The sequence below is a fragment of the Olsenella sp. SW781 genome, from assembly GCF_012027725.1.
In the GTDB taxonomy this organism is placed as follows: domain Bacteria; phylum Actinomycetota; class Coriobacteriia; order Coriobacteriales; family Atopobiaceae; genus Thermophilibacter.
The window spans coordinates 1-99011 of the sequence record NZ_SJOU01000010.1; the positions used below are offsets into that span (position 1 = coordinate 1).

General features: G+C 63.1%; 69 protein-coding genes and 1 pseudogene. 19 read left to right on the plus strand and 51 right to left on the minus strand.

Annotated elements, in window-relative coordinates:
• Together E0L17_RS10930 and E0L17_RS06965 are read left to right on the plus strand one after the other, a co-directional pair.
• The coding region (locus tag E0L17_RS10930; protein WP_206109050.1) for a hypothetical protein at positions 1–255 on the plus strand (255 nt) is incomplete at its 5' end.
• A 42-nt stretch (positions 256–297) separates the two neighbouring features.
• Positions 298–528, plus strand: a complete 231-nt coding sequence (locus E0L17_RS06965; RefSeq protein ID WP_167930539.1) for an FmdB family zinc ribbon protein — start codon at positions 298–300, stop codon at positions 526–528.
• Between the two features lie 381 nt (positions 529–909).
• On the opposite strand, the gene E0L17_RS06970 is transcribed toward E0L17_RS06965, so the two are convergent.
• The 4 genes from E0L17_RS06970 to E0L17_RS06985 all read right to left on the minus strand — a co-directional run bounded on the left by E0L17_RS06970 (position 910) and on the right by E0L17_RS06985 (position 6212).
• Positions 910–2793 carry an ABC transporter ATP-binding protein gene (locus tag E0L17_RS06970; RefSeq protein WP_167930540.1) on the minus strand — a complete coding sequence of 628 codons (1884 nt, stop codon included), beginning with the start codon at positions 2791–2793 and terminating at the stop codon, positions 910–912.
• On the minus strand, positions 2786–4579 hold the full coding sequence (locus E0L17_RS06975) for an ABC transporter ATP-binding protein (protein ID WP_353652960.1): 1794 nt from the start codon (positions 4577–4579) through the stop codon (positions 2786–2788). Before E0L17_RS06975 ends, E0L17_RS06970 begins: the two co-directional genes overlap by 8 nt.
• Complete coding sequence (locus E0L17_RS06980; RefSeq protein ID WP_167930541.1) at positions 4576–5046, minus strand: MarR family winged helix-turn-helix transcriptional regulator; 471 nt, start codon at positions 5044–5046, stop codon at positions 4576–4578. Before E0L17_RS06980 ends, E0L17_RS06975 begins: the two co-directional genes overlap by 4 nt.
• A 212-nt stretch (positions 5047–5258) precedes the next feature.
• On the minus strand, positions 5259–6212 hold the full coding sequence (locus tag E0L17_RS06985; protein WP_167930542.1) for a hypothetical protein: 954 nt from the start codon (positions 6210–6212) through the stop codon (positions 5259–5261).
• A 141-nt stretch (positions 6213–6353) separates the two neighbouring features.
• Here E0L17_RS06985 and E0L17_RS06990 point away from each other — a divergent pair, with 141 nt between their 5' ends.
• On the plus strand, positions 6354–7301 hold the full coding sequence (locus E0L17_RS06990; RefSeq protein WP_167930543.1) for a hypothetical protein: 948 nt from the start codon (positions 6354–6356) through the stop codon (positions 7299–7301).
• 26 nt (positions 7302–7327) lie between these two features.
• Positions 7328–7612 (plus strand): glycosyltransferase family 2 protein, encoded by a 285-nt coding sequence (locus tag E0L17_RS06995; RefSeq protein ID WP_167930544.1) that lies wholly within the window; start codon positions 7328–7330, stop codon positions 7610–7612.
• 190 nt (positions 7613–7802) lie between these two features.
• Here E0L17_RS06995 and E0L17_RS11265 read toward each other — a convergent pair whose 3' ends face one another.
• The 8 genes from E0L17_RS11265 to E0L17_RS07030 form a co-directional block, all read right to left on the minus strand.
• Positions 7803–8060 carry a hypothetical protein gene (locus E0L17_RS11265; RefSeq protein WP_353652963.1) on the minus strand — a complete coding sequence of 86 codons (258 nt, stop codon included), beginning with the start codon at positions 8058–8060 and terminating at the stop codon, positions 7803–7805.
• 403 nt (positions 8061–8463) lie between these two features.
• The gene (locus E0L17_RS07000) at positions 8464–10164 is read right to left on the minus strand and encodes an InlB B-repeat-containing protein (protein WP_286163363.1); all 1701 of its coding nucleotides are present in this window, start codon (positions 10162–10164) and stop codon (positions 8464–8466) included.
• 623 nt (positions 10165–10787) lie between these two features.
• Entirely contained in the window at positions 10788–12482 is a 1695-nt protein-coding gene (locus E0L17_RS07005; RefSeq protein WP_206109051.1) for a class I adenylate-forming enzyme family protein, read from the minus strand.
• Positions 12483–12891: 409 nt separating this feature from the next.
• Entirely contained in the window at positions 12892–14025 is a 1134-nt protein-coding gene (locus tag E0L17_RS07010) for an InlB B-repeat-containing protein (RefSeq protein ID WP_167930547.1), read from the minus strand.
• Between the two features lie 660 nt (positions 14026–14685).
• Complete coding sequence (locus E0L17_RS07015) at positions 14686–15126, minus strand: type II toxin-antitoxin system Phd/YefM family antitoxin (protein WP_167930548.1); 441 nt, start codon at positions 15124–15126, stop codon at positions 14686–14688.
• A gap of 505 nt (positions 15127–15631) precedes the next feature.
• Positions 15632–16387, minus strand: coding sequence for a hypothetical protein (locus E0L17_RS10935; protein WP_206109052.1), 756 nt, complete (start codon positions 16385–16387; stop codon positions 15632–15634).
• Positions 16388–16495: 108 nt separating this feature from the next.
• A complete protein-coding gene (gene istB / locus E0L17_RS07025) occupies positions 16496–17239 on the minus strand; it encodes an IS21-like element helper ATPase IstB (protein ID WP_286163356.1) in 744 nt (247 codons plus the stop codon).
• Between the two features lie 5 nt (positions 17240–17244).
• The gene (locus tag E0L17_RS07030) at positions 17245–17937 is read right to left on the minus strand and encodes a hypothetical protein (RefSeq protein ID WP_167930549.1); all 693 of its coding nucleotides are present in this window, start codon (positions 17935–17937) and stop codon (positions 17245–17247) included.
• A 705-nt stretch (positions 17938–18642) separates the two neighbouring features.
• On the opposite strand from E0L17_RS07030, the gene istA reads away from it, so the two are divergent.
• From istA to E0L17_RS07045, 3 genes are all read left to right on the plus strand, one after another.
• A complete protein-coding gene (gene istA, locus E0L17_RS07035) occupies positions 18643–19797 on the plus strand; it encodes an IS21 family transposase (protein ID WP_167930550.1) in 1155 nt (384 codons plus the stop codon).
• Positions 19798–19968: 171 nt separating this feature from the next.
• Positions 19969–20154, plus strand: a complete 186-nt coding sequence (locus E0L17_RS07040; RefSeq protein ID WP_167930551.1) for a hypothetical protein — start codon at positions 19969–19971, stop codon at positions 20152–20154.
• 182 nt (positions 20155–20336) lie between these two features.
• Positions 20337–20888 (plus strand): ATP-binding protein, encoded by a 552-nt coding sequence (locus E0L17_RS07045; protein WP_167930552.1) that lies wholly within the window; start codon positions 20337–20339, stop codon positions 20886–20888.
• 66 nt (positions 20889–20954) lie between these two features.
• Here E0L17_RS07045 and E0L17_RS07050 read toward each other — a convergent pair whose 3' ends face one another.
• Positions 20955–21173 carry a helix-turn-helix domain-containing protein gene (locus E0L17_RS07050; protein ID WP_167930553.1) on the minus strand — a complete coding sequence of 73 codons (219 nt, stop codon included), beginning with the start codon at positions 21171–21173 and terminating at the stop codon, positions 20955–20957.
• A gap of 172 nt (positions 21174–21345) precedes the next feature.
• Entirely contained in the window at positions 21346–21690 is a 345-nt protein-coding gene (locus E0L17_RS07055; protein ID WP_167930554.1) for an IS1/IS1595 family N-terminal zinc-binding domain-containing protein, read from the minus strand.
• 322 nt (positions 21691–22012) lie between these two features.
• Here E0L17_RS07055 and E0L17_RS07060 point away from each other — a divergent pair, with 322 nt between their 5' ends.
• Complete coding sequence (locus E0L17_RS07060) at positions 22013–24106, plus strand: DUF6541 family protein (protein ID WP_167930555.1); 2094 nt, start codon at positions 22013–22015, stop codon at positions 24104–24106.
• A gap of 97 nt (positions 24107–24203) precedes the next feature.
• Here E0L17_RS07060 and E0L17_RS07065 read toward each other — a convergent pair whose 3' ends face one another.
• The 19 genes and pseudogenes from E0L17_RS07065 to E0L17_RS07150 form a co-directional block, all read right to left on the minus strand.
• A complete protein-coding gene (locus E0L17_RS07065; protein ID WP_167930556.1) occupies positions 24204–24779 on the minus strand; it encodes a DJ-1/PfpI family protein in 576 nt (191 codons plus the stop codon).
• 406 nt (positions 24780–25185) lie between these two features.
• The gene (locus E0L17_RS07070; RefSeq protein ID WP_167930557.1) at positions 25186–25365 is read right to left on the minus strand and encodes a hypothetical protein; all 180 of its coding nucleotides are present in this window, start codon (positions 25363–25365) and stop codon (positions 25186–25188) included.
• Complete coding sequence (locus E0L17_RS10940) at positions 25359–27518, minus strand: hypothetical protein (RefSeq protein WP_206109053.1); 2160 nt, start codon at positions 27516–27518, stop codon at positions 25359–25361. The genes E0L17_RS07070 and E0L17_RS10940 overlap by 7 nt, the downstream gene beginning before the upstream one ends.
• A 217-nt stretch (positions 27519–27735) precedes the next feature.
• Positions 27736–28755 (minus strand): CAP domain-containing protein, encoded by a 1020-nt coding sequence (locus tag E0L17_RS07080; RefSeq protein WP_167930558.1) that lies wholly within the window; start codon positions 28753–28755, stop codon positions 27736–27738.
• 69 nt (positions 28756–28824) lie between these two features.
• Complete coding sequence (locus E0L17_RS10945) at positions 28825–29535, minus strand: hypothetical protein (RefSeq protein ID WP_206109054.1); 711 nt, start codon at positions 29533–29535, stop codon at positions 28825–28827.
• Between the two features lie 105 nt (positions 29536–29640).
• Entirely contained in the window at positions 29641–31287 is a 1647-nt protein-coding gene (locus E0L17_RS07090) for an RCC1 domain-containing protein (RefSeq protein WP_167930559.1), read from the minus strand.
• 22 nt (positions 31288–31309) lie between these two features.
• Complete coding sequence (locus E0L17_RS10950) at positions 31310–32032, minus strand: hypothetical protein (RefSeq protein ID WP_206109055.1); 723 nt, start codon at positions 32030–32032, stop codon at positions 31310–31312.
• A gap of 237 nt (positions 32033–32269) precedes the next feature.
• On the minus strand, positions 32270–33715 hold the full coding sequence (locus E0L17_RS07100; RefSeq protein ID WP_167930560.1) for an RCC1 domain-containing protein: 1446 nt from the start codon (positions 33713–33715) through the stop codon (positions 32270–32272).
• 425 nt (positions 33716–34140) lie between these two features.
• Positions 34141–38835: an RCC1 domain-containing protein gene (locus tag E0L17_RS07105; RefSeq protein ID WP_167930561.1), complete on the minus strand. Its 4695-nt coding sequence runs from the start codon at positions 38833–38835 to the stop codon at positions 34141–34143.
• 77 nt (positions 38836–38912) lie between these two features.
• Positions 38913–39140, minus strand: a pseudogene (locus E0L17_RS11270) (hypothetical protein); the annotation flags it as partial.
• Positions 39141–39184: 44 nt separating this feature from the next.
• Positions 39185–39466: a type II toxin-antitoxin system RelE/ParE family toxin gene (locus E0L17_RS07110; RefSeq protein ID WP_167930562.1), complete on the minus strand. Its 282-nt coding sequence runs from the start codon at positions 39464–39466 to the stop codon at positions 39185–39187.
• A 31-nt stretch (positions 39467–39497) separates the two neighbouring features.
• Positions 39498–39791: a type II toxin-antitoxin system prevent-host-death family antitoxin gene (locus tag E0L17_RS07115; RefSeq protein WP_167930563.1), complete on the minus strand. Its 294-nt coding sequence runs from the start codon at positions 39789–39791 to the stop codon at positions 39498–39500.
• A gap of 78 nt (positions 39792–39869) precedes the next feature.
• A complete protein-coding gene (locus E0L17_RS07120) occupies positions 39870–43427 on the minus strand; it encodes an RCC1 domain-containing protein (RefSeq protein WP_167930564.1) in 3558 nt (1185 codons plus the stop codon).
• Between the two features lie 56 nt (positions 43428–43483).
• Positions 43484–45688, minus strand: a complete 2205-nt coding sequence (locus tag E0L17_RS10955) for a hypothetical protein (protein WP_206109056.1) — start codon at positions 45686–45688, stop codon at positions 43484–43486.
• Between the two features lie 210 nt (positions 45689–45898).
• A complete protein-coding gene (locus E0L17_RS07130; protein ID WP_167930565.1) occupies positions 45899–48067 on the minus strand; it encodes a WG repeat-containing protein in 2169 nt (722 codons plus the stop codon).
• 165 nt (positions 48068–48232) lie between these two features.
• On the minus strand, positions 48233–49717 hold the full coding sequence (locus E0L17_RS07135; protein ID WP_167930566.1) for an O-antigen ligase family protein: 1485 nt from the start codon (positions 49715–49717) through the stop codon (positions 48233–48235).
• A 447-nt stretch (positions 49718–50164) separates the two neighbouring features.
• Positions 50165–50485, minus strand: coding sequence for a type II toxin-antitoxin system RelE/ParE family toxin (locus E0L17_RS07140; RefSeq protein WP_167930567.1), 321 nt, complete (start codon positions 50483–50485; stop codon positions 50165–50167).
• Positions 50478–50771 (minus strand): type II toxin-antitoxin system Phd/YefM family antitoxin, encoded by a 294-nt coding sequence (locus E0L17_RS07145; protein ID WP_167930568.1) that lies wholly within the window; start codon positions 50769–50771, stop codon positions 50478–50480. The genes E0L17_RS07140 and E0L17_RS07145 overlap by 8 nt, the downstream gene beginning before the upstream one ends.
• A gap of 81 nt (positions 50772–50852) precedes the next feature.
• A complete protein-coding gene (locus E0L17_RS07150) occupies positions 50853–55589 on the minus strand; it encodes an RCC1 domain-containing protein (protein WP_167930569.1) in 4737 nt (1578 codons plus the stop codon).
• Between the two features lie 764 nt (positions 55590–56353).
• On the opposite strand from E0L17_RS07150, the gene E0L17_RS07155 reads away from it, so the two are divergent.
• Complete coding sequence (locus E0L17_RS07155) at positions 56354–57304, plus strand: ornithine cyclodeaminase (RefSeq protein ID WP_167930570.1); 951 nt, start codon at positions 56354–56356, stop codon at positions 57302–57304.
• Here E0L17_RS07155 and E0L17_RS07160 read toward each other — a convergent pair whose 3' ends face one another.
• From E0L17_RS07160 to E0L17_RS07175, 4 genes are all read right to left on the minus strand, one after another.
• Complete coding sequence (locus E0L17_RS07160; protein WP_167930571.1) at positions 57305–58879, minus strand: amidohydrolase; 1575 nt, start codon at positions 58877–58879, stop codon at positions 57305–57307.
• A gap of 30 nt (positions 58880–58909) precedes the next feature.
• Complete coding sequence (eat, locus tag E0L17_RS07165) at positions 58910–60316, minus strand: ethanolamine permease (RefSeq protein WP_167930572.1); 1407 nt, start codon at positions 60314–60316, stop codon at positions 58910–58912.
• Positions 60317–60325: 9 nt separating this feature from the next.
• Positions 60326–62872, minus strand: a complete 2547-nt coding sequence (locus E0L17_RS07170) for an NTP transferase domain-containing protein (RefSeq protein ID WP_167930573.1) — start codon at positions 62870–62872, stop codon at positions 60326–60328.
• Positions 62873–63091: 219 nt separating this feature from the next.
• The gene (locus tag E0L17_RS07175; protein ID WP_167930574.1) at positions 63092–64618 is read right to left on the minus strand and encodes a DUF2304 family protein; all 1527 of its coding nucleotides are present in this window, start codon (positions 64616–64618) and stop codon (positions 63092–63094) included.
• A gap of 183 nt (positions 64619–64801) precedes the next feature.
• Here E0L17_RS07175 and E0L17_RS07180 point away from each other — a divergent pair, with 183 nt between their 5' ends.
• Positions 64802–66052: a lipopolysaccharide biosynthesis protein gene (locus E0L17_RS07180; RefSeq protein ID WP_167930575.1), complete on the plus strand. Its 1251-nt coding sequence runs from the start codon at positions 64802–64804 to the stop codon at positions 66050–66052.
• A gap of 22 nt (positions 66053–66074) precedes the next feature.
• On the opposite strand, the gene E0L17_RS07185 is transcribed toward E0L17_RS07180, so the two are convergent.
• Positions 66075–67127 carry a glycosyltransferase gene (locus tag E0L17_RS07185; protein ID WP_167930576.1) on the minus strand — a complete coding sequence of 351 codons (1053 nt, stop codon included), beginning with the start codon at positions 67125–67127 and terminating at the stop codon, positions 66075–66077.
• 175 nt (positions 67128–67302) lie between these two features.
• Between E0L17_RS07185 and E0L17_RS07190 the strand changes: the two genes are divergently transcribed.
• Positions 67303–68118, plus strand: a complete 816-nt coding sequence (locus tag E0L17_RS07190) for a LicD family protein (protein WP_167930577.1) — start codon at positions 67303–67305, stop codon at positions 68116–68118.
• A 22-nt stretch (positions 68119–68140) separates the two neighbouring features.
• On the opposite strand, the gene E0L17_RS07195 is transcribed toward E0L17_RS07190, so the two are convergent.
• From E0L17_RS07195 to E0L17_RS07205, 3 genes are all read right to left on the minus strand, one after another.
• Complete coding sequence (locus E0L17_RS07195) at positions 68141–68932, minus strand: LicD family protein (protein WP_167930578.1); 792 nt, start codon at positions 68930–68932, stop codon at positions 68141–68143.
• 91 nt (positions 68933–69023) lie between these two features.
• Positions 69024–72110 (minus strand): DUF4422 domain-containing protein, encoded by a 3087-nt coding sequence (locus E0L17_RS07200; protein WP_167930579.1) that lies wholly within the window; start codon positions 72108–72110, stop codon positions 69024–69026.
• A gap of 51 nt (positions 72111–72161) precedes the next feature.
• Entirely contained in the window at positions 72162–73385 is a 1224-nt protein-coding gene (locus E0L17_RS07205; protein ID WP_167930580.1) for a glycosyltransferase family 2 protein, read from the minus strand.
• Positions 73386–73538: 153 nt separating this feature from the next.
• Here E0L17_RS07205 and E0L17_RS07210 point away from each other — a divergent pair, with 153 nt between their 5' ends.
• Entirely contained in the window at positions 73539–75974 is a 2436-nt protein-coding gene (locus E0L17_RS07210; RefSeq protein WP_167930581.1) for a glycosyltransferase family 2 protein, read from the plus strand.
• Positions 75975–76061: 87 nt separating this feature from the next.
• On the opposite strand, the gene E0L17_RS07215 is transcribed toward E0L17_RS07210, so the two are convergent.
• Positions 76062–78914, minus strand: coding sequence for an N-acetylmuramoyl-L-alanine amidase (locus E0L17_RS07215; protein ID WP_167930582.1), 2853 nt, complete (start codon positions 78912–78914; stop codon positions 76062–76064).
• 208 nt (positions 78915–79122) lie between these two features.
• Between E0L17_RS07215 and E0L17_RS07220 the strand changes: the two genes are divergently transcribed.
• The 4 genes from E0L17_RS07220 to E0L17_RS07235 all read left to right on the plus strand — a co-directional run bounded on the left by E0L17_RS07220 (position 79123) and on the right by E0L17_RS07235 (position 83948).
• Positions 79123–81582, plus strand: a complete 2460-nt coding sequence (locus E0L17_RS07220) for a glycosyltransferase family 2 protein (RefSeq protein ID WP_167930583.1) — start codon at positions 79123–79125, stop codon at positions 81580–81582.
• 69 nt (positions 81583–81651) lie between these two features.
• Positions 81652–82335, plus strand: a complete 684-nt coding sequence (locus E0L17_RS07225; RefSeq protein WP_167930584.1) for a glycosyltransferase family 2 protein — start codon at positions 81652–81654, stop codon at positions 82333–82335.
• A gap of 7 nt (positions 82336–82342) precedes the next feature.
• Positions 82343–82702, plus strand: coding sequence for a DUF2304 domain-containing protein (locus tag E0L17_RS07230; protein WP_167930585.1), 360 nt, complete (start codon positions 82343–82345; stop codon positions 82700–82702).
• A complete protein-coding gene (locus tag E0L17_RS07235) occupies positions 82692–83948 on the plus strand; it encodes an ATP-grasp domain-containing protein (protein ID WP_167930586.1) in 1257 nt (418 codons plus the stop codon). Before E0L17_RS07230 ends, E0L17_RS07235 begins: the two co-directional genes overlap by 11 nt.
• Before the next feature lie 3 nt (positions 83949–83951).
• Here E0L17_RS07235 and E0L17_RS07240 read toward each other — a convergent pair whose 3' ends face one another.
• The gene (locus E0L17_RS07240) at positions 83952–84866 is read right to left on the minus strand and encodes a glycosyltransferase (protein WP_167930587.1); all 915 of its coding nucleotides are present in this window, start codon (positions 84864–84866) and stop codon (positions 83952–83954) included.
• Between the two features lie 18 nt (positions 84867–84884).
• On the minus strand, positions 84885–85814 hold the full coding sequence (locus E0L17_RS07245; protein ID WP_353652962.1) for a glycosyltransferase: 930 nt from the start codon (positions 85812–85814) through the stop codon (positions 84885–84887).
• A 96-nt stretch (positions 85815–85910) separates the two neighbouring features.
• Here E0L17_RS07245 and E0L17_RS07250 point away from each other — a divergent pair, with 96 nt between their 5' ends.
• Positions 85911–86558, plus strand: a complete 648-nt coding sequence (locus E0L17_RS07250; protein WP_167930589.1) for a hypothetical protein — start codon at positions 85911–85913, stop codon at positions 86556–86558.
• A gap of 15 nt (positions 86559–86573) precedes the next feature.
• On the opposite strand, the gene E0L17_RS07255 is transcribed toward E0L17_RS07250, so the two are convergent.
• Positions 86574–87110: a GNAT family N-acetyltransferase gene (locus E0L17_RS07255; protein ID WP_167930590.1), complete on the minus strand. Its 537-nt coding sequence runs from the start codon at positions 87108–87110 to the stop codon at positions 86574–86576.
• 124 nt (positions 87111–87234) lie between these two features.
• Here E0L17_RS07255 and E0L17_RS07260 point away from each other — a divergent pair, with 124 nt between their 5' ends.
• On the plus strand, positions 87235–88197 hold the full coding sequence (locus E0L17_RS07260) for an aspartate aminotransferase family protein (RefSeq protein ID WP_206109057.1): 963 nt from the start codon (positions 87235–87237) through the stop codon (positions 88195–88197).
• Positions 88198–88210: 13 nt separating this feature from the next.
• On the opposite strand, the gene E0L17_RS07265 is transcribed toward E0L17_RS07260, so the two are convergent.
• The 4 genes from E0L17_RS07265 to E0L17_RS07280 all read right to left on the minus strand — a co-directional run bounded on the left by E0L17_RS07265 (position 88211) and on the right by E0L17_RS07280 (position 93840).
• Complete coding sequence (locus E0L17_RS07265) at positions 88211–89440, minus strand: ATP-grasp domain-containing protein (protein WP_167930591.1); 1230 nt, start codon at positions 89438–89440, stop codon at positions 88211–88213.
• A 16-nt stretch (positions 89441–89456) separates the two neighbouring features.
• On the minus strand, positions 89457–90665 hold the full coding sequence (locus E0L17_RS07270; RefSeq protein ID WP_167930592.1) for a sugar-transfer associated ATP-grasp domain-containing protein: 1209 nt from the start codon (positions 90663–90665) through the stop codon (positions 89457–89459).
• A gap of 36 nt (positions 90666–90701) precedes the next feature.
• Positions 90702–91832 carry a dTDP-4-amino-4,6-dideoxygalactose transaminase gene (gene rffA, locus E0L17_RS07275; RefSeq protein ID WP_167930593.1) on the minus strand — a complete coding sequence of 377 codons (1131 nt, stop codon included), beginning with the start codon at positions 91830–91832 and terminating at the stop codon, positions 90702–90704.
• Positions 91833–91932: 100 nt separating this feature from the next.
• Positions 91933–93840 (minus strand): DUF2142 domain-containing protein, encoded by a 1908-nt coding sequence (locus E0L17_RS07280; RefSeq protein WP_167930594.1) that lies wholly within the window; start codon positions 93838–93840, stop codon positions 91933–91935.
• A gap of 153 nt (positions 93841–93993) precedes the next feature.
• Between E0L17_RS07280 and E0L17_RS07285 the strand changes: the two genes are divergently transcribed.
• On the plus strand, positions 93994–96447 hold the full coding sequence (locus E0L17_RS07285; protein ID WP_167930595.1) for a YfhO family protein: 2454 nt from the start codon (positions 93994–93996) through the stop codon (positions 96445–96447).
• On the opposite strand, the gene E0L17_RS07290 is transcribed toward E0L17_RS07285, so the two are convergent.
• Together E0L17_RS07290 and E0L17_RS07295 are read right to left on the minus strand one after the other, a co-directional pair.
• Positions 96444–97571 (minus strand): acyltransferase family protein, encoded by a 1128-nt coding sequence (locus E0L17_RS07290; protein WP_167930596.1) that lies wholly within the window; start codon positions 97569–97571, stop codon positions 96444–96446. The two genes, E0L17_RS07285 and E0L17_RS07290, sit on opposite strands and share 4 nt — an antisense overlap.
• 101 nt (positions 97572–97672) lie before the next feature.
• Positions 97673–99011: L,D-transpeptidase family protein (locus E0L17_RS07295; protein WP_167930597.1), on the minus strand; the 1339-nt coding region annotated here is incomplete at its 5' end.

The window sequence follows — 99011 nt, forward strand, 5'->3', positions numbered from 1 at the left end:
GCGTTTTTCGGACTGAAAGGCGGATTTGAACGCCGCCATCCCCTTCTCGCGCGGCAAATTGCCTGTTGGCATCTTCTGCGCCACCTCATCAGGCGGGAAAATAGCTTCCCACTATCCGCCCGATTGCAGGGAGGAACGACGATTCTTCGCACTATCCGCCTGATTGCAGGCCACGCTGCCCCGGGGGCGGATCCCGATTGCGCGGAGCGCGTGTACGGCCAAAACGTCGGGCATGCGAGCTGCGAGTTTGGGTAAAGTATCATGCGTTTGGACATCTGGAGCTTCACGGAGGAAACCATGGCACGCTATGACTATCACTGCCCTGAGTGCGGCGCGACGTTCGAGGTAGAGCACCCGATGAGCGCTCACCCCAAGGTCAGCTGCCCCAGCTGCGGCCACGAGGCCGAGCGCGTCTTCGACCCCTCCGGGATCGTCTTCAAGGGCTCGGGCTTCTACAACACCGACCAGCGCAACAAGGGCGGCGCCCCCAAGAACGAGAAGTGCGAGAGCTGCGGGGCATGCGACTAGCCTCATCCGATAACGCGAGAAGCGACGAGCGCGACCGTCCCGGCGGTCGCGCTCGTCGTTTGTCGGGCGCTCAGCCTCGGGCACGCGTCGCCCGCCGAGCGACCTGCGCAATCTGGCGTCACGCTGAAGATGCAGGATGAGGAGGGGGCGTCACTAGCCTCGCGCTGGCGTTTTGGGGGTCGTGGCAGCCAGGCGGCGCCCGGCGTTGGCGTTTTGGGGGTCGTGGCAATCTCCGTCGGACGCCAACAGGTCGTTCTTCCCGATACGTTGCGACTCCGGGGGTTATGGCAGGCCGATTTCTGCCATAACCCCCAGTTCCGTGACGCCAGGAGCCGTCTGGCTGCCATAACCCCGAATCCGACGACGCGCAGACTCCGCCCGCTACGCGAACTGCGACCGGTACAGCTCCGCGTACGCCCCGCCCGCGGCGAGCAGCTCCGCATGCGTGCCCTGCTCGATGATGGTGCCCTTCTCCATCACGAGGATGAGGTCGGCGTCCACGATCGTGGAGAGCCGGTGCGCGATCACGAAGCTCGTGCGGTTCTCCATGATGGCCTCCATCGCGCGAACGATGGCCTGCTCGGTGCGGGTGTCCACGCTCGAGGTCGCCTCGTCGAGGATGAGGATCGCAGGGTCGGTGAGCATGGCGCGCGCAATGGTGAGCAGCTGCCGCTGGCCCTGGGAGATGTTCTCCGCGTCGTTGGAGAGCATCGTGTCGTAGCCGTGCGGGAGCGTGCGCACGAAGAAGTCCACGTGCGCGGCGCGAGCGGCCGCCTCGACCTCCTCGCGCGAGGCCCCGGGCTTGCCGTAGGCGATGTTCTCTGCGATCGTGCCCTCGAAGAGCCACGCGTCCTGCAGCACCATGCCAAACTGGCGGCGCAGCTCCGCGCGCGTGAGGTCGCGGGTGTCCACGCCGTCGAGCGTGATGCGGCCGCCGTCCACCTCGTAGAAGCGCATGAGCAGGTTGATGAGGGTCGTCTTGCCCGCGCCCGTGGCGCCGACGATGGCGACCTTCTGCCCGGGCTCGGCCACGAGCGAGACGTCGCGCATGAGCGGGCGGTCCGGCGCGTAGCCAAAGCGCACGTGCTCGAAGGCAACGCGGCCCTCCACGGCCTCGGGAAGCTCGGCGGGCGCGGCCGGGTCGGGCACGACCTCGTCCTCGTCCAGGAACGCGAACACGCGCTCGGCGGCTGCAAGGGCGCCCTGGAGCATGTTCACCGTGAGGGCGAGCTGCGTGAAGGGCTCGGACGCCTGCATGACGTACTGGAAGAACGCCTGGAAGACGCCAACGGAGATCTGCCCCATCACGAGCATGCCGCCGGCGAGAAGGCCGATGGTCACCTGGCAGAGGCGCATGAGGAGGCGGATGGCGGGCGCGATGGCGTTGGTCACGAAGTCGGCGTCGCCCGAGGTCTCGGCGAGGCGCTCGGCGGCCTCTGCCACCTCCGCTAGGCTCGCGTCCTCGCGCCCGAAGGCCTTGATGACGGCGCGGCCCGAGTACGCCTCCTCCACGCGCCCGGTGAGGTCGCCGAGGGCGGCCTGGCGGGCGGCGGCGAGCTTCAGGGTGCGCGCGGTCACGAGCTTGGTCGCCACGCTCGCCATGATGCCGAAGACCACGAACACGCCCGTGAGCATGAGGTCGTAGGTCGCCATGAGGATGACGGCGCCGCCGACCATGCACACGGCGATGAGCAGCTGGAGCAGCCCGCGCTGCAGCACCTCGGAGACCTTGTCGAGGTCGTTGGTGGCGCGGCTGATGGTGTCGCCCGGCTGGTGCGCGTCGTAGTATGCGAGCGGCAGGCGCGAGAGCTTCTCGCCGATTCGGCGGCGCAGGCCGAGGTTCAGCCGCTCCGCGAAGCTCGCCATGACGAGCACCTGCGCCGTGTAGGCCGCCCACGAGGCCGTCCAGATGCCGAGGAACGTGAGGATCTGAAGCGCGCCGTTCTCGAGCGTCACCACGAAGGGCGCCCCGGTCTCGAAGGTGGACTGGATGTTGTTCCAGAGCAGGTCGATGAGCCCCGCGCTGTAGGCGGTGGCGCCGAGGGACCCCGCCACGTAGAGCACGGAGCACGCCGCGGCCACGACGAGGCGCCAGCGCTGCCCGCGCGCGGCGTCCCAGAGGCGCCGCGCGGTCCCGAGCGCGTCCTCGGGCACCTCGAGCTCCTCCTCGGGGACGTCCGGCGCCGCGGCTCGCCCGGAGGGGGCCTCCCCCCTCTCGAGCTCGGCAAGCTCGTCGAGCTCGACGTTCTTCTCGCTGCTAGGCATGGGCGTCCTCCCCCCTGGACTGGGACTCTGCGATGGCACGGTACGTGGGGCAGCCGGCCATGAGCTCGTCGTGGGTCCCCAGGCCCACGACCTCGCCGTCCTTGAGGACGACGATCTGGTCGGCGTCGTGGATGGTGCTCACGCGCTGGGCGATGATGAGCGTCGCCGCGCCGGCGAGCTCGCCCGCGAGCGCGCGGCGCAGGGCGGCGTCGGTCTTGTAGTCGAGCGCGGAGAACGAGTCGTCGAAGACGTAGAGGTCGGCCTTGCGCACGAGCGCACGGGCGATGGCGAGGCGCTGGCGCTGGCCGCCGGAGAAGTTGGTGCCGCCCTGCGCCACGCGCGTCCCCAGCCCCTCAGGGAGCTCGCGCACGAAGCCCGCCTGCGCCACGTCGAGCGCGTGCCAGAGCCGCTCATTGGTCGCGCCGGCGTCGCCGTGGCGCAGGTTCTCCGCCACGGTGCCCGAGAAGAGCCACGCCTTCTGCGGCACGTAGGCGATGCGGCGGCGCAGCTCGTCCTGCGAGAGCCGGCGCACGTCGGCGCCCTCGAAGGCGAGGCTGCCCCCCGTGACGTCGTTGAAGCGCAGCAGGAGCTTGGCCACCGTGGACTTGCCCGAGCCCGTGTTGCCGATGATGGCCGTGGTCTGGCCGCGGCGCAGCGTGAACGAGATGTCGTGCAGGGTGTCCTCGTCGGCGTCGGAGAAGCGCAGGCTCGCGTGGTCGAAGCGCGCGACCTCGTCCCCGCCGGCGCCCTCCCCCGCCGCGGCCGCAAGCCGCGCCGGGGCGTCGTCGTCCTCGATCTCGGGCTCGCGGGAGAGCACCTCGGCGGCGCGCGTGAGGCACGCCAGGGCGCGCGGCACCTGGAGGATGGCGAACTGCGCCATCATGAGGAACATCATGATGAGCATCGCATACTCCACGAGCGCGCTGATCGAGCCGATCTGCATGGCGTGGGCGCCCACGCGGTCCGCGCCGACCCACATAATCGCGGCCTCGACGGCGTTCATGAGGAAGAACGTGATGGAGTCCGTGAGCGCGAAGACGAAGTTCACGCGGATGGCGTTGGTGGCGAAGTCCTCGAACGTCTCGCCGAGGCGGCCGCGCTCGCGGGCCTCCTTGCCGAAGGCGCGGATCACGCGCACGCCGGTGATGGACTCGCGCAGGCGGGTGTTCATGTTGTCGATGAAGCCCTGGAGGCGCGTGAAGATGGGCGCGGACTTCGCCACGGCGAGCGCGCAGATGCCGATCACCACGAGCGTCACGGCCAGGAGCACCCAGCCCATGACCGCGTCCGTGGAGAACGCGAGCGCCACCGCGATCACGCACGCGAGCGGCACCGGGAAGATCATGAGGATGGACATGAGCAGCGTCTGCTGCACCACGTTGGCGTCCGAGAGCGTGCGCGTGATCATGGAGCCGGTGCCGAAGGCGTTGAAGTCCGACCCCGAGAACGCGAGCGACGCGTCATAGACCCGCGTCCGCAGGTCGCGCCCCACCTTGGCGCACAGACGCGAGGCGAGAAAGACGGTGGTGAGGTAGCCGCCCGACCCCACGAGGGCGGCGATGAGCATGGCCACGCCGTGCCCCATGAGGGCCGACATGTCGCGCGTGTTGACGGCGACGTTCACCATGGCGGAGAGCTGCGTCGGGATGAAGAGCATCCCCGTCATGTCGCAGATCGCCGCCGCGAAGATGGCGGCGAGAAGCCCCTTGTACGGCGAGACGAGGCTCAGCAGAAGCCGCGCGGAGGTGCGCTTGCTGTAGTCCCGCCCCTTCTGTCTCTTGCTCACTCGGTTGCTCCCCTCTCCCTCAGTCTGGTGAGCTCGTCGTCTATGGCGCGCGCGTAGGCGTCGGCCAGGCGCAGGAACTCGGCGCGCTCCTCGGGAAGGAGCGTGCCGAACGCGCGGTCCTCGGCCTCGATGGCGGGCACGATGCGCTCGTCCGCGAAGGCGCGGCCCTCCGGCGTGAGCGACACCACCTTGGAGCGTCGGTCTCCCTCGGACGAGGCCAGCTCCACGAGCCCTCGCGCCTCGAGCGTCTTGAGCGCGGAGTTGACCGTCTGCCGCGAGTACGAGAACTCCTCGGCGATGCGCGCCTGCGTGGCGCTGCCGCCCGAGACCTCGACCGCATAGAGAATCCAGTACGCGGTCTCTGAGAGCCCGCAGCCACGCGCGAGCTCGTAGTAGACCTTGTCGGTCTTCTGGTAGAGGACGTCGAGCTGACGCGCGCTCGTGACCTCGGGTTCGTTTGTCTCCATTGCCCCGCCCCGTCGTGCTCCCCCACGTGCGGAAGGCAAGGTTAGTCCGATTTCGGACGGTTGTCAAGCGGGGCGTCGGCGCCCGCATTAACGCGCACTCGTGCACGCCTCCGGGTCGCCCAACAGGGCAAATGCCGAGAAGGACGTGCGCGAGTGCGCGTTAATCACGCGGTTTGGAACGCAGGGCAAAGCGACCCCTCCGCGATATCTCGCTACAGACGCTCCAGAGGTTCAACCACCTTGATGACCTTCGTCTTCGTCATCCGGCAACGATGCTCGAAGCTCAGACAGAACGCCTCCGGGTCCATAATGTCATCAAGGGCTGCCGTAAACCCTTCCCTATCAAACAAGATGGACAGGACACATTCCCTGACAGCGTCTTCATTGGTCCGATATCCGGAGACGGCGACACAGACAATCGCGGGGCTCAGGTCAAACATCCCGTGTGCGAGATATGCAAGAAGGGCAAAGAGATACCGAGCGTACTCCTCGCGGAGCGCCCGCTGCGTCTTGGGCCGTACCCGGCGCTTTCCGCTCTTCGTTAGCTCTACGGTAGTCTGTGGAAGCTCGTCCGGAGCCGGTAACTCGACTTCCGCCACCATCCGACCCTCATCCTCGTAATAGACACACCTCAAGATAAACGGAAGTGGTGTGGGACACTCCGAGGAGAGCCTCTCGACGCCCTCCCTGACAGCGTGCGCATCTCCTGCAAGCACTTCGCGAATCCGCTCGCGCCTGCGCTCGCACTTCTCCTCGGCCGCGGCATCCCGCTCCTCGGCGATGCGGCCCTCACGCGCGTCAAAGGCATCCCTCTCCCGCTCCCAAGCCGCAACTAATTCCGCATAGCGCTCCTTGACGCGATTCCTTACATACTCATCCCTCATCTGCCAGGTCTTCCAGAACGCACGGGGCCTCACCTTTTCGTCCGCCTCGCGGGAAAGCACCTCCTGTACCTCGCTCAGGGTGGGACGAGGCGCCTCAAACACCCTGCGTTCATAGAACTGCGGCCTAAGCGAGTCCATCTCCGCCTCAAGTGACTCCGCAGCGCGGAATGGCCGAACGCCCCTCCAGAGACGAAGCATTACTCCCACTGGATCGTCCGTATGTGTGCCGGGAAACGACTGCTCCTCCAAATCCCACGCTGCAAGCTGGCCAATGTCCACCATCTTCGTCCCCTCTCGAGACCGCCAGCCGAACGAACGCTCAACGGCAAGGACCCTCATCCTGTCCTGAGTATACTGACAGGAAGCTAGCACGTTGCTGCCCCGACGAACGGTCCCGGCAGGCGTCAGGAATGGAGCGCCCCCATGACCGAGAAGCACGGCAAGACCCCTTCTGACGAGCCCTCAGAGGAGGAGTTTGCCCAGGTGGGATACGTCCCGCCCAAGGGGAAGCGCTTCGAGCTGCCGTTCTGGCTCGCCGTCGCGTCGTGCGTTCTCGCACTTGCCGCACGCACGCTCCCCTGGGCGGGAGTGGCGCTCGGCATCCTCGCGCTTTTCGCGCTCGCATTCTTCAAGGTGCCGCGACCGTATGTGAGGGCCCCGCACGCCACCGTCGCTCTCAGCGCGCTCGGTATTCTCGTCTGTGCCGCGCTTTCGACGTACATCCCTCCTCAACCGGGCGTCATCAGGGTCTCCGTTGACGCGCCGGCCTGGCGGCAGGAATACGAGGCCGTCACCATCAGCGTCGATGACACCACGGAGTCAGGCGACGAGGTGAGCGACTCGCTGGAGGTTGTCCCCGGAACGACGAGCACCCTGGATGACTACCAAGCCGGCACCTACTCGTTCACCGTGGAGGAAGCCTCGCTTGAGCGGGGCGAGGAGCTCTTCGAGCCAACAGAGCCCCGCACCACCTGCACCCTCGAGCTCGAGAAGGACGTCGACGTTGCCATCGAACTTGCCCTTGTCCCCCAGAACGGGACGCTTGGGCTCATCGTCAGCGCCGACAACTGGGATGCGACATACGGGTCGATTCCCGTCACGGTGTCGGGAACTACGGAAGACGGCAAGGCCGTCAACGAGACGATTCCGGCCACACCCGGCACCTCGTACTCCCTCAGCGGCTACGAGGCGGGCACCTACTCCTTCTCTGTCGACAAGAACGTCCTCACCCAGGGCGAGACCATCTTCTCCGCAAGCAGCGAGACCCGGACGTTCACCAAGCGCGAGGACATGCTCGTGACGGTGTACGTCTCCGTTGACGAGGAGGCGACGCAGGCCCTCGCGGAGCAGCGCGCAGAGCGGCCTGCATGATGACGTCACGTTCCTCATTTGACCTCGTGGGAGGCTTCGACGAGGAGCTTGCGGTGGCATACAATGACATCGACTACTGCTTCAGGCTTCGGGAGAAGGACCTGCTGATTGTCTATAGCCCTCTCGTTACGCTCTATCACTACGAATCTCTCAGCAGGGGCTTTGACGAGGACCCTGCAGGCAGGGCACGCTATCTCAAAGAGAAGGCAACACTTACCGCTCGGTGGGCAGAAAGGTTCTCACGCGCCGATCCCTACTATACCCCTAACCTGAGACCCGGACTACCTGAGAGCTGCTACTACGCGTTCTAACTAAAAATAAATAAAACGCCAAAGCAAAAGAAGCCGAGCAATCATTTCCGGTCGCTCGGCTTTGACGGGGTGCTCCGAAGCAGCTCGGCTACAAAGGGCCCTCAACCGACTAATAGCAGTTTTTCATGGCCGACTCTTGCCCGCAGACTGGACATCAGTAATGGAGGCGGAATATATCGTAGTAGAACGTTTAGGCTAGGGGCAGTTCCTCGTTGAGTGCCAGACCTCTCCGCCGGGAGTCCAATGGACAACGGGGGGTCTGCGAATCGTCAGGTTGCTGGGAGCCGCCCGATCGCCAGCCCACGCCTTCGTAGCTCCAGCCTGCAGCGACAAGTGAGTCACACTCAAGCTTACTCGTGATGTAGTGATGGTCCCCACCCGGCACAAAGGGATTATAGAGACGATAGACGGGCTCACCTGAGGTCGGGGCAACCCAACCGACCCCCAGACCTAGGCGTAGAAATCAGGCTGCCGTGCTCTACGACGCTTGACGTATAGAAGTGCTCACACGTGCAGGGGTACGGAGTCGATACGTGTCTTGAAAGACAGCCCGTTCGGCCGCAAGAAGCATAATGGTTGCGCCCGGCACAATCGCTGGCAGCCAGATTACACCCCAATAGCCCAAAATATGCGGCGCATACACGAACGATATGGCTACAAGAAGTGATAGGCGACCAAACTTGAGTAACGGTTTCTAGGGAGGGACCGCTGCCCCCTATTTATTCTTCCCCTCTGCCAGGTCAATCAACCCTCGGTCTGTAAAGGACGCGTGGGATCGGCGGGCAAATCCGTCAACCCCACGCGCCCTCAATTCAAGATCGAATCAACAGCAACCCGAGTGATAATCACCCCTACCCAATGCCGTACCAGGCCACGCCCTCGTCCTTCCAGCCCACCGACACAAGGTGATCACGCTCGTCGGCCGAGAGAGTATAGTGGTGCGTACCAGTCGAAGCGTTAGGGTTGTAAAGGCGGTACAGCTCCACCGCGCCCTCAACCGTGTTCTCCCCCCTCTCGTCGGAGGCCGAATACCAGCCTACGCCCTCGTACTTCCAGCCCACCGACACGAGGTGGTCACGCTCGTCGGCCGAGAGAGTATAGTGGTGATCCCCACCCTCGACGTAGGGGTTGTAGAGGCGGTAGACCTCAGCACCCGACGAGGGTGCGACCCAGCCCTTGCCCTCGTCCTTCCAGCCCACCGAAACGAGCGAGTCGCGCTCGTCCGTCGAGGAGGTGTAGAAGTGCTCGCCAGTGTAGGGGTTGTAGAGGCGGTACATAGCGACAGTCCGATTCCACTTGGCGTAGAGCGTCATGTCGCCCTCGACGGGGGCCGCGAAGTCGTAGGCCACGGTGCAGGCCTCATCGGTGTACCAGCCGGCGAAGTCGTAGCCCTCGCGGACGGGGTCGGCGGGCTTGGCAACGGGCTCGCCGTAGTCGACCGTCGAGACGACGTCCTCGTTGCCATCAATGCCGTCGTCGAAAGTGACGGAGAACTGCTTGGCATCCCACTTGGCGTAGAGCGTCATGTCGCCCATGACGGGCTCGGTGAAGTCGTACTCTTCGGTGCACTTAGGGTCGGTGTACCAGCCCGCAATCACGTTCCCCTCATTATCGTCGTAGGTCATCGGGTCGGCATAGTCGCCGAAATAGACCTCGGCGGTCTGGTCTTCCACACCCTCGAGCTGGAAGTCATAGGTCACAACGGGAGTCTGCTTGAACTTGACGTAGAGCGTGGTGTCCTCTCTTACGCTGCCCCAGCTCGTGAACTTACTTCCCGAGTAGTCGGGGGTGGTATAGAAGCCGTCGAACTCATAGTCCTCAGGAATCTCGACGTCAAGGTGCTTGAACGCTGCAGTCTTGTTAAGCAGTTTTGTCTGCTCATCAGGGCTGAGGTCGAGATCAACCGTGACAGTGTAGAAGGGCTCCTTAGACTCAGGGCTCAGGTAATACGTGACCGTCGGATCCTTCGTCCAGCCAGCGTAAACGTCAGTATCAGCCTCTACGGCATTGAAGTTGTAACGCTGTGTGCACTCTTTGTCAGAGTACCAGGCCTCGAACTTGTAACCGTCGCGCGCAGGAGGATCGTCCGGCCGCGGATGCGTTTTGCCGTGCCCTACGGTTTCGACAAGATACGGCTTCGCGTCAGTCATATCGTCGTAGGACGTCTCGTTCCAATACGTTACCGTGTGCTCGCTCTCGCCCCATTTGGCGTAGAGCACTAGGTCCTGATCGATGCCCGTGTTGAAGTAGTACTCGTCGGTGAATTCGGGGTCCGTGTACCAGCCATAGATGGTCTCGCCTTGGGTGACGCGGTAGCCAGTCGGCCTGCTCACTCGCTTGCCAGCCTCATAGGTCTCGACCTTATCATCGTTAAGGCCGTTACCGAATATAAAAGTGACCGTATACGTTTCTGCATCTTCAGCCTCGACGCCTACCCCAGCGTTTCCGTCCGCGGCAAGTGCGGTTGCTACCGGAGCAGCGACCGGGCTCAGCGCAAGCATAGCGGCAAGGCTCACGCTCGCCGCCAGCTTTCCTTTGCTCCTAAAAACCATCTCCAAAGTCCCTTCTCCTAGTCAGCCAAATTCGGCATAGGCCATTACGAAATCAGTCTATGCACGAATTATAGGATGCATATATCATAACTCTGACGATGTTAGTTGAGCAACTTTGAAGTAGGTTAGCATAGCGTTACTGTTGGTCTGCCTCGGATCGTGCCTAGGCGTCAGCGTTTGCGAAGGGGGCGTGAGCGGGACACTCCCGTCCCTTCCTTCGGATTTTACCCTAGCATCACCTGCAGGAAGACGGGCCTCGCGCGCTTCTCGTTCCGGAGGGTACCACGGCGCGGCGCGCGGGACCTCCCGGGCATGTTCGAAGCCCGAGTGGACCCGACTCCCGGCCATCGCGTCCTCGCCCGCCGTCAATCAGGCACTAAGCAACGACGCCATGCGCGCCGTGCACATGTGCTGCCTCTCAGCCTCGGCCTCCATGGCGTCCATGGAGGCCGGGCCGCGACCCCGTAGACTTTGGCGGACCGCATCGCTGATATCAAAGCGTTGTCCGAAGCCTAGTGGAAGGCAGAGAGGCGTGGGCGTATCAGAACGGGCCGCACGCCCGCCCAAGAGGAGCAGAGCGTGCGGCCCGACAGACCAGTCAGGAAACGGATAAGTAAGATGGCCTAGCATCTTTCGTTAAGAGCGTCCATCTCATCGGTCTTCTGGGTCTTCTCGGCCAGAATCTTCTGTGAAAGACCGATACGATTAGTCTTGTAGTGGAAGAAGGGGCGGGCGTTCAGCTGGCGAATCTCGACGGGCTGCATGTACTCCTCGGGCAGACAGTCGCGCACAGGCTTCTCTATGTCAGCGAGGGTGTAGCCGTCCTTGAGCACCACGAAAAGATAGGGCAGGAAGTGGCGCGTGTGCTCCACGTCAGGGACCAGCACGAAGAATTCGTCGTCGATGCCTGGGATGTTGGCGTCCGCCACGATGTTTTCAAGCGGGAGAGTTGCGAGGTCGCCACCGCCAAAGCGCGTTGCCTTGCCGCGCGTCTGCACGTAGATGACGCCGTCTTCATTCATCCAGCCAATGTCGCCGGTATGTAGCCAGGTCCGACCATCGGCATGCTTCTGCAGCGCCTTTGTGGTGGCCTTGGGATTGTCGTATCCCAGCATGAGGCCGGGTCCGGCGATGCAAATCTCTCCCATCTGGTTGTAGGTCAGCTCGTTTTGGGTCCCCGGCTCAAACACGCTGACGGTGTTAAATAGCATGGGGATGCCAACGTTGCCGTTGCCCATGGGGTGGGGCGCCATCGGCAGGGAGACGTTGGAGCCCGCCTCGCTGCTGCCGTAGCCGGTGGTAAAGCGGATGTGGCAGTTGTGGTCCTCGAGGAACTTCTGCGCGCGGTGCATCTGATTGTTGTTGTAGGACTCGGAACCGGCGCCCGCTGCCGTGAGGTGAGAGAGGTCGTAGTCGTCAGGCACGCGACCATTGCGCATAACGGTCTCGATGAACATCGGGATGATGGGCCAGCTGTTGGGCTTGTTGCGCATCAGCTCAAGATCGACGTCCTCCACGGCACAGTACGGGTCGAGAATGAGGAGCTTGTTGGATGCGAGCGGCATCAGCACCATGGCAACCACCACGGCGACAAGCGTAGGCGGCAGGCACGTGACCATCCAGGTGGGGCGCTGATCGGTGGAGCCAGCGTAGAAGTTCATCTGCGCAATGACCGAGAGCATGGTGCGCGCGGAATGAATAACCTGCTTGGAGGGGCCGGTAGATCCGCTGGTGTAGGCGCGGAAAAGCGGGCGATCGATGTCGGTGGGAGCGTAGACCTCACCGATATAGCTGTTGCCGAGGGCAAGGAACTCGTCCCAGGTCAAGGTCTTTGAGCCGTGGGCCTTCTCGGCGGGATAGTGACGGTCAAGATTGGCCCGGACGTAATCGGGCATGTCATCGCGGCTGCAGGAGTTGCACGCGTCGAGGAGCACAACGCGCTCCACGTCCGTATCGGCAAGGAAGCGACCGAGCTCGTCCTGTGAGAGCCAGTCCTGGGCAAACATTGCCTTGGCGCCGGAGTTGCGCACTGCCTCAACGTTCTCGCGCAGGGTATTGTCGCGGCTCAGCAGCGAGGCGCCAATCTTCTCGGCGGCGAGCAGGAGGTAGATGAACTCGGGGACGTTGGCGAGGAACACAGGAATCTGGTCCCCCTCACCAAATCCAAGGCTGCGCAGCGCGCGTGCAGCCTGATCCGCTTGGCCAAAGACCGCGCTCCAGCGAATGCGGGTACCATAGAAGTCGATGGCGTCCACGTCGTCCCCCGGGCAGCTGGCGTGGAGATACTCCTCCACCGTGCATTCGGGTAGACGTATCATCTTCTGAAGTGCTTCCGGGTAATATTTCAGCCAAGGACGATCAACGCTCGGCCTTCCCGTCATCGAGTCTACCGTGTTCATCACGCATGCTCCTTTGTCCTTCTTGGTTTACAGATATGCCAAAAAAGGGCTCTTCAGCGTTTTTGGTGGGTGTCACATCCCGAGGCGAGTCACTCGAGAAGCAGTTCTGCGTGCCCCCGGGTTCCGTCCGAGAGAGTCCAATCGAGCTCTGAGGCAGCCTCCTTTTTCTCATCGCATGAGCAGGCTGTGCAGAAGGCCTCCGCCATCGCGCGGGCTCGCGCCGCGAGCAAAGTGCGATGGCGGAGGCCTGTCGCTTCCACGAAGCTCTCAGGGTGCTTAATTCACGCGCATTCTGTCGCCCTGAGCAAGTGGGCCCTTCTCGTACGACTTAGCTCCGGCGCCTAAGAAGCGCACCAACGCCAGCCGCGGTGACGCCGAGCGCAGCAATGCCCGAAACGGCAACCGTAGCGTCACCGGTCTCCGGGAGTGCGTCGTCCCCAGAGTCGGCCTTGTCATCGGATGTCGCACCGGAAGTCTGGGCGCCGCCGTTCGGGTCTTCGGAGTCATCGCCGGGATTCTCCGGGTTAGCGCCGGAATCATCCGGATTCGTGTCCGGATCCTCGGGAACGATGACAGGATCATCGGGATCGATCGAAGGATCCTCGACCTCAACCCACTTGGCGTAGAGCGTGATGTCGCTCGTCACGGCAGAGGAGAAGTCATAGGGCGTGAGGCACGCCGGCTCGGTGTACCAGCCCTCGAAGGAGTAGCCCTCGCGCGTCGGATCAACCTCCGGCTCGGCAACGGCGTCCCCGTCCTCAACCTCGACCACGAGGTTCTCCGTCTCGTCGATTTGGTCATCAAAGGTAACCATATGTGTCTCGATCACGGGATCGGATGCCGAAGGCTCGTACACCGCCTCGATAACGATGTACGGACTGACCTCAAGCCCCATGAGCTGGTCCGCGGAGACGGGAGCGCCACCGCAAACGGACCAGCCGACAAAGTCATACCCCTCGAACACGACGGGATCGGGCACCTCGGATATGGTCATCTTGCCATCGACGATGGGACCCTCGACGTCCTGCATCGTTGAGGCGCCGCTCTCGGGGTCAGTGCACTGGAAGGTGATGAAACCCTGCTGCTGTTCCGGCTCCTGGTCATCGCCACAGCCTGGCCCAAACCCATCCCAGTAGGGCGCGCCACAGAGGTCGCAGATACCCCATGGGAAGACCAGATCAACGTACAGATGCGAATTCTCCCAGTTGCCGTAATGCCAGCCGAGGGCCGACTTGTCCTCCGGGCTACCTGCATCCTGCACTGACACAGGACTCGAGGCAGTGTTGCCCTCTTCAGCATATGCCGAGGTAATCGGCAGAGCAACGGGGCTCAGCGCAACCGCTATCGCGAGCCCAGCGGTTACCGCGAGAGTCCCTCCAGTTCTTCTCTTCATGTATGTATCGCTCTCCTCTTTGTCCCATCTTGCCCAAAGCAAGCCGCTGTTGCGGATGGCGTTTATCATAACTCTGTCGCAATTAGTTGCGCAACATTTTTGTTTTTAGTCACAATTAAGGAGCCGGATGGTACAGGAGCATATCCCGTCGTTTCCTCAAAAATGCCCCCACTACACCATCATATATTTAGTCGGACTGCTAAGCCGCAGACAACCGCAATGAATCGGTTGCTGCGTACTGGGCAGAACTTAATTACTCAATGGGCATATTTCGCTCACGGGATCCTACGCCAGGAAGCGGGGCGTCCCTCGTCATGTTAAGGGTATCAGCTTCTTCAAAGCACCGCCTACCTCAGGAAAGCTCGCTTAAGTGCTGCAGGCGATGACCGAGCACGTCACTGTTGACGAGCTCGAGCTCGCAGGCGGCAATCCAATGATGAATGCAGGGATATGCAACTCCCCATCAGCTTGCGCGCAGCTGTATCCCCCATCTCGAGCTTCAAGTGCGAAACGCCACGAGACAAGGCGGAGGCTCGATAGAACAGAAGGATGATGGCAAGCGGCACGACAAAGGGCGATGCTGTCGCACCCGTCCATCGCAAGCCCACCAGCGAAAACAGCCTGAGAGGACACAGCGCGAGTACGACAAACGATGAGACGACGGGCGCATACCCACCCCACAGCACGAGAAGCGCACCGGGCCTTCCTTCACCTCTCACACGAGGGCCTTCAAGAAAGGGCGACATCGAGCAGAGCGACAAACCCCTCTTCAAACTGGTCGAGAAAGCTCTCGGCGGCTTGGGGGTTACCGAGCGCCTGTGCCATGCACCTCGCGGCATCAACCACATCGCCGCGAGTGGAGGGAAGAACCTCGACCCTATACACGGCCAGATTCCACAGTCGCAGCCCTCGCGACAGCCGAACGGGCTTCCGAGAGAACCTCGTCGAGAGAGAGAAGCGTTGGGTGATTGCCGCCTCACGCTCCGTCTCGCGCAGCGCCACGAGGACCTCCGAGTGGAAGCTCAACTCCTCAAAGGACTCCGTGCTCGTGACAACCATATCATCGCAGCCGTTGCGTGTGAGGATAGCGGGGCGACCGCTCTCGTGCACGTCCTCAGAAATCTCCACAAACTTGTTTCTCAGGTCACTCACCGGACGAACGGACTGCACGCCGGCTCCTCTCTGGCGGTTTCTATCATAAATTATGATAGAAACCGCCAGCCTAATCGCAGCAGCGCGCCCGCGTCCCATCCGATGCCGTAGCAGAGCACGCCCTCGTCGCGTCAGCCGGCTGCCACAAGACCATCCCGCTCGACCTTGCTCGCGGTGTAGCTGTGGGGGCTCCAGCCTCGGCGACGAGGTGGCACTGGCGCCAGAGGGGCACGGCGCTCGACGCCGAAAAGACCGCCAAGCCTTCTTGCCCGGCAGCCTAGACTCTCAAAATCTCATTCTTCTCGGCTATATGCGCTGCACCAGTACAGGAGTCCTCAGTAACAGACGAATAATCGAATACATGACCGTTCTAGCATTGGCTTTGCCTGCATAGACCACCCCTGCAAATGACATGGGGAAGCTCGTCATGGCAGGAGTTCCTAAGGACAATGTCCGGCCCACACTTGCCGCCATCGTAATCATGCAAGTCAAGAAAGAACCTGTTCCGAGCGTGGGCACGCCCCTACGGCGCGGTATACCCCCAGATGTTCCTGCCAAGACTCCCGCTCAGCGTGCAGTCGGCAAATGCAACGAGCTTGCCGTCCTGGTAGAACGCAATTGGCCTCAGCATTATGTCAGCACCTTCCCAGTAATACGGGGTGCCAATCCGATATGTGATGGACGGAAGGTCGGGAACCCCCAGCTGTACGCGAGCCCTTTCCGCAAATTCCTCGTCCGTTATCCCGTGGCCCTCACGCGCACCGCGCCAGCCGATTCCCTCATCGCGCCAGCCCGCAGAAAGCAAGTGGGCTCTCTCGGCACTGGACGTCGTGTAATTGTGAGTGCCCGTGACCGCATAGGGGTTGTACTGGCGGTAAAGGGGAACACCCTCCTCACCCAAAACTGAGTACCAGCCAACACCTTCATCACGCCAGCCGTGAGCGACGAGACTGGTGCGCTCCACAGAGGAGAGCGTGTAGTGGTGGTCTCCGCCGGAGACCCATGGGTTATACAAATGGTAGACGGGAGCCCCCGACCTCGGCGCGTACCAACCGACCCCCTCGTACTCCCATCCACGCATCTCGAGGCTGTCCGCCTCTTCCACGCTCGCCGTGTAGAAATGCTCGCCCGTATAGCGGTTGTAGAGACGCCGCATCGTAACGCCATCCTCCGCTGCCAACACACGTGCCGGAACAAGGAGAGCACCGAAGAGAGCCGCTATCGCAACGAACGCACGGATAGCCGCTCCGGACTTCTTCTCCCTGAATCCAGTCCTCATCACGATGGCCCCACCCTACGCAACGTTACCTTTACCCCATTTTCATGTGTTCCGTCAAGCCATTTTGAGCCAACCGCGTCACGAAGACCTGAGCCGCATCGTCATCCGCTATGAGCCATCGCCGTCCCCACGCATGAGTGCGTGCCTCACGCGATAGGACTGCCCCCTGAACCGGAGCAGCCTGCCGTGGCGCGCCACGCGGTCGATCACGGCCGCCGCCATCTGCTCGTCGCCGAACGTCTGGCCCCAGCGGGAGAACTCGAGGTTGGTCGTAATCACCGCCGACTGCCTCTCGTAACCCTCCGAGATCACCTGGAACAGGAGCCGCGCGCCGTCGGCGTCGAGCGGCAGGAACCCGAGCTCGTCGATTACCAGCATCCGCGCGCGTCCCAGCTGTGAGAGCTCCCTGTCCAGCCTCCCCTCGTCCCTCGCGCGCCTCAGCCTGAGCACGAGCGACGAGGCGGTGAAGAAGCGCGCCTCCCAGCCCCTCGCGCAGCACATTGCCGCCAGCGCGCACGCTAGGTGCGTCTTCCCCGTGCCGACGTCGCCCATCAGCACGAGGTCCTCGCAGGGGCCGACGAAGGAGAGCTCCCCCGGGTCGGCGCGCCCGAAGCCCTCCGGCCACGACACCGACGACCAGTCGTAGCCGTCGAGCGACTTCGCCTGCGGCAGGGCGCAGCGCCCGGGCAGCTGCGCGCGCTTCGACGCGTCGCGCGAGGCCCCCTCAGCCTCGAGGTAGCCGAGCAGGCACTCCCTCTGCCTCGGGGTCCCGGAGGCGGCCCACTCGGCAAGGACCGACTTGGCGGGCGAGCAGCGGGCGCCCGCCGCCACCATCCCCTCGACCCCGGCCAACGCCGTCACCTCCTCGCCGCCAGGCCGTCGCAGGCCGCCAGGCCACCGCCGGCGACGGGCTCCGCCCCGGGGGCGCGGCGGGCGAGGAGGTCCACTCCGGCGGCATCGGGGACCCTGCCGGCCTCGAAGATGCCGGCCGCCGCCCGCGCAGCGGCCTCGAAGCCGCTCGACTCCGCGGCGCGCCGGAGCGCGCGGAGCACCTGACGGCGATCCTCCGGCCCGCACCTGTCGAGGCCCTCGCGGAGCGCCGGGGGCACCGCCGACCTGAGCTGCGACTGCTCCCACGACCTCGGGCGGGCGGCCACGGCGGGCATGGGCGTCGCGGGGCCGAGGACGGTCGCCCCTCCGCCCGACCACGACCTCGGCAGGGTCGCGGCGGATCTGCCCCGCTCGTCCATGATCTCGACGGTCTCGGCCCTGAGGCCGACGAGCATCCACCTCCCGTGCCAATGGGGGCCGGCGCAGCAGGGGGTGCCGTCGACCTCGACCCTGCCCTCCCGGTCCGCGCGCCTCCTCTCCCAGCGCACGCAGTCGAACCTCGCGCCCGGCAGGGGCAGGAGCGCGGCGGCGTCCCCGGCGAGCAGCCGCCGGACCGGGACCCCCTCGCGGTAGTGCTCGCGGCCGGGCGGCGCGTCGCAGCCGGCGAGCAGGCGCGCGTCGGGCGCCCGGAGGTCCGGGGCCTCGGGGACCGGCACCATCAGGTTGCGCCTCAGGAACCCGACCGCGTTCCCCGCCGACCCCTTCTCGTGCCCGGAGCGGGGGGTTGCAGAAGCGGACCGCGAGGCCGTGGTGCTGCCGGAAGGCGGCGAACAGGGAGCTCTCCCGGACCACCCCAGCCAGCCGCCGCCCCGCCTCCGTGGCGTTGTCGAGGACGAGCACCGGGGGCACGCCCCCGATGTGCTCGAACACGGCGAGCATCGACTCGCAGAGGCACTCCGACCGCTCGGACATCGAGCAGCTCGCCCAGCGGGCGTTTGAGTGCGGGAGAGAGAGATGACGAGCTCGTGAGCGCGCTCCTCGACGCCGCCGATGAGCGCGGGCGCGACGCCGTAGTCCCCCTGGGCGGAGCCGGGGGGCCACGAGAGCCCCGGGAACCCCTCCGACGCGGCCGGCGCGCGGGACTCCTTCCACTCCCTGACGGAGCGCTCCACGGTAGAGAGCGAGCCGCGGAAGCCCTCCTCGCCAACCAAGCGGTCGAACACCCTGCGGGCGGTGTGACGCTGCTTCGGCGGCGCGGTGTGTTTGATAGCCTCGAAGTTGCGGGTTTGAGCGTCGGAAAGTTTCGGGTCTGAGCACGAAATTCTTTCGGCTTTGAGCATGGGCACGCCGACCATCCGCAATCGGCCCAACAATGTCGCTGCTTCCGTTTACGACGTGAGGAGGGCCAGAGAGGAATGATCGGCGTGGACAAGATAGAGGACATGCGCAAGAGGGCCAGGGGCGGCGAGCCAATCGCCTCGATCGCGAGGGCGGTCGGAGCGTCGGAGCCGACGGTCAGGAAGTACGCCAGGATGGAGGACCTGTCGCCCGAGCCCCCGAGGCGGCGCGAGCCCGAGAGCGAGGTCCTCGCGCCATACGAGGAGACGATCGACTCCTGGCTCGACGACGACTGCAGGAACTGGCGCAAGCAGCGCCACACGGCGACGAGGGTCTACGTGAGGCTCCGCGACGAGGAGGGCTACACGGGCAGCTACTCCACCGTGCAGCGCTACGTCAAGCGCCGCCGCGAGGAGATGGCCCGCGAGCGCGACCGCAGGGACGCCGAGGGGTTCCTGACGCTGAGGTGGCTGCCCGGCGAGGTCCAGGTTGACTTCGGCGAGGCGGACTTCAGGGTCCGCGGCGTGGTCACCAGGGGCGAGTACCTGACGGTCACCTTCCCGCACTCCAACGTCGGGCTCACCCAGGTCTTCTGGGGCGAGACGGCCGAGTGCGTCTGCCAGGGGCTCCGCAACGTCTTCGAGTTCGTCGGCGGCGTGCCCAGGAGGGCAGTCTTCGACAACGCCACCGAGGTCGGCAGGCGCGTCGGCGGGGAGGTGAGGACGTCCGAGCTCTTCCGCCGCTTCGCGGCTCACCACGGGCTCGACTACACCCTCGCCAACCCCTACTCGGGCAACGAGAAGGGCAGCGTCGAGAACAAGGTCGGCTGCCACAGGAGGAACCTCTTCGTCCCCGTCCCGTCGTTCCACGACGTCCGCGCGTTCAACCGCAGGCTGCTCGAAGACTGCCTCGACCTGAGCGAGGGCAAGCGCCGCCACGGGCTCGGCACGCCCGAGTCCGAGCTGTTCGGAGAGGACAGGGAGGCGCTCTCGCCGCTGCCGCCGGCGGCGTTCTCGTGCGTGAGGTGGGAGACCAGGAGGTGCAACAAGCAGGGCACGATCACGGTCGGCGGGGCGCACCGCTACTCGGCCGGCCCCGCCTACGCGCGCCGCGAGGTCGCCGTCGCGCTCGGCGCCTTCGACGTCGCGGTCTGCGACTGCGAGACCGGGGAGGTCGTCGCCGCCTACGAGCGCGAGTGGGACAGGCCCCGACCGACAGCTCGGACCCGACGCTGCGGCTGAGGCTCCTGTGCATGAGGCCCGCCGGGTGGAGGGACTCGAGCGTGAGGGCGTCGCTGCCCGCCGAGCTCGTCGCCTTCCTCGACTCCGAGGCGCCCGCCGAGCTCGCCGCCGACCCCGGGGCGCCGCGCGCGAGGGCGCGGAGCGCGGGTGGGGCGCCGCCGCGGGGGGGGCGTGTCGAGCTCGCTCGCGGCGACCGGAGGCGTCGACCGCGCCTCGGTCGCCCTCTCGGCCGCCAGGGCCGCCTCGGGGGACGGGCGAGTCGAGTACGACGAGGAGGTCGACCTGGGCGTCTACGACAGGGCGCTGAGGCTGCTCGAGGGAGGCGGGCGGCATGCCGCGGACGAGCTCGGAGCGTGAGGCCGCCCAGGCTGCCTTCCGCGGGGCCGCGAGGGCCCTCTTCATATCCGGTGACACGATCGGCGCCTTCCTCGCCTCCGCGACGCCGGGCCAGGCGGCCGCGCGCGGCGACGCCCGCGTCGGGGGCCTCCCGCCACGACGGGGCGAGGCGGGCGCGCCTGCTCAGGCAGGCGAGGTTCCCCGTGCCCAAGTCGGCCGGGGGCCTCGGCCGGCCCGACGTCGCGTTCCCCGACGGCTGGGGCCGCGACGAGATGCTCTCGCTGGCGTTCGTGCGCGACGCGGAGGACCTGGTCTCCTGCGGCCAGACGGGGCGCGGCAAGACCCACATGGCCACCGCCCTCGGAATCGCCGCGACCTCGGCGGGCTACCCCGCGGGGTTCTGGCTGGCCGCGCGGCCGGTGCCGCGGCTCGGCAAGGCCAAGCGGGAGGGGACGCCCGGCCGGCTGCTCGCCGACGTGGCCAGGGCGAGGCTCCTGGTCCCGGGCGAGTTCGGCCACGTGCCCTTTGACGCGGGCGGGGCGGGGCCCCGTGCCGGGCCGTGTCGGACGGCCGCGAGAGGGGGCGTGACATCCGCCGCCGGCGTCGGGTCCGGCAGGTGGGGCACGGTCTTCGCGGACGACAGGCTCGCGGCGGCCATCGTCGACCGCGTGGTGCACCACGGCAGGCTCGTGGAGTTCGGCGGACCCAGCCACAGGCTCGAGGAGTCCCTCATGCTGGGAAAGTCGGGAAGGTAGAGACGGCGGCGCGCCCGTGACGAAACTCGAAAAAGTTGCGCGCCAGAACCCGAAAGAAATCTGTGCTCAAAACCGAAAGTCAGGCTTAACTAAACACAGCGCGGCGAGATCGGAGGCGAGCCACCCGCGGACGAGGTCCGCGTACGGCTCCATGGTGGGGCTCTCCCGGGCGCGCTTGACCGGCGGCTCCGGCGAGAGCGACGCGGACGCGTACTTCGCGACCGTGTTCCTGCTGACGCCGAGGGCGGAGGCGATCTTCCTCTGCGAGCAGCCGCGAATCGCCATCTCTCTGATACATTCTTGTGTTGACTTGGGCATCGTCATCCTCTCGTCGTCCTCCTCGTCCGTGGTTTGGGGAAACCTACGGCGAGGAATCTACTAGAGCTTGGCGGTGCCCGGCCCCTTGTCGGGCACCGCCTCGGCAGGCGGCTCAGTTTTGGTGACGTTGGTGGCTCAGCTATTCGTGACGGAGCGGCTCAAATCCAATTGAAGCAAAACACCCCTCGAAGATCGTCCCGGTCATCGGGGTGAACGAGCGCCGGCAGGAGCGGCAGAGCCACCGCCGGACCCCGCGCGCGTCGTGGCCGTCGCGCACGACGTCGGGGGAGCCGCAGCGCGGGCACGCGTCGCGCCCGTAGGCGTTGAAGAACGCGGCCTCGCCCTCGAGCGGGGCGTGACGCGCGTCGTAGGCCTCGCGGTGGGCCCGGGCCACGAGCGCCTGGGCGGGCGTCAGGTCCGAGTCCGGGAGGCCGTCCCACGGCGTCGCCGACGCCGAGGGCATCCTCATCCTCTTCGCACACATGGTGGTGGTCCTCGGCGCCCCGCGGGATGCCGCGCCCTGGACCACCACGTCGCGAGACCGCGGCACCCCGCGGGACGTTCTCGCGGGTGTGCTATGTCAGCATGGGATTATAGGCGCGACGGCGCGGGGAGACGCCGGCATCACCACTGTGCAAAAGAGCATTGTCCGCCGAATTTGTAAATCTAGATGACGGACATATGAGTTTCAGAGGCTTTGGGCACCCAGTCGCAGCATGTCATTGAGCTATAGTTATACACGCTTTTTCGATTGATCTTCTGCCCGTTTCTCTAATGAGCCGGGTATTTCCGTGAGGTGATAGTAGATGTGGGGTGAGTTTGCTCTGATTTCTCTGGTTATGTCATCCATCCTTCTGGTTCCCGGATACCTCGTGATGCGCACACTCGGGGCACGTGGCATCTGGCCACTACTCCTCGCGCCCATCCTCAGCCTCTCGCTCATCGCCATTGTGGGACAGGCTCTCGCACTCGTCCACGTTCCCTCCACCCCGGTGCTGCTGCTTGGCATTCTTATCATGCTTCCCGCCCTCGCGCTTCTTGTCACCCGCAGGAAAGGACTCCATCTCGCATTTCCGCACATAGAACCCTGGATAGCTCCCATATACCTCATTCTTGGCATCGCCCTTGGGTACAACCTATTCCTGTCGCGCCTTGGCACTCCCGATGCCCTCTTCCAAGCATACGATGTCACTCAGCACCTCAACCTCATCCAGGCCATGTCTGGCTCGGGCACCTTCACCTCGCTCAACGTGGGGCCATACCTGTCGCTGGCCGATCAGGCAATAGATCCTCTTGGGAACAGCGGCTTTTATCCAGCCGCATGGCATGCCGCCTGCGCGCTCGTCGTCCAGATGACGGGTTGTTCCGTGCCCCTCGTCATCAACGTCTCCATGTTTGTCCTCTCCTGCCTCGCGTTCCCCCTCTCGGTGCTTGCCCTACTCGGCGTTCTCTTCCCCCAATCAAGAGCGGCACACCTCTGCGGGGCCCTTGTCTCCCTCGCCTTTGTTGCCTTTCCGTGGAACCTTCTGGCCTTTGGGCCCGTATACGCCAACATCGCCGGCTTCGCCCTCATGCCCTGCGCCATGGCGCTTTTCATCCATCTCCTCGCAGACGACCTCTCCCCGTTCATGCGAGCGAGGATCTTCGGCGCACTCGTAATTACCGCCATTGGGCTTGCGCTCTGCCATCCGAATACCATTTTCACCTGCGTGGCGTTCCTTGCTCCATACTGCGTCTCAAGAATATGCGCCGCCTGTGCGAGGAGGGGGTGGGGTGTTCTGCAGAAGGCCTCACTCTGCATCCTCTTCCTTGCTTTCTGCGCCGGATTCTGGATTTTCTGCTATCGTCTTCCCGCCTTCAGGGAGACCGTGGCGCATGTCTGGCCCCCCTTCGCATGGGCATTTCAAGAGATTATTAACATCCTTACGCTTTGCTACAACATGGGCTTCAACTACGAGACGGCAGCCCAGCTTCTGCTGGGGGCCCTTGTCGTCGTAGGCGCAATCAGGGCGCTCCACGTGCCGGGCAGACGATGGCTCGTGGCCTCATATGCTGCAATCTGCTATATCCTGCTCATCAGCGCAACCCACAGGGACGAGCTCAAGCAGCTGCTCGCAGGGTTCTGGTACACCGACCCCATGCGCCTTGCTGCCATCGCAGCCATAGCGGCCATCCCTCTTGCAACGCTCGGAGCGTTATGGGCGTATGGGACCATCATGCGGCTTGCTGCCGCCAATAGCAAGGGAACGAGGACCAAGCCACACGGGGCAATCGTTGCCGGAGCCGCCGCCGCTCTTTTTCTTGGCATCAACTTCATGCCCGAGTTCAACCTCCCCGGACTCCACCACGAGTACTCCGCAAAGGAGCAGGCCGAATATAAGAATGTGGAGACGCGCGACTGGCCGAAGAGCGTTCACACCACGTTTGGCGACTTCCGCGAAGCCATCGAAGCCACCTACTCCTATACACAGCCTCTTGATGAGAGCGAGAGGCTCTTCCTCAACAAATTGGACATGAAGTCAGCCGTACCCGAAGGCGCCCTCGTTATCAACAACCCCATGGATGGCAGCTTTCTCACCTATGGCACGGATGGACTCAGGGTCTACTATCGCAATTTTGTCGGGTACGGAGGAGAGAACGAGACTAAGGAAAGCAGGATTATTCGCGAGCGTCTCTGCGACTATGCAAGTGATTCTGAAGTCCAGGCGGCAGTTGAGGCTGTTGATGCTGAATACGTCCTTGTCCTGCGTGGGGGCGAGCGCCAGTGCGGCTTCATCAATCTGCGAGGAGATTATAACGAAGCCCTCTTCTCCGGCATCTCCTCGATAACCCCCGAAACCCCAGGATTCACGTGCGTATGTGAAACGGGAATTCTCAGGCTCTATCGGATTGACAGATAGACCTCTCCGCAAAGCAACGATACGCATCTAGGGGCCGCCCCCAGCGAGGGGCGGCCCCTAGACTATCTTTCCCTAGGAGTCACGTTATATGTAAGAGCTAAATTTCAATCTTGGCACCGAGCAGCCTGGCAAACTCGCGGCAGATGGCAGTGTCGCCGGGCCACGCCGGGGCGGTCACGAGGTTGCGGTCCACGACCGCCTCGTCCATCCCCGCCTCCTTGTAGGTGCCACCGGCAAGGGTGATGTCCGGGCCGACCGCGGGATAGGCGGTGGCGGTGTAGCCCTCGAGCACACCGGCCGCGGCAAGCACCTGCGGGCCGTGGCAGATGGCGGCGACGGGCTTCTCCGACGAGAAGAACTCACGCACGATCTCCAGCACGCGAGCGTTCAGGCGGATGTACTCGGGAGCACGCCCGCCGGTGATGAAGAGGCCCGCGTAGTCGGCGGTGTCAACGGCGTCGAAGTCCGCCGTGAGCGCGAAGTTGTGACCGCGCAGCTCGGTGTAGGTCTGCTCGCCGAGGAAGTCGTGGACGGCGGTGGCAACCGTATCGCCGGCCTTCTTGTCCGGGCAGACGGCATCCACCTGATAGCCGAGCATGGAGAGCGCCTGGAACGGCACCATCGTCTCGTAGTCCTCGGTGAAGTCACCGCACAGCATGAGAATCTTGGGCATGGGAGTCTCCCCTCGTTTGCCATGGCATGAAGCCGTTTCTGGTCAACTCTTGATATTATCGTACAGTCGGCTTGTGAAACTGGCGACCTCTTTGCTCAGTGGCCTGAGCTATGCGGCGGCTGGCTCTGCATGCTCTCGTTAAACTTGAACAATACCAAGCCCGTCGCTGATTGAGTCCCCTTTCCCCGTTTGGCAATTCCAGTCTGCAAGCAATAGAGCATCATTCACCATTGACGACAACTGCAGGAACGCTCCGGCATCCCCACACGAAGGACGCGAGACACAATAATATGAATCTATATCAAACTGCTGGAGGGCATGATGACCCCTCCAGCAACCAGGTCAATCGAGAAATACCGATTGGACAGATTATACAATTAACAAATAGCAGCAAATGACAAAAGGATTAGCCGAGCACCCGGTCAACCTTTACCGTAAAGGTCATTGCGTTCCTGTACACGTCCGTAACGGAGAGCTCAGCCACGCCGACACCCACGGGATTGATGCATACCTCAAGTCCGTCGGCAGACACCTCGAACACTGCGGAATTTGATGAGATGGCAGATGTGACCTCATTGCTCAGCACAAGGTCCTCGTCGTAGCCCCGGCTGACACGCCGCAGGGCGTAGTCGGCGCTGGCCGCCCACAGCTCCGACTCCGTGAGCTGTTCGCCAGATCCTGTGGGAACGACCCTGACGGAAACCGCAAATTCCTTGTCGTCGTCCTGGTTATAGAACTTGATATCACCGCTGCCGGTCCTGAGAGCGGTGACAAGGTAGAGATTGTCGCCCTCGCCGCCGTCGACGTAGCGGACGGACCCGAGATCAACGAGGCTGCTGGCATGGGAAGTCTGTTCACCTCGCCGTGAACCGCGAGCGGGTAGGTCGAGTCGACCTCCATGACAACCTCGTACGATCCATGGGAAAGATTGAAGTCTAGATCGGGGGTCGGGTCGGGCACAGAGTCCGGAGCCGGGTCAACAGCCGACTCACCAACCCCATACCACGCAATCCCCTCGTCCCTCCAGCCCACGGAGACGAGGTGGTCACGCTCCTCCTTGCTCGTGGTGTAGTTGTGCGTGCCGGTCTTCGCAAAGGGGTTGTACTGACGGTAGAGCGGGACGCCGGTCGCGGCCGGCGCCGAGCGCCAGCCCACACCCTCGTACTCCCAGCCAGCCTCCCGCAGGGTCTCGACCTCGTCCCAGGAGAGCGTGTAGTGGTGGTCCCCGCCGGCCACGTAGGGGTTGTAGAGGCGGTAGACGGGGTCGCCCGACGTCGGGGCAATCCAGCCCAGGCCCTCGTCGGTCCAGCCGACCGCCACGAGGCCGTCGCACTCCTCCGCCGAGGCCGTGTAGAAGTGCTCACCGGTGTAGCTGTTGTAGAGGCGGTGCATCCGCGCACCGACAGAGGTCACGTTAATCTCAACCAGCTTAGAGGTGGCAGTATTCCCTTCCCGATCCGTTGCCGTGACAATTACGCCGTAAACACCCTCTTCTTCCACCTCGATGTCTGAGGCATCTGAGTCCACATCCATTAGCACCCCGTTTTTGTACCATGCGTATGCGTATGTGATACCGGCAGCCTCTGAATACGGGAAAACATAAATGTGTGCTGTATCACCTGATATCAGCGAGGTTTGTATCGCTTCCACTTCGACTTCAATTGGCAGAAGGATCTTGCTCGCAGTCAAAGTCATATCTCCAGTGACGGGAGCCAAGAAATCGTATTTCGATCCATCAGACAACATCCAGAACACCTGATAGCCGTAAATCGCATGTAGCTTGCGTTCCTTTATTAGAGAACCGTTCTCCACCTTTACCTCTACTAAGCTCTTCCCGGTCTCCTCATCAAAATCCTCGCCATAGTCAAAGACCACCTTTCTTGCCTTATCTATGGACACAACCTTATATAAGTCATCAGGGGTTAAGACAACATCGAGGCCGTCGGCCAAATATGTTGTCGCTACAGGTAGAGTAAACATGCCGCTATAGATAGATATAGATGGCTTGACCAGCGAATAGCTCATCTCGGTCACACAGTAGAAGTGCCCATTTCCCTGAATACGCAAAGTTGCCTTGTCTGCAGAACTAGAATAATAAGCAATAGTGCCCGAAACGGCCCCTTCGTACGATTCATCAAAGAGTACGTGCACCCCCTTTTCAGGGGCGCTAGCTCCCCAATGCTTTACATAAAACGCAGGCGCGTCAGGCGACTGGGTAGTGATATTTGTAGCACCTGAGAAAACAGCGCTTCCAGCAGCGAGGTCTATGAGCGGAGAGGCCATATAATCGCCTCCCACGACGTTCACATCGTCGAAGGAAACAGACCCCCGACTGGTGATGGCGCCGCGCGCTCTCTCCGCATCGTCCGAAACCTTGATAGTCCCATTTCTAAAGGAGACAATCGAGGTGCCTGGGACTGCAAAGCCAAAATACGACGATGCAGAATTTGAATCTACGCTATCGCATACTTCATACGTGTATCCAGAAAAATCAATCGTCAGATTTTTGTTATCAGATATACTAATTTGCTTGTCGCCGTTTGCGTCATTTAGCAGGACAACCGTATCGCCGCTTTCCGAGGCGTTAATCGCAGCTTCCAGCGACGAAAATTCAGCTTCTCCGACTCTCGCAACCATAGCAGTCTCTGCATGAGCGACCCTAGTGAAAGCGAGCAACATCAAAAGGAGCGCGGATAGCGTTACCACAAGCCCTCTCCCCCTGCACAAACCCATCTCCATGTTTTCTCACCTCTATTCGAACCTTTGCCTAATTCTGCGTATCAGTCAGCGCGAGAAGAAGGGAACGAAAAATGTGCCGGTGAAAAGTGCCGCGCAACTGAAATGTCTTCGCAGCGAGCGGCACAGGAAGGTACGACCGCGTAGGCCTCCCCGGCGAATAAGTTGCCTTGCCATGCCGCAGGATTGCTCGTCGCAAGTCAACGTCATGCCCCCTTGGCTACACCCCGTACCAGCCCACACCCTCCTCGCGCCAGCCCACGGAGACGAGGTGGTCGTTCTCGTCCCTGCTCGTCGTGTAGTTGTGCGTGCCGGTCGTCGCGAACGGGTTGTACTGTCGGTAGAGCGGCACGCCGGTCGAGGCCGGGGCGGAGTACCAGCCCACGCCCTCGTAGCGCCAGCCGGCCTCCACGAGCCCGTCGCGCTCCTCGGCGGAGAGCGTGTAGTGGTGGTCGCCGCCGGTCACGTAGGGGTTGTAGAGGCGGTAGACGGGGTCGCCGGAGGCCGGGGCAGTCCAGCCCACGCCCTCGTAGCGCCAGCCGACCGCGATGAGACTGTACGTCTCCGTGACGTTGGCGGTGTAGAAGTGCTCGCCCGTATAGGAGTTGTACAGGCGCTGCATCACGTTCGTGTCGCCATATCCACCCGTGACGATGCCGAGCACGGGCATGGTGACCGAGTACGACCCGGTGGGAATGGCCCCCTCAGCGGAGTCAAACCCAAACAGCTGGACCCAGTAATAGCTCCCGCCAACGTTGACGCAGCCGATCCCGACGGAGCGATAATCGGAGCCCAGGATGTTCGCCCTATGCCCCGGGCTGCTCATCCAGCCCTGCATAACCGCCGCCGGCGTCCTGTATCCCATGGCAATGTTCTCTCCGTACGCCTTGTCCGAGACGTCAAAGCATGGCGTCCCGTTGGGACGTGAGTGACTAAAGAGAACCGAGGTCTCGCCCGCGCGCAGCATGGCAGCGTTGGTGAGCTCCGCATCGAGGACGAGAGGAGCCAGGCCGGCGGCCGCCCTCTCGGAGTTCACGCGAGCAAGGACGTCTCGGGCATAGTCGAAGTTAGAAACCCCGGAGACGTATGTCTGCGAGACGGCGCGCGAGGCGTCGGCCGCGCCGGCCCCTGCGGTGACGGTAGGCTCGGCAAGAGCGTTCCCCGGACAAAGGAGCACGAACCCCAGAACTGCCGCGAGGAGGAGACCAAACCATCTCTCGGAGCGCGCAGCACGCCTCATATCATCACCTTGCCCCTATCCTATATTCGTCAAACACGCTGAAGACGCCAGCCCGGTCGAGAATAGCGGCTAGCAGCAGTTCCTGCAGGCGCGATTCTTCCCTGCAGCACGAGCCTGCTCAATCGAGCCGGAGCGGATGTTCGTGGACCTCTTGAGCGAAGGGCAATCCTTTGTGGAATGCCACACCTCGCCCCCCGACGTCCAATAGACCACGGACGGCTGCGGATCGCCCGGCTGCTGGGAGCTGCCGGGTTGCTGGGAGCTGCCGGGGTCTTGCGGGTTGCTCGGCTGCTCCGGCGGGAGGAGCCTCCCCTCCCCAACCGCGAGCCAGCCCACGCCCTCGGCCCTCCAACCGGCCAAGACGAGGCTGTCGTTCTCGGCTCGGCTGGTAGTGTAGTTATGGGTGCCGGTCGAGGCGTAGGGGTTGTACTGGCGCAGAACCTCGATACCGCCGCCAGAGGCCCAGCCCACGCCCTCGTAGCGCCAGCCCTGGGCGACGAGCGAGTCCCGCTCGGCGACCGAGGGGGTGTAGTGGTGGTCGCCACCGGTCACATAGGGGTTGTAGAGGCGATAGACCGGGTCGCCGGAGGCGGGTGCCACCCAGCCCACGCCCTCGTAGCGCCAGCCGACGGCCTCAAGACCGTCGCGCTCGGAGGCCGAAGCTGTGTAGAAGTGCTCGCCGGTCCAACGGTTGTACAGGCGGTACATGTCGATGCCGGACGCGAGGGCGCTCGCCGGCGCGGCCAGTGCGATGACCGTAAGAACGAGCGCGGATACCACTAACGCGACTTTTGGAGCAACGATACGACGCATGGTGTTTCACCTCTCGTTTTACTCAAAACATACGATAGGGGTTAATTTGACCCCCCTGGAGACGATCGTCGCCTACGGACCCGCCACCCTCACGGGAGCAGGGCGACTCGTCGTCGAGCCGTCACCAACCTGACCATAGCGGTTCTCGCCCCACATCCAGAGCGAGCCGTCGGCGGTTATGGCACCGGTGCTCGAGAAGGACGTGACGCCGTCGAGTACCTTCGCGGGCGAGGACGCCGCTGGAGTCCCGCCCCAAGCCCAAAGCGATCTGTCGCGCTTCAGGGCAAGGCTCTCGTATCCGCTCGTCTCAAGGAAGACGGCGCTGACACCGCTCATAAGCTGCGTGGGCCAGACAAAATACTCCTGCGTGCCGCCAATCTGTCCATCGCTGTTGCTGCCCCAGACGAAGAGGCCACCGTCCTTCGTCACCGCAGCGCTGGAGAAGGATCCAAGAGAGACGGACGCCACGTTGTTGAGCACATTCACTGGGGTGGTCTGGTCGTCCGCTGTCCCGTTGCCAACCTGTCCGTGGTCGTTGCCGCCCCACATCCACAAGGACCCATCCGTCTTGGTTGCGGCGAAATGATCGTAGCCGCCCAGAGAGACGGAGGCCACGTCCGTCAGAATCCTCGTGAACTCCTCCCGACGGCTCTCCGCGCCATTGGCGCGTGGTCCAACCTGGCCGCACATCCAGAGGGATCCGTCAGACGTGATGACCGCAGTTGAATTGCTTCCCGTAAATGCTGAGACGGCATCCGTTATGCCGGAGGCTCGACGGGGCACGGTCTGGTCCGCGTCCACCTTGTAGCCGAGCGCACCGCTATCCGCGCTCCCCCACGTCCAGAGGGAGCCATCCTCGGTTATCGCAGCGGCGTGAGAGTCTCCATAGGAAACGGAAACGACGTTGTCGAGCACCTTGACGGGAGTGGCCCGGTAATCATGGTGGGTGCCGTCGCCGAGCTCGCCAAACTGGCTCAACCCCCACGTCCAGAGGGAGCCGTCCTCCTTGAGCGCCGCAACGCTGTCAAACCCAACAGAGACCGAGGCGACGTCGCCCATGACCCTCACGGGCTCGTGCCGATCCGTCAGAGTGCCGTCGCCAACGGAACCGTGGCCGTTGAACCCCCACACCCAGAGCTCTCCACCCTCGGTGATGGCTGCGGTTTGGTAGATGCCCTGGTCGACGTCGACCACGCGCTTGCCGGCAATCTTATCCGAGATGCCGTACCAGCCCACGCCTTCCTCGCGCCAGCCGACCGAGACGAGGTGGTCGTTCTCCTGAGAGCTCGTCGTGTAGTTGTGGGTACCCGTGGTCGCGTAGGGGTTGTACTGCCGGTAGAGCGGCACGCCGATCTTTGCCGGAGCAGAGTACCAGCCCACGCCCTCCTCGCGCCAGCCCTGCGCCACCAGCGAGTCGCACTCGACAGCCGAGAGCGTGTAGTGGTGGTCGCCGCCGGTCACGTAGGGGTTGTAGAGGCGGTAGACGGGGTCGCCCGACGTCGGGGCCGTCCAGCCCTTGCCCTCGTCGGTCCATCCCACGGCGATCAGGCCGTCGCGCTCGGTCGCGCTCGCGGTGTAGAAGTGCTCGCCGGTCCACCGGTTGTAGAGGCGCCACATGGTGACGCTCTCGGTCGCGAGCGCCGTCGAAGGGCTCAGAACCGTCAGAAGAGAGACGCCGAAGATGGCTGCTGCAGCCAGAATGCCTGTGCGCCGCCTCATGTTCATCGCCTCCTCAGGAGTCCTATGGCTTGGTATACATCCAAATGTTTCTCGCCAGGGAGCCATCGGACAGGCAACTGGCGAAGGCGCACACCTCGCCATCCTGGTAGAAGTAGATGTCTCTGACCATGATCCCGGCGCCCTCCCAATACCAGGGGTCGTAGATCTTGTAGGTGATCGACGGCAGGTCCGGCACGCGCAACTGCACGCGGGCCCGCTCCGCGAACTCCTCGTTGCTTACCCCGCGACCCTCGCTCACACCACGCCAGGCGACGCCCTCCTCGCGCCAACCAACTGCAACGAGGCTGTCATTCTCGGCCATGTTGGTTGTGTAGTTGTGGGTCCCCGTCTGGGCAAAGGGGTTGTACTGGCGATAGACCTCCACCGCGCCGCCAGACGCCCATGCCACGCCCTCGTAGCGCCAGCCTGCCGCGACGAGCGTGTCGCGCTCTTGGGGAGAGAGGGTGTAGTGATGGTCCCCGCCGGTCACGTAGGGGTTGTAGAGGCGGTAGACGGGATCGCCGGAGGCCGGGGCCACCCAGCCCACACCCTCGTACATCCAGCCGACATTGCGAAGGTTCTCGCGCTCGGTTACCGAGGCGGTGTAGAAGTGCTCGCCGGTGTAGCGGTTGTACAGGCGGTACATGTCCACGCCGCGCGCCGCCGCAAACGCCGTCGTGGGCGCGAGGACCGCCACCAGCGTCGCTGCCAGTGCAAGGGCAACGGACATCGTCCCTTTCCTCATGACCCTTCCCCTCTCTATGCATTAAGGCATCGTTCAGCTCAGGCTCTACTCATGATATTGCTTCGCGCTCCTCGCGCGTGAGTCACTCCCGCAAACGGAGTCATTTGTCATCTCGAACTTGTTAAGAAAACGCTCGGCAGTGCAGAGACTGCCGAGCGTATGTGTCGTGCAATGCGCAACGTCGTGTTTTAGATGGCAACCGCCAGCCTCAAACGTAACAGCGTGCGATCCGAACCCCTACCCAATGCCGTACCAGGCCACGCCCTCGTAGCGCCAGCCGGCCTCGACGAGGGTGTCGTTCTCGGCCTTGCTCGTCGTGTAGTTGTGTGTGCCGGTCGTCGCGTAGGGGTTGTACTGCCTATAGAGCGGCACGCCGGTCGAGGCCGGCGCGGACATCCAGCCCACGCCCTCGTAGCGCCAGCCGGCCGCCACGAGCGAGTCGCGCTCCTCGATGGAGGGGGTGTAGTGGTGGTCGCCGCCGGTGACGTAGGGGTTGTAGAGGCGGTAGACGGGGTCGCCCGACGTCGGGGCCACCCAGCCCAGGCCCTCGTCGGTCCAGCCGACGGCGATAAGCCCGTCGCGCTCGGCCGCGCTCGCGGTGTAGAAGTGCTCGCCGGTGTAGCTGTTGTACAGACGGTACATCGAAGTGCGCCCAGTTGCATCACCAGAGGAACTCGCCGCGAGAATCCTCACGGGGACAGAGCGGTCTGCCGTAGTGCCATCGCCGAGCTCGCCGCACGAGTTCCATCCCCATGCCCAAAGGGACCCATCCTCGGTAAAGGCGGCAGCGTCATAGTTGCCGACGAAGATCTCCGTCACGTTGTCCATGATGCGCGCGGGCTCATCCCGATAATCCGCTGAGGTTCCGTCTCCGAGCTCCCCATGGAGATTGTAGCCCCACGTCCAGAGCGACCCATCAGACTTAAGCACCACAGAGGTGCAATCCCCCAGAGAGACGGACTTCACGTTGTCCATAACCTTTATTGGAGTTGCACTATCCTCCCCGGTCCCGTTACCGAGCTGACCGTATCCGTTGCCTCCACAAACCCAGAGCGCCCCGTCATTGGTGATAAAGGCGGTGTAATCACCACCAGTGGAGACCGACTTCACGCCGTCCCTCACCTTGACGGGCTGAGAGTGACTCACGGTAGTGTTGTCGCCGAGCTGCCCACGGAGATTGTCCCCCCAAGTCCATAGGCTGCCATCATCCTTAATCGCGGCACAGTGATTCGAGCCGATGGACACAAAGCTCGCGTCTTCCATGATCTGGACGGGATTGGAGTGGTAATTCATCTGTGCACTATCAATGTTTTCGCTACAGTCGACGCCCCATACCCAGAGGGTGCCATCGTCCTTGATGGCAGCGGAGGAGTATCCGTTCAGGGAGACGAAGGTGACGCCCTCCATGACCTTCTTGGGCTCACCGGACCCATACTTGCTCTCAATGCCGAGCTCGCCGTAATCGTTTTGTCCCCACGCCCAGAGGGTCCCGTCCTCTGTGATTGCCGCAGAGTGGTAGGCACCAAGAGAGACGGAAACAACATCGTCCATGACCTTCACGGGCTTGAGGCTGTCATCCCATGTGCCATCGCCGAGCTGGCCCTCGTAGTTTCTGCCCCACATCCAGAGGGAACCGTCCTCGGTGATGGCAGCCGAATGCTGGTGGCCTAATTCTACTTCCACTACCCGCAGCCCGTTAATCTCCGTTGAACTCGTGACGGAACCTTCGCTCGCACGAGCTGTTGAGACAAAGGCGAGGCTGGAAAGACAAACAAGAGCCGTAATCAGAATCGCGAGCAATGGCTTTGCCGTCGAAATTCTTTTCAAATTAAGTGAGCTAGCGTACATATGACCCCCCAATAGTGCCTGAAGAACATGACCTAGCATCAACTTCAAACAACGTCCCGAGAAGCGCAACCCCCCCACTCCCATTCGGCTCCTTTTGTCGGTAAACGGGTCCGTAAGGTTAACCGCCTATGTAGATTCTCGCCGTCGTTAATGACAGAAGCCGCCAGCTTGGACGATACGATACGCGCTCGCCGCGGCAGGGGGGCGAACCGATTGATCGGGTCGCCCCCCTGATTCCTTGTTTTGGGACCTCGGCTAGGCTACACCCCGTACCAGCCCACGCCCTCCTCGCGCCAGCCCACCGAGACGAGGTGGTCGTTCTCGTCCCTGGAGGTGGTGTAGTTGTGCGTGCCGGTCTTCGCGTAGGGGTTGTACTGGCGGTAGAGCGGCACGCCGGTCGAGGCCGGCGCGGACATCCAGCCCACGCCCTCGTACTCCCAGCCGGCCTCCCGCAGGGTCTCGACCTCGTCCCAGGAGAGCGTGTAGTGGTGGTCGCCGCCGGTGACGTAGGGGTTGTAGAGGCGGTAGACGGGGTCGCCCGACGTGGGGGCCACCCAGCCCAGGCCCTCGTCCGTCCAGCCCACGGCGATAAGCCCGTCGCGCTCCTCGGCCGAGGCGGTGTAGAAGTGCTCGCCGGTCCACCGGTTGTAGAGGCGGTACATGTCCCGCGTCGATGGGACGGGATCGGGCTCCGGATCGGGCTCGCCAACGATCTCGATGGGCACGGCAACGGTCGCCGTGCGCTCGGCATAGCGGCAGGTGACGACGAGCTCCGCCTCCCCCGGCGTGGAGGTGTCGATCTCGCTTGCGTTCGTCTCGTAGGAGGACGACGCGACCTCGGTGCCGTCCTCGAGGACGGCCGTCACCTCCATCCCGGAGAGGTCGAGGGGCTCCCCCGCCTCGAAGCTCGCGTCGGGCAGCGAGACCCTAACGCGCTCAAGCGGCGCGCCGAGAGCACCCTCGTCGCTCGCGTAGACGAACACGGAGTTGTCGCTCTCGCAGGCGTCTTCAACGTCGGCGGGTGCCGCGACGAGGCAGACGCTCCCGGCGCCCCAGGACACCACCTCGTCGGCGCCAAGGGAGCCAGACACGGCGGCACCCGGGACGACCGTGCCCAGGTCAATTGTGGAAAGAAGGGTCCCCGACACATCGCCCTCGCGGACCTCGAGGATCGCGCGCGAGGGGGCCGTGCCGTCGTTGCCAACCTCGTAGCTAACCCCGTCGGGTCCCCCCTCGGCCTCGAGAACGAGGTCGACGAGGCCGGCCTCGACAGTCGCCGAGGAGGTCGCGGAGCCCGCCACGCCGAGGGACACGCGCGCCTCGTCGCCGGCAGCCACCCCTCCGACAATCGAGGGGGCGGGGACATCGAGCGTGCGCGACTCGCCCGCGCCCATCGCGGGGACGTCGAGCGAGGCGACCTGGCCCCCGCCCAGCGAGACCGACACCGTGCCGGCGCTCGTGGCGGAGAGGCCGTCGTTTTTGACCTCGACCCTCACCGTCGGGACGTCGCCGCCCTCGCCGCCGTACAGGCTGAGCTCGGCGGAGGTCACCTCGGGGGAGGCCGCCTCGTCCACGTCGAGGACGCAGAGGTTGGCGACCTGGGATACCTGGCCCTCGCCGTCGGGGGCGGCGCCCTCCCCGCCGATCGTGACGTCGGAGCGAAGCAGGACGACGTCCCAGCCGTCGCCGTCGGACAGGCCGGTAGCGTCGGACACGTAGCCGGGCTCCTCGGTGAGAGTCACGGGCCCGCTCGCCGTAACGCCACCGGAGCCGCCCGGGTCGAGGCGCCTCGCGACGAGGTCGGAGCCGCCCTCCTCGTCCCTCGCCTCGCAGGTGAGGAGGAGCTGGCCCTCCCCGCCCCCCACAATCGAGAAGTCCGCGGAGATCGAGTCGCCGGACGCGAGAACCTCGCCGGACCCCGCGTCGGCGCTTGCGCCGTAGAGGACGGAGCCCGCGGCGGCGTCGTACCACGCGAGGCAGTCGTCGGCGCCAATCCGCGCGAACCGCAGGCCGGACGCGCCGGAGCCCGTGAGGCCGAGGGCGTCGCCGCTCCCGGCGTCGAGCGCCCGCAGCGTCCTGTCGGACGTCGTGGAGAGGTCGCCATCCGCGTCCTCGACGAAGGCAACGGCGACGGAGCCGCCGAGGGAGCCGGCCGCGACCTCCGTCACCGGAACGTCGCGGCCCGTCGAGCTCGAGGCGCGCTCAGCAAGGGAGCCGCCGTCGGCCGCATAGGCCACCGAGCGGACGGTATTCTCACCAGACATCCCGAGCGGGTCGCAGGCAGGGTTCTCCACCCACGCCACGACGAGCCCCTCGGAGCCGTCAGCGAGCTCGCACGCCTCGACCGAGGGCATGAGGCCGCCGGCGCCAGGGCCGGAGAGGACCACGGGCTCTCCCACGGGCACGACGGAGCCGTCCGCGGAGACCTCAGCAGCCCTGAGGACCACGCTCGACCCCGAGGCAACGATCCCGAGCTGCTCCTCTACGGGCAGGGCGAGCTGGGCGTCCGTGAGCGGCGCGCCCGGCTCGACCTGGGCAACCCACACAGTGTCGCCGACCACGCAGCACGAGGCGTCGTAGCCGACGGCGCCCTCCCCGAGCAGGGGCACGGGCTCCCGCCACGTCCCCGCGGCCTCGTCGTAGACGGAGACGTACGGCGTCGTGCTGTGGGCGTCGGGCATGCCCTCCTGGTCGAGGGTGTAGACGATCGCCCGCACCCCCGACTCGGTCTCGAGCATCCGCGGCTCGGCGCCGTCGTAGACGTTGGGCTGCAGCTGCAGGAGGGAGCCGCCGGGAGAGGACGCCCCGCCGGACGGCGCCAGCGAGCGAGACGTCGCCCGGCCGCTGGTCCAGGCTCCCGCGATGTCTCGCTCGACCCCGAACCAGCCGCCGGAGGAGCCGGCCGCCCCGGCGCCACCCACGGCCGAGCGACCCCTTCTTGCGCTGTCGTAGTACTTCCAGTCGCCGTCCAGGAGGGCCTTCTCGTACTCAAAGCAGAGAAAACGTGCCCGTGCGCCCAGCTCGCCGGAGAGGGTAGCAGAACGATTACCTCTGAGACCTCGCTCCAATGTGACTATGTTGGAGGCCGAACCGTAGACGCTAACGTCAGCAACATAGGCAACTCCAATACCACCGGTGAGCATAAAGTCGGGCAGCGTCATCTCAATTGTACTGTCGACGTAAACACTCGCCTCGTCTAGGTCGACGCCAACTTTACTCGTCGAGTCAACACCGACATCCGCGGAAAAAGTAATCACAACCGGCACCACCACGACAGTTTGCCACTCCCATTTGCCGGTCGCATGCATGCCGACAGAAATCTTCCCTCGGCTGATCTGGATACCATCCTCTACAATCGTACCCTCGGCAAAACCCCAGATACTCATTTTGGGCTCGACAGCCCCACTGAGAACCGTCGCGTTATATGCCACGGCGAGGTCAAGGCCTCGAAGCCCTTTCGCAATGTTTCTGTTCTGGGTCTCCACGAACTTCTTGAAAGTTGTCCATCCACCGCCGTCAATCAGCTCGTCCATGTCATCAACGCCGATGCCGATGCGCCACTGGTTACCTTCGCGCCTGAACTCCACCGGCACCATACCGTAGTCGAGAGACACGTCCGTGCCGCCGAGGAGCGGGACGTCCCTCGGCACCGTGAGCTCGAGGCCGCCCTCGAGCTTGAAGTCGGTTTCCTCGGTGTCCTCCGGCTTGCTCTCAACGGTGACTTCCCCACTTGGCGCGGGCTCGGGATCAGGGTCGGAACTCCCGGACGAGCCGTCGCCCACGACGACCCTCACGGGCTCGTGGCGGTCCTCGGTGGTGCCGTCGCCGAGCTGGCCGAGGTAGTTGCTCCCCCATGACCAGAGGGAGCCGTCCTCCTTGACGGCGGCGGAGTGAGTGCTCCCCAGCGAGACGGAAACGACGGCGCCCATCACCCTCACGGGCTCGTGGCGCTCCTCGGTGGTGCCGTCGCCGAGCTGGCCACGGAGGTTCCACCCCCACGCCCAGAGGGAGCCGTCCACTGTGATTGCAGCGGAGTGAGAGTATCCCAGGGAAACGGACGCGACGCCGCCCATCACCCTGACGGGCTCGTGGCGGTCCTCGGTTGTGCCGTCCCCGAGCTGGCCGATCCCGTTCTCGCCCCACGTCCAGAGCGAGCCGTCCTCCTTGACGGCGGCGGAGTGGCCGTCCCCGCCGAGGGATACGGAGACGACGCCGTCCATGACCTTGACAGGCGTAACCCGGTCCTCGGTGGTACCGTCGCCGAGCTGGCCGTTATAGTTGCGCCCCCATGTCCAGAGGGAGCCGTCCTCCTTGACGGCGGCGGAGTGGCCGTCCCCCAGGGATACGGAGACGACGCCGTCCATGACCTTGACGGGCTCGTGGCGGTCCTCGGTTGTGCCGTCGCCGAGCTGGCCGCACCAGTTGCTCCCCCACGCCCAGAGGGAGCCGTCCTCCGTGATAGCGGCAGAGCAGTCACCGCCTACTGATTCATTCACGAATGCAACGACAACGCCGTCCATCACCCTGACGGGCTCGCGGCGGTCCTCGGTTGTGCCGTCGCCGAGCTGGCCGCACCAGTTGCTCCCCCACGCCCAGAGGGAGCCGTCCTCCTTGACGGCGGCGGAGTGGCCGTTCCCCAGGGATACGGAGACGACGCCGTCCATGACCTTGACAGGCGTAACCCGGTCCTCGGTGGTGCCGTCACCGAGCTCACCATATCCGTTAAAACCCCACGTCCAGAGGGAGCCGTCCTCGGTGATAGCAGCAGAGCAATTTCCCCCCAGCTCCACCTGCGTCACTCGCTGCCCCTCGATCTCGTGCGGGACCACACTCTCCTCGGCCCGGACCACCGTCGCGAAGCCGAGGCACGCGAAAACCGCTACGACCACGAGCAAGAACGCGGCTCCGGCCCTCGCCACGATTGTCCGCCTTGAGACGCTTCTCTTCTTGCCCATGAGACCCCCATAGAACGGCGCAGGTTCTGACGCGATGCTCCATAAGTTTTCAGGTTTTTCGCATCAATCTGCAAGGCTCAGTCGGCGAGAGCCCGCTGTTCTCTCGACAAACGCCACTGAGACAGCTGCACCCCTTCCGCACGCCACCCCACCGAAACAAGGTCGTCGTTCTCCGCGAGGCTCGTCGTGTAGTTGTGGGTTTCGGTCTGGGCATAGGGGTTGTACTTACGATAGAGCGGCACCCCATTCGTCGCGTAGGAGCGCCAGCCCACGCCCTCGTAACACCAGTCCACGGCAACGAGCGAGTCTCGGCAATGCGAATCGTTTCGGGGAGGGCGGCGCCCCTTCCCTACACGGCCCCCAGCCTCCCCGCGTGGTCAGAGCCCGCGAACAGGACGCGCGCCACGGTCACCACGCGCTCGGGCTCCTCCTCGACCCAGTAGAACAGCAGGTAGTTCCCCACATCGATTGCCCTGAACTCATGTCCCAGCTCCCGCAACGGAACGTAGGCCCTCCTGCGGTACGGCATTTTGCGCAGCGAAGAGGCCCCCTCCTCGAACTGGTCGAAGAATCGCTCGGCAACCTGGGGGCTACCGAGCGTCTGCGACATGTAGCGCGACGCATCGATCACGTCGCGGCGCACAAAAGGAAGAGTTTCGATCCTATACGCGGTCGGGCCCCACGGCCACGGACGACGCAACGGCAGCGCGGGCCTCGGCAAGGACTTCGTCAGGCGAGAAGCGCTCCTCTGTGACCGCCGCCTCCCGCTCCGCGTCGCGCAGCGCAGCGAGGACCTCCGAGTGGAAGCTCAGCTCCTCAAAGGACTCGATGCTCATGACCACCATGTCACCGTGGCCGCTACGCGTGAGGACGACGGAGCGGCCACTCTCGCGCACGTCCTCGGAGATCCCCGCGAACTTGTTCCTCGGATCACTCGCCGGGCGAACGGACTGCATGCCGACTTCTCTCTGGCGGTTGCTATCAAAAAAATGATAGCAACCGCCAGTCACATTCACATCGACTTCGAGTTCCATCTACACCCCGTACCAGCCCACGCCCTCCTCGCGCCAGCCCACGGAGACGAGGTGGTCGTTCTCGGCCTTGGAGGTGGTGTAGTTGTGCGTTCCCGTCGCCGCGTAGGGGTTGTACTGCCGGTAGAGCGGGACGCCGGTCGAGGCGTCGGCGGACATCCAGCCCACGCCCTCGTACTCCCAGCCGGCCTCGACGAGCCCGTCGCGCTCGGCCGCCGAGAGCGTGTAGTGGTGGTCGCCCCCGGTCACGTAGGGGTTGTAGAGGCGGTAGACGGGGTCGCCCGAAGCCGGGGCAGTCCAGCCCAGGCCCTCGTCGGTCCAGCCGACGGCGATAAGCCCGTCGCGCTCCTCGGCGCTCGCGGTGTAGAAGTGCTCGCCGGTGTAGCTGTTGTAGAGACGGTACATGTCGGCGGTGTTCGCGGCAGGATCTGCGCTGCCCGGCTTTGCCCCAACGGTGAGAACGAGCGCGCCGCCCTCGGTGAGGACCTCGGTCCTGTAAGCCCCCAGGTCGAGCGACCGAAGCTCGAACCTCCAGGGACACGCCCACTCAACCTCAACCATACGCGACGATATCAGCGAGCCATTCTCATCGTAGGATCTCACGGTCATCGTCTGGCCGTCTAGGTCGTCGTAGCCGGCAACGCTAATCTCGAGGTCATGCAATCCGCCGTCTGCGTGATAGGCAACGGCGACCGCCCGATCGTACGCGTCTGCCATGGTGACGTTCACCGAGCCGTCGACCTCCCGAACGGTCTCGAAGCGCGCCTCCACCGTCACGTCCTCAAGGGCGGGGAACCGGTAGGTGTTCGCAGCGCATACGAGCTCGTCACCCACGTACCACCCAACAAACTCCTCGTTGTCAACCTCGGGAACGGCGGAGAGCGTCACGGGGTCGCCCACGGGGTAGGCCCCCGACCCCGTCACCATACCGCCGCCGACGGCCTGCGCGGCGACGGTCGCGCACGCGGACGAGTCCTGAGCCGAGTAGAACCGACCGGGGACCGTCGTCCCGTCATCCGAGCTGAGGTCGTCCATGGAGGAGCCGTCGAATGTCCCGTCGGGGACGCCCAGCGAGAAGGTCCTCCCCGTCGCAAGCGGAACGTCCCGGTACACCGCCCTGCCGACGGGCGCGCCTCCCGAGTACTGCTCGACCACGCACGTCATGGCACCGTCATCGGTCGCGGTCGCGGTGACTGTGACGTCAAGCCCCGCGGGGGCGACCACGCGCTTCACGTCCCCCTCCAGCTGGATCTCGATGTCCCCCGTAGTCGTGACCTTATTGCCCACGACGCTGCCGAGGAGGTTTCCGGACGCGTCGCGCACCTCCACGTCGACCGGGCATTCGAAGACCCACGCCCAGAAGTCGTCCCACTCGCTATGGGTGTCCTTGCCCTCGTCCGTGTTGTAGAGGTAGTCATAGAGCGAGAACTCAAGCCTGTTGCGCGTCGCCTCCAGGTGAAGCATCGCCTCGCGCACGGTCTCGTCCTTCACTGCCTCGTCGGAGTAGTCGAGGTCCTTGATCTTGTTATAGATCCCAAACGAGTCCTCGAGGGCGTCGAAGAAGTCCGCCTCGTCATCGGCGAGAAGTGGCCTCACGATGTCATATCCGTCCCGCGCGAGCTTGCAGAAGGTGAGCAGGTCCCCGAATCCCCTGCCCTGGAGGAACTCGACCCTGTCCTCGAGAAGATCCGTCATCTCGCCCTTGGTGAAGTCCGCTATGCCCGTGACGCTCGCGAACTCCGCAGCGAGCGAGTGCATCGCCTCGTAGAGGGCGTCCTCAGTCCAGTCGGAGAGGCGTTCCAGGTACCTCTGGAGCACCCTGGCGGTGTCCTCGGGGCTCGCAACGATAACCCCGGTCTTGTCCGTACCGTTGCCGTAAACCCTGACCGACCCGAACTCAGCCCCAAAGAAACCGGTGATCTTGAAGGTGACGGTGTAGTCCCCATGCTCGTACGTAAAGTCATCGAGGTCGACGTGGTTCCTGATCTCGTTCACTATGTCCGCGCTGACCTCGATGAGTCCGCCAGACATGTCGATATCTCCGAGGTCCTCTGCCTCGTCAACGTACTCGTCGAGGTACTCGGCAAGGGCGGCGTACACGGCGTCCATCGCGGCGTCCGGCGTGCCTGCGGGCATCTCAACGATCTTCTCCGAGGCCGGGGCCACCTCGTCGCCCTCGCGGAGCATCTGCGCCTTGCTCTTCTTTTTTGAAGCGGCGAGCAGACGCCGCTCGTCCTGCTCCGCTGCGTCTTGGACGGCGTCGAGGTAGTCGTCCATAGCGGTGACGAACTCCTCAGCGTCCTCCCGGATGTCCTCCCTGACGTCCCCGACGGTCTGGGTGGCACCGTAGTAGTGGGTCACCTCTCCGGGGGTGGCCGCGCCACCGAAGCCGGGGACCATAATGGGCACAGTGGAGCTCACCGTGGTGCCGTCGCCGAGCTTGCCAGAAATGTTCTCTCCCCACATCCAGAGAGAGCCATCTGTCTTCAATGCAGCTGAATGATCGCACCCCATCGAGGCGGAGAGAACATTCTCCATGACTTTAGTTGGCGATTGACGTCTTGTTAGCGTTCCATCCCCGACCTCGCCCCAATCGTTGTCCCCCCATGCCCAAAGAACGCCATCAGAAGTGACAGCCGCTGAATGGTCGATGCCCAGAGATACCGAAATGACATCGTTCATAATCCAAGTTGGTTGGCTCCGATCTGATGTGGTACCGTCCCCAAGCCTTCCATTCCAGTTTGACCCCCAAACAAAAAGGGACCCGTCCTCTCGAATCGCCGCAGACCGATCACCTCCAAGAGAAACGCTTGTAACCCCTTGCAGGATCATCATTGGCTCATTGCAGTTTTCGAATTCACTAATCTCTGGGTTGCCGAGCTTTCCACAATGATTATCGCCCCATGTCCAGAGGGAGCCGTCCTCCTTGACGGCGGCAGAGTGGCCGGACCCCAGGGAGACGGACTTGACGCCATCCATGACCTTGTCGGGCTCGTGGCGGTCCTCGGTGGCGCCGTCGCCGAGCTGCCCGGTATTATTGCAACCCCACATCCATAAAGAGCCATCGTCCTTGATGGCTGCTGAGTAGCAGTCTCCGAGAGAAACATCTGACACACCGCTCATGACCATAACCGGCTCATAGCAGGATGTAGTTGTCCCATTTCCAATTTGTCCGTATCCGTTAGCCCCCCACATCCAGAGAGTGCCATCACTTTTTAATGCAGCCGAGTGGTCGTATCCGAGAGAAACTCGGTCGACGTTGTCCATGATTTTTTTCGGATTGAGACAGTCGTCGGTGGTACCATCACCAATCTGTCCAAACCAATTGCTGCCCCATATCCACAAAGAACCGTCCTCAGTAACGGCCGCAGAATGGTGATATCCTAGGGCCACTTGCGTCACGCGAGGACCCTCGATTTCGTTCGGTACCGCCGCGCCCTCCTCTGCACGGCCCACCGTCGCGAAGCCGAGGCATGCGAGGACCGTAACTGCCACGAGCGAGAGAGCGATCCCGACCCTCGCCACTATCGCCCACCGTGAGACGTTTCTTCCCCTGCTCATGCGGCCCCCAAGGAACTAACAAATGACGAATAAACGATGGCATTACCTAGCTGGCGTCAATACACGCCGATAACGTCGCCGACGGAAACCCGGTCGGTCAGCGCCTTGATGACGATCTCCTGACCCCCGTTAGCCACGGGCCCCAGCACACCCTCCACGAAGCATGCGACGACCGCGTCTTCCGTACGATATACGGCAATCATGTCGTCAAGGAACAGGTAGTCGATCGCGTCATCGTAGTCGACGCCATACACATTTGTGTGCTCCGAGAAGTAGGCTTGCAGCCCGTCTCGCGCCGCATCCCTGATCTCCGCTTCTGTCATGCCCAGGGCGTCGTAGGTGGACATCTCTTCGCCAGCTGCAAGATCGTAGAACTTACCCCCGACGACCCTCGTCCCATGCGCGCCTCCGTAGAAGAGGTCACGATCGAGGCGCACGCACGCGACAGGCCCCTCGATCGAGGCGGTGGTGTCATAACAGTGGAGAATCTGCTCGGCACCGCTCATGGCGTCTTCCATCGTCATTGACATCTGGCTGTCAAGACGGGCCTCGAAACTACTCCTGAGACTGCTGTTCAGCTGGTCGAGAACAGCGGTGGAACCTCCGTCGGATAGGGCGAACTGCGGATACGCCCATTCCCTCGTCTCCTCCCAAGAATAGCTACCTTGATACGCGGTAACCGTACGATCTTGGACCACATCACGCGTCACATACGTTGGGCCTTCTTCTCCCGGATCCTTCCCATACGTGCATTCGGACACCTGCACGCCGTTCTCAAGGTGCGTGGGGGGAAGCTTGAACGGCGAGTTGCTCTCGTCAATGACGTCCTTGCTGAACGTCCACCCCAAATCAATGAGGTAGTCCGTACCGGTTCCCACCTCGACGTTGACGTACATAAACGCAGAGAGATCTGCACAGGTGAGGCCGGTCTCATGGGTCGTGGCCACGAAAGAACCACCAACGCCCGCGCCAACGGCGGCGTCCACGAGCTGGATCTGCAGCAACTTGAGCTCTGCGCCCACCTTGGCACCCAGACGAACATGTACTGCGGCCTTCAGCTCGGCGTCAAGGTCGCTCGTATCCTCCACCACCCACTCGTCGTCCACGAGCCTCATGGTGGTCATCATCTCGTAGGCCACGTTCACCGAGATGCTGCCGTCGGCCTCTACGTGCAGGTACAGGGGGATGTCAATCGAGAAGCCCATGAAGAACGGCGCGCTCACCTCGAGAATCTTGACATCCTCCTCGGCCCTCGCGCAGACCTCTGCGCCTATCTCGACGTCCCCTCCAACGCTCACCTCGCAGTGCTCGAGGCCCCCGAAGAGGGTCCACTCGACGTCGTAGCCGACCACGGGGCTTACGCTTATGCCGCCCCTGACGTAGCTGCTGCCGTCGTCATCGAGCGGTATGTCGAACTCTTTCCCGATGGACCCCTCCTCGGGCCTCCAGGTGTCGTCGACGCTGATGCGAGAACTGGGGCTTGCCTGCCCTTCGGTAATGATAATCGTCGAAGAGTCAACCTCCACGCCCCTGTCGCTCATGCTTATACTCTCGAATATCTCCGAGGGATCGCTCGCCTGCTCGAACTTCACTGAGGACGTGCCGTGCGCGGTGTAGGATACGGACGTGACCGTACCCGCCCCACCAAGCGGGTTCTCCTCGGTGGGCAGCAGGGCCACCTTGTCGCCGACCTTCGGTGCCTCGCCTCGCGCCACAATCTCAAACTCCCCGTCGTCTCCCCCGCGATAGCTCGCTATCTCCTTGACGCCGTCCTGGAGCTCGTACTCATAGGCTCCGCCACCGGGCCCTTCGCTCACATCGATCCCATACCAAGCAACGCCCTCCTCGCGCCAGCCGAGCGAGACGAGGTGGTCGTTCTCGGCCTTGCTCGTCGTGTAGTTGTGCGTGCCGGTGGTGGCGTAGGGGTTGTACTGGCGGTAGAGCGGCACTCCGGCCGAGGCGGGCGCGGACATCCAGCCCACGCCCTCGTACTCCCAGCCGGCCGCCACGAGCCCGTCGCGCTCGGCGGCGGAGAGCGTGTAGTGGTGGTCGCCGCCCGTCACGTAGGGGTTGTAGAGGCGGTAGACGGGGTCGCCCGACTTCGGCGCCACCCAGCCCAGGCCCTCGTCGGTCCAGCCCACGGCGATAAGCCCGTCGCGCTCCTCGGCGCTCGCGGTGTAGAAGTGCTCGCCGGTCCACTGGTTGTAGAGGCGGTACATATCGGCGGAAGTCTCCGCGGCAATCGCCCGACAAGGAGCCAAGCAGATAGAAAGTGCAGCAAAGAGGAGCGCAAAAAAGACTCCGAAGAATGACGCTCGATGGGCAGATGGTCGTCGAACCGTTCGCATAACTCCTCCTTGCACGAGCGCCCTAACGGAACACTAGGACACGAAACAGGCGATCTTTCAATTTTGTAACGAGGGCAGCACGCGGGACCGGCCAGAGCGACCGGCCCCGCGAGAAACCCAATGCTACACGCCGTACCAGGCCACGCCCTCGTCCCTCCAGCCCACGGAGACGAGATGGTCCCTCTCCTCCCTGGAGGTCGTGTAGTTATGCGTGCCCGTCGTCGCGTAGGGGTTGTACTGCCTATAGAGGGGCGTGCCGGTCGCGGCCGGCGCGGACACCCAGCCCACACCCTCGTACTTCCAGCCGGCCGCAACGAGCGTGTCGCGCTCAGCCTCGGAGGGCGTGTAGTGGTGGTCGCCGCCGACCACGTAGGGGTTATAGAGGCGGTAGACCGGGTCGCCGGAGGCCGGCGCCACCCAGCCCAGGCCCTCATCGGTCCACCCCATGGCCACCAGGCCGTCGCGCTCCTCAGCGCTGGCGGTGTAGAAGTGCTCGCCAGTCCACTGGTTATAGAGGCGGTACATCGAGCCGGAGGCGGAATCGGGAGCGGGCTCGGGGTCGGGCTCCACAGTTTGGTCCGTATCAAGGAACGACCAAACTTCGCCCTTTCTAACGAGAATCATCGTGCCGTTGTCCTCGTCACCGCAGTCCACAATCGAGTCGTACTCAAACGGGATGGCAACCTCACCGTCAGCGTCAACGGCGCCGAACTTACCCGCCTCAGGATTGCGAGCATAGTACCAGTCAGTGCCAGCGCGGCATATGGAATTGTAAACGTAGGGCCCATCGCTCGTCGCATCCACAACAAGCGGAAGTGCAAGCTGATACCCTCCTATTGAGACGGGGGTCAGGCTGACGTCAACAACACTCGCGTACCCACTGCTCTCAGAGGTCTCACCCTCGTACATGACATATAGCCTCGTGCCGTCAACGAGCGTCGCATCACCGGCGGCGGGGTAGACGGCAAGCCCCTCCCCCTGCCGAATTGGCTTGAACTCATCGTCCGTATAGACGCTATAGGTCGTAGTGTCGCCATCGTCATAGCACGACGCGCTCAGAACATACCCACCATCCCACGGATCAATCCAAGCGTAGGAGATACTGCCGGGTAGCTTTCCTCCGAAATCGAGGCTGCAAGCCTCCGTGCCACTCTGGTTAAAGACAATGAGCTTCGAATCAGTCCAACCATAAACATGATTTGCAACCACCGACTCATTGAAAAGAAGGTTAGTGGGGAGGCTGCAAATGACAGACCCATCGGAGCCAAGAATCACCTTTGTCCCCGTTCCAGCGCCGCTGCAAAAGTATCCAGAGCCGCCAGAAAAGACCCCATTGACGCGATAGCCGTCAAACACGGACGTCCTCTCGCCTTGCCACGAGAAATAGACCGTATCAGCACCGTCTACATATGCCCTGACAAAGTCTCCGACGATGCTGCAACTTCTGAAAGGACCTTCCTGCACCCTCTTTTCTCCGCCGCACTCAATTGTCAGATTGCCGGAGGAATCAACGTATGCCAGAAACTCCTCCCCCGTCGAAGAGGTTCCATAGGCGACATCGACCTCCTGTGGCAACTCTTCATACGTGCCGTCGCCGGCAATTGCGTATAGATGCCCCTCGTTCTCGTGCGTCGTCTTATCACTCACGTATACGCGGAGAACCTCCCCACCATCGCGCTCCACAAAGGATGCAACGGCGTATTCAGAGTCGGGATATTGAAGCGTAAACAGAGTTTTGAGCGTCGAAACCTCAAGAATGACCACCTCCGAGAGGCTCCCGTCATATTTTGAGGCGGCAATACACGACTCGTCCCCGTTGAAGACAATGTCATCGTACTCGGCGTTGAGCACGATCTTCCCGTCTGCGGACATCAGCCCGACATCGTTAGTGGCGGAATTGGTCATCTCGATGTACCCAGCGGTCATGCCAATGCCTACGATGTTCTTATCCGTCCTAAATTGATACTCGGTAACTTCGTCGCTTCCCGAGACGACGCTATATGTCGCACTATCTCGGGCATACCTCGTTGAATACATCACCTCTCCGTTGGCACTCACCAAGTCCTGCTGGACGAGAGGCACCTCTTTACCAACGGAGTCAGTAACCGTTCCGATCTTCTTTGCCATGAGGGCATGCCCGTCAAATACTCCGTAGACGTCCTCGTAGACGAATTCCCCGAAGAGGGCAAACGGCCCCGCCGCGCCAGCAATCAAGGGCACCGCCAGGACCAATGCCAGACAGGCAGCCACTCCTGCGAGGAATCCGGTCACCCTACATCTCAAACCTCCCATATCGCACCGTCCTTCCCTTCGGCCGGCCCACGGGTGACCGGCAAACCAATGCGATAATGATATTCAATTATTTCTATTCTTTTTGAACAGAATCCACGAGCGGGCGCGCTACGTCGGCGAGATGTTTCTTCATTGCACAATACAGCCGCAAGGCAATAACAAAAGTCAATGAAGTCTGGGTATCTCCCTCTGATTGGAGAGCAGGGGCGCCAGGCCCCCGTCCCCGAGGCCGCCGGCCCATCCGGCGATTCCGTTATACCGCGCAAGTGCGTCCTCGGAGGCCCCATAAGTGTCGAACAACTGCGCCACGGCCTCATACAACTCTATATAGAGGGGTTCTCTCTCCAGCCCTCCAAGCAAGACCCCCTCGGCAGCATCCCGGTCGCCGAGGGCATAGTAGCACCGACCGATGATAAGAGCCTGCTCACCACTCCTCGGCAGCTCGTGGAGTTCGGCAAATATGGTTGCCCTCTCGGGCTCTCCGAGGTCACAGTAGGCGCGGAGAATCTCCGTCTGGAGCCCAACGTCTCCCGCGGCCAAAGGGTCGGTGGCAACGGCGCTTATCGCGCGGGAGTCCCCCATCTCAGCAAGCCTCGCAAGCGCCGAAGCCTTCGCCCCTCCCGCCCAGCAGGCAACGGCCCCAAGCAGCGCAACCAAGAACAGGCAGGATGCGACGAGAGGCCTCTCGAAAGCCTCCCCAAACCGCACATGGCTCAACCCCTCGCCCAGAAGCAGGGCGAGAAGAACGAGGACAAGACCGAACTGAAAATCGATGTCGATAAGGGCGTGGGCAAGAAGCAAGTCGACGGAGACGAATGGACCCCATGCGCACCAGCTGTCTCCCACCTTGTCCCCAGAGGGCCGCTGTCCCTCCGACGAAAAGAGAGCGGCTCTGCAAAAGCCCCGCAGCGCCGAGCCAGCAACCACAATAAACACAACCAGTGGCATGACGCCCGCATCCAAGACGATTTGCAGATACCCGCAATGGATTGCATTGGCCGTGTACTGGACCGACTGGACCTCCCGGTAGGCATATCTCCACCCATCGGGGCCTATACCAAGTAGTGGGCTCCTAGCCACGAGCCCTAATCCGTCGAGAATCTGTACGATGCGTTCAATCATCGTCTGCGAAGCCTGTACGAACCTCCCCGAGACAAGCAGGAATATAAGGAGGACAACTCCGAGCACAACGAGCAGCACTGCGACGAGGACTGCGAGAAGGGCATGATTCCCCGATGGCTTGTGAGAGGCTGCATTGTGTCGACGGCCAAGGAGACAGGCCGCAACACCGAGGACACCGGCAAATAGCACCCCGAGGACCGAAGATGCCCCACAGGCAAAGAAGATCACGATGGCACAGAAGAGCTGCAGCTCGAGCGAGATAAGTGCCTTCGCCCCCCATTTCCGAAAGCCCACAACAGCCATGGGCACAAGTGCAATCGAGGACAGAGCGAGCGAGCCCCCCGACTGCGTGAGTAGAAGACATGAGATAGGGAGGTAGACAAGCCGCCGGAGAAGGCAACTCTCAGAGAACCACGAGAGCACCGCGACCACGGAAAACCAGATTCCGGCCGTATTGGCGTACTGGAAAAGGGACTGGAGTCGGCCAGCATTCGACCAGCCAAGAAACTGGAAGGCCGAATCTGCCATAACGAGCCCAAGAGCAGAGGATACTACACCAATCCATGCCACCGACTGAAACAGCCACTGACGCCGCGTCGACGCCATCGTAGCCGATAGGATGATGCCAACCGCGAACAATGACCAGCGGCCCCCAGCCTCAAGCCCAGAGTACGAGACACCGTGAAATAAAGCAGAAACCAGATAAAGCAACGGAATGGCAGCGGGCAATATGACTAGAAGCGACGCTTTCGTACCTGTCCGCCGAGCATCTACCAGCGAGAAAAGCCCGAAAGCGCACAAAGCGAGCGCAGCAAGCGATGAGACAGCAGGCGCATAACCTCCCCGCAGCACGAGAAGTGCCACAAGGAGCACGAGAGGCACGATGGGCTCCCCTCTACCCCTCTTGCGGGCTCCTCCAGAATGGGCCGATATCTCATCGATAAACGCCATGTTGCACCCAAATTCAGGGCGCCCTCACTCAGCGCCCAAACTCCTTGCATAATCAGAGCCCGCAAACAGGACGCGCGCCACAGTCACCACGCGCTCGGGCTCCTCCTCGACCCAGTAGAACAGCAGGTAGTTCCCCACACCGATGGCCCTGAACTCATGTACCAGCTCCCGCAGCGGCGCGTAGACCCTCCTGCGGTACGGCATTTTGCGCAGCGAAGAGGCCCTCTCCTCGAACTGGTCGAGGAACCGCCCAGCAGCCTGGGGGCTGCCGAGCGTTTGCGACATGTAGCGCGCAGCATCAATCACGTCACGACGCGCGGAGGGAAGAACTTCGACCCTATACACGGTCGGGCTCCACGGCCACGGACCCCGCAACGACAGCGCGGGCCTCAGCAAGGACCTCGTCAAGCGAGAAACGCTCCTCGGTGACCGCCGCCTCACGCTCCGCATCGCGCAGCGCCGCAAGGACTTCCGAGTGGAAGCTCAGCTCCTCGAAGGACTCCATGCTCATGACGACCATATCACCACGCCCGTTGCGCGTGAGAATAACGGGGCGACCGCTCTCGTGCACGTCCTCGGAAATCTCCGTGAACTTGTTCCTCAGATCGCTCACAGGGCGAACGGACTGCATATAAGCTCCTCTCTGGCGGTTGCTATCATAATTATGATAGCAACCGCCCGCATTGAACGAAACAACGCGGGGTATTCGTCCCTACCCGACCCCGTACCACCCCACGCCCTCCTCGCGCCAGCCCACGGAGACGAGGTGGTCGTTCTCGTCCCTGGAGGTGGTGTAGTTGTGCGTGCCGGTCGCCGCGTAGGGGTTGTACTGGCGCCAGAGCGGCACGCCGGCCGAGGCGGGCGCGGACATCCAGCCCACGCCCTCGTACTCCCAGCCGGCCGCCACGAGCTCGTCGCGCTCGGTCGCCGAGAGCGTGTAGTGGTGGTCGCCGCCGGTGACGTAGGGGTTGTAGAGGCGGTAGACGGGGTCGCCCGTCGCCGGGGCCACCCATCCCAGGCCCTCGTCCGTCCAGCCCACGGCGATAAGCCCGTCGCGCTCCTCGGCCGAGGCGGTGTAGAAGTGCTCGCCGGTCCACCGGTTGTAGAGGCGGTACATGTCCCGCGTCGATGGGACGGGATCGGGCTCCGGATCGGGCTCGCCAACGATCTCGATGGGCACGGCAACGGTCGCCGTGCGCTCGGCATAGCGGCAGGTGACGACGAGCTCCGCCTCCCCCGGCGTGGAGGTGTCGATCTCGCTTGCGTTCGTCTCGTAGGAGGACGACGCGACCTCGGTGCCGTCCTCGAGGACGGCCGTCACCTCCATCCCGGAGAGGTCGAGGGGCTCCCCCGCCTCGAAGCTCGCGTCGGGCAGCGAGACCCTAACGCGCTCAAGCGGCGCGCCGAGAGCACCCTCGTCGCTCGCGTAGACGAACACGGAGTTGTCGCTCTCGCAGGCGTCTTCAACGTCGGCGGGTGCCGCGACGAGGCAGACGCTCCCGGCGCCCCAGGACACCACCTCGTCGGCGCCAAGGGAGCCAGACACGGCGGCACCCGGGACGACCGTGCCCAGGTCAATTGTGGAAAGAAGGGTCCCCGACACATCGCCCTCGCGGACCTCGAGGATCGCGCGCGAGGGGGCCGTGCCGTCGTTGCCAACCTCGTAGCTAACCCCGTCGGGTCCCCCCTCGGCCTCGAGAACGAGGTCGACGAGGCCGGCCTCGACAGTCGCCGAGGAGGTCGCGGAGCCCGCCACGCCGAGGGACACGCGCGCCTCGTCGCCGGCAGCCACCCCTCCGACAATCGAGGGGGCGGGGACATCGAGCGTGCGCGACTCGCCCGCGCCCATCGCGGGGACGTCGAGCGAGGCGACCTGGCCCCCGCCCAGCGAGACCGACACCGTGCCGGCGCTCGTGGCGGAGAGGCCGTCGTTTTTGACCTCGACCCTCACCGTCGGGACGTCGCCGCCCTCGCCGCCGTACAGGCTGAGCTCGGCGGAGGTCACCTCGGGGGAGGCCGCCTCGTCCACGTCGAGGACGCAGAGGTTGGCGACCTGGGATACCTGGCCCTCGCCGTCGGGGGCGGCGCCCTCCCCGCCGATCGTGACGTCGGAGCGAAGCAGGACGACGTCCCAGCCGTCGCCGTCGGACAGGCCGGTAGCGTCGGACACGTAGCCGGGCTCCTCGGTGAGAGTCACGGGCCCGCTCGCCGTAACGCCACCGGAGCCGCCCGGGTCGAGGCGCCTCGCGACGAGGTCGGAGCCGCCCTCCTCGTCCCTCGCCTCGCAGGTGAGGAGGAGCTGGCCCTCCCCGCCCCCCACAATCGAGAAGTCCGCGGAGATCGAGTCGCCGGACGCGAGAACCTCGCCGGACCCCGCGTCGGCGCTTGCGCCGTAGAGGACGGAGCCCGCGGCGGCGTCGTACCACGCGAGGCAGTCGTCGGCGCCAATCCGCGCGAACCGCAGGCCGGACGCGCCGGAGCCCGTGAGGCCGAGGGCGTCGCCGCTCCCGGCGTCGAGCGCCCGCAGCGTCCTGTCGGACGTCGTGGAGAGGTCGCCATCCGCGTCCTCGACGAAGGCAACGGCGACGGAGCCGCCGAGGGAGCCGGCCGCGACCTCCGTCACCGGAACGTCGCGGCCCGTCGAGCTCGAGGCGCGCTCAGCAAGGGAGCCGCCGTCGGCCGCATAGGCCACCGAGCGGACGGTATTCTCACCAGACATCCCGAGCGGGTCGCAGGCAGGGTTCTCCACCCACGCCACGACGAGCCCCTCGGAGCCGTCAGCGAGCTCGCACGCCTCGACCGAGGGCATGAGGCCGCCGGCGCCAGGGCCGGAGAGGACCACGGGCTCTCCCACGGGCACGACGGAGCCGTCCGCGGAGACCTCAGCAGCCCTGAGGACCACGCTCGACCCCGAGGCAACGATCCCGAGCTGCTCCTCTACGGGCAGGGCGAGCTGGGCGTCCGTGAGCGGCGCGCCCGGCTCGACCTGGGCAACCCACACAGTGTCGCCGACCACGCAGCACGAGGCGTCGTAGCCGACGGCGCCCTCCCCGAGCAGGGGCACGGGCTCCCGCCACGTCCCCGCGGCCTCGTCGTAGACGGAGACGTACGGCGTCGTGCTGTGGGCGTCGGGCATGCCCTCCTGGTCGAGGGTGTAGACGATCGCCCGCACCCCCGACTCGGTCTCGAGCATCCGCGGCTCGGCGCCGTCGTAGACGTTGGGCTGCAGCTGCAGGAGGGAGCCGCCGGGAGAGGACGCCCCGCCGGACGGCGCCAGCGAGCGAGACGTCGCCCGGCCGCTGGTCCAGGCTCCCGCGATGTCTCGCTCGACCCCGAACCAGCCGCCGGAGGAGCCGGCCGCCCCGGCGCCACCCACGGCCGAGCGACCCCTTCTTGCGCTGTCGTAGTACTTCCAGTCGCCGTCCAGGAGGGCCTTCTCGTACTCAAAGCAGAGAAAACGTGCCCGTGCGCCCAGCTCGCCGGAGAGGGTAGCAGAACGATTACCTCTGAGACCTCGCTCCAATGTGACTATGTTGGAGGCCGAACCGTAGACGCTAACGTCAGCAACATAGGCAACTCCAATACCACCGGTGAGCATAAAGTCGGGCAGCGTCATCTCAATTGTACTGTCGACGTAAACACTCGCCTCGTCTAGGTCGACGCCAACTTTACTCGTCGAGTCAACACCGACATCCGCGGAAAAAGTAATCACAACCGGCACCACCACGACAGTTTGCCACTCCCATTTGCCGGTCGCATGCATGCCGACAGAAATCTTCCCTCGGCTGATCTGGATACCATCCTCTACAATCGTACCCTCGGCAAAACCCCAGATACTCATTTTGGGCTCGACAGCCCCACTGAGAACCGTCGCGTTATATGCCACGGCGAGGTCAAGGCCTCGAAGCCCTTTCGCAATGTTTCTGTTCTGGGTCTCCACGAACTTCTTGAAAGTTGTCCATCCACCGCCGTCAATCAGCTCGTCCATGTCATCAACGCCGATGCCGATGCGCCACTGGTTACCTTCGCGCCTGAACTCCACCGGCACCATACCGTAGTCGAGAGACACGTCCGTGCCGCCGAGGAGCGGGACGTCCTTCGGCACCGTGAGCTCGAGGCCGCCCTCGAGCTTGAAGTCGGTTTCCTCGGTGTCCTCTGGCTTGCTCTCGACGATGACTGCCCCGCCCGACTCGGGACCGGGGTCGGGGGTGTGGCCGGTACTGACAGCGCCAAACCCGGGCACCCTCCCAGGCACAACCCTCTCTTCAACGGTTGAAGTGGCCCGTCCTAACTTACCCGCATAGTTACTTCCCCACGTCCAGAGAGAGCCGTCCTCCGATATAGCAGCAGAATGGTTGCCACCCAATGAGACAGAGGCAACGCCATCCATAATCTTTACGAGTTCGTAGCGATTGTTTGTCGTTCCGTCCCCGAGCTGACCATTGTCGTTTACGCCTTGAGTCCAGAGAGAACCGTCCTTCAGAACCACTGCGGTAAACGAGGCATCACGATTGTCACTGAACGTATCTCCGCAAGATACATCGATGACATCATCCGCGACCTTAACGGGCGTCGTCTGGTCTTCTCCATAAGGATCGCTATTGCCAAAATGGCCGTATCTAGGCGCACCCCACATCCATAGAGACCCGTCACCCTTTATTGCCGCTGTATGAAAGAAGCCCAAAGAAACAGACTCCACATTGTCTGTAACCCACACAGGCGCATCATGGTTTACTGACGTACCATCGCCGAGCTGGCCATGATAGCCATCTCCCCACATCCAGAGTGAACCGTCACGTTGGATTGCGGCGGCAAAGCCGCTCTCTCCACCACGACTAAATGAGACCTCAGCAACGTTGTCCATTATTTTTGTTGCGGTAGAGCAAGACCCATCTGGCCCGTTCCCAAGTAAGCCGAATATGTCACTTCCCCACGTATAAAGCGAACCATCGGCAGTGACAGCACCGCCCGCATGTCCTCCAAGACCAACGGAAATGACATTATCCATAACCTTCGTAGGCACGCTACAATACCATTCATCTGTAGTGTAGCCGAGCTGATTGGTTGTATTGTATCCCCACGTCCAGAGGGAGCCGTCCTCGGTAATCGCAGCAGAGCTGGAGGAACTAAGAGCGATGTACTTAACGTTTTCCATTATCTTTGTCGGTTGTTGACAATCTTCGGTTGTTCCGTTACCGAGCTTGCCACCGTAGTTTTCGCCCCACGTCCAGAGGGAGCCGTCCTCGGTAATCGCAGCAGAGAAATCACCACCCAGCTCTACCTGCGTCACCCGCAGCCCCTCAATCTCGCGTGGGACCGCCGCGACCTCCTCGGCTCGGCCCACCGTCGCGATGCCAAGGCACGCGAGGATCGCGACGGCCACGAGCGAAAGCGTAATCCCGACCCTCGCCACGATCGCCAACCGTGAGACGTTTCTCTTCTTGCCCATGAAGCCCCCATAAAACGACGCGGGTTCTGACGCGATGTTCTGTAAATTTTCAGGTTTCTCGCATCAACCTGCAAGGCTCCATCGGCGAGAGCCGACCATTCTCTCGGCGAACGCCTCCAAGACAGCTACACCCCCTACCAGGCCACACTCTCCTCGAGCCAGCTGACGGAGACGAGGTGATCGTTCTCGGCCTTGAAGGCGTATGATTGTGGGTGCCGGTCATCGCATAGGGGCTGTATGGCGGTAAATAGGAACGCCTCCCCCGCCTGCAGCCGAATACAAGCCCACACCTTTATTCGCCAGCCGTGAGCGACGAGATTGGCGCGTTCCACAGAGGGGAGCGTGTAGTAGTGGCCTCCCCGCCATTGCATGACGTCACTTTGGCTTATTTTCAGACGTCGAAGACAACCCTCCGCCCAAATTGGACCGACAGTTTTTCTCCTCGGAAAGTGAGGAGAAAAACCGAAGCAAGCGCTCCGATTCTTAACGCTTGCATGCATCGCCAGAGTCAATCATTCTGACCCTCCGGAATACGAAGGGCCCAACAAGGGAAGACGCCTTACTCCAAGCCGCACCTTACCGCTGCACCCGACAGGCGACAACGCACGCCATAAGACGTACAGCATAATATTGGACCCACTGATCGGACCTACGAGAGACGTTGTTGATTGCCCTGTCCCCAGTAGGCAGCAGTACCCTGCAGCATTGTTGCCACTTCAACTACAATCGAAGGCGACTGCGGACTTGCACACGAAGGAGCGGCTGTGAAACTAATTTCCTTTGAGGACATCTCCGGCCTGAACATTCCCTCTTCCCGGTGCTGTGAATGGGTCGACGAGGCGCTAAAGATCAAAGAGACCTCCGCCCTCCCGAAGAAGATTAGTCTATCCATCGATGGCATGCATAATGTGTTCTACAACACCATGCCTTCGCTGCTTCCGGATATTAGCCGAGGCTGCGTCAAGCTCGTAACCCGCTACCCAGAACGTGTGCCCGCACTCGACAGCGAGATTCTCCTCTATGACCTTGGTACGGGAGAGTGCCTTGCGCTCATGGACGGCGACTGGATCACCACGATGCGCACAGGCGCCGTTGCGGCACACTCCATCAGGCTTCTCGCCAAGCCGTCCTTCGCGCGCGTGGGCATCATGGGCTTGGGCAACACCGCCCGTGCGACCATGCTCTGCCTGCAGAGCATCTTCAGCGAGCGACCGCTCCAGATTGGCCTGCTCGTCTACAAGGACCAGCACCTGAGCTTTGCCGAGAGGTTCAAGGCGTACGACAATCTCTCGTTCAGCTTCTTTGAGAGCGTCGAGGAGCTCGCCGCATGGTCGGAGGTGTTTGTCTCCTGCGTCACCGCCGCGGACTCGGACTTCTGCTCTCCTGACTGCTTCATGCCCGGCACGCTGCTCGTTCCGGTGCACACGCGCGGCTTTGCCCAATGTGACCTCGTGTTTGACAAGGTGTTCGCAGATGACATCGCCCACGTGGGCGGCTTCAGGTACTTTGAGTCGTTCAGGGACAGGCTCGCCGAGGTGGCCGACGTCGTTGCCGGGGACAAGCCGGGACGCGAGTCGGACGCGGAGCGAATCCTCGCCTACAACATTGGCATCTCGCTCCATGACACCTACTTTGCAAGCAAGGTCTACGAGCTGGCGGCCGCCAGCTCACCGACAGTCGACCTCTGCAAGCCCTCCGAGAAGATCTGGGTATAGCTAGCAGTTCCCCTTGCCAAAGACGCCCCTCAGGACCGCCGGGAGCATGCCCTGCTCCTGGCGCCGGTAGGGCCTTCCCCCCAGAATCAGCTGCTCCACGCTCAGCCGGCCTAGGTCGGACGGGCTCATGTCGTAGGGATTCTCCGAGAGGACCACCATGTCCGCGACCTTACCGACCTCCAGCGAGCCGCGCTGCGCCTCGTCGAACGTCGTCCAGTACCCGTTGTACGTGCACATGCGCAGCGCCTCGCGTATGGTGAGCGACTGGGCGGGATTGGAGTGGTTGCAGGCCCGCTCCATCCAGACGATGGGGTCGGGGTCGGTGCAGGGGGCGTCCGAGCCGGCCGAGATCCTGATTCCCCTGTCCCACATCGTTCTGAGCGGGTTGAGCCGACCAGCTCGATCAGCGCCGAGAATGCGGACGAGATACTCGTCCGGCTCCTGGGGCCAGCCTATGAACGAGGTCTGAACGGGGAACTGGATGCCGTATTCGGCACAGATGGCGAGGCCCTCCTCCGTTGGCAGGCAGTCATGGATGATCCCGTGACGATGGTCCTCGCGCGGGAAGTCGTCGAGGGCTGCCTTGAGGCACCTTGCCGCCTGGTCAAAGGCAGCGTCCCCTATCGCGTGCATCTCTATCTGCAGCCCCGCCCTGTTGGCTGCCTTGCAGAACTCCGCAACCCTCTCGTCCGTGTAGTACAGGACGCCGCGATCCGTCGTTCCCTCATAGGGCTCCAGCAGTGCGGCATCCGCTGACCCAAAGCAGCCATCCAGGGCGCACGCGAAGCAGCCCCCAATGCGAGGAAGACCGCGCTTTCGGGCCACGTCAACATCGAGCGACTGCGGAAAGACCCTGACCTGAAAGCCGTGCTGAGCGCTCCTCGCGAGCCACGTCTCAAGGGAGATGTCCAGGTCGTTAGCAAAGCCGACGCCACTCACGGTATGGACCATGCCAATGCCCTTGCCGGCGAGATAGTCCATTGCTCTCTGGATGTTGCGCACCAGCTCGGGGATGGACAGCGACCCGGTGACGTAGTCAGAGACCGCGAAGAACGCCTCTTGGTTCATCTCGCCGGTATCGGGGTGATATCCACGCAGCCCAGAGACCTTGTCCTCTATGCGCTTGAGCAGCGCAGAGTTGACGATGCAGGCATGCCCGTCGTACTTCACGAGCATGAGGGGGCGATCGGGACACACGACATCGAGCTCGGAGCGGGAGACGAGCACACGCTCCTCGACGGAATAGGGCGACGCGCCAAAGGCAATGAGAATCTTGGACGACGACCGACCAGAGAAATCACGAACCAACTCAAGAATCTCTGAGTTGGAGCGCGCATCCATGACGTTGAGCCCCGCGTTGAACATGGCAAAGCTCGCCAGATGCTCATGCGTGTCGACGAAGCTCGGACAGAGTGCGCAGTCCCCGAGCTCGACCACCTCCGCACCGGCTGCCTCGGAGTAGCTCCTCGGAAGCTCGTCTCCCACAAAGACGATCCTTCCCTCGCTCTCGACAAGATACCGGGCAACGGCGTCCTCGGCGTTCACCGTCAGAATCGGGCCGTGGTAGATTCTCATGATGCCTCCAAGCCAGCGCAGGTCAAGACGCTATCTCAGGTCGCTCTCCGCCTCGGCAAGACGAGCAAACTCCTCCTCGGGAGCATTTGCCACAAGATGGAAGCGGGCATAGAGCAGGAAGTAGGCGGTACCAAGGACAAACATCACCAGAACCGCCACCGCAGCGGCCACGTCGACGAAGAAGGTCGAGCACGTGGCAACGCAGGAGAGCAGCAGGCCGAGCGTCGTGGTGAAAACGCCGCCCGGGGTCAGATACCCGCGGTCCATCTGGGGCTCCCTCCTCCTCAGGACGATGTGCGACAGGTTCATCAGCGCGTAGCTCACACACGCGCCAAACACCGCCATGTTGATGAGCGCGTCCCCGTCCTGGACGACCGCCACCAGCACAATCCCAATCACTCCGATGAGCAGCAGGGAGAGCGCCGGGGTCTTTCGGCTTCCGGTGAGCGCGAGGACGGACGGCAGATACCCCGCGCGCGACAGGGCAAACATCTGGCGGGACCCCGCATAGATGAGCGAGAAGAACGACGCAACCAGCCCAAAGAGTCCGGCGACGTTAACGAACAGGGCAAACGACGGGTGGTCCGCGTCGTTGAGCGCGTCGACCAGAGGTGCGGTCGAGGTTCCCATGACCTGCGAGCCGGAACCTCCGGCAGCGAGCAGGAGCACACAGAACCCCGTTATGACGAGGATCCCCATCGCAAAGATGATGGAGCGCGGGATATCCCTCCTCGGGTCTCTCGCCTCCTCCGCAGCGAGGGGGACACCCTCGATACCCAGGAAGAACCAGATTCCAAACGGGAGGGCTGCGATGGCGCCCGCAACACCAAAGGGCAACAGCGTGCTGCCGCCGGCGGCGGGAGCAATGTCGAAGAGGCGATCGACGGAGAACTCTGGAATCATGCCAACGGCAAATACCAGCAGCGCGACGGCAGCGACCGCGGTGATGGCGAGCATCAGCTTGAGGGCCTCACCCACACCAAAGATGTGGACGGCAATGAAGATCACGTATGCGGCGACCACCACGGCGAAATGCGGGACTCCTTCGGGAAGGATTCCCAGCTCAAATACATAGTTTGCGATAAAGGTCGAGATAGCGGCCGGAGCGCAGACATACTCGATGAGGACGGCGAGCCCGGTGACAAAGCCGCCGGTCTTTCCCAGCGCCCTTCGGGCGAATCCGTATCCGGCACCGGCAGTGGGCAGGGCACTCGAGAGCTCCGCTATCCCAAATACCGTGCAGCCATACATGAGCCCCATGGCAACGAACGCTACGCAGAGCCCGAGCCATCCCCCGTTGGCGATTCCGTAGTTCCACCCGGAGAAGTCACCCGAGATGACGTATGAGACGCCGAGCCCGGTGAGCAGCACCCAGCCGACCGTCCCCTGCTTGAGCGACCTCTTCTCGAAGTACTCCTGCTGAGCCTCGTTCTTCATCGTCTCTCCCTAACCGATTCGATAGGCCGGATCGAACGCCTGCAGCTCCTCGAAGGAGTCGATCTCCACGATGTCGTTCGCCGAGCAGGGTCGAACGAAGACGTCGTAGTTCTCGGGACGCCGATCGAGTGCCACGTCGTCCCAGAAGATCTGCTGGCACTCCCCTCCCTGGTCAAAGACGGCGGGAATGTCCTTCGACAGGCGTCGGCCGTCGGCAGCGGACCAGTACGAGAGGCCGACCATCTGCCAGCACGGACCGTCGCATCCCTTTGCAATGCGAACGATTTTGCCGTCGTCGTTTGCGGCAAAGCACCAATCCTCGGTCCTGTCCACATGAAACGCCAGGTAGTTCGTTCGATACTGGTACTTGGTGATATAGGAGGGGTCTGCCAGGAACAGGTCGCTCTCGAAAACGTAGGCATCCTCAAAGTGCTCCCTGGCGAGCAGCGCGGAGGAAATGTTGTTCGTCGAGTCAAACCTCGGGTTGTCAATGAAGACGATGGAGGGGTACTTGGACCGAAGCTGCTCGAACTCCTCCTTGAGGTACCCGCGGACGACGTAGATCTCCTTGATGCCCGCCGCCACGACGGCATCCAGCAGGCGATCGATGATGCGAACGCCGTGCACGCGGACGAGCGGCTTGGGCGTGTTGATGGTGATGGGGAGCATGCGACTACCAAGCCCCGCGGCCAGGAAGATGGCCCTGCGCACGCGATGAGGCTCGAGCGCACTCACGCCCGCCCAGGTTATTCGCCCGTCTGAGAGCATGCCCCGCTCCTCTAGCCCGGAGCGGACCGCGGCGTCGAAGGAGTCGAGGCTCCTCTTGGCCTCCGCGGCAACGAGAACGTCAAACTCCTCGTGGGTCAGCTCGGCGACCTCGCGCCTGCGCTCGGCAAGCAGCGTGCTCGCATAGGCGCCGTACTCCCGCGCCGCCTTGTACCAGATGCGCAGCCACTCCCCCACCGGGGAGCCCTTGCACTCCTTGTACATCGCCCACACATACCAGTACCAGCCCACAACGGCAACGCAAGCGATGCAGTGAAACGCCTCGCTGTCCGTGGCTGGCCTCCCGTAGTAGAGGGGGAGCATGTCGAGCGTCTCCTGGACGGAGTAGCCGGACCCCTGTGCGACAAAGTTGCCGATATCGCAGCCATAGTCCCCCATTGCAGCGTACTCCCAGTCGATGAGGCAGATGTCGCCGTCGTGGACCAGGAGGTTAGGGCCATAGAAGTCGTTGTGGCAGAGCACCGGGTCTCCCGAGCCCTCACGCATGGGGGCAACGAGGCCGGCGATGGTAGCCGCGGTCTCGTCAAAGCCCTCGGGCATGCGCCAGCCCTCGGCCTTGAGAAGGCCGACGATCTTGCAGGCCTCGTCATAGAAATCGAACGAATAGGGCGACGTGGCACCGCTCTCGTGAAGTCGTCTGGCAATGGCGAGCGCGCCGGATACGTGGGCCTCATTGCGGTAGTCAAAGTCCACGCAGTCGGGGATGAAGCGCGAAATCTTCCAACCGGCAGCGGGGTCCTCGAATATGAACGAGGTGTCTAGGCCGAGCTCGGCAGCGGTCTTGAGCGCTATCGTCTCTGCATCTCGGTTGACGATCTCCTCGGTACCCGCCCCCGGGTGACGGTAGACGTAGCGCTCCCCCTTGCAGTCAAACAGCACCGAGAGGTTGGTGAGGCCAGCCTTGAGCGGCTCGACGTGCGTGATGTCCCCTCGCGCGCAGGAGAGGGTGGAGCAGATGTTGTCGAGGATCTGCGAGTCGACGTTCTCAATGAAGTCGGTGTCAAACGCACAGAGGTCGTCGAAGAAGTCGAACTCGTACACCATGCCCGCAGGTAGCTTGCGCGCCCGCAGGGAGAGCTCCTTGGCATGGCCCATGGCTATCTGTTCCCAGAGCTTGCCAAACGTGTCTGGCGCATCGTACTCGCGGTCGAGCAGCGCGAGATAACGATGAGCGGTCGCCTCGTCGAAGTATGCCGGGCCCAGCAGGTACCGAGCGTCCTCGGAGGGCGCCTTGTCGTACCCCATGAGACGGTCGTGAGCACCCAGCCTCACCGGCCGCTCCCCCGCCTCGGCTCCCTGCTGAACGACGGAGCACCAAGAGCCCAGCTCGAATTTGCTGAAGAGGTTCTCCGCGAAGAACTGGTCAGACGAGCAGATGTAGGAGCCACCCTCAAGGCCATCGAGGGCGATGCGGAGCGAGGCGTGGTTGTTCCTCTTGAGATAGTCCGGGTTCTCGATGAGATGGACACCGAACTTGTCCTCCAGATAGTAGAACTGCTCCTTCATATGGCCAACGACCACGCGAATGTCTTCGATTCCGGCGTCCTGGAGCTGGCGAATGAGGCGTTCGATGAGGACCTCGCCCCTGACCTTGAAGAGCGCCTTGGGCTTCTCGAAGGACAGCGGAGCAAAACGCGTCGACATGCCTGCCGCAAGGACGACGGCATGTCTGACGCGAAAGGACTCAAGCTCGGAGATGCCAAGGTCCGTGACCGTCAGATCGTCTTGGAGCTGGCCGATGGACTTGAGCTCGCGGACCGCCTTGTTCACCGCCCCGAGGGACAAGTCAAGCGATGACGCCAGCTGTCGTTGGGTGAGTTGGTGCGATTTTACGCAGGCACAGAGCACACGGAACTGACTTTGAGTGAGCATGCAACCTCCTGACAAGGATTATGTTCACTCATATTATCCGTATGAAGATACGTGAACGCAAGGATGTCCTTGTTGCCTCCACATGACCCTTTGGGCGGAGGGGGAGGATGCCGGGGGCTATACCTCTAGTGCATCCCGTGCGGCCTTCAGGAGCTGGTCGACGCTCGCGCCCCAGCTGAAGCTCCTCCGGACGAGCTCATGGCACTTCTCGGATTGCTTGCGAATGGAATCGGGGTCGTCGGCAAGACGGGAAATCGCCCTCACGATGCTCTCCGCACTCGCATCAGGGAGAATCGTGCCGTACGACTCGTCCGGAATCAGCTCACGCGCACCGCCCACGTCGGTCACGACGGACGGACACCCGCATGCGGCTGCCTCGAGCAGGCTTGTCGAGAAGCCCTCGGAACGGCTGGGAAGACAGTAGAGGTCCGCCTGGGTCAGCAGCTTGGCTACGTCGCTCTTGCTGATGGGCCCGAGGGCGAGGACATTGCCGCCCGCGGAGCGCACCTCCCTCTCAAGGGGACCGGAGCCCGCAATCGCAAAGCACACGCCCCGCGAGACGAGCGCGGGGTCCTTGGCGGCCTTGAGCAGAGCGACGATCCCCTTTTCGGGCACCAGGCGCCCGATGACGGCAACCAGGAGACGACAGTCGTGCAAGGGGGCCTCGAGGCGAAAGTCCCTCTTCGAGGCACTGCTCTCGAACGACTCGGCATCGATGGAGTTGTTGATCATCCCCCGCGCCTCGATGCCAAAGTGACGGAGCCACTCGACGCTCCTCTGGGAGATGCCGTAGTACACGGGGTCGTAGTGCCTCCTGCCCCAGAGCGTGACTCCGTTCTCATAGACGCGAACCACGCGGTCGAGGACCGGGTTGTTAAAGCAGAGGTAGGCGGACCCATGGTCAAGGACGATTGGCCTGAGCCCCATGTTCCTGGCAATCTTCATCCCCAAGAGACTGTGCGGGTAGAAGCGCGTGTTAACAAGAACCGCGTCAAAGCGTCGCCTGGACACCGCCGCCCTCAGCTCGTTGCGCTCGCCGCAGGGGCGAGGTATCGGCAGTCGCCCGCTCAGAAGCGGGAAGCAAGGAAGGCGTATCACCTCGACGCCCTCGGGAGTCTCGTCACGCGGACCCAGGCCCTCCGTGTCGTTGGTGACGATGAGCACGTTGTGACCTCGCCGTGCGAGCTCTGCGGAGAGGCTGTCGGAGAACGTCTCCACGCCACCGATGTGCGGGGCAAACTGAGCCGAGAAGATGGCAATGCTGAGCGGCCGAGCGGCCGTCGCCCCACCGCCCTCTGAAGAGGGCTCGTCGACCAAGGACGGCCGACGGTCGAGCTGCGTCAGGCGCTGGTTGAGTCGCGCGATCCTCGACGCCTGACCGCTCACGATGACGGAGAGCGAGAGACAGACTGCCAGAAGGCAGAGGACACCCAGAAGCAGCATGAAGTTCGAGGGAGACAGAAATCCCAGGGCTGCCGAGAGGGCGTAGACGGAATCCGGCCAGATTGCCACCACAAGCAGGGCACACGTGATGGCAAACCAGAGAATCGAGTATTTGAGCAGGAGACGGCCCCGGGCAACCAGCCTCATCACAAACAAGGCAAAGAGCACGCAGACAACGGCGCAGACTATGCGTACGAGCATGGTTGTGTGACGTCCCTTCGCGCTCCGTGTCGGTCTATAGGCTTAGATGATAGCTCTTCGACGGAAGGGGGCAACGCCCCCCAGAACCATCGCTGTTCATTTTGTCCATCTCGCAATCCTCGGCGCCAGCCGTTTGCTTCTCGAGGATACTATCCAAGCGTCAACAGGAGGGGGCGATGCCGCGTGGGCAACTCGGAGCCCAAAAGAGAGCTGAGCGTCAGGCAGAACATGCTATGGAACATGGCCGGGTCGGTGACCAACCTAGCCTGCCAGTACCTCATCACCGTGCTGGTGGTTCGTCTCACCTCGGAGCTTGACTCGGCGGGGCTCTACTCGCTGGCGATGTCCGTCTTTGGAATCTTCTCCCCCGTTGCCGGCTACGGGCTGTACTCCTATCAGGCGACGGACGTCCGCGAGGAGAACACGCTTGGGGAGTACCTCACCCTTACCTGCGGGACGAGCCTGGTGAGCATCCTCTGCATAGCCCTCTACGCCCTGTTCACCTGCAGAGCGAACGCGTGGGCCATCGTCATCTTCTTCGGCGTGTACCGTCTTGTGATGATCGTGTTCGATTCTCTCCACGCCTATGATCAGATGCGCCACCGCATGGACATCATCGGGGTCTCACTGGCGCTGCGAGGGATCGTCTCGCTCGTCGTCTTTGCCGCCGCCTTCTCCCTAACGAATGATCTGCTCGTCACCTTTGCCCTCATGACCGTTGCCATACTCGCGGTGAGCTTCCTCTACGATCTGCCCGCTACGCTCCGACTCACGGAGATTCGCCTCGGCATCTCTCGGGGGAAGGCCGTCCACCTTCTCAAGGGGTGTCTCCCGATCGTCATCTCGCAGGTCGCCTACGGCGCCGTCCCCTCCATCCCGAGGCAGTTCCTGTCAATGGTCTGTGGCGACGCTACCCTGGGCATCTACGCCTCGGTCGCGGCACCGGTCGCCATCATCCAGACGGGAGCAACCTACATCTACAATCCGCTCATCAGCTACTTTGCCGAGTGCTTCGTCAAGTGCGATCGGGGCGGGTTTGTCCGACTGCTCAAAAAGACCGTTCTTGGCATCCTGGGCATTGGCTGCGTCAGCCTTGTTGGAATCTTCGTCCTTGCCCATCCCGTGCTCCTCCTGCTGTACGGTGACACGGTGGCATCCTATTCTCACCTCATGTACCCGCTGGTCATCTCGTCGCTGCTCCTGGGGACGCAGGGCCTCTTCAACAACCTACTCGTTGCGATGCGTGCACCCAGCCTCATGCTCATCAGCAGCCTCGCCTCACTCGCGGCGGCGCTCGTCCTGTGCGTCCCGCTCGTCACAGCCTTCACCATGAACGGGGTCACCTACGCACTCGCCCTGTCCTGCGGGACCGGCCTCCTCTTCTCCGGCTGGTGCATCCGCCGTCGACTCATTTCCCATCAGGGAGCGGCGTAGCCCGACCGTCCCCGCCAGCGACCTACCACAGCTCGTGGGTGCGGTAGAACGTAGACAGCTTTTCGGCCGTGTCGACGATGTCAAAGCCCGCGTTCCTCACCGCCTCAACCTGGGCGGAGCGGTCATCGCATTCTGCTTCGAGTAGGTCAATCGCCGCTGCGGCCCATCTCTGGGGACCCTCCTCGAGAGAGAGGAACGATGCGCCGTCAGAGACCTTCGACAGGGAGGGAAGCGATGAGGACAACAGGCAGGGCAGGCCCGTGGCCTGAGCCTCGATTGCCGCGATGCCAAGCCCCTCCCAGAGCGACGGGAAGATGAACACGTCCGCCGCCATAAGTATGGAAGCTACGTCCTCCCTTACGCCCAGGAAGAGAATCCGAGAGGAAACGCCCAGCTCCTGGGCTAGCTCCCTCGCCTCCTGCTCAAGGGGCCCTCCACCAACGAGAGCAAGCCGCGCATCGGGACGACGCTCGACGACCCGAGAGAACATCTCCAGAAGGAACCGGTGATTCTTCTGCGGCACAAACCTCCCCACGTGGCACAGCAGCGGAGCATCGTCGGCAATGCCGAGTTCGGAGCGGGCGACACGCCTTCGATGCCCTGAGAAGCGATACCGCTCGAGAATGATCCCGTTGTTCACAATACGGAAGTGTGGTCCCGAAACGACCTTTCGCCCAAACCGGTCGATCCCCGCCCCAAGCGAGCACGCGAAGAAGGCGTCCGCCACAAAACGGGTGGGATATGAAACAACGGCAAACGGTATACGAGCTAGGTCACGATTGTTTGTGTTGTGGCTGTGAGCGACCGCATAGAGGCCCACGCGTCGAGCCTCTGAGAGATAGATGGCAGCACACGACCCTATGTGCCCATGGACGACGCTGTAGTCGCCGTGCTCGGCGAAGAAGCGACGGCAGCGGGAGCGATACTCAAGTATGTTGGCCCCAACGAATCTCGGGAGGCGATAAATGGAGCCGCCCAGCTCCCTTATCTCCGCGTCGTAGGCGCACTCCCTCTCCTCGTGCACGAGAAAGTCAAACTGGAGCCTGGATCGGTCAATCGAGCGGAAGACGTTCATGATCAACGCCTCCGCGCCTCCGCGATCCATAGCGCCGATCACGTGCAGGACACGCATCGGGGCGCCTTCGCCCGCAGCCATGAGTGACCCCCGTTTCCCTCTTCCAAACTATTTCGGACGAATGTCAGGGTATCATCATCTCGACGTTTGTAACATCCGGCCACGGAGGTCACCATTGGAGAGGCTCTCGTTCGACGAGGTCAAGCGCATCGAGTTTGACATGCTGGTCGAGCTCGACCGAATCTGCAAGAAATACGACCTCGCCTATCTGCTTGCGTTTGGCACCTGCTTGGGAGCCGTGCGGCACGGGGGCTTCATTCCCTGGGACGACGACATAGACGTCTACATGCCCCGTGATGATTACGAGCGTCTCGCTGAGCTCATCCCTGAGGAAGACACCCCCTATGTTCTGTCGTCGTATCGCGACGGCAAGAGCCAAAACGTATTCTTCAAGCTCTGTGACCCCTCCACCGTCATGTACGAGCGCTTCCTTGGCAAGCGCTTCCCGGAGGGCGTCTGGATCGACATCTTCCCCCTTGACCGGATCAACCCCGAGAGCCCCGCGGTTCGACGCACCCTGCGCAGGAGAAAGCGTCTCAACCTTCTTAGGGGCTTCATCGTCACCGACCCCACGACGGGAGCTACGGCCGCCGCGCGCCTGGCCAAGAAAATCGTCTGCCCTATAGCGCAACATCTGGACTACGTAAAAGTCTGCCGCATGATGGACGAACGGGCGATGGCGACCACCGACGCCTCCGGTGCGGACCGCTCGCTCCCCCGCGGCGAGGGCTACTATGGCGAGCTGGTCGCCGGCGGGCGCATAACCGAGGCCGCGCTGCTCTTCCCCACCAAGCCGCTCACATTTGAGTCTGTAACGTTCGAGGGGCCGGCTGAGCCCGAGAAGTACCTCGAACAGATTTACGGGGACTGGCGCAAGCTGCCGCCCGAGGAGGAGCGCATCCCCCACCACGTCGAAGCCTATCGACTCTAGGCTCCTGCCGCCAAACGCCCCCCTACGACTCCCACGCGGAGCCGTCCGAGAATACTATCTCGAGCGGCAGATGCGTCTTTCGCTCCTCAGGGGCCGGGAGTCGCTCCCACGCTCCATAGAGCCTCTCGAGATACCCGTTGGTGTCCCGGGGAACGGGGAGCTGGTGGCCGGCAAAGGGCACGAGTCTTGTTGGGAACAGGTCGTCATACGAGAAGACTCGCACCCTCTGACCCATCAGCAGTGCCCACTCCGATGCGCGCGGATTCCCTGACCCGTTGTTGATCGAGCGCTCCCATCGCCTCGCGATGTCGTCCCTTCGGAACAATGCGCGCACGAGCCTGTGCGCCACGCGACACGCCAGCCTCTCCACCGCACCCTTGAGGCCCCTATCCGGGACCGTGATGCTCGGCGCGTGATAAAGGAAGGAGACCGCCTTCCAGAGCTGAGCATTGCGGCACTGGCGATTGCGTGCGTCTCCCGCGGGCAACAAGGCGTCGTAGGGGAAAATGTCGATGAAGATCCCCTGGGCGCATCCCGCCTCCGTGGTCTCGCGCGTTCTGAACACGGTTCCGTCTCGGTAGATCTTTGCGAACATCGCCGCATAGCCATCCGTGTTCCGATAGACATGAAGGGAGTAGCCCTCGGGCAGCCCGTCTTCCGCCAGCTCGAGAAAGCGCTCGTAGTCCGGACGCAGCATGCCGACGTCTACATCGTCGTCCCAGGGAATGAAGCCCTGATGTCGAATAGCCCCCAGACAGGACCCTGACTCAAGAAACCAGCCGAGCCCGCGCTCTGCGCAGAAGTCCCTGAACATGAGAAGGATGTCGAGCTCCTCATCCTGGAGCCGACTAAGCGCTTCTCGCCTGTCCATGCACGCCCCCGTCACCTGCGATGCCGCCATGCGGCTATCGCCTGCCCCTGAGATGTCTCACGGCACTCTTGAGTACCTCGCGTCGACGGGAACCCATAGGAAGCACCACGTCGGCGACGCCGCGGATGGGGTTGTCCTCACCGAGCGCCCGCTCATGGGTCGTCAGGGCCTCGATGACCTCCTGTCGGGCGCGCTCGATCTTCTCGGTCGTCTCACGAGAGTCGGCGTAGGCCATGAGCAGGAGTCGCTCGTAATACGGCGTCTGACGCGCGTAGTGCCAGAACCTCTCGGCCAGGTCGCACGAACCCGGCTTCCACGGCTTCTCGTAACCCGCGTAGTGAATGATCCGGGGGTTGCGATAGGCGTCCATGAAGTCGTCGTACATGCGCGCAGGGGCGAACGAGAACACCTTCTTGAAGCGGTTGTCGCAGTTGATCATCACGTTCCACGCGTTGTCGAGGAACGTCACCCTCCCCTGGCACTCGGCGTTGAGGATGTCCTGGTCATCGTAGATGTACTTGGGCTCGGCAGCCATCTCGAGCCACTCCTCGACCGTATGCAGGATGCGCATCTCGGCTGTGTTCAGCACGAGAACTCCTGCCTGGAAGTAGTCGAAGGGGTCCTTGAGTCCCAGCACGTCCTCGGAATAGCGGACGCGCTCGCCGTCGTTGAGGTCAAGGTTGCCGGCATAGTCGATGTCCCGAACGGCTGCCAGGACACCGTCTTTGAGGTCGACGTTGAACAGCTCTGAGACGTCCCCCTCGATGATGAGGTCGGAGTCAAGGTAGAGCACCTTGTCGTAACAGGAGAGCACATCCTGAATGAGGAAGCGATAGTAGGTCTCCACACTGATGTGAGCGTTGCTCGTACGGAGGTTGTAGGCCCGGATGAGTGGCCAGACGTTCACAAAGCGAACGGACGCGTTCGGGAACGCCGAGAAGAACGAGCGCATCTCCCTCTTATGGGCGTCCGTGATGTCCTTCTCCAGGACCACGACGTCATAGAAGTGGTCGGTCGAGGCGTTTCTGAGCATGGAGCATATGGTTGCCGTCACCATGGGGACATAGCCGTCATCGGAGGCAAAGACGACGGGGACGACGGGAAGGCCGTGGCTCTCGACGGGCACGACCCTCTCAACGACGGTGTGCTCTGGGTTCTCGAAGTGGACGCACTGGAGCTCCTTCCACACGAGACCGGGATTCACTCTCCTCTCGTGGATGAGGTAGACGTTGAGCAGCCGCTCGGAGAGATGACCCGGGGTCCTGAGCGACTCGTGGCTCAGGTGGGAGGTGTCCCACTCGCTCACAAAGCGCTCGAGGATGGGGAAAAGCCAAGCGCAGTAGTCGAAGAACAGCTGCCTTCGCATGATGAACATGTTGCAGAAGCACGACGTGCTCGAGCTCAGGTAGGCATCGGCGTCCTCGCCGTACTCCGGATGCATCTCTCGCATGATCTCAATCACGCGCTCGAGGTCCTCCACGTGGAGGTACGGAGAGCGCCGATAGAGGTCAATGGGGTTCTCGTAGGACTCTGGGAACGCGCTGAAGTCGTTGACGCCCGTCGTGATGACGTCGCAGCCGTCCACGACGCGCGTGATTGACGCGTCATCGAGGCAATACTCGCTCTGGCTGCCCCAGTCGATCCTCGAATCCATCACCTCGCCGTAGGGATTCTCCTCGTGCTGGCCCTCGGAGAAGTCGAAGTACCTGCGGTAGTGACAGAAGCCATAGTACTCCGCGTCGACGTTCTTCCATGCCCAGTACTGCGTGGTGAGCTCGCAGTACATGGCATTGAGGGAGGAGATGTTGTCTCCCTCGTCGTCCTGGAACGCCCAGAGAAGGCGCCTTCTGGGTGACTTTGCCCCAACCTGGACGGGCTGGAGGATGTCGCTGTAGAACGTGTCCACGTCCTTGTGCGTGGTCACAAAGATGCGGATGGGCTGCGCCTCGTAGGACGAGCGCTTGACAAGTGACGGGGAGGATCCCTCCGGCGCCCATGCCGAGCGGCGCTCGAGGTCGGCGATGTGATCGCGCGCCTCGTGGCGATACTCGGTGTACTCGTCATCGGCCTCGTGGCGCTCCCCGGCGGCGAGCTCCTCGCCCAGCCGGAACCACGAGAGGTACGGCTCAGATCCCGTGAACGCTGCGCCAGAGTCCCACTGGGCAAAGGACTCGTCGCGCACGAGGCGCATGAGCTGGGTCGCAATGGGAAGCGTACCCATGACCTCGGCGGCATAGGAGGCAGCGGAGAGCTTGTCCGCGTCCGCAACGCGGAGCTCCCAGTCGTTCATGAGAAGGTCGTTGAGCTTGGAAGTTGCCCCAACCACACAGTCGGCGAGCCGAGGATCCGAAGAGGAATCCACGTAGTCCTCCATCGCGGCAACGCAACGACCGAACTGGTCGACAAAGCGGCGGAAAGTGGCCTCGTCGATAGCGCTCTCGCCGGTCACGCCCCTGCCGTAGTGGTAGCGGAGCGCCCTGATGGAGCCGTCCGTCGCCTCGCCCTCCGCAAGGTCGCAGAGAACCAGGGTCTCGTAGCAGTCCTCAGCGCGCTCAAGCCGCTGGTCCGTCATGAGGGAGAACGCCCTCTTGGCGAGCTCCGTGCGGTAGACGCGCTGCGTCGTCCGCCAGTCCTGGAGATAGCCCCCCTCCGAGGTGAAGACGGTCCGCAGGAGCTCCTCCCTAGACAGGTACGCAACGTCCTTGTTGATATAGGCGCCAAACGAGGCGGCACCCTCCTCGGACACGCCGCAGTTCACGACCTCTATACCAAAGTGGAGCATGTCGGCGGGTCGCGCCTCGAGAGAGGCGGAGAGCTCCTCGAGAGCAGTGCGGGAGAGCTCGTCATCGGCATCGAGGAAGAGGAGGTAGTCGCCCGAGCTGGCCGCGACGCCCGCCGCACGAGCGAGGTGAAGGCCCCGGTTGCTCTTGAGGTTGAGCACCTTGAAGCGATCGTCGCCAGCCGCAAACCCCTCGGCGATCTTGCGGGTGGCATCCGGGCTGGCATCGTTCACGACGACGCATTCCCAGCGAGAATGGTTCTGGCGTGCCACGCTCTCGAGGCAGGCGGGCAGGTATGCATCGTTATTGTAGGCTGTCACCACGACAGAGAAAGAAAGCATGCGGGGCACCTCCATAGTCGGCAGGAGCATTATAACCGGAGTTGGATAGCCCTATCTGCGGAGCGCGCCGCGGATCATCGCCCAAGCGCGGCGCACAATCCCGGGCCGAGGCCCAGCCTGCTCCCCGTCGCCCATGAGCCCCGTCTCCCTGAGGTGCCGGCAGGCGATCTCCCGCATCTCCCGGTACCTGGCGTTGTCCGTGTCGAACGCGGGCTCGGCCTCGACCCTCCGCGCGAGCTCGAGGTAGCGCAGTGCGTCACGCTCGAGCGCGCGGGCCCCATCCGAGGACCTGTCCCGCTCCTGGAGCAGCGCGTATGCGCGGTCGCGCACAAAGCGGTAGAGCTCCCCGCATACCGCGTCCGCCGGGAGGCTCGCGAGGGCAAGCTCGCACCCTCGCTCCCCGAACTCGGCGGGAAGGCTGTCCATCCACTCGTTCATGGCGTGGAACGCGAGCCTGTCGCGCAGGTCGTCGAGACGCTCCGCCCAGTCGGGGCGCGCCGGCGCGGAGGGGCCGAGGGCATACTCCCTCGCCAGGGCAAGCGCCCTGCCATCCGCATTCGCGAGGCGCCCGTAGGTCTCAATCGTAAGGGCCTGGCCGTACGTCTCCCCTCTGCCCAGGTGATAGAGGTACCACGGGGAGTCGGGCAGCGCCTCGTAACTGCGCGCCCGGGAGCATAGGATGAAGCTTGCGTAGATGTCGTCCGAGAGCACGAGCCGCTCATCGGTTGCCTCCGCATAGCAGCTGCGAGCAAAATCACCGCGGAACAGCTTGTGGTGTACGTGCCAGTCAAAGCCGCCCGTCTCGGCGAGCTGGGTCTTGAGAATCTCCTCTCCCACAAGGCGTCGCGGCGTCGGGGTGAGAAACGAGGTCATTCCTCCGGCGGCCTGTCGAGCGGTCTCGTTCTCGGCGACCACGCGCGCGGCAAAGTGGTAGATGTCCGCGGGATGAGCCGCGGCGTACGCGACGAGAAGCTCCACGGCCCGGGGTTCGAGCTCGTCGTCTTGATCTACGAGCATGACATAGTCGCCGGTACTTGCAAGCACGCCCGCCTTGCGGGCGCCGAGCGTACCAAGATTGCGCTCGAGCAGCAGAGGGACCACGCGACGGTCGCACTCCGCGTGGCGCAGGACCGTTTCTGCCGTCTTGTCGGGACTCGCATCGTCCACGACGATGATCTCAAGGTCGGGATGGGTCTGGCCCTCCAGGCTCTGGAGGCAGCCGTCGAGATACGAGGCGGAGCGGTATGCGGGGACGACGATGGAAACACGCGGCACGGAAGCCTCCCGAGATGGCTGGTGGGCGGAATGTCTCCCCCCATAGTACACGGACGGACCGTGCGGCACGGAATCCCCCGGTTGCTATACTGCTGTAAGGTACGGCCCGCTGTCGGGCAAACTGTTGGCCACAAGCGACGGGAGCGCATCAGTATGCACGTCAAGTCCACGTTGCTCTGCAGGGCGAGCGAGAAGGTCTACGAGCTCCTTTCCATCACCGATCTCCCCGAGGGTGCCGACGTAGCCCTCGTCTACCGCGAACGGGACGGTCACGCACCGCTCCCCTGTCGCATTGTCCCCCTGGGACGCCATGAAGCAGAGACGCGCGTCGTGGCCGTCTACCCCGACCTTCCCCTGGAAGGCGCCCACTACGTGCTTGCCGAGCGGTCGAGAGAGGGAGCCCTCTCCGACGAGCACGTCATGGAGGTCGCCTTCCCGTCTGCCAAATGGCGCTCGAGGATTAACTACCGGACCAAGCCCGAAGCCTGCGCCGAGATCCGCTGTATCGACGAACGTACGCCGGAGCTCGGAGACGCTGCCGTCAAGGTGCTCACCGTCATCTCGATGGCCGAGCACATCATGCTTCGCATCTCGCTCACCTTGCCGGATGACGGGAGTGCCGAGGACGTGCGCTTTGCCTGCGTGAACTCAAGGCTCGAGGAGGTCTCCTCCGGCTTTGTCTTTCTCGGGGAATCCACGCTCCCCTCCCCGGTGGAGGGTGGGCCGTCAATGCGGCGGATCACCTTCTCGTGCAAGATTCCCTACAACCAAGGAGACCTCTGCCTCTGCGCCTATGAGGCAGGCACGCGCCGCGTGCGCCTGGCCAGGTGCTTCACGCAGGCACGCTGCGACGAACTTAGGGAGGAGATGGACCGGCTCCTGTACCGGCATGCCGCGCACGACCCCTACTATGACGAGTGGCTGTCCCTGCACCGGGCGACCGACTATGAGCTGGAGCTCCAGCGCTCTCATCAGCCCTGTGGAGGCAAGGTCAAGTTCAGCGTGATAGTCCCGCTCTACAAGACCCCTCTCGACCTCTTCCGCGACATGGCCGAGAGCATGCTGGCTCAGACTTATCGCACCTGGGAGCTGATCCTCGTGAACGCGAGTCCGGAGTGCGACGAGCTTGCGCACGAGGTCGGGCTGCTCTGCTCGTCGGACGCGCGCGTGAGGTCCGTCGAGCTCGGGGAGAACCTCGGCATCTCCGAGAACACCAACGCGGGCATCTCCGTTGCAACGGGCGACTACGTCTGCTTCTTCGACCATGACGACCTGCTCGAACCGGACGCCCTCTATGAGTACGCGCTGGCACTAGAGAAGGACCCAGAGATCGACCTCCTCTACTGCGACGAGGACAAGCTCATGCCGGACGGAACGCACTCAGAGGTGTTCTTCAAGCCGGACTTCAGCATCGACCTGTTGCGCAACAACAACTACGTCTGCCACATGCTCACCATACGAAAGTCCCTGCTCGAACAGCTCGAGCCCAACACGCGTGAGTTCGACGGCGCTCAGGACCACAACCTCACCCTCGAGGCGGCGGAGAGGACCACCCACATCCACCACGTCCCCAAGGTCCTCTACCACTGGCGCCTCACCCCGCAGTCGGCGGCATCGGGGACCGACTCCAAGCCCTATGCCGTCCAGGCTGGCATCCGAGCGGTGAGAAGTCACCTCGAGCGACTCGGCCTCAAGGCAACCGTTTCGCCAGGCGAGCAGCCGTTTACCTACACGGTGGTCTACGACGTTCCCGAGCCATCCCCCCTCGTCTCGATCGTCATACCCACCAAGGACAACCCCGATGTGCTGCGCCGCTGCGTGACCTCCGTCTTTGAGAAGTCAACCTACGAGTGTTTTGAGGTCGTCCTCGTGGACAACGGCAGCGAGCTGAAGGAGACGTGGGCGCTCTACGACGAGCTGACGCGTACCTACGGAGAGCGGGTCTCCGTCATAAGCCGTCCCGAGCAGTTCAACTTCTCCCGACTCGTCAACGCCGGGGCATTGGCGAGCAAAGGCGACTACCTCCTGCTTCTCAACAATGACACCGAGGTCATCACCACAAACTGGATCGAGATCATGCTCGGGCTCTGCGCACGCTCCGACGTGGGCGCGGTTGGGGTCAAGCTGCTCTTCCCCGACGGGACCATTCAGCACGCCGGCGTCAACACGACCGGCGAGCCGGGGCACTTCTTTGCGCATCTTCCGGACGGGTCCCACAGCTACCTCGAGCTTCTCGACATGCCTCGAGACCTCTCCGCGGTGACCGGCGCCTGCATGATGACCAGTCGCGCAGCCTTTGACCTAGTGGGAGGCTTTGACGAAGGCCTCGCCGTCGCCTACAACGACATCGACTACTGCTTCAAGCTCCAGGAGAAGGGCCTGCTCGTCGTCTACACGCCGCTCGTCAGGATGTATCACTACGAGTCGCTCAGCAGGGGTTTTGACGAGGACCCCGCGAGCCGCGCGCGCTATATTCGCGAGAAGGCCACCCTCACGGCTCGCTGGGCCGAGCGGTTTGCCGTCGCAGACCCCTACTACACACCAAACCTGAGACCGGGCCTGCCCTACAGCAGCTACTACGTATTCTGATTGGCCCGCGCCCAGAGTTGCCGAGCTGACACAAAGGCGCCCCGGTGACCGCTCGTCACCGGGGCTCCGTCGTCTTCGTGCGCAAGCCTAAGCGCGGCCGAGCTCTTGTATAAGGGAGTAGATCTTGCTCCCGTATCCATTGCCGGTAGCCCACCTGCCGTCAAGGTCATCGAGCGTGGGGGCGATTCCACGCGTCACGTAGTGAAAGCGCGGGTCAACACAGGGGTTATTGAGGGGCTCAGTGCTCGCATAAGCCTTGAGATGCTGCACCTGTGCCCGGATGCCCGTGCGAACGTCGCCGAAGGTGGCACCGGCCGCCCCGCCGCCCGTCGCCCCGATACCAGCGAAGTTGCACTGCCCCACGCTGACGTCTCCGCCAAACCGCAGCCAGCCCGTCTCGTGCATCGCCTGACAGAAGACGACCTCAGCTCGCACGCCCTCGGCGGTCGCCTCCTCGTAGACGATGCGAGCAAAGTCCTCGATGGTGGGAGCGCCCTTGCTCGCGTAGACGCTCGCAGGATAGGCAGACTCGCCGGCGACCGACCGGTAATACCTCGCCATCTGTGCCGCGCTCGTCGTTGACGTGCCCATGATGCTCTTGGACGAGACGCTCATCGACCAGTTGGGCGGGACCGTGCCGTCAGTCTGGCGTCCCTCGTGGCAGCCGCTGGTGACGTAGTGGAGGTAGTAGGACTTGAGGTCCGTGCCAAAGGCGGCCTGGAGGTCAGTGTAACGGTACTGGTAGTACGTGACGTTGAAGCTCGCATTGGCGCGACGACCCTCCGCCATGCCATTGTTGACAAAGTGCCTGAGAAGGGCAACGTCATCAATCAGCTGAACCTGACCGGGTTTGACGGTGAAGGCCTTCTGCAGGTCAACGTAGTGGTCGTAGTAGTACGCACCGTCATAGACGGCGGAATAGTCCGTGCCACCGAGCGAGGTCGTCCAACCCTGGAACGCGCAGCTTGTAGCACTACGGCTCTCAAGGCGTCCGTTGTTCACGTAATGCAGATAGTAGCTCTTGAGATTGGTCCCAAGCGCCTGTCGAAGGTCCGGATAGCGGTTGTAGTAGCCCAGGACGTTAAACGCCTCGTTACCGGACCTGCCCTCCGCCATGCCATAGGAGACGAAGTGGGACAGAAGGGCAGCGTCGTCCACCAAGGTCACGGTCCCAAGCTTCTCGCTGAACGCCGCGCTGAGATCGGCATAGTGATTGAGATAGTACGAAGGGTCGTAGACCGACGAGTAGTCGATCCCGTCCATCGAGGTCGCCCATCCCGTCATGGCGGAGCAGCCGGTAGCCACGCGGTTCTCGGCCTTTCCGCTCGACACATAGTGTTCGTAGTAGCTCGGGAGGTCAGACCCAAAGGCACGACGAAGATCCGGGTAGCGGTTGTAGTAGCTCAGCACGTCAAAGCTGGCACAGCCCTGGCGAGCCTCCTTCATGCCGTTGGAGAGGAAATGATTGAAGGTCGCCTGCCTGTCACCACCAAACGCATCCGCCACATCGGGATACTTGGTCACATAGAAATCGTAGTCATATACCGCCGCATAGCGCTCCTCGAGGTTCTTTGAGAGCCCAAACTGCTGAGCGATTCCCGTGGCGTCCGCCACACCGAGCGCCTTGAGCTTGGCATCGGAGCTGAGATAGTTGTTGTAGTCGCTGACGTTGTCAATGAAGGCATGCTCGACGATGATGCCGGGGATACCGAGGGCACGGGACTCGCGAATGATGCCGTAGTAGTCCTTCGAGGTGCTGCCGTCGGTATTGGCGTCGTAAATGTTGCCGGTCTCGTAATCGCGCGTCTTGACGCCGCGGTCGTGGAGTCCGAGCGCGGCGAGCTGGTCGATGATCTTCTCGGCGAGGTCGACGCCCACGGAGTGGGTCTCTGTGTCGTACCCGTGGTTGTTGGGGACATAGATCTCGGAGCCATACGCAGCCCCGGATCCCGTGGAGTTGAGGTGGATGCTTACGAGGACGCCGGCACCGGCATCTGCCGCGCGCTGCGCGCGCTCCTTGAGCGAGGGGTTCTCGTTCTGGCCGCGCGTAAACACGACCTTTGCTCCGTACTCGTTCACGAGCTCGTCACGGCAGTAGTTGGCGATCTTCCAAGTAAGATCGGCCTCGTGGACGCCGTTCACCCCCACGGCACCGGAGTCATATCCACCATGACCAGGGTCGAGCGCGATCACGAGACTCGAGGTGCGCGAACGGGAGCGGGAGCTCGTGACCTGCTGGGCGGAGGAGACGGCCATCGCCACGCTCTCGGCCTCCACGAGGTTGCCTTCCTCGTCAATCGTGTAGGCGGTTACAGAGTCATGGCTCTCCTCTGCCTCAAGGGAGAGCGAGGAGACGCCGTAGGAGATGGAGAAGGACCTCACCTGGGCGTCGCTGAAGTCGATGACGTACGAGCCGGTATCCGTGACGACGCTCATGCTGCCGACCTGATACGTGCCGGCGCCAAGCTCCGACGTGTCAAAGGAGAAGAGCGCCGCAAGGGCATCGGAGTTGGCGAGCTCATAGGTCGCAACGTCCTCGCCGGTCTCATTCTGGATGGTGAGAGCCGCCGACGAGATGGTCGAGCCGATCGACTCGTTGAGGGCGACGACGACGTTCTGCATCTCGCCGGGCTCGATCTCTGCGACGTCAATATAGAGGAACGAGAGGACCTCGGAGGACGGAAGCGTGGAGCCTGACGGCTCGGCCTCACTGTCCTGTGGGGCGAGAGCCCCCTCGTCCTCGTCCGCGTCCTCGGCCGAAGAGCCCTCCTGCTCGATGGCCTCGGGCGAGACGGGTTCCTGACCCGCCGCAGCGGCGCTCTCGGCTGAGACTGTCTGCTCGGCAAACGCAACGCCCAGCGGCTGCATCACCGGCGAGAGCGCAACGGTCACACCGAGCAGGACGGCAAGGACCGTCGAGAGAATCTTATTCTTGTGCATGGGGTGCTTCCCTCTCATCTTGCTCGAATCTTGGTATCCAGAGCGACGGCTTGGGGTAGTTGAAGCCAATCTCCCCTATCGACATGCAGGGGAGCTGCCCAACTGTGCCGGGAGGATTCTAGCATTTGAGTTCGAGCGGGGGACCGAGAAGCCCACCGGCTATTATGGTTTACATACGGACGATACAGGCGGCCTGGGAAGGACCGACATGCGCATACGCACAGACCTCATCTGCCATGCCAAGGACAGCGTCTACGAGAGACTCGTCATCGAGGGGCTCGACGCTCACGAGCATCTCACCACCCTGATCGACCGATCGCTCGTCCCCAACCCGCTCCCCTGCCGCCTCTACCCGCTGGGGTCAACCGAGCGGGGCAAGACAACCTATGTGGCGGTGACGCCGAGACTGTCCGCTAAAACAGGCGCCTACTGCATTGGAAAGCTCGACGAGGAGGGTAGGATTCTTGAAACGCAGGCTCGAAGCGTCAACCTCGGCGACGAGGGGCTCGCTGGACGCCTCGGTAACCGCCTCCGTCGGGAAGCATGCGAGGAGCTGCTCCGTGTCGACGAGCGGCGAGATGCCGAGACCGAGGATGCGGATCGCTTTGCTGCCGAGCTCGGATCCGTTATTGCCTACGGCGACGGCACCTTTCTGGTAAGGGTCAGCTTCTGCCTACGAGAGGACCAGGTGGACAAGACGCCGACGTTCATCTGCCTGGATGACTGCCTAGACCTTCTCGCAGACGACATGGTGCTGATGGGGCGTGCTAACGTTGCCGCCGAGGCCCCCGGAGAGCCGGGAAGAGTGAGGGTGACCTATTCCCTCCGTGTGCCCGAAAAGGTCCAGACGATGCACGTCTACCTCGTTCCCGACGAGAAGCACCCCGAGGACTATCAGCTGCTCGACATCCCCGAGGGGGCTGTCGTGGGCAAGCTCGCCGCCTCGAACGAGCTGCTCTACAAGAGCGCCGCATCAGACCCCTACCACGAGGAGTGGCTCAGCCTCCATCGCGCCAGCGAACGCGAGCTGCGGCGTCAAAGGGCCACTGTGCTCGACGAGCAGCCCACATTCAGCATCGTGGTTCCCCTCTTCATGACCCCCGCGCCCCTCTTCACCAAGATGCTCGACTCCGTGCTCGCGCAGACCTACCAGCATTGGGAGCTCATCCTCGTCAATGCGAGCCCAGCCGAGAGGGAGCTCGCGCGGCTTGTGGAGGCGGCATGCGCCGAGGACGAGCGCGTCAGAAGCGTGACGCTCGAGGAGAATCTGGGGATTTCGCTCAACACCAATGCCGGCGCCGCCCTCGCCACGGGTGACTTCGTCTGCTTCCTGGACCACGACGACACCATCGAGCCGGACCTTTTCTTCGAATACGCCCTCGCCGTGAACGAACATGACGACATCGACCTCATTTACTGCGACGAGGACAAGATTCTCCCCGACGGGAGCCATCTGACCCCGTTCTTCAAGCCGGACTTTAGCCTGGACTTCTTGAGGAGCAACAACTACGTCTGCCACCTCCTCGCTATCAGGAGGAGGCTGTTCGAGGAGCTACCACCCAACACTCCCGAGTTCGACGGAGCTCAGGACTTCAACCTCGTCCTCCAGTGCGCCGAACGGGGACGCACGCTCCACCACGTACCCAAGGTGCTCTATCACTGGCGTATCACCGAGTCGTCCACCAGCGGAGAAATTGGCGCCAAGGACTATGCCATCCAGGCCGGGGAGCGAGCGCTCCGTAACCACCTCGCGCGCACGGGCGTCTCCGCAACCGTCGTTGCTCGCGAGGGATCTGCGACCTACCGCATCATCTACGACGTGCCCTCGCCGAGCCCTCTCGTTTCCATCATCATCCCCAACAAAGATCAGGTCCCGCTACTCGACGCCTGCGTCCGGTCCATCTTTGAGAGGAGCACCTACGACAACTTTGAGGTAATCGTCGTCGAGAACAACAGCGTCAGACCGGAGACCTTCTCGTTCTACGAGGAGCTTAAACAGCGTTACGGAGCAAAGCTGCGCGTCGTTCGTTGGGAGCATGAGTTCAACTTCTCGAAGATCGTCAACTTTGGCGCCAGTCACGCTCGGGGAGACTACTACGTCCTCCTTAACAACGACACGGAGATCATCACAGAGAGCTGGCTTGAGCTCCTCCTGGGCAACTGCGCTCGCAGCGAGGTCGGCGCCGTCGGGGCGCGGCTCTACTACCCCGACGACACCATCCAGCACGCCGGCGTCTGCGTCACTTCCTGGTGCGTTGACCACCTCTTCCGCGATCTCCCCCGTACGAGCACTGCCGACTATTTCCAGTTTGCCCATCTCCAGCGCAACCTCAGCATCGTCACCGCTGCCTGCATGATGGTTCGGAAGCAGGTATTCGAATCGGTCGGCGGTTTTACCGAGGAGCTGGCGGTCACGTTCAACGACGTCGACTTCTGCCTCAAGCTGGGAAGCGCTGGCCTGCTCGTGGTCTACGACCCCGACGTCGAGCTCTACCACTACGAGTCCATCTCGCGTGGGGACGACAGTGATCCCGCGTCCAAGGTCAGGGAGCTCCGGGAGATCTCCCTGCTCAGATACAGATGGCCGGAGATCTTCATCTACGGGGACCCCTACTTCACGCCAAACATCACCCGCGGCGTGCCCGAGGCCCTGTACTACAAGTACTAAACTCATGGCATTGAAATAGGCAAATCGCTAGACTAGCTTTCAGTTCTCATATCGACGGAGTTACAGCGCATGAAGATACTTGCCGTAGTGCCCGCATACAACGAGGAGGAGTGCCTTGAGGGAACGGTCTCCTCGCTCCAGAATACCTGTCCGGAGGTGGACTGCCTCATCGTGAACGACGGCTCCAAGGACTCCACCTGGGACGTAGTGCGTCGTAACGGCTTCAACGGCGCCTGCCTCCCCATCAACACGGGCCTCACATCAGCCTTCAAGACGGGCATGAAGTACGCGCTCAGGCACGACTACGACGCCGTGGTGCAGTTCGACGCGGACGGCCAGCACCTCCCTGCATACATTCCCGTCATGGCGCACGAGCTTGAGGAGCAGGGTGCCGCCATGGTCATCGCCTCTCGCTACCTCGATGGCACGGTCAAGCCCTCCGGCGCCCGCGGTGCGGGCTCCCGGCTCATCACCTTCCTGATCAAGCTCACCACGGGCGCCAAGATCACGGACCCCACGAGCGGTATGCGCATGTACAACCGCGAGATGATCAGGCTCTTCTCCACCGCCTTCGACCTTGCCCCCGAGCCGGACATGGTTGCCCTGGTGGCGCGCAGGTACGGCAAGGTGGTAGAGATCCAGGCCACCATGCAGGAGCGCCAGGGCGGCGAGAGCTACCTCAAGCTCGGCAACGTGATCAAGTACATGAGCCGCACGTGCCTCTCCATCCTGATGTCCCGATTCCTCCGGTAGGTGTGACATGCTTCCCGTCTATCTCAGAGTCCTGCTCGTCCTCGGTGCCCTTTTTGCCCTTGTAGTCGTGGGCAGACAGGTCAAGAAGGAGAAGATCCTCGTCGAGGACGCCGTCTTCTGGGTCGTCCTCGCGGCCATCTTCGTCATTCTCGCCGTCTTCCCGGACCTTGCCATCGTCCTCGCGCACAACCTGGGCTTCATGTCCGCGAGCAACTTCGTCTACCTCGCGATCATCGTGCTCCTGCTCTGGAAGGTCTTCACCAACTCCGGGGAGATCTCCCGCCTCAAGACCAAGGTGAACGAGCTCGCGCAGGAGATTGCGCTCGCCCACATGGACGAGAAGGAGAAGCCGGAAGATGACCGCTAAGAGCGCGCTTGTGCTCGGTGCGGGCATCTATCAGGTGCCCCTCATACGCCACGTGCAGGACCGCGGCATGCGGGCCATCGTTCTCAGCATCCCCGGCCCCTATCCCGGCATCGCGCTTGCGGACGAGTTCGTCCCCGTGAACACGACCGACGAGCGGGGCGTGGTCCAGATCGCGCGCGACTGGGGCGTGTCCGCCGTGCTCACCACAGGAACCGACGTCGCCCTGCGCTCGCTGGGGGCGGTCGTCGACGAGCTTTGCCTGCCGGGTCCGTCCTACGAGACCGCCTTCAGGGCAACCAACAAGCTCGACATGAAGCGCGCGCTCGCGGCAGGTGACGTGAGGACCGCACGATTCGTCGAGATACGCGGCTCCTCGCAGGCGGAGGCGGCGTGGGACGAGCTGCTCCGCACCCATGACGCCGATATCCCCTGGAACGGCGTCATGGCCAAATGCCCCGACCGCTCCGGCAGCCGTGGCATTGTCCGAGCGCGTTCCCGTGGTGACGCGCACTCCGCGATTGAGCAGGCTATCGGCGCCTCCCTCTGCGGCTATGCCCTGATGGAGGAATTCGTGGAGGGCCATGAGATCGGGGTCGACGGCTACGTGGACGAGCGCGGGTCCATCGCCCTCATGGCGCTCCACGACAAGGTGGTCATGAGCAACGGGAGCACCAACGTGCCCGTGGGCCACCGCATGAGCGCCGGCTTCACCAAGGAGTGCCTCGACCAGACGGACATAGCCGAGCAGGTCGCTCGTACGGCGCGTGCCATCGGCATGAGATCCTGCTTCTACAACATGGACGTACTCGTGGACGACGCGGGAAGGGCCTGGGTCATCGAGGTGGGCGTACGCGCCGGCGCGACCTGCATACCAGAGGTCGTCGGCGGCCATCTGGGCTTTGACTACTACGATGCCATGGTCGATGCCGCCCTCGGCGAGCAGCCCGTCTTTCCGCGCAGCCCCCTCCGCGGCGCCTCCGAGGGCCGCCTGCTCCTCACGATGCGACCCGCCGTCGCCGCGCAGGTCGATATTGCGTCCGTCCTCTCCCCCATCGAGGCACGTCACAGACTGACGCTCGACGCCTCGCTCGACTACGAGCCCGGCGAGGACCTTCCCCGCTTTGAGAACGGGACGAGCCGTATCGGCCAGGTCGCGTGCGTCGGAGACGACCCCGCTGCCGTGAGTATCGCCGTGGACGAGGCATCCGTTGCCCTCGTTGAGCGCTACGCGCAGGAGCGCCGCTAGCCCCTACTGAAGGGACGCCATCAGCAGGCGGAACATCTTGTTCACGTAGGCGGGCGACGTGAGGGCGATTCTGAGGAGCAGGGCGAGAAGCCCGAACGGCCGATGGCCCTCGAGACAGCCCATCGCCTCGTTGAAGAGGCCGTTTGCCCTGAGATAGCGCGAGGAGCGGCCGGCGTCCAGGCGCTCGGCGACCCATGTCCGCGCCTCCGCCACGTCGACGGCACGGCCCCGCGCGTAGTGCTTGGTGAGATAGCGCATGTAGAGGTACTGCTCGTAGAGGCTCGAGCGAGAGATGCTCTCCTCCCCCATCCGGTAGCGCAGCACCGCCCCAGAGACGTTGGCCATACGCCCGCCCGCAAGCGCCGTACGAATGAGCAGGTCATAGTCCTCGCAGAGCGGAATCTGGCGATACCCCTGCTCAAAGACCCAGCGCCTTCCCAGCCACGAGGGATGCGGCACGCAGTTGTTCCACCGGAGCGCCCTGCGCACGGCCTCGGGGGACTGGGGCAGCCTCTGCGCATGATAGAGCAGCTCCCCCGCCCCGTCCGTGACATCGAGTCCGCCACCCACGAGGTCGTACCCACCCGCCTCGATGAAAGCGAGCTGCCGCTCGACCCTGTCCGGCAGGGCCACGTCGTCCGCGTCCATCCGGCAGACGTACTTCGAGGAGCAGCATGAGACGGCGCGGTTCAGGGATGCCGCGAGGCCGAGGTTCTTCTCGTTGACGGTGACCCGCACCCTGGAATCGCGCGCGGCGTACCCCTCCGCCTCGTGGCGGAGCTCCTCGTTGCCGGGGTCGTCAAGCGCGATGAGGAGCTCGAGGTCGGGCATGGTCTGAGCGAGGATGGAGTCCACCGCCTGGCGGAAGAGGTCCGGGTCCTCACGATATGCCGACATCACAACGGTAACGTCACTCATGGCAAGTCCCACCGCGTCCTACAGGAGACCGAGAAGGAAGAGGAGCCTCAGCGCCAGCTCGTCCGTCAGCCGCTGCCGAAGACGCATGGGCGCAAACGCCTTCCTCAACCTGCTTCCCAAGAGGAATCTGCTGAGGAGCTGACGCCTCTCGGCCGGCATCTCCTCGCCAAACGCCTCGTCGAGCCTCGCCAGCTGGTCGGTCACGTTCCTCAGCTCGCCCTTGTCGAAGAACGTCCTGATCCTATAGCGGAGTATCGCCATCCTGCCCGATCCCGTGGGACTGGCATTGGAACCGGTGCGTCGGTACTCAAGGCAGGAGAAGTCGTCGTGCACCACCTCGCCGAGCGCGGAGGCGACGAGGGCGAGCCACCAGTCGTGGCAGTAGACCCCCTGCGCGCCCGCCCTCGCAACGCGCTCCGCCAGGGCACGGTTGATGACGCAGGTGTTGCCCGACGTGGCGTTCTCGTAGAGCATCTTCGCAAGGTCGAGCGTGCCCCGCGCAAGATGGGAGCGGGACTGGGGGCGCATCTCCGCATCACAGAACATGTACTCTGCGCAGTAATAGAGGGGCTTCTCGCCGTCATGGGACGAGAGGACCTCGAGCGCTCGGCTGAGCTTGTCCGGATGCCACACGTCATCCTGGTCGCACAGGGCGATGTAGGGCACCTCGGGAGGGACAAGGGAGATCGCCTCGATGAACGAGGCGACCACGCCCACGTTCTTGCCACGCAGAAGGATGAGCTGCCCGCGCCGCTCGTACTCTTCGAGAATCTGGAGCGTTCCGTCGGTGGAGCCATCGTCGCGGACGTAGAGTGCAAGGCTCGAGACGTCCTGCGCAAGGACGCTCTCGATCTGGTCGGACACGAACTCGCATCCGTTATACGTTGACATCACAACGGCAATGTCGGGGACGCCCCTGGCGATGTCCGTTGAGTGATTGTGCATCATGCCTCCGCATCGATATCGCACTCCCCCTATAGGGTATCCTTTCTCAAGATACCGCGGGCGGGACGTGTCACAACGTTCCCGACGAAAGGAGTCGCAGTGCGCAACACCTCCCGAGCGCTCGGTCGCATGGCCGCCGCCCTCTCGCTTGCAACGATGCTCACCCTCACCGCCTGCTTTGGCCAGGGCGCTCAGACTCCCGTCGAGAGCGATCCCACGGACCAGACCATCGTCTCGGACCGCACGGAGAGCGAGGCGGAGCAGACCGACGAGGCTGCCATCGAGGAGCTCGTCAACGCCACCCAGGCTCTCTTCGCCGAGCCCACCCCCGAGAACCTGGCGCAGGCGGGAATCGCCTCCGGGGACGGCTCCGAGTCCGGCTACGGCACCTATGATGACCAGCTCACCTACTATCACAACCTCTCGCTCGAGATTGCCTCGACGAGCGTTGAGGGAGACACCGCCACCGTCGAGCTCGATGTGACCAACGCAGACTTTGAGAAGGTCAGCGAGCTCGCCCAGCAGGACAGCGCCGCCTGGCGCGAGGAGAACGGCGGTGCGGACGCCGGCTCAAAGTTCACCGAGTTCTACAACGAGCGCCTCATGGGCGGCGACGTGGAGACCAAGACCGTCAGGTGCGCGCTCACGTGCTCGAGGCAGGCGGACGGCTCATGGGCATGGGACGAGCTCCCCGGCAGCAACCAGGCCTTCGTCGCCGCCCTCTCGGGCGTCGAGCTGCCAGGCTAGGCTCCAAGACGCGCTCTAGAGCGAAGAGTCGGCGAGGCGCCCCCAGTCCTTCCGGAGCACGGCCATGGTGACCATGTCCTCGTAGCGGCCGCCCTTGAGGACGGCCTCGCGACGCACGCCCTCCTCCGTGAAGCCGGCCCTGCGATAGAGGCGGCGCGCCCGCTCGTTGCTGCTCAGGACCGAGAGCTCCACCCTCCTCAGGTTGAGGTCGAGAAACGCGTGCGAGAGGATGGCGTCCACCGCAAAGGTGCCCAGGCCCCGCCCGCGATTCTCCTCCGCACCGATCATGATGTGCATCGTGCACGAGCGATTGACCCAGTCTATCCCCGCAAGCGTGACGAGGCCGAGTATCCTCGAGGGCTCCTCGTGCTCGACGATTGCGCAGCGAACTGTGTTGGACCTGCTGCCCAGATAGCCCTCGAACCAGCGCTCGTCGATCTCCGGGCCAATGAAGCGATAGGGCGCGCCCAGGCAGGCAATGAGCTCCGGGTCCCGACGCCAACGGTTGACCTCGGGGACGTCTCCCCTCTCCAGCTCCCTCAGCTCAAGCATCCCGCATCCTCTCGCTCGTGGGTCCAGTCTTCTTGGACAACTGTAAACCAAATGCCCGTCCGAGCGCCCGGGGCGGCGCGAGATGGTACTGTTTACCCAGGACGCTCTCGGAAAGGGGACGGACATGAGGGGCGTTGCGGGAGAGATCGGCGGCTTCATTGAGTTCGAGCGTTATGGCGGCGAGGAGCTCCATCGGGACGCGCTCGCCCTCAACTGTGGGAGGAGCTGCCTGGCGTACGTCGTGGAGGCGAGGGAGATCTCGTCCATCTGGGTGCCCTCCTTCCTCTGCGACTCGGTGGTCGGCGTGCTCGCGAGGTACCCCTCCGTCACCGTGCATGAATATCCCGTAACCTGTGAGCTGCTCCCCGACTACGAACGCATAAGCCTCGGGCCAAACGACTATCTCTACCTCGTCGACTACTACGGCCAGCTCACCGAGGGGGACGTGCGGCACGCGTCCTCACTCTGCGACGGTCGCCTCGTCGTGGACGAGGCCCAGGGCTTCTTCGCCCCGCCCGTGCCGGGCTTGGACACGCTCTACACCTGCCGGAAGTTCTTCGGCGTGCCCGACGGGGCGTACCTCTATACCACCGCACGACTCAGCCGCGAGCTTCCCCCTGACGAGTCCCACGACCGCATGGGCTTTCTCCTCGGCCGCTTTGAGCGTCCCTCCTCGGAGTTCTATGCCGAGTACGCCGCCAACAACCACCTCTTTGCAGGCGAGCCGATGCGCACGATGTCCCCGCTCACACACAACCTTCTCAGGGGGATAGACTACGAGGTCGTCTCGAATCGCAGAGAGCGCAACTTTGCCACGCTTCACGGGCTTCTCGGCAACATGAACGAGCTCGAGCCCAGGACGCCCGTTGGACCGTTCATGTACCCCCTACTCGTGCGAGACGGGGCAAGAGTAAGGACGGGCCTGCAGGGGAAAAAGATCTACGTCCCCACGCTCTGGCCCTATGCCCTGCAGAAGGACCCCGTGGCGCGCGACCTCGCCGCAAACATCCTGCCCCTGCCCATAGACCAGCGCTACGACGAGGCGGACATGAAGTACGTTGCGGCAGAGGTCCTCTCGCTGCTCTGAGAGGTCAGGGCCCCTAGGCCGTCTCCACAATCGGCACGATGAGCTCGTTCGCACGGGCGAGAAGGTCGTGCATCTGCTCCTCGGTGTCAAAGCGGAGGAAGAGGATGCCGATCGCCTTGTTGGCGCCGTCGAAGCGCTCGACGCTCTGTCCGGGCTCCACGTACGTCACCTCGCGGTAGACGTGACGCTCGATCAGCGGGTCGAGCCTCGTTCCACGATAGACGCCGTCCGTACGCGCATGGAGCACGTAGGTGGCGATGACGGCATCGCTCGCATCGAACGAGACGTCGAGGGAGGCATCCCCCATCGCACAGCGAACGTTGGCCTCCACGAGGTCGATGCCCGAGATGTCGGAGAGTTGCACCGGAATCATGTTCCCACCCGCACGCGCGCCGAGCTCCAGGAAGTACGGGACGCCGTCCGGCCCCACGATGACCTCGACGTTGAACTCGCCAAAGCGGATGCCGAGACTACTCACGAGCGCCTGGACCTGCTCCCGCACGGCAGTGTCCTGCTCGCGCGAGAGACCCGAGGGGTAGATCTCCCCCACCGGGACCAGACCGCCGAGCTCCTCGTCGCGCAGGCACGACATGAGGCCCCAGAACGTCACCCTGCCATCGACGACAAAGACGTCGCCGCCCACGACGCGGGGGAACCCGTAGCTGATGTACTCCTCGAGCTCGAGAATCCCGTTGCGCGAGAAGCCGCGCGCCGCCTCGAGCGCGCCCTCAAGCGCGACAGAACCCAAGGACTCGAGCACGCTCACGCCCTTGGAGCCAGAGGAGTCCGTGGGTTTGAGCACCACAGGGAGATTCATTCCCTCGGCAGCCCTCGCAACATCCGCCGCAGAGCTCGAGGCCGGGACAGACGTCGACCGCGGGCAGGGAAAGCCCTGTTCGTGCAGATGGCGACGGAACAGGTGCTTCTCGCTCAGGACCTCCACGGCAGCAAGCGGGTTCGTGGGCAGGCCGAGCCGCTCTGCCACGTATGCGCATGTGAGAGCGGCCGGGTCCGACGCATAGGCGAGGACGCCCGAGACGCCCTCCCGCTCGGCGATCCGGAGCATGAGCTCGCGGTCGGTCGTGCTCTCCTGGTAGAAGACGTCCGCGTGATACTGACCGGGGTTGTCCGGCAGGTAGTCGCACAGCACCGTGCGATACCCCAGCCTCTTGGCGGCCTCGATGGCCACCACCTGCTGGCGGGAGCCGCCGAGCATGAGTATCGATCTGGGCTCCCGTCCCATCGTGCGCCCCACCTCGCTAGCGGACGATCGCGTTGCGGCGGAGCACCTCGTCCGCACCGAGGGCATCGATGACGGCGAGCTTGTCGCGGAAGTACGTGGAGAGATACTCGTCCTCGTAGAAGGGCTGGAAGAACTGGAGGTACTTGCAGCCGGAGTGGGAGTTGATCTCTATGACCTTGGGGCCCTTGTCCGTGAGGCAGATGTCATAGCCCAGGTACTCGAGCGGGTTCAGGCGCGCCGACATCTCCAGGGTCATGTCGACGACCTCCTGCCATCCTTCGAGCACACCCTCGGCGAGGTTGCCGGTATCGGGCGAGACGGGCGAGTCAACGTAGCGGTTGGCATAGAGGATGGTGCCTCTCCCGTACCAGCCCGTCTTCCAGTCGAACCACAGGTTGTAGTTGCCGTAGTCCGCCTTGGAGGGATAGCGGTAGTTGGTCTTGGAGTCATCCCCGTCCACGTCCATGGCGATGCGGAAGTACGAGGCGCCAATGACCGGGTCCACCCCCGTGGGGTTGAAGACCTGCAGGCGCAGGTTGTTGATCACGGGGCTGATCTTGGCCATCTGCTCGGAGGGGTGCAGGAACTCGGTGAAGACGTAGTTGGGGTTCTTGTGCAGGAACTCGAGCACGCCCTCGGCCGAGGAGGGCTTGTTGTCCACGAGGTAGTCCCCGTCGACGTAGCTCAGCTTGTGGAAGCCCACGGTGCGCGAGCCGTTGCACGGCTTGCAGGCAAACTCGCCGACGGAGCGCAGCGTGTCCAGAAACGCCGCGTCACCGGACCTCATCGAGCTCTCGAGCAAGGGCAGCGGGCCCGAGGGGGTCGAGTAGTAGTAGTACTCGGGAAGGTACTTGTCGAGCGAGGTCCCGGAGAGCATGTACTTGAGCGTGAGCTTGTCGTTGATCCAGATGCGCTGCCAGGAGTTGAGGGGCCAGACACGCTGGTAGTCATAGTCAGAGAGGTAGTCGTCGAGGTTCTTCTCGCTGAGGTCGTAGGCGTAGGCCTGCTTGGCGCAGAAGCCATAGGAGTGCGCCCACTCCAGATAGTCCATGTCAAAGAGGCCCTCGTCGTAGCCATCGACGGCGTCGTGGTTAAAGCTCAGGGCGGCCTCGCCGGTGGGGGTGTTGCGCTCCTCCTCGAGGACCCTCAGATAGTCCTGCGCCCTCACGCGAGCAAAGCCGTCCTTGAGCAGCGCCTCGAACGTGTTGTCGACCTTCCGCGCCATGGCAAACCTCCGGATTTCCGTCGCCCCGAGGGACGTCTAGTCAAAGAACGAGAGGACGGCGTCGATCACAGTCGCGCGATCCGCCTCGCTCAGCCCATAGTACAGGGGAAGACGAACGAGCCGCTCGCTCTCCCTCGTGGTGAACTCGTCCTCGCCGCTGAAGCGGCCGAACATCTCGCCCGCAGGCGAGCTGTGAAGCGGGATGTAGTGGAACACCGCCATGACGCCACGCTTCTTGAGGTGGGCGATGAGCGCCGAGCGCTCCTCGAGCGAGGCGCACTTGAGGTAGAACATGTGCGCGTTGTGCACACAGCCCTCGGGGACCACGGGAAGCTCTATGCGGCCGGCCTCCGCGAGGGGTCTCAGCGCCTCGTAGTAGGCATGCCAGGTGGCGAGGCGGTCGTCGTTGATTTTGTCCGCCTGCTCGAGCTGAGCCCAGAGGTAGGCAGCATTGAGGTCACTCTGCAGGTAGGAGCTGCCACGGTCCACCCAGGTGTACTTGTCCACCTGGCCGCGGAAGAAGCGCTGGCGGTTGGTGCCCTTCTCGCGGATGATCTCCGCACGCTCGATGAAGCGCGGGTCGTTGATGACGATGGCGCCGCCCTCCCCCATCGAGTAGTTTTTGGTCTCATGGAAGGAGTAGCAGCCGAAGGTGCCGATGGTCCCGCAGGCGCGTCCCTTGTACGTGCTCATGACGGCCTGGGCGGCGTCCTCCACCACGATCAGGTTGTGACGGCGGGCGATCTCCATGATCGTGTCCATCTCACAGGCAACGCCGGCGTAGTGCACGGGAATGATAACGCGCGTGCGCTCGGTGATGGCAGCCTCGATCTTGTTCTCGTCCAGGTTCATGGTATCCGGGCGCACGTCGACGAAGACCAGCGTGGCACCCATGGCCTGGAAGGCGGTCGCCGTGGAGGAGAAGGTGAAGCTCGGCAGGATAACCTCGTCGCCCGGCTTGAGGTCGCACAGGACCGCCGCCATCTCCAGCGCCGCCGTACCGCTCGTGGTGAGCAGCACCTTCTCCGCGTTGAAGCGCTCCTCCATCCAGGCGTGGCACTTCCGGGAGAACGGGCCGTCGCCACAAATCTTGTGGTTGACCTCCGCCGCCTCGCGGACGTAGTCCATCTCGGTGCCCACGTAGGGCGGAACGTTGAAATCAATCATGCATATCTCCAAGCACAGAGCGTGAAAAGCGCCAACAGCAACACAGTCATAGGGTAGCGCTTCGAGGCCCCCCCGGGCCACGCCACGGGCGGGCACTCAATCAGAACGCAGACACAAACCCCACGTAAGTCACCAGACACATGAGCACGAGCTCGCCGACATAGAACACTCCGGCCACCGACTCTCTGGGAACGGCCCTAATTCGTCGCCCAGAGTTGAGGAGGAAGAGGAAGATGGGGATGAAGCATGGGAGCATATAGCGCCACTGGACACCAGAGATGTACTCGGATCCGACCGGCGTGAAATCGATGTAAAGCGCAAGCGCGATCAAGAAAAGAGCCGAGAGCGATCCCACCACCACGGCAACCTTTAGAAGGCCGCCAGAAAGCGGCCCATCATCCCGAGGGTTGCGATCAAGGAAGGCGAGGACAAGGACGAGGCAGAGCGTCAGGAGGCCAAAATAGGCAGGCGTCTCATAGAGGTAGGGGAAGAAGGAGGAAGTCATCTCCTCGAGCGGGGACGCAAAGAGGAACTCGCCCAAGAACGATGCGAATATGACCATATAGCCGAGGGGGTCACTAAGTATGAACCCGACCTGACTACCATGCTCGACGTTGTCGCCGCCCCGCGAATCTCCCCCCGAGCCGTCGGACATGAGGAAGGGCAGCGCGAAGGTCATGAGCAGGAAGAGAACGCAGAGTACCGCCGAGACCCGCCACAGAGCCCTTCTTCGGGGATCACGAATGAGTTCACGGGGAGCTAAGAAGAATACCAGCGCTATCGGGAATACGACCGCCTTTACGAGCGCCCCGAGCACAAACGAGGAGTAGATGGTGAACATCTCGAAGCCGGACATCTCGCCGTCGCGACGCTGGAGCGCCGCCGCGTACCAGATGAACGAGCCGCTGATGAGCGCATAGCACCACGGGTCATACGAGAAGTTCGCGGACATGAGCAGCGGGGTGGGCAGCAACGCCAGGGCGCCAGCGAGAGCCTTGCCGCTCCTCAGGCGCCGGATGGCACAGAAGAACACATATACGTAGAAAAGCATGGACGTCAATCGGGCGAGGAAGTACTGTCCCAGACAATCTAGGTGCAGCAGCCTCCCCAACCACAGCCCGACGGCGTTGGGAATGTACCCGACACGATTGAACGCTAGGTAACTATCGGAGACCGGGGACTCGAAGCCCTGATAACGTGTGACGTCCTTGCCGTCGAGCGCACGCAATATCTCCTTCGCATATGCGTCCGAGGAGACGTCCTGCTTTGGCTGCCAAACCGCCGGGAGATTGCCGTCAATCAGGTCCTCGACGTCATAGAGGCCCAGCTCTAGAACTCCCGGGACGGACATCATTACCTCGTCGGCTGCCGTGTACTCGGCGTTCACCACATACGAGACGTTGATGGCGTTGCGAATGTGCACGTTTCCGTCCCACGAGACCAGGGCGACGACGGGCATGCAAACACAGAACAGCGTCCCGAACGAAAGAGCGATTGCCAGGAAACCGTACTCGAGGTGAGCGAGGAAGTGCCGGCGATTCCATGCGAGAAGGGCGATGAGGAACGCGATCACGGCCGGAATGGCCACATAGCGATAATCCCAGACAAAGCCGTCCATCATCGAAAACACGAGTGCCGAAAGCGCGGCGGCAGCCAGTCCGACGAGGACCGGAACCGCACCGTTTTGGACCAAGGAGCACCACGTACTTCCACCCCGTTGGGAAAGGCGAGCCCTGAGCGAAAGCAGCTCGCCGGCAGAGACCCCCCATGCTCGATAGAAGACGAGGGCAAGGATCAGGCAGAAGAAGATGACGATGCGCGTCGGGGACCAGTCGGAGGGCGACAGGAAGGATGCCGTACGAGAGCCCATGAGCGTGCCGAATTCCAGAAGCAGCGCCAGCGCGGCGCTCTCGAGCACCATGAGGGCAAGCCGGCATGCCGGCACCCTCAGACGCTCGGCAGATGGTCGCTCCTCCAGCTCATTCACCTTCAGATGCTTCGCAGCCACTGTGCAGCCCCTCCAGACAGACGGAACGAAGGCGCCCCGGGAACCCGGCGTGGGGGACGCACCTCGCAGTCCAATCTAGCATAGAGCCAGGGCGACATCCGAGTATCATTGAGCGTACCCGACTGTAGTAGTTTTTCCTTCCCCGGAGGGCACATGGACTGGCCCCGATACGCACACCTTCTCATCGCAGCACCAATCGCCGTGGTGCTCGCACTCGTCTTTGCCCGACTCACGCCGCGACTCTCCTCGAGGGAGCTCAAGGTTGGCCGCCTTGAGACCGTTCTGCTCGCCAGCGTAATCATACTGAGTCTTTTCACCGTATACGGCCGCATCTACCTCGGCGACGCCACATTTGCCTATTGGGACACGGGCTCGGACACCATCGAGCAGTACGTGCCCTTCTATGTGAACCTCATCGACAACGTGCGTGAGGGCCAGGCTGGCTTCTGGAACTTCGAGTTTGGCCTGGGGACGAGTGCGCTCAACTACCAGTCGTGGCTGCTCGATCCTTTTAACCTCGTGCTCGTTCCCCTCGGCGTGGTGCTGGGGGATGCCGCAATCGCCCCCCTGCTCGTCTTTGTCCAGTCGCTCAAGGTCCTCGTCTCGGGCCTGCTCTTCGACCGTCTGCTCACGCGCCACTGCGAGACCCCGCTCGCCCGAATCCTGGGGTCGGCGATCTTCTCGTTTGGCGGATACCTCATGCTCTGGGGCCAGCACTACTGGCTCGGCTCCGCCTATGTGCTGTTCGTGGTGGTCATACTTGCTGTCGAGCGACTGCTCGACCGATGGGGCATCGGACGCTGCATCTGCCTTGCGCTGGCGACGGCAGTCTGTCTCATCTGGAGCGTCTACTGCGGCTACATGGTGCTGCTCGCCTCGGGCATCTATGCGCTCGTCCGCATCCCCGTCTTCTCGCGGGGCGAGGGCGTCAAGGGCTATCTCAGGCTGCTCGGGAGGCTGGTCGCGCCGGTCATTTGCGGCTGCCTGCTCGCCGGCATAGCGCTCGTACCCTATGCGGCCTTCCTTCTGGGCGAGTCGAGCCGCGTCACCAGCGGCGAGCAGGCGTCGCTCGCCCAGCGCATGCTGACAGACGCCTCACTCGTTCCGCTAAGCTGGATTCCCGCGATCTTGAGCCGGCTCCTTGGCAGCGGTCTCATAACGAGCGGCGCCGCGTTCCCCGAGGGCCTGGTCGCCGCGACGGAGCGCTTTAGGTACGTGAACTGCTACGAGTTTGTCATGCTCGGCTTCTCGGCAGGTGCGATCATCCTCTTAGGGCAGTTCCTTCACTGGCTGGTGCGCGAAGCGGATGTGCGCACGCGGGTCCTGTGCGCCATGGCGGCGGCGCTTGTTGTGCTCTACCTTGTGAGCTTCTTCCTCCCCTCCCTCTTCAACGTCTTTGTGGCGCCCAAGTACCGCAGCGCCTTCGCACTCTCGGTCCCCCTGTGCGCAGCGTGCGCCGTGGGCTTTGAGCGCCGGATGGTGCTCGGTCGGCCCTCGACCTCCGCGCTTGCCGCCTCGGCCCTGGCGAGCCTGCTCGTATTGGGCTGGTCGTTTACCAACAGCGTCGACGGCAGGCTCCTCTGCGCGTTCTCCGCCCTCGTCGTGGTCGCCCTCGCCCTGCTGGGCCTCGGCCTGCGACACAAGAGGGCGTGCGGTGCCATGCTGGCCGCCATCTGCCTCGCACTCGTGAGCTCGAGCGTCGCGGACGCCTTCTTTGTCACCAACAACCGGGCGCTCTGCTCCCCCACCGACTTCCCGGGCGCCTCGCAGCCCTCCAAGGACGCGGACACGACGGCTGCACTCGCATGGATCGCCTTACAGGACGACGGGTTCTGCCGCGTGGAGAAGCTCTACTCGGACTGGACGCGCCTCTCGGACGGCCTTATCGAGCACTATCCGGGGGTGGCCTCCTACAACTCAACCCTCGACAGTGACGTCGAGGAGTTCTACGAGATGCTCTGGCCCGGAATGATCGGCGGCGGATCCGCGTACCAGGCCTACGTGGACGATCCCAACCACCCGACCCTCCTCAACCTTCTGGGCGTACGCTACCTGCTCTCGAAGGAACCCCTCGACTATGACTGGTGCACCCTCGTGCACCAGGAGGGCGAGGTTCACGCCTACCGAACCTCCTCGGAGGACTTCCTCACGTCCTCCACGCAGATGCTCTCGGAGACGGACGCCGGCTCGCTGCCAGACGCAGCGGATCGTGAGGCAAAGCTGGGCGATGCGCTCATCGTGCCCGACGAGGTCGCCGACGCCCATGAGGGAGAGAGCTTCTCGGCGTCCGTGCGCACCGAGACGGGCAAGACGACGCCCGCCTCCCTGGAGACCGCAGTGAGCAGCGCTACGGACGCGCTCGTCTGCATCCCGGTCCCCAACACCTCGGGCTGGAGCGTCACCATCGACGGGCAGGAGACCGAGACCTTCCGTGCGGGCTACGGTTTCATCGGCGTGATCGTGCCCGCGGGCGAACACCGGCTGGAGGCCTCCTACACCCCCGACGGTCTTGGTGCGGGTGCCGCCCTCACCGCTGCTGGCGTGCTGGGCCTGGCCATCTGTGTCTCAGGGCATCTCTGGCTCGAGAGAAGGGCGATGCAGGCCTAGTCCAGCGGCGTCGTTAGCGCCCTGGCGATGCGCTCGCCGGCGTCTCTCATGCGCCGCGCGTAGCCCGTTCTCTTCTCGACGGTGTCAAGCAGGATGGAGAGCACCAGCGAGGCAACCGTGAGCACAAGAAGGATGACAACGGGATAGCGGAACGAATAGAAGAAGTCGAGGAAGTAATACGAGTAGAGCAGCGTGTGCGTGAAGAATATGTTTGCCGAGTGCCTGCCGAGAAACGCCGCCGCGGTCGAGAGAACGGGAACGTTGGCAAGGTAGGTCATGACAATCATGCACAGCAGCAGCGCGAGCAGCGCGTCAACAAGGCCCAGATAGTTGTAGCTCATGCGAAACGGCAGCAGGACGCAGAACAGGGCGACGGCAAGCAGCGTCTTGGCCGCAGCGGCTCCGCGACGACCGTCACCGAGCTGCCCCCACCAGACGAACAGCTGACGGTCCGAGCAGAAGACGCCCAGGAGATAGCTCGTTATGTAGAGGTCGTACGGTGCGCATACCCCAAAGAACACGAGCACCAGCGGCACGCACGCGAGCACGAAGGCAGAGCCGAGCCGTCGCACGGCGAGCATGACCGGCGACAGAAGGAAGATGAGGACGATCGCGAGGGTCATGTACCACCACGTTGGGTTGAGCGTAGGGGTACCCATGAGGTTGGCGAGGCCAAGGGCATCAACGAGCCCTTGTGCGAGCGTAGCCCGGATACCGGGCCCGTAGACGTCGAGCGGACTTCTCCCCAGAGGGCCGCAGACGAGGGCGAGTACGAACACGGGCCAGAACCTGGCCATGAGGTTCCACCACCGTGTGATAGCGAAGCGACCCAGCTCGCCGTCACTAGGAGTCTGCCCCTCGTACCGAGCTCGAAACGTCGACGCGAGACCGTAACCGGTTATGAATACGAAAACTGCGACGCAGAGCTTGCAGAGCAGGGCAATCGACGTCACCTGGTCACCCGTTAGGGGGAAGTAGTCGACAGCATGGCCCTCGTACTCGGGATAGTCGTTGAACAGGTGATGGAACAGCAGCATGAGGACGGCTAGGCCCTTGCAGATGTCCGAGTGGAACCTCGTGAACTCGTGCGAGTCAGCCCTACCCTGCTGCGCGTACTCCGCCATATGCCCTCCCACTACCAATAACACTCGATACGAGACATGGTAGCGCATAAGAATGGGCGCCCCGCAAGGGGCACCCATCTGGCAATTACTCTGTCCCGCCCTTAGAAGCCGGCGCGGTAGTAGACGCCGTTGGTGGAGTACGGGTAGATGATGACGCGGGAACCGTCGGGTACGTTCTCCCAGACCCACTTGAGGTCGTCCATCGGGCAGCGGATGCAGCCGTGCGAGATGTCGACGCCAACCTGGCTCGCCGTATCAGACGGCGAGACGTAGCCGTCCATGTCGCCATCGATGACGGAGTGGAAGCCCTGGTCAAGATAATACGGCATGTAATACCAGGCACCGAAGTAGTCGTACTTGTAGATACGATCCTCGGCAGGCAGGTACTTGTTCGCAGAGGGCGACCAGCCGCCGCCGAGCGTCAGCTCGCCGCGGAAGGTGGGCGTACCAGCAGCCGTGTTGCCCGTGCCGCACTTGAACTGACGAGCGAGCGTCCAGGCGGAGTTCTTGTTGGCACGGTTGAAGACCATGACCTCGTGGGCGTGGACATCGACGCAAATTGCCCAGTTGGTATCACTGTAGGAGGCGTTGAGACGACGCAGGGCCTCAAAGACGACGCTCGTACCCTTCGCGGTCACCTTGCCGTCGGCATCGGTAGTCACCACAATACCCGTGGGCGTGGTGAAGGTGCCGGTCATGATGTAACCCTCAGTGGTGGAGCCGTAGTACTCGGTCTTGCCACCGTCGAGCTCAATGAAGCCAATGCCCGCACCAATGGCAACCGTCCCCTTGCCGTCAACATCCGTGCCGGTAATCTCACGGAAGTAGTACTTCTTGGCAGTTCCGTCATACGCGCTGGTGGTGACGAAGCCGGTCTTACCGCTGTAGAGAACGCCGCCGTTGTCAGCAAGAAGCATGGTCTTGCTGTCAAAGGCGTACTTGCCACGAGCGACATAGCCCTTGGTCGGAATGCCGTAGAAGTGCTGGCCGTTGACAGTAAAGAAGCCGGTCTTCACCGAGTGATCGTCGTTGACGTAGTAACGCTGGAACTCGCCGCTGTCGTAGGCGCCGCCCACGTACCAATTGCCGTCGGTCGGCGAGATAAGCACGCCGCTCGAGGCGTCGGCGACGTAGAACTTGCCGCCATCGGAGCCCTTGCCGCGCAGGACGTAGCCCTCCTTGGTGAGGCCGACGAACCACTGGCTGCCCACCTGGAAGGTACCGCTCTTCGCGTAGCGACCGAGGGTGGAGTCCTCGACAATCCAGTAGCGCTGCATGCCGCTGTCATAGAGGTCGGTCACGACCCAGCCGGGACCCTCGAGCGATCCACCGTTGTCAGAGAGGTAGACCCTTCCGTCATAGGTGTTCTTGCCGCGCAGGACATAGCCCTCCTTCGCGCCGGCATAGAACCACTTGCCGTCGCCGGTCTGGAAGACACCC

Excerpts from the sequence above, each read along its gene's own strand:
- E0L17_RS06965 (WP_167930539.1), top strand. The coding sequence starts at position 298 with ATGGCACGCTATGACTATCACTGCCCTGAGTGCGGCGCGACGTTCGAG.
- E0L17_RS06970 (WP_167930540.1), bottom strand. The coding sequence starts at position 2,793 with ATGCCTAGCAGCGAGAAGAACGTCGAGCTCGACGAGCTTGCCGAGCTC.
- E0L17_RS06980 (WP_167930541.1), bottom strand. The coding sequence starts at position 5,046 with ATGGAGACAAACGAACCCGAGGTCACGAGCGCGCGTCAGCTCGACGTC.
- E0L17_RS06985 (WP_167930542.1), bottom strand. The coding sequence starts at position 6,212 with ATGGTGGACATTGGCCAGCTTGCAGCGTGGGATTTGGAGGAGCAGTCG.
- E0L17_RS06990 (WP_167930543.1), top strand. The coding sequence starts at position 6,354 with ATGACCGAGAAGCACGGCAAGACCCCTTCTGACGAGCCCTCAGAGGAG.
- E0L17_RS07000 (WP_286163363.1), bottom strand. The coding sequence starts at position 10,164 with ATGGTTTTTAGGAGCAAAGGAAAGCTGGCGGCGAGCGTGAGCCTTGCC.
- E0L17_RS07005 (WP_206109051.1), bottom strand. The coding sequence starts at position 12,482 with ATGATACGTCTACCCGAATGCACGGTGGAGGAGTATCTCCACGCCAGC.
- E0L17_RS07010 (WP_167930547.1), bottom strand. The coding sequence starts at position 14,025 with ATGATAAACGCCATCCGCAACAGCGGCTTGCTTTGGGCAAGATGGGAC.
- E0L17_RS10935 (WP_206109052.1), bottom strand. The coding sequence starts at position 16,387 with ATGAGGACTGGATTCAGGGAGAAGAAGTCCGGAGCGGCTATCCGTGCG.
- E0L17_RS07030 (WP_167930549.1), bottom strand. The coding sequence starts at position 17,937 with ATGGTGCCGGTCCCCGAGGCCCCGGACCTCCGGGCGCCCGACGCGCGC.
- E0L17_RS07050 (WP_167930553.1), bottom strand. The coding sequence starts at position 21,173 with ATGGCGATTCGCGGCTGCTCGCAGAGGAAGATCGCCTCCGCCCTCGGC.
- E0L17_RS07055 (WP_167930554.1), bottom strand. The coding sequence starts at position 21,690 with ATGTGTGCGAAGAGGATGAGGATGCCCTCGGCGTCGGCGACGCCGTGG.
- E0L17_RS07060 (WP_167930555.1), top strand. The coding sequence starts at position 22,013 with ATGTGGGGTGAGTTTGCTCTGATTTCTCTGGTTATGTCATCCATCCTT.
- E0L17_RS07065 (WP_167930556.1), bottom strand. The coding sequence starts at position 24,779 with ATGCCCAAGATTCTCATGCTGTGCGGTGACTTCACCGAGGACTACGAG.
- E0L17_RS10940 (WP_206109053.1), bottom strand. The coding sequence starts at position 27,518 with ATGGAGATGGGTTTGTGCAGGGGGAGAGGGCTTGTGGTAACGCTATCC.
- E0L17_RS07080 (WP_167930558.1), bottom strand. The coding sequence starts at position 28,755 with ATGAGGCGTGCTGCGCGCTCCGAGAGATGGTTTGGTCTCCTCCTCGCG.
- E0L17_RS07090 (WP_167930559.1), bottom strand. The coding sequence starts at position 31,287 with ATGAGGCGGCGCACAGGCATTCTGGCTGCAGCAGCCATCTTCGGCGTC.
- E0L17_RS10950 (WP_206109055.1), bottom strand. The coding sequence starts at position 32,032 with ATGAGGAAAGGGACGATGTCCGTTGCCCTTGCACTGGCAGCGACGCTG.
- E0L17_RS07105 (WP_167930561.1), bottom strand. The coding sequence starts at position 38,835 with ATGGGCAAGAAGAGAAGCGTCTCAAGGCGGACAATCGTGGCGAGGGCC.
- E0L17_RS07115 (WP_167930563.1), bottom strand. The coding sequence starts at position 39,791 with ATGCAGTCCGTTCGCCCGGCGAGTGATCCGAGGAACAAGTTCGCGGGG.
- E0L17_RS07120 (WP_167930564.1), bottom strand. The coding sequence starts at position 43,427 with ATGAGCAGGGGAAGAAACGTCTCACGGTGGGCGATAGTGGCGAGGGTC.
- E0L17_RS07130 (WP_167930565.1), bottom strand. The coding sequence starts at position 48,067 with ATGGGAGGTTTGAGATGTAGGGTGACCGGATTCCTCGCAGGAGTGGCT.
- E0L17_RS07135 (WP_167930566.1), bottom strand. The coding sequence starts at position 49,717 with ATGGCAGATTCGGCCTTCCAGTTTCTTGGCTGGTCGAATGCTGGCCGA.
- E0L17_RS07145 (WP_167930568.1), bottom strand. The coding sequence starts at position 50,771 with ATGCAGTCCGTTCGCCCTGTGAGCGATCTGAGGAACAAGTTCACGGAG.
- E0L17_RS07150 (WP_167930569.1), bottom strand. The coding sequence starts at position 55,589 with ATGGGCAAGAAGAGAAACGTCTCACGGTTGGCGATCGTGGCGAGGGTC.
- E0L17_RS07160 (WP_167930571.1), bottom strand. The coding sequence starts at position 58,879 with ATGAGAATCTACCACGGCCCGATTCTGACGGTGAACGCCGAGGACGCC.
- eat (WP_167930572.1), bottom strand. The coding sequence starts at position 60,316 with ATGAAGAACGAGGCTCAGCAGGAGTACTTCGAGAAGAGGTCGCTCAAG.
- E0L17_RS07175 (WP_167930574.1), bottom strand. The coding sequence starts at position 64,618 with ATGCTCGTACGCATAGTCTGCGCCGTTGTCTGCGTGCTCTTTGCCTTG.
- E0L17_RS07185 (WP_167930576.1), bottom strand. The coding sequence starts at position 67,127 with ATGAACGTCTTCCGCTCGATTGACCGATCCAGGCTCCAGTTTGACTTT.
- E0L17_RS07195 (WP_167930578.1), bottom strand. The coding sequence starts at position 68,932 with ATGTTCAGGGACTTCTGCGCAGAGCGCGGGCTCGGCTGGTTTCTTGAG.
- E0L17_RS07200 (WP_167930579.1), bottom strand. The coding sequence starts at position 72,110 with ATGCTTTCTTTCTCTGTCGTGGTGACAGCCTACAATAACGATGCATAC.
- E0L17_RS07210 (WP_167930581.1), top strand. The coding sequence starts at position 73,539 with ATGCACGTCAAGTCCACGTTGCTCTGCAGGGCGAGCGAGAAGGTCTAC.
- E0L17_RS07215 (WP_167930582.1), bottom strand. The coding sequence starts at position 78,914 with ATGCACAAGAATAAGATTCTCTCGACGGTCCTTGCCGTCCTGCTCGGT.
- E0L17_RS07220 (WP_167930583.1), top strand. The coding sequence starts at position 79,123 with ATGCGCATACGCACAGACCTCATCTGCCATGCCAAGGACAGCGTCTAC.
- E0L17_RS07225 (WP_167930584.1), top strand. The coding sequence starts at position 81,652 with ATGAAGATACTTGCCGTAGTGCCCGCATACAACGAGGAGGAGTGCCTT.
- E0L17_RS07230 (WP_167930585.1), top strand. The coding sequence starts at position 82,343 with ATGCTTCCCGTCTATCTCAGAGTCCTGCTCGTCCTCGGTGCCCTTTTT.
- E0L17_RS07235 (WP_167930586.1), top strand. The coding sequence starts at position 82,692 with ATGACCGCTAAGAGCGCGCTTGTGCTCGGTGCGGGCATCTATCAGGTG.
- E0L17_RS07240 (WP_167930587.1), bottom strand. The coding sequence starts at position 84,866 with ATGAGTGACGTTACCGTTGTGATGTCGGCATATCGTGAGGACCCGGAC.
- E0L17_RS07245 (WP_353652962.1), bottom strand. The coding sequence starts at position 85,814 with ATGATGCACAATCACTCAACGGACATCGCCAGGGGCGTCCCCGACATT.
- E0L17_RS07255 (WP_167930590.1), bottom strand. The coding sequence starts at position 87,110 with ATGCTTGAGCTGAGGGAGCTGGAGAGGGGAGACGTCCCCGAGGTCAAC.
- E0L17_RS07260 (WP_206109057.1), top strand. The coding sequence starts at position 87,235 with ATGAGGGGCGTTGCGGGAGAGATCGGCGGCTTCATTGAGTTCGAGCGT.
- E0L17_RS07265 (WP_167930591.1), bottom strand. The coding sequence starts at position 89,440 with ATGGGACGGGAGCCCAGATCGATACTCATGCTCGGCGGCTCCCGCCAG.
- E0L17_RS07270 (WP_167930592.1), bottom strand. The coding sequence starts at position 90,665 with ATGGCGCGGAAGGTCGACAACACGTTCGAGGCGCTGCTCAAGGACGGC.
- rffA (WP_167930593.1), bottom strand. The coding sequence starts at position 91,832 with ATGATTGATTTCAACGTTCCGCCCTACGTGGGCACCGAGATGGACTAC.
- E0L17_RS07285 (WP_167930595.1), top strand. The coding sequence starts at position 93,994 with ATGGACTGGCCCCGATACGCACACCTTCTCATCGCAGCACCAATCGCC.
- E0L17_RS07290 (WP_167930596.1), bottom strand. The coding sequence starts at position 97,571 with ATGGCGGAGTACGCGCAGCAGGGTAGGGCTGACTCGCACGAGTTCACG.